Origin of the sequence: Sphingomonas sp. ID0503 (assembly GCF_048565625.1) — a bacterium.
GTDB lineage: Bacteria > Pseudomonadota > Alphaproteobacteria > Sphingomonadales > Sphingomonadaceae > JBLZUR01.
Map to the genome: position 1 here is coordinate 2,871,571 of NZ_JBLZUR010000002.1, position 110,918 is coordinate 2,982,488.

General features: G+C 66.5%; 108 protein-coding genes, 2 tRNA genes, 2 pseudogenes and 1 riboswitch (2 of these 113 only partly in view). Of the genes and pseudogenes, 65 read left to right on the top strand and 47 right to left on the bottom strand.

Features of this window, described 5'->3' with window-relative positions; all coding sequences use genetic code 11:
• On the bottom strand, positions 1-2,261 hold the 5' portion of the coding sequence (gene ptsP, locus ACM608_RS15055; protein WP_419684267.1) for a phosphoenolpyruvate--protein phosphotransferase. 16 nt of this gene lie to the left of the window's left edge; the window shows 2,261 of its 2,277 coding nt (coding positions 1-2,261); the start codon lies at positions 2,259-2,261; its stop codon lies beyond the left edge, outside the window.
• 241 nt (positions 2,262-2,502) lie between these two features.
• Between ptsP and rpsU the strand changes: the two genes are divergently transcribed.
• Positions 2,503-2,709, top strand: a complete 207-nt coding sequence (rpsU, locus tag ACM608_RS15060; protein ID WP_419684269.1) for a 30S ribosomal protein S21 — start codon at positions 2,503-2,505, stop codon at positions 2,707-2,709.
• Positions 2,710-2,778: 69 nt separating this feature from the next.
• A complete protein-coding gene (locus tag ACM608_RS15065) occupies positions 2,779-3,255 on the top strand; it encodes an FKBP-type peptidyl-prolyl cis-trans isomerase (protein WP_419684271.1) in 477 nt (158 codons plus the stop codon).
• A gap of 154 nt (positions 3,256-3,409) precedes the next feature.
• On the opposite strand, the gene ACM608_RS15070 is transcribed toward ACM608_RS15065, so the two are convergent.
• From ACM608_RS15070 to pyrE, 5 genes are all read right to left on the bottom strand, one after another.
• Positions 3,410-4,465: an AI-2E family transporter gene (locus tag ACM608_RS15070; RefSeq protein ID WP_419684272.1), complete on the bottom strand. Its 1,056-nt coding sequence runs from the start codon at positions 4,463-4,465 to the stop codon at positions 3,410-3,412.
• A complete protein-coding gene (gene lepB, locus ACM608_RS15075; RefSeq protein ID WP_419685234.1) occupies positions 4,462-5,307 on the bottom strand; it encodes a signal peptidase I in 846 nt (281 codons plus the stop codon). The genes ACM608_RS15070 and lepB overlap by 4 nt, the downstream gene beginning before the upstream one ends.
• Before the next feature lie 17 nt (positions 5,308-5,324).
• Entirely contained in the window at positions 5,325-5,738 is a 414-nt protein-coding gene (gene acpS, locus ACM608_RS15080) for a holo-ACP synthase (RefSeq protein ID WP_419684274.1), read from the bottom strand.
• 160 nt (positions 5,739-5,898) lie between these two features.
• Entirely contained in the window at positions 5,899-6,621 is a 723-nt protein-coding gene (locus tag ACM608_RS15085; protein WP_419684276.1) for a pyridoxine 5'-phosphate synthase, read from the bottom strand.
• Complete coding sequence (gene pyrE / locus ACM608_RS15090; protein ID WP_419684278.1) at positions 6,618-7,205, bottom strand: orotate phosphoribosyltransferase; 588 nt, start codon at positions 7,203-7,205, stop codon at positions 6,618-6,620. The genes ACM608_RS15085 and pyrE overlap by 4 nt, the downstream gene beginning before the upstream one ends.
• A gap of 210 nt (positions 7,206-7,415) precedes the next feature.
• Between pyrE and coxB the strand changes: the two genes are divergently transcribed.
• The 8 genes from coxB (at position 7,416) to ACM608_RS15130 (ending at position 14,369) form a co-directional block, all read left to right on the top strand.
• The gene (gene coxB, locus ACM608_RS15095; RefSeq protein ID WP_419684280.1) at positions 7,416-8,525 is read left to right on the top strand and encodes a cytochrome c oxidase subunit II; all 1,110 of its coding nucleotides are present in this window, start codon (positions 7,416-7,418) and stop codon (positions 8,523-8,525) included.
• Complete coding sequence (gene ctaD / locus ACM608_RS15100) at positions 8,522-10,219, top strand: cytochrome c oxidase subunit I (RefSeq protein WP_419684282.1); 1,698 nt, start codon at positions 8,522-8,524, stop codon at positions 10,217-10,219. The genes coxB and ctaD overlap by 4 nt, the downstream gene beginning before the upstream one ends.
• A gap of 593 nt (positions 10,220-10,812) precedes the next feature.
• On the top strand, positions 10,813-11,733 hold the full coding sequence (locus ACM608_RS15105; protein ID WP_419684284.1) for a heme o synthase: 921 nt from the start codon (positions 10,813-10,815) through the stop codon (positions 11,731-11,733).
• A complete protein-coding gene (locus ACM608_RS15110; protein WP_419684285.1) occupies positions 11,730-11,861 on the top strand; it encodes a hypothetical protein in 132 nt (43 codons plus the stop codon). Before ACM608_RS15105 ends, ACM608_RS15110 begins: the two co-directional genes overlap by 4 nt.
• Positions 11,862-11,899: 38 nt before the next feature.
• Positions 11,900-12,403, top strand: coding sequence for a cytochrome c oxidase assembly protein (locus ACM608_RS15115; protein ID WP_419685235.1), 504 nt, complete (start codon positions 11,900-11,902; stop codon positions 12,401-12,403).
• Positions 12,404-12,523: 120 nt separating this feature from the next.
• Positions 12,524-13,342 (top strand): cytochrome c oxidase subunit 3, encoded by an 819-nt coding sequence (locus ACM608_RS15120; RefSeq protein WP_419684286.1) that lies wholly within the window; start codon positions 12,524-12,526, stop codon positions 13,340-13,342.
• A gap of 86 nt (positions 13,343-13,428) precedes the next feature.
• On the top strand, positions 13,429-13,791 hold the full coding sequence (locus ACM608_RS15125) for a DUF983 domain-containing protein (protein WP_419684287.1): 363 nt from the start codon (positions 13,429-13,431) through the stop codon (positions 13,789-13,791).
• A complete protein-coding gene (locus ACM608_RS15130; protein ID WP_419684289.1) occupies positions 13,788-14,369 on the top strand; it encodes an SURF1 family protein in 582 nt (193 codons plus the stop codon). Before ACM608_RS15125 ends, ACM608_RS15130 begins: the two co-directional genes overlap by 4 nt.
• On the opposite strand, the gene ACM608_RS15135 is transcribed toward ACM608_RS15130, so the two are convergent.
• Positions 14,366-14,968 (bottom strand): ribonuclease HII, encoded by a 603-nt coding sequence (locus tag ACM608_RS15135; RefSeq protein ID WP_419684291.1) that lies wholly within the window; start codon positions 14,966-14,968, stop codon positions 14,366-14,368. The genes ACM608_RS15130 and ACM608_RS15135 overlap by 4 nt on opposite strands.
• A gap of 36 nt (positions 14,969-15,004) precedes the next feature.
• Positions 15,005-15,139: riboswitch (yybP-ykoY riboswitch) on the top strand.
• A gap of 59 nt (positions 15,140-15,198) precedes the next feature.
• Here ACM608_RS15135 and ACM608_RS15140 point away from each other — a divergent pair.
• Together ACM608_RS15140 and ACM608_RS15145 are read left to right on the top strand one after the other, a co-directional pair.
• On the top strand, positions 15,199-15,774 hold the full coding sequence (locus tag ACM608_RS15140) for a TMEM165/GDT1 family protein (RefSeq protein WP_419684292.1): 576 nt from the start codon (positions 15,199-15,201) through the stop codon (positions 15,772-15,774).
• 87 nt (positions 15,775-15,861) lie between these two features.
• Complete coding sequence (locus ACM608_RS15145) at positions 15,862-16,992, top strand: sensor histidine kinase (protein ID WP_419684293.1); 1,131 nt, start codon at positions 15,862-15,864, stop codon at positions 16,990-16,992.
• Between the two features lie 3 nt (positions 16,993-16,995).
• Here ACM608_RS15145 and ACM608_RS15150 read toward each other — a convergent pair whose 3' ends face one another.
• Both ACM608_RS15150 and ACM608_RS15155 read right to left on the bottom strand, forming a co-directional pair.
• A complete protein-coding gene (locus ACM608_RS15150; protein ID WP_419684294.1) occupies positions 16,996-17,511 on the bottom strand; it encodes a CAP domain-containing protein in 516 nt (171 codons plus the stop codon).
• Between the two features lie 287 nt (positions 17,512-17,798).
• Entirely contained in the window at positions 17,799-18,377 is a 579-nt protein-coding gene (locus ACM608_RS15155; RefSeq protein WP_419684296.1) for a hypothetical protein, read from the bottom strand.
• Between the two features lie 187 nt (positions 18,378-18,564).
• Between ACM608_RS15155 and ACM608_RS15160 the strand changes: the two genes are divergently transcribed.
• From ACM608_RS15160 to purH, 3 genes are read left to right on the top strand one after another with little or no spacing between them, the layout of a single operon-like run.
• Positions 18,565-19,686: a sensor histidine kinase gene (locus ACM608_RS15160; protein ID WP_419684297.1), complete on the top strand. Its 1,122-nt coding sequence runs from the start codon at positions 18,565-18,567 to the stop codon at positions 19,684-19,686.
• Between the two features lie 33 nt (positions 19,687-19,719).
• Positions 19,720-20,481: a LytR/AlgR family response regulator transcription factor gene (locus ACM608_RS15165; RefSeq protein ID WP_419684299.1), complete on the top strand. Its 762-nt coding sequence runs from the start codon at positions 19,720-19,722 to the stop codon at positions 20,479-20,481.
• Positions 20,482-20,529: 48 nt separating this feature from the next.
• Positions 20,530-22,119 (top strand): bifunctional phosphoribosylaminoimidazolecarboxamide formyltransferase/IMP cyclohydrolase, encoded by a 1,590-nt coding sequence (gene purH, locus ACM608_RS15170; protein ID WP_419684300.1) that lies wholly within the window; start codon positions 20,530-20,532, stop codon positions 22,117-22,119.
• Positions 22,120-22,216: 97 nt separating this feature from the next.
• Here purH and ACM608_RS15175 read toward each other — a convergent pair whose 3' ends face one another.
• The 4 genes from ACM608_RS15175 to polA all read right to left on the bottom strand — a co-directional run bounded on the left by ACM608_RS15175 (position 22,217) and on the right by polA (position 28,123).
• Positions 22,217-23,062: a PEPxxWA-CTERM sorting domain-containing protein gene (locus ACM608_RS15175; RefSeq protein WP_419684301.1), complete on the bottom strand. Its 846-nt coding sequence runs from the start codon at positions 23,060-23,062 to the stop codon at positions 22,217-22,219.
• 136 nt (positions 23,063-23,198) lie between these two features.
• Positions 23,199-23,636, bottom strand: coding sequence for a DUF1772 domain-containing protein (locus tag ACM608_RS15180; protein ID WP_419684302.1), 438 nt, complete (start codon positions 23,634-23,636; stop codon positions 23,199-23,201).
• Entirely contained in the window at positions 23,633-25,165 is a 1,533-nt protein-coding gene (locus tag ACM608_RS15185) for a lipopolysaccharide biosynthesis protein (protein ID WP_419684303.1), read from the bottom strand. The genes ACM608_RS15180 and ACM608_RS15185 overlap by 4 nt, the downstream gene beginning before the upstream one ends.
• 183 nt (positions 25,166-25,348) lie before the next feature.
• On the bottom strand, positions 25,349-28,123 hold the full coding sequence (gene polA / locus ACM608_RS15190; protein WP_419685236.1) for a DNA polymerase I: 2,775 nt from the start codon (positions 28,121-28,123) through the stop codon (positions 25,349-25,351).
• A 157-nt stretch (positions 28,124-28,280) separates the two neighbouring features.
• On the opposite strand from polA, the gene ACM608_RS15195 reads away from it, so the two are divergent.
• On the top strand, positions 28,281-29,327 hold the full coding sequence (locus tag ACM608_RS15195) for a patatin-like phospholipase family protein (protein ID WP_419684304.1): 1,047 nt from the start codon (positions 28,281-28,283) through the stop codon (positions 29,325-29,327).
• Between the two features lie 332 nt (positions 29,328-29,659).
• On the opposite strand, the gene ACM608_RS15200 is transcribed toward ACM608_RS15195, so the two are convergent.
• Positions 29,660-30,166, bottom strand: a complete 507-nt coding sequence (locus tag ACM608_RS15200) for a MarR family winged helix-turn-helix transcriptional regulator (protein ID WP_419684305.1) — start codon at positions 30,164-30,166, stop codon at positions 29,660-29,662.
• A gap of 56 nt (positions 30,167-30,222) precedes the next feature.
• Here ACM608_RS15200 and ACM608_RS15205 point away from each other — a divergent pair, with 56 nt between their 5' ends.
• The 3 genes from ACM608_RS15205 (at position 30,223) to acnA (ending at position 34,232) form a co-directional block, all read left to right on the top strand.
• Positions 30,223-31,314: a branched-chain amino acid aminotransferase gene (locus ACM608_RS15205; RefSeq protein WP_419684306.1), complete on the top strand. Its 1,092-nt coding sequence runs from the start codon at positions 30,223-30,225 to the stop codon at positions 31,312-31,314.
• Positions 31,315-31,357: 43 nt separating this feature from the next.
• Positions 31,358-31,432: transfer RNA gene (locus tag ACM608_RS15210), tRNA-Gln, on the top strand.
• 115 nt (positions 31,433-31,547) lie between these two features.
• On the top strand, positions 31,548-34,232 hold the full coding sequence (gene acnA / locus ACM608_RS15215; protein WP_419684308.1) for an aconitate hydratase AcnA: 2,685 nt from the start codon (positions 31,548-31,550) through the stop codon (positions 34,230-34,232).
• 155 nt (positions 34,233-34,387) lie between these two features.
• Here the strand turns inward: acnA and ACM608_RS15220 are convergent, their stop codons facing one another.
• Both ACM608_RS15220 and ACM608_RS15225 read right to left on the bottom strand, forming a co-directional pair.
• Positions 34,388-35,263: an alpha/beta fold hydrolase gene (locus ACM608_RS15220; protein WP_419684310.1), complete on the bottom strand. Its 876-nt coding sequence runs from the start codon at positions 35,261-35,263 to the stop codon at positions 34,388-34,390.
• On the bottom strand, positions 35,260-35,982 hold the full coding sequence (locus ACM608_RS15225) for a YgfZ/GcvT domain-containing protein (protein ID WP_419684311.1): 723 nt from the start codon (positions 35,980-35,982) through the stop codon (positions 35,260-35,262). Before ACM608_RS15225 ends, ACM608_RS15220 begins: the two co-directional genes overlap by 4 nt.
• Positions 35,983-36,041: 59 nt before the next feature.
• Between ACM608_RS15225 and pyrC the strand changes: the two genes are divergently transcribed.
• Complete coding sequence (gene pyrC, locus ACM608_RS15230) at positions 36,042-37,079, top strand: dihydroorotase (protein ID WP_419684313.1); 1,038 nt, start codon at positions 36,042-36,044, stop codon at positions 37,077-37,079.
• Positions 37,080-37,169: 90 nt separating this feature from the next.
• Here the strand turns inward: pyrC and ACM608_RS15235 are convergent, their stop codons facing one another.
• Positions 37,170-38,207, bottom strand: a complete 1,038-nt coding sequence (locus ACM608_RS15235; protein WP_419684315.1) for a quinone-dependent dihydroorotate dehydrogenase — start codon at positions 38,205-38,207, stop codon at positions 37,170-37,172.
• A 251-nt stretch (positions 38,208-38,458) separates the two neighbouring features.
• Here ACM608_RS15235 and ACM608_RS15240 point away from each other — a divergent pair, with 251 nt between their 5' ends.
• From ACM608_RS15240 to dapD, 9 genes and pseudogenes are all read left to right on the top strand, one after another.
• A complete protein-coding gene (locus tag ACM608_RS15240; protein WP_419684316.1) occupies positions 38,459-38,887 on the top strand; it encodes an SUF system Fe-S cluster assembly regulator in 429 nt (142 codons plus the stop codon).
• Positions 38,884-40,356, top strand: a complete 1,473-nt coding sequence (gene sufB / locus ACM608_RS15245) for a Fe-S cluster assembly protein SufB (protein WP_419684318.1) — start codon at positions 38,884-38,886, stop codon at positions 40,354-40,356. Before ACM608_RS15240 ends, sufB begins: the two co-directional genes overlap by 4 nt.
• Positions 40,357-40,503: 147 nt before the next feature.
• Positions 40,504-41,247: a Fe-S cluster assembly ATPase SufC gene (sufC, locus tag ACM608_RS15250; RefSeq protein ID WP_419684320.1), complete on the top strand. Its 744-nt coding sequence runs from the start codon at positions 40,504-40,506 to the stop codon at positions 41,245-41,247.
• Positions 41,248-41,392: 145 nt separating this feature from the next.
• Positions 41,393-42,478, top strand: a complete 1,086-nt coding sequence (locus tag ACM608_RS15255) for a SufD family Fe-S cluster assembly protein (RefSeq protein ID WP_419684322.1) — start codon at positions 41,393-41,395, stop codon at positions 42,476-42,478.
• Positions 42,447-43,831, top strand: a pseudogene (locus ACM608_RS15260) (cysteine desulfurase). The gene ACM608_RS15255 and the pseudogene ACM608_RS15260 overlap by 32 nt, the downstream one beginning before the upstream one ends.
• Positions 43,828-44,289: an SUF system Fe-S cluster assembly protein gene (locus tag ACM608_RS15265; protein WP_419684323.1), complete on the top strand. Its 462-nt coding sequence runs from the start codon at positions 43,828-43,830 to the stop codon at positions 44,287-44,289. Before ACM608_RS15260 ends, ACM608_RS15265 begins: the two are co-directional and overlap by 4 nt.
• 115 nt (positions 44,290-44,404) lie before the next feature.
• Positions 44,405-44,758 carry a HesB/IscA family protein gene (locus ACM608_RS15270; RefSeq protein WP_419684325.1) on the top strand — a complete coding sequence of 118 codons (354 nt, stop codon included), beginning with the start codon at positions 44,405-44,407 and terminating at the stop codon, positions 44,756-44,758.
• Between the two features lie 116 nt (positions 44,759-44,874).
• A complete protein-coding gene (locus ACM608_RS15275; protein ID WP_419684327.1) occupies positions 44,875-45,543 on the top strand; it encodes a pyrimidine 5'-nucleotidase in 669 nt (222 codons plus the stop codon).
• On the top strand, positions 45,540-46,364 hold the full coding sequence (gene dapD / locus ACM608_RS15280; protein WP_419684329.1) for a 2,3,4,5-tetrahydropyridine-2,6-dicarboxylate N-succinyltransferase: 825 nt from the start codon (positions 45,540-45,542) through the stop codon (positions 46,362-46,364). Before ACM608_RS15275 ends, dapD begins: the two co-directional genes overlap by 4 nt.
• A 196-nt stretch (positions 46,365-46,560) precedes the next feature.
• On the opposite strand, the gene ACM608_RS15285 is transcribed toward dapD, so the two are convergent.
• Together ACM608_RS15285 and ACM608_RS15290 are read right to left on the bottom strand one after the other, a co-directional pair.
• Positions 46,561-47,315, bottom strand: a protein-coding gene (locus ACM608_RS15285; protein ID WP_419681115.1) for an IS5 family transposase whose coding sequence is annotated in 2 segments (ribosomal slippage) — positions 46,561-46,971 and positions 46,974-47,315 — 753 coding nt in all. Because the reading frame shifts where the segments join, the coding sequence is not laid out codon by codon here.
• Between the two features lie 161 nt (positions 47,316-47,476).
• On the bottom strand, positions 47,477-48,661 hold the full coding sequence (locus ACM608_RS15290) for a glycosyltransferase family 4 protein (RefSeq protein WP_419685237.1): 1,185 nt from the start codon (positions 48,659-48,661) through the stop codon (positions 47,477-47,479).
• Between the two features lie 85 nt (positions 48,662-48,746).
• Here ACM608_RS15290 and ACM608_RS15295 point away from each other — a divergent pair, with 85 nt between their 5' ends.
• The 3 genes from ACM608_RS15295 to folP all read left to right on the top strand — a co-directional run bounded on the left by ACM608_RS15295 (position 48,747) and on the right by folP (position 51,515).
• A complete protein-coding gene (locus tag ACM608_RS15295) occupies positions 48,747-48,962 on the top strand; it encodes a DUF2945 domain-containing protein (protein WP_419684331.1) in 216 nt (71 codons plus the stop codon).
• Positions 48,963-49,160: 198 nt separating this feature from the next.
• On the top strand, positions 49,161-50,297 hold the full coding sequence (locus ACM608_RS15300; protein ID WP_419684333.1) for a site-specific DNA-methyltransferase: 1,137 nt from the start codon (positions 49,161-49,163) through the stop codon (positions 50,295-50,297).
• Between the two features lie 141 nt (positions 50,298-50,438).
• The gene (gene folP / locus ACM608_RS15305; protein WP_419684335.1) at positions 50,439-51,515 is read left to right on the top strand and encodes a dihydropteroate synthase; all 1,077 of its coding nucleotides are present in this window, start codon (positions 50,439-50,441) and stop codon (positions 51,513-51,515) included.
• Here folP and ACM608_RS15310 read toward each other — a convergent pair.
• Entirely contained in the window at positions 51,476-52,876 is a 1,401-nt protein-coding gene (locus tag ACM608_RS15310) for a sigma-54-dependent transcriptional regulator (RefSeq protein ID WP_419684337.1), read from the bottom strand. The two genes, folP and ACM608_RS15310, sit on opposite strands and share 40 nt — an antisense overlap.
• A 136-nt stretch (positions 52,877-53,012) precedes the next feature.
• On the opposite strand from ACM608_RS15310, the gene ACM608_RS15315 reads away from it, so the two are divergent.
• Positions 53,013-53,147, top strand: coding sequence for an aa3-type cytochrome c oxidase subunit IV (locus ACM608_RS15315; RefSeq protein WP_419684339.1), 135 nt, complete (start codon positions 53,013-53,015; stop codon positions 53,145-53,147).
• A 2-nt stretch (positions 53,148-53,149) separates the two neighbouring features.
• A complete protein-coding gene (locus ACM608_RS15320; RefSeq protein WP_419684340.1) occupies positions 53,150-53,374 on the top strand; it encodes a hypothetical protein in 225 nt (74 codons plus the stop codon).
• Here ACM608_RS15320 and ACM608_RS15325 read toward each other — a convergent pair.
• On the bottom strand, positions 53,371-53,952 hold the full coding sequence (locus ACM608_RS15325) for a cysteine hydrolase family protein (RefSeq protein ID WP_419684342.1): 582 nt from the start codon (positions 53,950-53,952) through the stop codon (positions 53,371-53,373). The two genes, ACM608_RS15320 and ACM608_RS15325, sit on opposite strands and share 4 nt — an antisense overlap.
• A 205-nt stretch (positions 53,953-54,157) precedes the next feature.
• Between ACM608_RS15325 and ACM608_RS15330 the strand changes: the two genes are divergently transcribed.
• From ACM608_RS15330 to ACM608_RS15340, 3 genes and pseudogenes are all read left to right on the top strand, one after another.
• Entirely contained in the window at positions 54,158-55,165 is a 1,008-nt protein-coding gene (locus ACM608_RS15330; RefSeq protein ID WP_419684344.1) for a threonine aldolase family protein, read from the top strand.
• Between the two features lie 38 nt (positions 55,166-55,203).
• On the top strand, positions 55,204-55,329 hold the full coding sequence (locus ACM608_RS15335; protein WP_419684346.1) for a hypothetical protein: 126 nt from the start codon (positions 55,204-55,206) through the stop codon (positions 55,327-55,329).
• Positions 55,330-55,341: 12 nt separating this feature from the next.
• Positions 55,342-56,106, top strand: a pseudogene (locus ACM608_RS15340) (DMT family transporter); the annotation flags it as partial.
• Here ACM608_RS15340 and ACM608_RS15345 read toward each other — a convergent pair.
• Positions 56,016-56,861 (bottom strand): SDR family NAD(P)-dependent oxidoreductase, encoded by an 846-nt coding sequence (locus ACM608_RS15345; protein ID WP_419684347.1) that lies wholly within the window; start codon positions 56,859-56,861, stop codon positions 56,016-56,018. The pseudogene ACM608_RS15340 and the gene ACM608_RS15345 sit on opposite strands and share 91 nt — an antisense overlap.
• 164 nt (positions 56,862-57,025) lie before the next feature.
• On the opposite strand from ACM608_RS15345, the gene ACM608_RS15350 reads away from it, so the two are divergent.
• From ACM608_RS15350 to ACM608_RS15360, 3 genes are read left to right on the top strand one after another with little or no spacing between them, the layout of a single operon-like run.
• Positions 57,026-58,933 carry a hypothetical protein gene (locus tag ACM608_RS15350; protein WP_419684349.1) on the top strand — a complete coding sequence of 636 codons (1,908 nt, stop codon included), beginning with the start codon at positions 57,026-57,028 and terminating at the stop codon, positions 58,931-58,933.
• On the top strand, positions 58,930-59,451 hold the full coding sequence (locus ACM608_RS15355; RefSeq protein ID WP_419684351.1) for a TadE/TadG family type IV pilus assembly protein: 522 nt from the start codon (positions 58,930-58,932) through the stop codon (positions 59,449-59,451). Before ACM608_RS15350 ends, ACM608_RS15355 begins: the two co-directional genes overlap by 4 nt.
• Positions 59,448-59,879: a TadE/TadG family type IV pilus assembly protein gene (locus ACM608_RS15360; RefSeq protein ID WP_419684352.1), complete on the top strand. Its 432-nt coding sequence runs from the start codon at positions 59,448-59,450 to the stop codon at positions 59,877-59,879. The genes ACM608_RS15355 and ACM608_RS15360 overlap by 4 nt, the downstream gene beginning before the upstream one ends.
• On the opposite strand, the gene ACM608_RS15365 is transcribed toward ACM608_RS15360, so the two are convergent.
• Both ACM608_RS15365 and ACM608_RS15370 read right to left on the bottom strand, forming a co-directional pair.
• Positions 59,876-60,856, bottom strand: a complete 981-nt coding sequence (locus ACM608_RS15365; protein ID WP_419685239.1) for an NAD(P)H-dependent flavin oxidoreductase — start codon at positions 60,854-60,856, stop codon at positions 59,876-59,878. The genes ACM608_RS15360 and ACM608_RS15365 overlap by 4 nt on opposite strands.
• A 17-nt stretch (positions 60,857-60,873) precedes the next feature.
• Entirely contained in the window at positions 60,874-62,136 is a 1,263-nt protein-coding gene (locus tag ACM608_RS15370) for an aspartate kinase (RefSeq protein WP_419684354.1), read from the bottom strand.
• A gap of 74 nt (positions 62,137-62,210) precedes the next feature.
• On the opposite strand from ACM608_RS15370, the gene ubiG reads away from it, so the two are divergent.
• Together ubiG and ACM608_RS15380 are read left to right on the top strand one after the other, a co-directional pair.
• Complete coding sequence (gene ubiG, locus ACM608_RS15375) at positions 62,211-62,948, top strand: bifunctional 2-polyprenyl-6-hydroxyphenol methylase/3-demethylubiquinol 3-O-methyltransferase UbiG (RefSeq protein ID WP_419684356.1); 738 nt, start codon at positions 62,211-62,213, stop codon at positions 62,946-62,948.
• A 38-nt stretch (positions 62,949-62,986) separates the two neighbouring features.
• The gene (locus ACM608_RS15380) at positions 62,987-64,051 is read left to right on the top strand and encodes a tyrosine-protein phosphatase (RefSeq protein WP_419684358.1); all 1,065 of its coding nucleotides are present in this window, start codon (positions 62,987-62,989) and stop codon (positions 64,049-64,051) included.
• Positions 64,052-64,063: 12 nt separating this feature from the next.
• On the opposite strand, the gene ACM608_RS15385 is transcribed toward ACM608_RS15380, so the two are convergent.
• On the bottom strand, positions 64,064-64,867 hold the full coding sequence (locus ACM608_RS15385) for a LytR/AlgR family response regulator transcription factor (RefSeq protein WP_419684360.1): 804 nt from the start codon (positions 64,865-64,867) through the stop codon (positions 64,064-64,066).
• Positions 64,864-65,964, bottom strand: coding sequence for a sensor histidine kinase (locus ACM608_RS15390; protein WP_419684362.1), 1,101 nt, complete (start codon positions 65,962-65,964; stop codon positions 64,864-64,866). The genes ACM608_RS15385 and ACM608_RS15390 overlap by 4 nt, the downstream gene beginning before the upstream one ends.
• A gap of 107 nt (positions 65,965-66,071) precedes the next feature.
• Here ACM608_RS15390 and ACM608_RS15395 point away from each other — a divergent pair, with 107 nt between their 5' ends.
• The 3 genes from ACM608_RS15395 to ACM608_RS15405 all read left to right on the top strand — a co-directional run bounded on the left by ACM608_RS15395 (position 66,072) and on the right by ACM608_RS15405 (position 68,821).
• Positions 66,072-67,364: a homoserine dehydrogenase gene (locus ACM608_RS15395; protein ID WP_419684363.1), complete on the top strand. Its 1,293-nt coding sequence runs from the start codon at positions 66,072-66,074 to the stop codon at positions 67,362-67,364.
• Between the two features lie 71 nt (positions 67,365-67,435).
• Positions 67,436-68,395, top strand: coding sequence for a class II fructose-bisphosphatase (gene glpX, locus ACM608_RS15400; RefSeq protein ID WP_419684364.1), 960 nt, complete (start codon positions 67,436-67,438; stop codon positions 68,393-68,395).
• A 135-nt stretch (positions 68,396-68,530) separates the two neighbouring features.
• Positions 68,531-68,821 (top strand): hypothetical protein, encoded by a 291-nt coding sequence (locus ACM608_RS15405; protein ID WP_419684366.1) that lies wholly within the window; start codon positions 68,531-68,533, stop codon positions 68,819-68,821.
• 276 nt (positions 68,822-69,097) lie between these two features.
• Here the strand turns inward: ACM608_RS15405 and ACM608_RS15410 are convergent, their stop codons facing one another.
• Genes ACM608_RS15410 through ACM608_RS15420 form a run of 3 tightly spaced genes read right to left on the bottom strand, consistent with a single transcriptional unit; the run spans position 69,098 to position 71,498 of the window.
• Positions 69,098-69,751 (bottom strand): COQ9 family protein, encoded by a 654-nt coding sequence (locus tag ACM608_RS15410; protein ID WP_419684367.1) that lies wholly within the window; start codon positions 69,749-69,751, stop codon positions 69,098-69,100.
• Position 69,752: 1 nt separating this feature from the next.
• On the bottom strand, positions 69,753-70,520 hold the full coding sequence (gene hisN, locus ACM608_RS15415) for a histidinol-phosphatase (protein ID WP_419684369.1): 768 nt from the start codon (positions 70,518-70,520) through the stop codon (positions 69,753-69,755).
• Positions 70,521-70,562: 42 nt separating this feature from the next.
• Positions 70,563-71,498, bottom strand: a complete 936-nt coding sequence (locus ACM608_RS15420) for a ribose-phosphate pyrophosphokinase (protein WP_419684371.1) — start codon at positions 71,496-71,498, stop codon at positions 70,563-70,565.
• A 114-nt stretch (positions 71,499-71,612) separates the two neighbouring features.
• Between ACM608_RS15420 and ACM608_RS15425 the strand changes: the two genes are divergently transcribed.
• Positions 71,613-72,590, top strand: coding sequence for a PIG-L deacetylase family protein (locus ACM608_RS15425; RefSeq protein WP_419684373.1), 978 nt, complete (start codon positions 71,613-71,615; stop codon positions 72,588-72,590).
• A 475-nt stretch (positions 72,591-73,065) separates the two neighbouring features.
• On the opposite strand, the gene mnmA is transcribed toward ACM608_RS15425, so the two are convergent.
• Positions 73,066-74,175 carry a tRNA 2-thiouridine(34) synthase MnmA gene (gene mnmA, locus ACM608_RS15430; protein ID WP_419684375.1) on the bottom strand — a complete coding sequence of 370 codons (1,110 nt, stop codon included), beginning with the start codon at positions 74,173-74,175 and terminating at the stop codon, positions 73,066-73,068.
• Between the two features lie 123 nt (positions 74,176-74,298).
• Between mnmA and ACM608_RS15435 the strand changes: the two genes are divergently transcribed.
• From ACM608_RS15435 to ACM608_RS15450, 4 genes are all read left to right on the top strand, one after another.
• The gene (locus ACM608_RS15435) at positions 74,299-74,667 is read left to right on the top strand and encodes a hypothetical protein (protein ID WP_419684377.1); all 369 of its coding nucleotides are present in this window, start codon (positions 74,299-74,301) and stop codon (positions 74,665-74,667) included.
• Between the two features lie 2 nt (positions 74,668-74,669).
• Positions 74,670-74,969 (top strand): DUF1153 domain-containing protein, encoded by a 300-nt coding sequence (locus ACM608_RS15440; protein ID WP_419684378.1) that lies wholly within the window; start codon positions 74,670-74,672, stop codon positions 74,967-74,969.
• An 86-nt stretch (positions 74,970-75,055) separates the two neighbouring features.
• Positions 75,056-75,322 carry a hypothetical protein gene (locus ACM608_RS15445; RefSeq protein ID WP_419684379.1) on the top strand — a complete coding sequence of 89 codons (267 nt, stop codon included), beginning with the start codon at positions 75,056-75,058 and terminating at the stop codon, positions 75,320-75,322.
• Between the two features lie 103 nt (positions 75,323-75,425).
• Positions 75,426-75,683, top strand: a complete 258-nt coding sequence (locus ACM608_RS15450) for a GlsB/YeaQ/YmgE family stress response membrane protein (protein ID WP_419684380.1) — start codon at positions 75,426-75,428, stop codon at positions 75,681-75,683.
• 53 nt (positions 75,684-75,736) lie between these two features.
• On the opposite strand, the gene ACM608_RS15455 is transcribed toward ACM608_RS15450, so the two are convergent.
• Positions 75,737-76,456, bottom strand: coding sequence for an SIMPL domain-containing protein (locus tag ACM608_RS15455; RefSeq protein WP_419684382.1), 720 nt, complete (start codon positions 76,454-76,456; stop codon positions 75,737-75,739).
• A 202-nt stretch (positions 76,457-76,658) separates the two neighbouring features.
• Here ACM608_RS15455 and ACM608_RS15460 point away from each other — a divergent pair, with 202 nt between their 5' ends.
• The 3 genes from ACM608_RS15460 to ACM608_RS15470 are packed head-to-tail and all read left to right on the top strand — an operon-like array spanning position 76,659 to position 82,181.
• On the top strand, positions 76,659-77,816 hold the full coding sequence (locus ACM608_RS15460) for an efflux RND transporter periplasmic adaptor subunit (protein WP_419684384.1): 1,158 nt from the start codon (positions 76,659-76,661) through the stop codon (positions 77,814-77,816).
• Between the two features lie 16 nt (positions 77,817-77,832).
• Entirely contained in the window at positions 77,833-80,925 is a 3,093-nt protein-coding gene (locus ACM608_RS15465) for an efflux RND transporter permease subunit (RefSeq protein ID WP_419684385.1), read from the top strand.
• Entirely contained in the window at positions 80,922-82,181 is a 1,260-nt protein-coding gene (locus ACM608_RS15470; RefSeq protein ID WP_419684387.1) for a DUF445 domain-containing protein, read from the top strand. The genes ACM608_RS15465 and ACM608_RS15470 overlap by 4 nt, the downstream gene beginning before the upstream one ends.
• Here the strand turns inward: ACM608_RS15470 and ACM608_RS15475 are convergent.
• The 3 genes from ACM608_RS15475 to murA form a co-directional block, all read right to left on the bottom strand.
• Positions 82,178-84,427 (bottom strand): glycosyltransferase family protein, encoded by a 2,250-nt coding sequence (locus tag ACM608_RS15475; protein WP_419684389.1) that lies wholly within the window; start codon positions 84,425-84,427, stop codon positions 82,178-82,180. The genes ACM608_RS15470 and ACM608_RS15475 overlap by 4 nt on opposite strands.
• A 50-nt stretch (positions 84,428-84,477) precedes the next feature.
• Complete coding sequence (locus ACM608_RS15480) at positions 84,478-84,744, bottom strand: hypothetical protein (protein ID WP_419684390.1); 267 nt, start codon at positions 84,742-84,744, stop codon at positions 84,478-84,480.
• Between the two features lie 98 nt (positions 84,745-84,842).
• On the bottom strand, positions 84,843-86,126 hold the full coding sequence (gene murA / locus ACM608_RS15485) for a UDP-N-acetylglucosamine 1-carboxyvinyltransferase (protein WP_419684392.1): 1,284 nt from the start codon (positions 86,124-86,126) through the stop codon (positions 84,843-84,845).
• 168 nt (positions 86,127-86,294) lie between these two features.
• Between murA and ACM608_RS15490 the strand changes: the two genes are divergently transcribed.
• Positions 86,295-87,014 (top strand): Crp/Fnr family transcriptional regulator, encoded by a 720-nt coding sequence (locus ACM608_RS15490; RefSeq protein WP_419684393.1) that lies wholly within the window; start codon positions 86,295-86,297, stop codon positions 87,012-87,014.
• Between the two features lie 7 nt (positions 87,015-87,021).
• On the opposite strand, the gene clpS is transcribed toward ACM608_RS15490, so the two are convergent.
• From clpS to ACM608_RS15505, 3 genes are all read right to left on the bottom strand, one after another.
• On the bottom strand, positions 87,022-87,345 hold the full coding sequence (gene clpS, locus ACM608_RS15495; protein ID WP_419684394.1) for an ATP-dependent Clp protease adapter ClpS: 324 nt from the start codon (positions 87,343-87,345) through the stop codon (positions 87,022-87,024).
• 144 nt (positions 87,346-87,489) lie between these two features.
• On the bottom strand, positions 87,490-88,155 hold the full coding sequence (locus tag ACM608_RS15500; protein ID WP_419684396.1) for a phasin family protein: 666 nt from the start codon (positions 88,153-88,155) through the stop codon (positions 87,490-87,492).
• Between the two features lie 88 nt (positions 88,156-88,243).
• Positions 88,244-90,016: a PHA/PHB synthase family protein gene (locus tag ACM608_RS15505; protein ID WP_419684398.1), complete on the bottom strand. Its 1,773-nt coding sequence runs from the start codon at positions 90,014-90,016 to the stop codon at positions 88,244-88,246.
• Between the two features lie 134 nt (positions 90,017-90,150).
• Here ACM608_RS15505 and ACM608_RS15510 point away from each other — a divergent pair, with 134 nt between their 5' ends.
• Positions 90,151-91,362, top strand: a complete 1,212-nt coding sequence (locus ACM608_RS15510) for an LL-diaminopimelate aminotransferase (RefSeq protein ID WP_419684400.1) — start codon at positions 90,151-90,153, stop codon at positions 91,360-91,362.
• Between the two features lie 18 nt (positions 91,363-91,380).
• Here the strand turns inward: ACM608_RS15510 and ACM608_RS15515 are convergent, their stop codons facing one another.
• Together ACM608_RS15515 and ACM608_RS15520 are read right to left on the bottom strand one after the other, a co-directional pair.
• Positions 91,381-92,016, bottom strand: coding sequence for a class I SAM-dependent methyltransferase (locus ACM608_RS15515; protein WP_419684402.1), 636 nt, complete (start codon positions 92,014-92,016; stop codon positions 91,381-91,383).
• Between the two features lie 105 nt (positions 92,017-92,121).
• Positions 92,122-94,413 carry a CDC48 family AAA ATPase gene (locus tag ACM608_RS15520; RefSeq protein WP_419684403.1) on the bottom strand — a complete coding sequence of 764 codons (2,292 nt, stop codon included), beginning with the start codon at positions 94,411-94,413 and terminating at the stop codon, positions 92,122-92,124.
• A gap of 173 nt (positions 94,414-94,586) precedes the next feature.
• Between ACM608_RS15520 and ACM608_RS15525 the strand changes: the two genes are divergently transcribed.
• Positions 94,587-95,477, top strand: coding sequence for a LysR substrate-binding domain-containing protein (locus tag ACM608_RS15525; RefSeq protein WP_419685241.1), 891 nt, complete (start codon positions 94,587-94,589; stop codon positions 95,475-95,477).
• Here ACM608_RS15525 and ACM608_RS15530 read toward each other — a convergent pair.
• Both ACM608_RS15530 and ACM608_RS15535 read right to left on the bottom strand, forming a co-directional pair.
• The gene (locus tag ACM608_RS15530) at positions 95,468-96,262 is read right to left on the bottom strand and encodes an arylamine N-acetyltransferase family protein (protein WP_419684405.1); all 795 of its coding nucleotides are present in this window, start codon (positions 96,260-96,262) and stop codon (positions 95,468-95,470) included. The genes ACM608_RS15525 and ACM608_RS15530 overlap by 10 nt on opposite strands.
• 38 nt (positions 96,263-96,300) lie before the next feature.
• On the bottom strand, positions 96,301-97,614 hold the full coding sequence (locus ACM608_RS15535; RefSeq protein WP_419684406.1) for an oligosaccharide flippase family protein: 1,314 nt from the start codon (positions 97,612-97,614) through the stop codon (positions 96,301-96,303).
• A gap of 175 nt (positions 97,615-97,789) precedes the next feature.
• On the opposite strand from ACM608_RS15535, the gene uvrB reads away from it, so the two are divergent.
• The 6 genes from uvrB (at position 97,790) to dnaN (ending at position 104,075) form a co-directional block, all read left to right on the top strand.
• Positions 97,790-99,991, top strand: a complete 2,202-nt coding sequence (gene uvrB, locus ACM608_RS15540) for an excinuclease ABC subunit UvrB (protein WP_419684407.1) — start codon at positions 97,790-97,792, stop codon at positions 99,989-99,991.
• 82 nt (positions 99,992-100,073) lie between these two features.
• Positions 100,074-100,847: a CBS domain-containing protein gene (locus tag ACM608_RS15545; RefSeq protein WP_419684408.1), complete on the top strand. Its 774-nt coding sequence runs from the start codon at positions 100,074-100,076 to the stop codon at positions 100,845-100,847.
• A complete protein-coding gene (locus ACM608_RS15550) occupies positions 100,844-101,332 on the top strand; it encodes a methyl-accepting chemotaxis protein (protein WP_419684409.1) in 489 nt (162 codons plus the stop codon). The genes ACM608_RS15545 and ACM608_RS15550 overlap by 4 nt, the downstream gene beginning before the upstream one ends.
• 371 nt (positions 101,333-101,703) lie before the next feature.
• Positions 101,704-101,883, top strand: coding sequence for a hypothetical protein (locus ACM608_RS15555; protein ID WP_419684410.1), 180 nt, complete (start codon positions 101,704-101,706; stop codon positions 101,881-101,883).
• A 407-nt stretch (positions 101,884-102,290) separates the two neighbouring features.
• Entirely contained in the window at positions 102,291-102,857 is a 567-nt protein-coding gene (locus ACM608_RS15560; protein WP_419684411.1) for an outer membrane protein, read from the top strand.
• A gap of 117 nt (positions 102,858-102,974) precedes the next feature.
• On the top strand, positions 102,975-104,075 hold the full coding sequence (gene dnaN / locus ACM608_RS15565) for a DNA polymerase III subunit beta (protein ID WP_419684412.1): 1,101 nt from the start codon (positions 102,975-102,977) through the stop codon (positions 104,073-104,075).
• An 85-nt stretch (positions 104,076-104,160) separates the two neighbouring features.
• Here the strand turns inward: dnaN and ACM608_RS15570 are convergent, their stop codons facing one another.
• Together ACM608_RS15570 and ACM608_RS15575 are read right to left on the bottom strand one after the other, a co-directional pair.
• Positions 104,161-105,222 (bottom strand): FecR domain-containing protein, encoded by a 1,062-nt coding sequence (locus ACM608_RS15570; RefSeq protein WP_419684413.1) that lies wholly within the window; start codon positions 105,220-105,222, stop codon positions 104,161-104,163.
• A gap of 126 nt (positions 105,223-105,348) precedes the next feature.
• A tRNA-Gln gene (locus ACM608_RS15575) sits at positions 105,349-105,422 on the bottom strand.
• 192 nt (positions 105,423-105,614) lie between these two features.
• Between ACM608_RS15575 and ACM608_RS15580 the strand changes: the two genes are divergently transcribed.
• Entirely contained in the window at positions 105,615-106,607 is a 993-nt protein-coding gene (locus tag ACM608_RS15580) for a Ppx/GppA phosphatase family protein (protein WP_419685243.1), read from the top strand.
• Positions 106,604-107,293, top strand: a complete 690-nt coding sequence (locus tag ACM608_RS15585; RefSeq protein ID WP_419684414.1) for an RlmE family RNA methyltransferase — start codon at positions 106,604-106,606, stop codon at positions 107,291-107,293. The genes ACM608_RS15580 and ACM608_RS15585 overlap by 4 nt, the downstream gene beginning before the upstream one ends.
• A 421-nt stretch (positions 107,294-107,714) precedes the next feature.
• Here ACM608_RS15585 and ACM608_RS15590 read toward each other — a convergent pair whose 3' ends face one another.
• The 4 genes from ACM608_RS15590 to ACM608_RS15605 all read right to left on the bottom strand — a co-directional run bounded on the left by ACM608_RS15590 (position 107,715) and on the right by ACM608_RS15605 (position 110,186).
• A complete protein-coding gene (locus tag ACM608_RS15590) occupies positions 107,715-108,137 on the bottom strand; it encodes an ExbD/TolR family protein (protein WP_419684415.1) in 423 nt (140 codons plus the stop codon).
• A 22-nt stretch (positions 108,138-108,159) separates the two neighbouring features.
• On the bottom strand, positions 108,160-108,636 hold the full coding sequence (locus ACM608_RS15595; protein ID WP_419684416.1) for an ExbD/TolR family protein: 477 nt from the start codon (positions 108,634-108,636) through the stop codon (positions 108,160-108,162).
• Positions 108,637-108,725: 89 nt separating this feature from the next.
• Complete coding sequence (locus ACM608_RS15600) at positions 108,726-109,460, bottom strand: MotA/TolQ/ExbB proton channel family protein (protein ID WP_419684417.1); 735 nt, start codon at positions 109,458-109,460, stop codon at positions 108,726-108,728.
• A 69-nt stretch (positions 109,461-109,529) separates the two neighbouring features.
• Positions 109,530-110,186 carry an energy transducer TonB gene (locus ACM608_RS15605; RefSeq protein ID WP_419684418.1) on the bottom strand — a complete coding sequence of 219 codons (657 nt, stop codon included), beginning with the start codon at positions 110,184-110,186 and terminating at the stop codon, positions 109,530-109,532.
• A 305-nt stretch (positions 110,187-110,491) separates the two neighbouring features.
• On the opposite strand from ACM608_RS15605, the gene ACM608_RS15610 reads away from it, so the two are divergent.
• Positions 110,492-110,918: the 5' portion of a hypothetical protein gene (locus ACM608_RS15610; RefSeq protein WP_419684419.1), read on the top strand. Its footprint extends 362 nt past the window's final position; only the first 427 of its 789 coding nucleotides appear in the window; it begins with the start codon at positions 110,492-110,494; the stop codon falls past the right edge of the window.

Consider the following 110,918-nt stretch of genomic DNA (forward strand, 5'->3'; position numbering starts at 1 on the left):
CCGTTCCCCTCGGCCCAGTTCTGCAATGCGGTGCGGAAATCGCGCGGTGGCCTGGCGAGCATATCCGGCAGCGCGGCGCGCAGGGCACCGACGTCGAGGCTGCGGATCATCGCCTTGACCGGGCCGACCGCCGCCGGCGTGATCGACAGCCGCTCGATGCCGAGGCCGATCAGCGTCATCGCCTCCAGCGTGCGGCCGCCCATCTCCCCGCAGACGCCGATCTTCACCCCTGCCGCGCTGGTCTGCGCCGTCACCCGCGCCAGGAAGCGGAGGATCGCCGGGCTCAGCCAGTCATAGCGCTCGGCAAGCTTCGGATGCGCCCGGTCCGCCGCGAACAGGAACTGGGTCAGGTCGTTGGTGCCGATCGACAGGAAGTCGAGCTTGGGGAGGATCAGGTCCAGCACCTCGGCGAGCGCCGGCACCTCCAGCATCACGCCATAGCGGATCTCGGCAGGGCCCGGCCGGCCGCGATCGGCGATCCAGCGCCGCTGCGCCTCGACCAGATCGCGCGCCTCGTCAAACTCCCAGGGCTCGGACACCATCGGGAACATGACGTTCAGCGTCCGTCCCGCCGCCGCGTCCAGCAACGCGCGTGCCTGCGCCTTCATCAGCGCATCGCGTTCGAGGGCGAGGCGCAAAGCGCGCCAGCCCATCGCCGGGTTCTCCTCCTCCTCGTCGGCGGCATTCATATAGGGGAGCGCCTTGTCCCCCCCGATGTCCACCGTGCGAAAGATCACCGGCCGGTCGCCCGCGCGCTCCAGCACCTCGCGATAGAGCCGCGTCTGCTGCTGCCGCTGCGGCAGGGTCGCGGAGACCAGGAACTGGAACTCGGTGCGGAACAGGCCGATGCCGTCCGCGCCCGTAACATCCAGCGCCGCGAGATCGTCGCGCAAACCCGCATTGATCATCAAGTCGATGCGCCGACCGTCGGCGGTCACCGGCGGCAGCTCGCGCAATGCCGCGAAGCCCGCCCGCCGCTTCTGCGTCAGCGCCAGCTTGGCGTCGAACGCCTCCAGCATCGGCGGCGTCGGCCGCACCGTCGCGACCCCCTGTCCGACGTCCAGGAGCAGATAGTCGCCCTCGCCGATCGTCCGCCGCACGTCCTTGACCCGGCCCAGCACCGGCACCCCCATCGCCCGCGCGACGATGGTGACATGGGCGGTCAGCGACCCTTCCTCCAGAACCACGCCCTTCAGCCGGCGCCGGTCGTATTCGAGAAGCTCCGCCGGCCCAAGGTTGCGTGCGATCAGGATGGTGTCCTCACGCAGGCCCAGCTGCGCCGCCGTGCCCAGCTGCCCCGACACGATCCGCAGCAGCCGGTTGGACAGGTCCTCCAGGTCGTGCATCCGGTCGGCGAGGAGCGGATCGTCGATCTCGCGCATCCGCATCCGCGTCCGCTGCTGCACCCGCTCGATCGCCGCCTCGGCGGTCAGGCCGCTGTCGATCGCCTCGTTGATGCGACGGCTCCAGCCCTCGTCATAGGCGAACATCTTGTAGGTGGCGAGGACGTCCTGATGCTCGCCCGCCACGCCGAACTCGGCCTGGCTGGTCATGCGGTCGATCTGCTCGCGCATCTTGGCGAAGGCGGAATAGACCCGCTGCCGCTCAATCTCGGTATCCTCGGCGACGGTGTGCTCGATGTTGACGCGCGGCTGGTGATAGACCGCCTTGCCCGCCGCCATGCCATCGACCAGCTTCAGGCCGGTCAGGCGGATGTCGCTGGTGTCGCGCGCCGTGCCGCCCTCGCCCCGCGCGCTGTCGTCGATCAGCCCCGCGCCCGCGATCAGCTCGGCCAGCACCATGGCCACGGTCTGCAGCGCCTCGATTTCGACATCATCGTATCGGCGGCGGTCGGCATGCTGCACCGTCAGCACGCCGACCGATCGCTCGCGCCGCACGATCGGCACGCCGGCAAAGCTGTGGAACAGATCCTCCCCCGTCTCGGGATTGTGCACGAAATCCGGGTGGCTGGTCGCCTCGGCCAGGTTCAGCGTCTCGACCCGCTCGGCGATGGTGCCGGTCAGCCCCTCGCCCATCGCCAGCTTGGTGACGTGCACCGCCTCCTGCTTCAGCCCGCGCGTCGCGAACAGCTCCAGCACGCCTTCGCGAAGCAGGTAGATCGAGCACACCTCGGTATTCAGCGCCTCGCCGATGATCTGCACCACCTGGTTCAGCTTCGCCTGCGCCGCCGACCGTGCCGCCATCACATCGTGCAACCGCGTCAGGATCTCGCGGGCGGCGGAGGCAGCGGTGGTGACCATGCCAGACGCTTAACGAACGGCCCGCAGCCTCGCCATAAAGAAAGTCGGGACCGGCGAACGCATTCGGACAGCCGCATCAGCCCAACACCCTTGAGTTTGCGGGGGAGAATCGCTAAGGGCCGCCCCTCACGACGTGGGACCTGTCCTGCGGCGACTCGTTTTATGGCTTTCGTGCGTGTGCCGTTCGGATCGTCTGGTCCTGGTCCGGCGGGCGCATCGCGACTGGAGAGTGACTTCGTTTATGCAGATCATGGTTCGCGACAACAATGTCGATCAGGCCCTTCGCGCGCTTAAGAAGAAGCTGCAGCGTGAGGGCGTGTACCGCGAAATGAAGCTGCGCCGTCACTACGAGAAGCCCTCCGAAAAGCGTGCGCGCGAGCGTGCGGCCGCCGTCCGCCGCGCCCGCAAGCTGGAGCGCAAGCGCGCCGAGCGCGACGGCGTCCGGTAAGAACCGGACCCGTTTCCCGCGCAACGTCGTTGCGCGCCTGCTGTATCTTGCCTGTCCTTCGGGGGTCCGATGTCGATTACCGCCGTCCCGCTGCACCCCATCAAGAAGGGCTCGCTGACCAAGCTCTGGATCGGCATCGCCGCGCTCGCCATCGTCGGCGGCGCGGTTGCGATCGCTCAGACCTCGGACCATCACGGCCCGACGGCGGTCGCCACGTCGGGCATCAAGCTGACCACGCTGAAGGACGGCAAGGGTCCGGCGCCGACCGATGCCGACCTGGTCCAGCTGCACTACACCGGCAAGCTCGCGAGCGACGGCACGGTCTTCGATTCGACCTCCGGCGGTGAGCCTGCGGTGTTCCCGGTGCAGGGGCTGATCCCCGGCTTCACCGAAGGGCTGAAGCTGATGCATCCGGGCGGCAAGTACCGCCTCTTCATCCCCGCCGCGCTCGGCTACGGCGCGGAACAGGCCGGCCCGATCCCGCCGAACTCCGACCTCGTCTTCGACGTCGAACTCCTCGCCGTCCAGCCGGGCGTCGCGCGCTGACGTAGTTTCCATCCTCCCCCGCAAGGGGGAGGTGTCAGGCTTGACTGACGGAGGGGGAGGACAGCGGCCAGCGCTCAATTTCAGAGGAAAGTCGCAGTCCGCCCCCTCCGTCGCCTTACGGCGCCACCTCCCCCTGGCGGGGGAGGATCATTGGTCACCCCTCCGCCCGCTTCGCCGCCTCTTCGCTCCGCCGCTCCAGCGCGACCTTGATCATCGCCACGATCGGATCGGCGAGGAACAGGCCCATGATCCCGAACGCCGCCCCGAACAGCAGCTGCGCGCCCAGAACCAGCGCGGGGGCGAGGTCCACCGAGCGCTTCGCCACCATCGGCACGATCAGGTAGCCGTCGATGGTCTGTACCGAGACGTAGATCACGATCGCCCAGATCCCCGGCTCGAACCCGGCCGAGAAGCCGACCAGCACCAGCAGCACGCCCGACACGATCGCCCCGATATTGGGCAGGAAGGCGAGCAGGCCGGTCAACAGGCCGAGCAGCGCCGCCATCGGAATGCCGACCATCGCCGCGAAGATGCCGGTGAACACACCCTCCACGGCCATGCCGACCAAGCGGCCGAACATCAGCAGGCGCAAGTTCCGCGCCATGCGCCCGGCGGTCACGTAGAACGGCTGCCGGCTTTCCATCGGCAGCATCCAGGCAAGGCCGCGCTCATAAAGACGTGGCTCGATGGCGATGAAGATGCCGAGGACGAGGATCATCGCCACGCTGGACAGGGCGCCGAGCGCGCTGCCGACGAACGACGTCACCTGACCCAGCGATCCCATCAGCTGCTTGCCGATCTCGTTGACCTGTGGCCCGCCGGTCGCGAGGCCCAGGCCGTGCGCCCAGTCGAGCAGGCGGTTGACCTGCGAGGTCACCACCGCCCGCAGGGCATCGAACTGCGCGGCAAGCGTCGATCCCGTGAAGTAGAAGGTCCAGGCGAGAAAGGCGAAGACGCCGATGCACACCATTGCCAGACGCCAGCCGCGCCCGATCGGCAGCACCTTGCCGATCAGCCGCGCGCCGCCGTCTAGCATCGCTGCGAAGACGAGGGCTGCCACGATCAGCAGGATCGGCTGGATCAGGAACCAGAGTGCCACCACGGCGACGATGAGGGCGACCCAGACGCCGGCCCGCTTCAACTCGAATCGCACGGTGGCGTCGCGGAAGTCGGCGGGTCCGGGCTGTTCGACCTTCTGCTTGTCGCTCATCGTGCCGCCTCCGCCGGGTGTAGGCTGGTGCCGGCGCGTCCGCTGCGGAACGCGTCGATCCAGCTCTTCGGGTCGCTCCACTTCCACCCGCCGTTTAGCGAGAAGGTGATGAACTCCGCCCGCCCGCCGATATTCTCCAGCGGAATCGGCCCGCCCAGGCCGCGATCGGCGGAAGAAACGCGGCTGTCGGCGGACTGGTCGCGATTGTCGCCCATCAGGAAGATCCGGTCCTCGGGCACGGTGATCTCCGGGAACTCGTCTACCTGCTCGAACTCGCCGAGGTCGATGGTGTCGTAGCTGCGCCCGTTCGGCAACGTCTCGCGATAGATCGGCAGGCTGCAATAGAGCCGCCCGTCCGGGCCGACGATGCGCCGGTCGGCGACCTGCGGCTGATCGCAGGGCACATTGGCGTCGATGGGGATCAATCGGTCCGGCATCGCCTGCCGCTTCACCGCGACGCCGTTCAGATAAACCACCCCGCCGCGCAGGGCTATGCGGTCGCCGGGAAGCGCCATGACCCGCTTGATGTAATCGCTGGTCTCGCCCGGCGGAACTGCGATGACGACGTCGCCCCGTTCCGGCACGCGGCCGAACAGCCGCCCCTTCAGCGGCGGCAGGACGTGGAACGATGGCGACACCCATGACCAGCCATAGGGATATTTGCTGACCACCAGCCGATCGCCCTTGAGGAGCGTCGGCATCATCGATTCGGACGGGATGTAGAACGGCTTCGCGACCAGGCTGTGGAAGCCGATGACGATGAGAAGCAGGACGAGGATGCTCCGCGCCTCCGCCAGCCAGTCGGTTCTTGGGGCGGGAATGTCGGAGGGTTCGGCGGTCATCGGGGCGCTGCGGTCGCTCAAGCAGGCATCTCCAGGCGGCGGGCTTCGAGGATGACGAACGCCTGGGCCCAGGGATGGTCGTCGGTCAGGGTCAGGTGGACCACGATGTCGTGGCCCGGCGGCGTCAACGCATCAAGCCGCGCCTTGGCCCCGCCGGAAAGTGCGAGCGTCGGGGCACCCGACGGCGCGTTGACCACGCCGATATCCTTCATGAACACGCCGGCCTTGAACCCCGTGCCCACCGCCTTGGAAAACGCCTCCTTTGCCGCGAATCGCTTGGCGTAGGTCCCCGCGCGGGTGAACGGCCGCCGCTCCGCCTTGGCCCGCTCGACCTCGGTAAACACGCGGGCAATAAACCGCGCGCCGAAGCGATCGAGCGAATTCTGGATGCGCTCGATATTGCACAGGTCGGAGCCAAGCCCGATGATCACGACGTAATCCTCCTCGCGCGAAGCGGGGGGAGGGGGACCAGCCGCAGGCTGGTGGAGGGGCCGCCGGCGCAGACGGCGGTTGCACCGCCGGCCCTCCACCACTCGGCTAGGGCCGAGCGGTCCCCCTCCCCATCTGCGATGGGGAGGATTTGCATGACCCTCACCGCGCCTGATCCATCAACACGCGCATCTGCCGCACGCTCTCGCCCAGCCCGGTGAAGATCGCCTCTCCCACCAGGAAATGCCCGATGTTCAGCTCCCGGATCTGCGGGATCGCGGCGATAGGCGTGACATTGTCGAAGGTCAGGCCATGGCCGGCATGCGGCTCGATCCCGTTCTTCGCGGCCAAAGCCGCCGCGTCGGCCAGACGGCGAAGCTCGTTCCCGTCCGCATCGCCATGCGCATAGCGCCCGGTATGGAACTCCACGACCGGCGCGCCGAGCCGGATCGCCGCATCGATCTGCCGCGCGTCGGGTTCGATGAACAGCGACACGCGGCACCCCGCCGCCCCCAGCTCCTTCACCATCGGCGCCAGCGTGTCGAACAGGCGCGCGGCGTCCAGACCGCCCTCGGTGGTCACCTCCTCGCGCCGCTCCGGCACGATGCACACCGCATGGGGGCGGTGGCGCAGCGCGATGGCCAGCATCTCCTTCGTCGCCGCCATTTCGAGGTTCAGCGGCACCGGCAGTTCGGCCGAAAGCCGCGCGATATCCGCGTCGGTGATGTGCCGCCGGTCCTCGCGCAGATGCGCGGTGATGCCGTCGGCGCCCGCCTCGACCGACAGCAGCGCCGCCCGCACCGGATCGGGGTAGCCCGCGCCCCGCGCATTCCGCACCGTCGCGACATGGTCGATGTTGACGCCGAGGCGGAGCGGCCCGCTCATGCCGGCTTGGCGCGGCTCCCCGGCTTCACCGCCGGGATCGCGGCAAGCTCGGGCGGCAGTTCGTCGGGCGCATAGGTCGGCACCGCGATGGTGATCAGCGGGAAGAACGGCACGCCCAGATCCGCCGTTCCGTTCGACCGATCGACCAGCGCCGCCGCCGCGATCACCTCGCCACCCGCCGCCTCCACCGCCTTGATCGCCTCGCGCGACGACAGCCCAGTGGTGACCACGTCCTCCATCAGCAGGACCTTCTGCCCTTCCTCAAGCCGGAAGCCGCGGCGCAGTTCGAACACGCCCTCTGGCCGCTCGACGAACAAGGCCTCCACCCCCAGCGCGCGGCCCATCTCATGCCCGGCGATGATCCCGCCCATCGCCGGAGACACGACCACCTGGATTGCGCTGCGAATCTCGCGCGGCATGGACGCGACCAGCGAGGAGGCGAGGCGCGACGCCCGCATCGGATCGGCCAGCACCCGCGCGCATTGCAGGTAGCGCGGGCTGCGCAAGCCCGATGACAGGATGAAGTGCCCCTCCAGCAGCGCCTCGGCCGCGCGAAATTCGGAGAGCACCTCTTCGTCGGTCATCGCTTCGCCGCAATCCTGTCAGCCGGGGTCACATGGGTCGCCCGCGCTGATAGTGCTGTCGCGCCCCCGCCACAACCGTGGGGTTTTGCGAACGATTCTCATGGCCTGAACTTTGCTTGAGGGCTTGAAAAGCCGCGCCTATAAGCGCACCCGGCCGCGGCGGGGGGTCTCGCCCGCCTGCCCGGAAGAGGGGCTCCCAACGGGGGTATGATGACGAGCTTGAAGACTTTCCTGATCGCAGCGGCCCTGGCGGTCACGCCCGCCGCCGCGATGGCGCAGGACGCGGCGCCCGCCGCCACCCCTGCGGCAACCACCGCACCCGCTGACGCCGCAGCTGCCGCTCCGGCCGCTGCCAAGGCACCGGACATTGCCCACGCCCTGCCGACGCCCGGCGTCGGTGAGCCCGTCCCCGGCGGCTTCACCCTGCAGGAGCAGGTGACCGACATCGGCCATGACGCGAAGTGGATGCACAACGTCGTCCTGATGCCGATCATCACCGTCATCACCATCTTCGTGCTGCTGCTGCTGGTTTGGACCATCGTCCGCTACAACCGCCGCAGCAACCCGGTGCCGTCGAAGACCTCGCACAACACCCTGATCGAGGTGATCTGGACGCTGGCGCCGGTGCTCATCCTGCTCGTCATCGCGGTCCCCTCGATCAAGCTGCTGGCCAAGCAGTACGCGCCGCCCAAGGCCGACCTGACCGTCAAGGTGATCGGCAACCAGTGGTACTGGACCTACCAGTACCCGGATAACGGGGATTTCGAGATCGTCTCCAACATGCTGAAGGAGAAGAACGAGATCACCGGTGCGGAGCGTGCGCGCACCGACGCCGACGGCCCCCGCCTCCTCGCGGTGGACGAGCGTCTTGTCGTTCCGGCCGGCGCGGTGGTGAAGCTGATCGTCACCTCCGCCGACGTGATCCACTCCTTCGCGGTTCCAGCCTTCTGGACCAAGATGGACGCGGTCCCCGGCAAGCTGAACGAGACCTGGTTCAAGGTCGATCGCCCCGGCGTCTATTTCGGCCAGTGCTCCGAACTCTGCGGCGCGCGCCACGCCTACATGCCGATCGCGGTCGAAGTCGTGTCCAAGGCGCAGTTCGCGCAGTGGGTCGCGTCGAAGGGCGGCACCATGCCCGGTGCCGCGCCGGCCAACCCGGACGCGACGGCCAACTCGCCGATCACCAACGCCACCGCGGGCGCCGCAACGGCTGGCAACGCGCCGTCCACCCCGGCCGTCCCTGCCCCGCCGACGGCCGCCGTTGGCGCTCCCGCCGCCACTTCTCAGGGCGCCACCGCCAACGAAGGCACGCAGCCATGACCGATACCGCCATCCACGCCAGCCATTTCGATGCGCATGGCACGCATGACCACCACCATCACGATGCCGATCACAAGCCGGGGTTCTTCGCCCGCTGGTTCATGTCCACCAACCACAAGGACATCGGCACCCTCTACCTGATCTTCGCGATCGTCGCCGGCATCATCGGCGGCGCCATCTCGGGCCTGATGCGCGCCGAGCTGGCGAACCCTGGCATCCAGTACCTGCCCACCTGGGCGGCGATGATGAACGGCGGGGACGTCACCTTCGACACCGCGCTGCACATGTGGAACACGCTGATCACCGCCCACGGCCTGATCATGGTGTTCTTCATGGTCATGCCGGCGATGATCGGCGGATTCGGCAACTGGTTCGTGCCGATCATGATCGGCGCGCCGGACATGGCCTTCCCGCGCATGAACAACATTTCGTTCTGGCTGCTGATCCCGGCGTTCATCCTGCTGCTCGGCTCGGCCTTCGTCTCGGGCGGCACCGGCCTCGGCGCCGGCACCGGCTGGACGGTCTACGCGCCGCTCTCCACCAGCGGCTCGGCCGGCCCCGCCGTCGACATGGGCATCCTGTCGCTGCACATCGCGGGCGCCTCGTCGATCCTGGGCGCGATCAACTTCATCACCACCATCCTCAACATGCGCGCGCCGGGCATGACCCTGCACAAGATGCCGCTGTTCGTCTGGTCGGTGCTGGTCACCGCCTTCCTGCTGCTGCTGGCCCTGCCGGTTCTCGCCGCGGCGATCACCATGCTGCTGACGGACCGCAACTTCGGCACGACCTTCTACGACGCGTCGGGCGGCGGCGATCCGGTGCTCTACCAGCACCTGTTCTGGTTCTTCGGCCATCCCGAAGTGTACATCATGATCCTGCCGGGCTTCGGCATCGTCAGCCAGGTGGTGTCGACCTTCAGCCGCAAGCCGGTCTTCGGCTATCTCGGCATGGCCTACGCCATGGTCGCGATCGGCGTGGTCGGGTTCATCGTGTGGGCGCACCACATGTTCACCACCGGCCTCGACGTGAACACCAAGATGTACTTCACTGCCGCGACGATGGTCATCGCCGTCCCGACCGGCATCAAGATCTTCTCGTGGATCGCGACGATGTGGGGCGGCTCGCTGTCCTTCAAGACGCCGATGCTCTGGGCGATCGGGTTCATCTTCATGTTCACGGTCGGCGGCGTGACGGGCGTCGTGCTCGCCAACGGCGGCATCGACAACTACATGCACGACACCTACTACGTCGTCGCGCACTTCCACTACGTGCTGTCGCTGGGCGCGGTGTTCGGCCTGTTCTGCGGCTTCTACTACTGGTTCCCGAAGATGTCGGGCCGGATGTACAACGAGCTGCTGGGCCAGCTGCACTTCTGGGTGTTCTTCGTCGGCGTGAACGTGCTGTTCTTCCCGATGCACTTCCTGGGCCTGGACGGCATGCCGCGTCGTATCCCGGACTATGCGGACGCCTATGCCGAGTACAACAAGCTCGCCAGCCATGGTTACGAGATCATGGTGGCCGGCATGGCGATCTTCTTCGTCAACGTGATCTGGTCGCTGTTCGCGGGCAAGCCGGCGGGCGACAATCCCTGGGGCGAAGGTGCGACGACACTGGAATGGACCCTGTCCAGCCCGCCGCCGTACCACCAGTTCGAAACCCTGCCGGTCATCGGCGACGATCCCCACCACTGATCGGGATCGGATCGAAACGGAGAGGCCCCGGTGGAAACACCGGGGCCTTTTTGTTGGTGGCCGAAGCGGGCGAGGGTGGGCCTATCCACCTTGGCGGCCACTCCCGACCGTTGATCCTACCTAACCCGTTCGCCCTGAGCCTGTGGAAGGGCCAGCCCCGACGGTCGCACCACCGCTTAGACAAGCTCAGCGCGAACGGATGTCGGGTGCGGGGTGGACCGCCCCTTACTCCCGTCCAGCAGAGCCCACCCGGCCGTGCGCCCTGAGCCGGTCGAAGGGCCAGCGCCAACGGGTTCAGCGCGAACGGGGGCTGGGCATGTGGGGCAAATCCCGCGCTGCTCCCGCCGGGTCGCGGACCCACACCAATCAACGCTGTCCTACACCCGGGCTGCGATGCTACGCCCGGCGCATGGCCGCTCCTGCCCCCAGCTTGTGCTCGCCGCCGAATGCGACGCAACGGACGCGCTCCCTTCGTCCCGCCCACCCCTCAACTCACCGACGTTTCCGCGTGACGTGTGCGTACCTTCGTTACCTTTCGACGGCCCAGCATCGCCGCTTTCCCGCCGCCCCCGTGTCGATTATAGGCCCGCTCCATGGCTTCCCGTTCACTTGACGCCGGAGTCGGAGCGCAGGCGCTGCCGGCCGATTGGCGCGACTTTCTCGCCCTCACCAAGCCGCGCGTGCTCTCGCTGGTGGTCTATACCGGTCTCTGCGGCCTGCTCGCGGCCCCCGGCCACATTCACCCCGTCCTAGGCTTCGCGGCGATCCTCTGCATCGCGCTGGGTGCCGGTGCCGCCGCCGCGCTGAACCAGTGGTACGAGGCGGATCTCGATGCCAAGATGCGCCGCACCGCCGGTCGTCCCCTCCCCGCCGGCCGTATGGAGCGTCAGTCCGCGCTCCATTTCGGCGTGGGCCTTGGCGTCTTCTCCGTCCTGCTGATGGGTCTCGCCACCAACGTCCTCGCCGCCATTGTGCTGGCCGTCTCGATCCTGTTCTACGTCCTCGTCTACACCGTCTGGCTGAAGCGGCGGACCCCGCAGAACATCGTCATCGGCGGCGCGGCGGGTGCCTTCCCGGCGGTGATCGGCTGGGCGGCGGTGACGGGTGAGATCAACCTCCTGCCCGCCCTCCTCTTCGCGCTCGTCTTCCTGTGGACGCCGCCACATTCCTGGGCGCTCGGCCTCTACATCAAGTCCGATTACGCCGCCGCCGGCGTGCCGATGATGCCCGTCGTCGCGGGGCAGAAGGCGACCCGGCTGCAGGTCCTTCTCTACACCCTGCCGATGGTCGCCGCTGCCATCGCACCCTGGCCGCTCGGCCTGACCGGCGCGATCCACGGCGTGACGAGCGTGATCCTCAGCGCCGTCTTCCTCGCCCTCTCCGCCCGCGTCGCGTTCAGCACCCAGACCGATCAGGCGCTGATGAAGCCGGAGCGGATCCTGTTCCGCTATTCCATCCTCTACCTCTTCCTCCTTTTCGGCGCGCTGGTCGCCGACCGGGTGATCCTGGCATGACGCAGCTTCCCGACGACGATGCGGTGCGCCGCCGCCAGCGCTCCCGCGCGATCGTGATGGCGCTGGCGCTCGGTGCGCTCGTCGTGCTGATCTACGCGATCGGCATGGCGAAGATGGTGCGCGGGTGAACCAGCTCGCTCGCCGGAATCAGCGGGTTGGCCTGCTGATGGTCCTGCTGGTCGCGGCCATGATCGGCCTCGGCTTCGCCAGCGTGCCCCTCTACCGCCTGTTCTGCCAGGCGACGGGCTTCAACGGCACGACGATGCGCAAGGCGGAGACGGACGTCCCCGGCGCGGTCGTCGGCAAGATCGTCTCCGTCCGCTTCGACGGCAACGTCTCGCCCAAGCTCCGCTGGCGTTTCGCGCCGGAGGCGGAGACGATGCGCGTCGCGATCGGCGCGCGGCAGATGGCGTTCTTCAACGCGACAAACCTGTCGGACAAGCCGGTGACGGGCACCGCGACCTTCAACGTCACCCCGACCCAGGCCGGCCCCTATTTCTCCAAGATCCAGTGCTTCTGCTTCACCGAGCAGCGGCTGGAGCCAGGCGCTACCCAGCGGATGCCGGTGGTCTTCTACGTCGATCCCAAGATCCTGGAGAACCCGGACACAAGGGACATCAGCGAGATCACCCTGTCCTACACCTTCTACGAGGCGGCCGAGCAAAAGTAGGGGGTAGGCTGAGGTCCGGCGCGAGGGCGAGGCTCGCTCGATTTGCCGCGATCAAACCATTGCGACCTTCCGGACCACGTTCTAATGAGCGGGCGACAAATCCAGGGGACGAGACGCGACATGGCTGGTGCCAAGACCCACGATTATCACATTCTTCCGCCCAGCCCCTGGCCGCTGCTGAGCTCGTTGTCCGCGCTCCTGCTCGCCTCCGGCGGCATCATGTGGATGCATTCGGCGGCATTCGGCGGCTATCTCTTCTTCGCCGGCCTGATCGCCACCGTCGCCTGCATGGGCTTCTGGTGGGGCGACGTGATCAAGGAGGCGCATGCCGGCGACCATACGCCCGTCGTGCAGCTCCACCTGCGCTACGGCATGATCCTGTTCATCGCCTCGGAGGTGATGTTCTTCGTCGGCTGGTTCTGGGCCTTCTTCGACGCCTCGCTCTTCCCCAAGACGGTCGAGGCGGTGGGCGGTGTCTGGCCGCCGAAGGGGATCGAGGTCATCGACCCGTTCCACTTCCCGCTGCTCAACACCCTGATCCTGCTCTGCTCGGGCACGACCGTCACCTGGGCGCATCACGCCCTGCTGCACGGCGATCGCGACGGGCTGAAGAAGGGCCTGTGGTGCACCATCCTCCTCGGCGTCCTGTTCTCCTGCATCCAGGCCTACGAGTATATCGAGGCGCCATTCGCCTTTAAGGGCAACATCTACGGTGCCACCTTCTTCATGGCGACCGGCTTCCACGGCTTCCACGTCATCGTCGGCACCATCTTCCTCGCCGTCTGCCTGATCCGCGCCTATCGCGGCGACTTCACGCCGAAGCAGCATTTCGGCTTCGAGGCGGCGGCCTGGTACTGGCACTTCGTCGACGTGGTCTGGCTGTTCCTGTTCGCCTCGATCTACATCTGGGGCAACGCCGGCGGCACCATCCACGGCTGATCGGATCTCCGAAAGTTGAAAGAGGCGGCGCCGGGACATGCCGGCGCCGCCTTTTTCGTTCGGGTCACAAGACCTATATCGCGGCCATGGCCGAACCGACTCCTCTCCAATGCGGCCTCGGCGGGCTCTGCCCACGCTGCGGTGCCAAGACCCTGTTCGGCGGTGTGGTCCGCTTCGCACAGCGCTGCACCGCCTGCGGCCTGGACTTCGATGCGTTCAACGTCGGCGATGGTCCAGCCGCGTTCCTGACGCTGATCCTCGGCACGATCATCACCGCCGCCGCCGTCATCCTCGAACTTGCGGTTAGCCCGCCCTTCTGGGTCCACATCGTCCTCTGGGTGCCGCTGACCATCGCTGCGGTGATGCTGTCGCTGCGCCTCGCCAAGGGCATGCTGATCTCCTCCGAGTACCGGAACCGTGCCCGCGAGGGACGATTGCGGGACGAATGACGCGCCGCCTCCCTTTCTGGCCGACCTTGATCGTGGCGCTTGCGGTGGCCACGATGATCGGTCTCGGCACCTGGCAGCTACAAAGGGCCAAGTGGAAGGAGGGTCTCCTCGCCCGCTACGCCGTCGCCCGTACCTTGCCCGTCATGGCGTTCCCTGCCGTGCCGGTCGAGCCGGAAACCCTGCTGTTCCGACGCGCCACGGGCTACTGCCTCCAGGTGACCGGCTGGAGCGCCAAGGCGGGCCGCAACATGGCCGGTGAGAGCGGCTGGCGCCACATCGCCGCCTGCCGCACTGGCGGCGGTGAAGGGCCGGGCATGCAGGCGGACATGGGCTGGTCCAACAATCCAGCCAACCCGGCGTTCAAGGGTGGCCCCGTCACCGGCATCATCACCGAGGATCGCCAGAAGAACCTGATCCTCGTCGCCGAGTCGCCGGCTGCCGGCCTTCAGCGCAGCTTGCCGCCCGACCCCAAGGACATCCCGAACGACCACCGCATGTACGCCGTGCAGTGGTTCAGCTTCGCCGCGATCGCGCTCGTCATCTACGCCGTCGCGCTCAGGAAACGCCTCCGGGCTTAGAACGCCAGCATCATTTGGGCGACCGGCGCGAAGGAGCGACGGTGGAGCGGCGTGGGACCGAGCCGCTGCAGCGCAGAGCGATGATCGGGCGTCGCATAGCCCTTGTTGCGGTGCCAGCCGTAGCCCGGATGCTGCAGGTCGTACTCGATCATCATCCGGTCCCGCGTCACCTTGGCGATGATCGACGCCGCCGCGATCGAGCGGCAAAGCGCGTCGCCATCGATCACCCATTGCGAGGTGTAGCGCCATTTCGGGCAATGGTTGCCGTCGACCAGCACCATCGCCGGCTCGACCCCCAGGGCGTCGACGGCGCGGGACATCGCCTGCATCGTCGCCTGGAAGATGTTGATCCGGTCGATCTCCTCGACCTCCGCAATGCCGACGCCCACCGCTGCACAGGCACGAAGCTTGGCGTAGAGAGCGACGCGCGCCTCGTGGTCGAGCTTCTTCGAGTCGTCGAGGCCGCGGGGGAAGCGCTTGCGGTCGAGGATCACCGCCGCCGCGACGACCGGACCCGCCAGTGGACCGCGCCCCGCCTCGTCCACGCCCGCCACAGGGCCGCCATGAAGACGTTCAATCTTGAAACAGGGGCGCGCCATTGGCCGCTTGTTATCGCCGCCGCCGGGCGATAGGCAACCACCGTCATCTGGGGAGTAGCCAGCCGGTCGCGCTGACCGGGCCTCTGCGTCAACATACTCGGTCGAGAGGCCGTGGCGCAGAGGGAGCGGGGAACCGTTCGGGCGAGACCAATGGCGTCGCATCTCCGCTTTGCCGGGCGGGATTTGCGTCGTCGTTGGATTCGCGTTCCGTCCGGCCGGAGACTGTCCCCTTGGAAGCGCTGCTTACTTCGACGGTCGTGGTCGCCCTGGCGGAGATCGGCGACAAGACCCAGCTGCTGGCGATCGTGCTCGCGACCCGTTTCAAGCGGCCCGTGCCGATCATTATGGGCATCCTCGCCGCCACCCTGGTCAACCACTTCCTGGCCGCACTGATCGGGTCCGAAGTAGCCGGTCTGCTGGACGGCTTCTGGTTCCGGGTCGTTATCGCCGTGTCCTTCATCGCGATGGCGGCCTGGGCCCTTATTCCCGACAAGTTCGACGAGGAGCGTCAGGCGAAACCGGGCCGCTCGGGTGCGTTCCTCACCACGCTGATCGCCTTCTTTCTCGTCGAGATGGGCGACAAGACACAACTCGCGACCGTGGCGCTTGGTGCACGGTATCATGCGGCGCTGGCGGTGACCGCAGGAACAACTTTCGGCATGATGCTCGCCAACGTTCCCGCCGTGCTCTTCGGAAACGAACTGATCAAGCGCGTGCCCCTCAACATCGTTCGCATCCTTGCTGCGCTGCTCTTTCTAGTCATCGGGCTGTGGCTACTCTTAAAGGCGCTTCAGATATTTAGGTAGTCTGGAAGTTTACCACGCAGGTCGTTGTGGCCACCGGATGAAAGGCGTATTACGCAGGCTGAGCGAGGTTTATTTAAGGGGGCTCTGGTGACGCTGGTCGCGCCGGTTGACGCTGGCTTGCCGCGCCCGCACGTCCGCCGCGTGCCATTGGCGGGCGCAGCCTCGCGAGAGGGATCGCGTCAGGCGATGTGGATGACCCTCGGCCTGTGGGGGTTCACCTATCTCACCTTCCTGATGCCCAGCCTCGCGGATGACGGGCGGATCGCCTGGTACGGGTTTCCCATAGTCGCGGCTGCGGTCGGTGTCGGCCTGATCCTGTCAGACCCGCTCTACCTGTTGATGCGGGCGATGCGGGAGACCTTTCTGCCGGTGCGCATCCTGGTCGCCGGGCTTGCCGCAGCGGTCGCGGCGGCGCTTCATGCCGTGCTGGACGCGATAATCGTAAACGCGCTACGCGGCGTCTTCGCGCCCGAGACCGTCCGCGCTGTCACCGCCGCCATTCTGGTCGACAAGTTCCTCGCCTATATCTGGATCTACGAGCTCTACGTCATCGCGCTCGGCCTGATCTTCTCGGTCGCGCGCGCCAACCAGCACGACCAGCTCCTCTTGCAGGCGCAGGCAAACGCCGATCAGGCGCGGCTGACCGCCCTCCGCTTCCAGATCAATCCACATTTCCTGTTCAACACGCTCAACTCGATCTCCAGCCTGGTGGTCACCGACAGGCCCGAGGAAGCCGAGTTGATGATCGATCGGTTGGCCGAGTTCCTCCGCGCCTCGCTCTCGTCAGAATCGCAGGAGATGGTGCCCCTGGGAGAGGAACTGGCAACGATCGACGCGTATATCGAGATCGAAACCGTGCGGTTCGGCGATCGGCTCGGCTATGAGGTCGACTGTCCGCCCGGCTTGTCCGAGGTAATGGTGCCGAGCTTCATCCTTCAGCCGCTGGTCGAGAACGCGGTCAAGTACGCGGTCGCGGCCTCCCCGGCGGGAGCGACGATCCGGGTCAGCGCCTGGCGGGAGGACGGCACGCTCCGGATCGCCATCGTCGACGATGGGCTAGGTGTGCCGGAGCATCGCGAAGGTTATGCCAGCACCGGGCTCGGCGTGGACAATGTGCGGGAGCGGCTGGTTGCCGTGTTCGGCAAGGAGGCAACGCTCGCCACGCGCAAGCTAGACCCCGGCTTCGAAGCGCTGCTCTGCATGCCGGTTGCGTTCTAAAGCTCAATAGGGCGTTTCGCCGATCACGTTGCCGCCTTCGGCGTAGCGGCAGACCAGGAAATCGTCCTGCTGTCCATGGGCGATCGCACACCCGACCTGCCGGGAGGAGCGCCAGACCAACTGCGTATAATGGCCGACGTCTTCCAGCTCGCCAGTGCGGCTGTTCGTCGGAAAAGCGCCCGGCTTGAAGTTCTTCTTCTCCGCGGCCCACAGCCCGACCATGTCCTCCGGACCATAATATCCCCGCGTTCCCGCCCAGAGGTTCTCACCCGGAGGATCGGCATCGCTTGGATCGTCGGGCGAATGGATCAGCCGGCCCACCCGCGTCAGGTGCTTCGCCCACTCGGCGGCGCCGGCCGCGAGCTCCTTGTCCCAGACCAGCGGCGGCAGACCCAGTTCTGTACGCTCGCGATTATGCGCGGCGAGGAGCCGCGCCTCGATGGACAGGGGCTGGTGGGTGGCCTGAAGCGCGGGCGACAGCAGAGCCAGAGCGAGGATGGGAAGGAGGCGTTTGAACACCGGCCCCAGATATTCGCCAAGGCCTGAGATACGGTTAACGGGGCGAAAGCAAAACGACGTCACGGCAACTCTCATCAATGAAGCGATGAGCGGCTCTCGGCGCTGACAGCATGCCAACCAACGACGCGACGACCGGTCGGCCTGGCGTCGCGATGGAGAGTCGTACCGGCGACGAAACATACGATACGAGCGGCAAAGCGCGGAGTGCGGGCGAATGCAGCCCAAAAAGAAAGGGCGCGCGAAGCGTCAGCTCCGCGCGCCCCTGTGGACGTCCATGCTGGAGAAGGTCAGGCCGAACGAAAGCGTCCGGTGATCGGTGCCACGACGGCGAAGAGGAGCGTCGCACAAACCAGGCCGATCATCTCGTCCTCGAAGTAGTCCGACAGACCGACAGCAAACGGTGGGAGGATGCCCGCCCAGACGGCGACCGCCAGCATCACCTGACGCCGCCGCGACGCCATCGTCAGCCGGCGTGCGCTGCGCTCCCGGCAAAGGCGAAAGATCGTCTCGATCTGCTCGCGCCGAAATCCAGCGGAAAGGAAGCGGACAGTCTCGCTTTCGCCCGCCATCCCGTCGCCGAGGCGAAGCGAGATGGCGAAGCGGCGAAGTGCCTCCAGCCGGGGATCGGCGAGCGTGTTCGCCGGCCGCGTGCCGAACAATGTACGCGCAATCCGCTGCGCCTTTTCCGCCAGCTTGCCGGGCACGGGGCGGTCGCGGCGCGACAGCACGACCACACACCTCTCGAGGTCGGTCAGCGCCGCGGGCTCGTTGGACACCACCAGCGCCAGCGGCGCGGCGCGCGCGGGCATCACGGGGGCCGAGTGGCGAAGCTGAAGAGCGGAGCGGGGCATTGGACGTGACCTCATCATCGGCCGATCGATCGGCCACCCGCCTCGTGCCCTCATGATTCGATTTGTGCAGCCAGGATGCTGCGGGTCCCGCGCAGTGGGCGACGAAGGCGAGAGAGCGGCCAGGCCGTGTTTTCGTCGCGCAGAATGCCGGTTTGGTCTGACTGGCGTAGGAAAAAGCGTTATCTCGCGTGACCTTAGCCGTATGAAGTTGGACGCCATCCAGCGGTCTGCGGAGGACGGGCAGTCCATGCGCATCGATCCGCTCCGATCCCGCACTCAGGTACCCTGGTCTCAGGCGTTGCGCCTGTCCGCGGGCCTGTGGCTGTTCGTCGCCCTGATCTTCCTGCCCCTGATCATCGCCCGGCATACCACGGACACCCTGGCCAGCGTCGCGCTCGACTGCTCCACCTTCCTGGTCTCGATCGCCTTGTCGATGCCGCTCTTTGCGCTGTTCCGGGGCACCGCCAATCTGTCTGCACCGCGCCGGCTGACACTCTGGACGGTGGCGGTGCTGGCCGCCAGCGCGGCGCAGATCCTGTTCGATCTCGCCTTCCAGCAATGGGTGGCGGACAATGTGAACCCGAACTGGGGGTCGATGCCGGCCAATCTGGTCCGCGCTTGGCAATCGGGCTTGAACTATGTTCTGGTCTTCGCGGTCAACATGGGCCTGTTCCAGCTGGCATTGATCCGTCGGCGCGCGCTGGCGCAGGAGCGTCATTTCGCCGCGATCCAATCAAGCACGCAGCAGGCGCAGATCGCCGCCCTCCGCTTTCAGGTGAACCCGCACTTCCTGTTCAACACGCTGAACGCGATATCCTCGCTGATCGTCGCGCAGCGCAATGAGGATGCCGAGCAGGTCGTGAACCAGCTCTCCGACTTCCTTCGCTCCACCGCAACGATCCGCCCTGACGATCTGATCGCGGTCGAGGAGGAGTTCGCCTTCGTGGAACGATATCTGGAAATCGAGGGCGTTCGCTTCGGCGAGCGGCTTGCGAGCACGGTCGATTGTGCGCCCGCTGTCGCCGACCGGATGATCCCCGCGCTCACGATACAGACCATCGTGATGTCCGCGGTGGACCACGCCGTGTCCCTGACGCGGGAGCGTGTCTCGCTTTCGGTCCGGGCGTCGCGGGTCGGGGAAGGGCTGCGCATCACCGTCGAAACCAGCATGCCGCCAGGCGTCCTCACCGGCCTCGACGATGTCGATGACGAGATCGCCTCGGCCGAGGCGCGGCTGACGGCGCATTACGGCGGCGCGGCGCGGCTGGTGCGCGACGTGACCGAGGATCGCTTCGCGGTTATCATCACCATCGCAGAAGGTTGACCGGCGCGCCGACGCCGGAGCTGGGGGCTTAGCATGCGGGTTCTGCTTGTGGATGACGAGGTGCTGGCGCTCGATCGCCTGCGTACCCTCCTCGCCGACATGGAAGATATCGAAGTGGTCGGAGAGGCTAATGACGGCGACGCCGCCCTCGCGCTGATGCGGGAGACGCTGCCCGACGTTGTCATCCTCGACGTCCAGATGCCCGGCCGCAACGGGCTGCGCACCGCGGGCGCCATCGACATCGATCCCGCGCCGGAGGTCATCTTCATCACCGCGCACGAGCATTATGCGCCCGACGCCTTCGACCTGGAGGCGGCCGACTACATCCTGAAGCCGGTGCGGTTCGAGCGGCTGCAGCAGGCGATGAACCGCGCCAAGCGCCGCCGCTGGCTCCGCGACGAGGCGGCGCGCGCGCAATCCCTTTCCGAGCAGATCGAGAGCGGCAAGGGGGCCGCCCGCCCGTCTTCCGAGGCGGAGATCTGGGTGCCCGGCCGCCATGGTCAGGTCCGCGTGCCCGTGGAGACGATCGACTGGATCGAGGCGGCGCGCGATTACGTCCTCCTCCACACGCCCCTGCGCAGCCACATGCTGCGCACAACCATGTCCGCGCTCGAGGAAAAGCTGGAGGGCAGCCAGTTGATGCGCGTCCACCGCTCCGCCTTCGTCCGCCCTTCCAAGGTGAGCGAGGTTCGCTGGGCCAATCGCACGGCGACCCTGGTCCTGCAGGACGGCGTCACGGTGCAGGTCGGCCCGAGCTACGTCTCGGCGGTCGAGGCGGCGCTGGGGATCGGATAGGGCCGAAAGCCCTTGACCCTCCGGCCCGGCCCGCCCATCGCGCGCGCCATGACGAACGTGAAGATCACCCGCGCCCTCCTCTCCGTCTCCGACAAGGCGGGCCTCGCCGATCTCGGTCAGGCGCTCGGACGACACGGCGTTGACCTCGTCTCGACCGGCGGCACCGCCAAGGCGCTTCGCGGTACCGGCCTCTCCGTCCGCGACATCTCCGATCTCACGGGCTTTCCCGAAATGATGGACGGGCGCGTCAAGACGCTGCACCCGAAGGTTCACGGCGGCCTTCTCGCCGTTCGAGACAATCCCGAGCACGCTGCCTCCATGACCGAGCACGCGATCGCACCGATCGACCTCGTCGTCGTCAACCTCTACCCCTTTGCGCAGACCGTCGCGAAGCGCGCGGATCGTGACGAGATCATCGAGAATATCGATATCGGGGGCCCCTCGATGGTCCGCTCCGCCGCTAAAAATCACGACCACGTCGTCATCCTGACCGATCCCGCCGACTATGCTGAATTGCTGGCCGAGCTGGATGCAAACGACGGCGCCACCACGCTCCCCTTCCGCCGCCGCATGGCCGCCAAGGCATACGCCGCCACCGCTGCCTATGACGCGATGATCGCGGCGTGGTTCGCGCATAGCGATCAGGGCGAGGCATTCCCGGCGAGCCTCTCGGTGCCGCTGAAGAAAGCCGCCGAACTGCGCTATGGCGAGAACCCGCACCAGTCAGCCGCGCTCTACCTGCCGATCGGCCCTTCTGCGCGCGGGATCGCCCAGGCGGAGCAGGTGCAGGGCAAGGAACTGAGCTACAACAACTACAACGACGCCGACGCCGCGCTGGAACTGGTGTCGGAATTTCGTGACGGCCCGCCGACAGTGGTCATCGTCAAGCACGCCAATCCCTGCGGCGTGGCGAGCGCCGACACGCTGATCGAAGCCTATGAGGCGGCGCTCGCCTGCGACAGCGTCTCGGCCTTCGGCGGCATCATCGCCGTCAACCGGCCGCTGGACGGCCCGACCGCCGAAGCAATCAGCGGCATCTTCACCGAGGTCGTCGCCGCCCCGGCCGCCGATGAGGCCGCCCGCGCCGTCTTCGCGAGGAAGAAGAACCTGCGCCTCCTCATCACCGGCGACCTGCCCGACCCGACGCGCCCCGGCTTGATGCTGAAGTCGATCGCCGGCGGCATGCTCGTCCAGTCGCGCGACAATGGCGCAATCGCGGAAGCCGACCTCAAGGTCGTCACCAAGCGCGCGCCAACTCCGCAGGAGCTGACGGACGCGCTGTTCGCCTGGACGGTCGCCAAGCACGTCAAGTCGAACGCCATCGTCTACGCCAAGGACGGGTCCACCGCTGGCGTCGGTGCCGGCCAGATGAACCGCCTCGAATCCGCCCGCATCGCCGCCTGGAAGGCGAAGGATGCCGCGGAGAAGGCCGGCTGGGCGCAACCGCGCACCATCGGCTCGGCGGTCGCCTCGGACGCCTTCTTCCCCTTCGCGGACGGCCTGCTGGCTGCGGTCGAGGCAGGCGCCACCGCCGTCATCCAGCCGGGCGGCTCGATCCGCGACGCAGAGGTCATCGCCGCAGCGGACGACGCCGGGCTTGCGATGATCTTCACCGGCATGCGCCACTTCCGGCACTAAGGCGCAACCGCGCGGAAGTCTGGGAGTGGGCTCCCCCCGGCGTGGCGCAACACTACAATCGCGCAGCCCACCCCCAACGCTCCTCCTGGCGAGGAGGTTAGCCGAACGAGGGAGCGCGCCTCGGCACCCGCGCTCCACGCAACGCGCCGCCGATCAGGCCGAAGCCGCCGATCAGCATGGCCCAACTGGCCGGCTCCGGCACTGCCGCGGTCTCGGTCAGGAACACACCCGAGTCCGATGTGTAGGTCGCCCCCGCAGGCACATCGATACCGAACTGGCCGGTGTGGCTGAAGTCGATACCGATGTTGATCGGGTTGTCGTTCGTGGCGGCGAACAGACTAAGGCCTGCGAACACGTCATAGCTCCCGGCACCATCGACGACAAAGGCACCGTTCAGCACCTTGTCGATGACCTGGTCGACCGCCGTCGTCGGGCTCAAGCTGATGAAGTCGGATAGGCCGACAACCTTGTAGGCGTCGTACTTCGCATTGCCATAGTCGAGATAGCTGACGCCCGATCCCGCACGATAGGCGTAGAGTGTCGCATAGATACCGAAATTGGCGGTAGAATTGCCTAAGCCGAGCGGCGCGCCGGCCGTGATCGACCCATCATAACGGAACCGCACTCCCGCAGTCTGCCCAATCGCGTTGGACGAGAAGGTGAGCGTATCACCGAACGTGCCGACCACCTGACCGTAGTTATCCGGTCCGGTCATGTTCAGCGACGACTTCACTGTCCCGGCCTTCAGGTCGGCCGTCACCGCCAGGTCCGTGCCGTTCGAATGGAACTCCTGCCTGGCCGAGGTCGCTCCGTTGATGATCGTGCCGTTGATCTCCTCGCCATCGCCATAGAAGATGCGCGGCGACACATAGTAAGCGGCGAATGCTGGCGCCTGCGCGCAAGCGGCAGCCGCGATTGCTAATCCGATACAAAGCCTCGTCATGTCCCAACCTCCCGAGCGTGCTTGGCCCTTCAGGTATAAGCGTGGCGGGGACGGAAAACGGGTCAGGCGATTGCGAGAGAAATGAGCTGCCGGGGATGCGGGACCGAGTGCACGCTGCGAGCGGCAAGAGCGTGTGTCACTCTGACGAGATCGAGGCCCACAGAAAGATCAGCGTGGCGGTGAGGCCGAGGATGCTGCGGCCGTCGTGCAATCGCCCCCATCGTTTCAGCAGATGGCGTGTTTCGCCTAAGTCGGCGGCATCGATCGCCTTCAGCCGCTTGTTGACGGGCATGATCACCAGAAGCGTGAACGGCCAGTTGGCGAGCAGCACCACGCTACCCAGTACGCATCGCCAGTCGCCGAGCACGTACCCTGCCCCCAGTCCCGCTACGCCGCCGCCGATTGCCAGCCCTGCCTGGATCGGCAAGGCGCGCGCATAGCTGGGTCGCCACTGCCGCAGTAACGGTCCGTCTTCGAGTTCAAGCCGTGCCGGATGCTCGACGAGGCTGATATAGCCCGCCGCCCCCGTGAAAAGCGCAGCTAGGACAAGCGCCACTTCGATGAGAATGGTCATCGCGCGCCTTCTGCCTTCCGGAACAGAACCCGGTCTTCGTGCCCAAAGCCCCGGTACCAGATCACCGCCCCGAACGCGCAGAGGATTAGGGGAACGCCGGCGAGCAGCTCCAGCCATTCCGGAAAGAAGCTGGTCGCGATGAACCCGATCACCGCCGCCGCCGCCGTGGCGGTGACGATCGCGAAGCGCCAGCCGGACACGCCTGCGCCGAGGAGGCGGGCGAGGACATGCGACTTCACCACCGAGGCCATTCCAAGCGCCACCATCAGCCCGATCGCCACGCCCGCCGCCGACCAGGGATCGTCCCGCTGCGCGACCTCAACGATCGGCAGCCCCCAGCCACGCAGATGGGGCAGGGCGTCGCGAATGGCGTAGATCAGCGCCACAGACACGGCCACCTGCACCACGATCATCGCCGCCGAGATTGCAAGATTGCGCCAGCGCGCCACATAGATCAGCGCCGCCTCGCTCACCGCGGCGGTGGCCGCGATCACCTCGGCGGCGAGCAGGAAGGCGAGGGCGGCTGTACCGTGGACATAGCTGGGACCGCCCAGACCCATCACCGCCTCGCCGGGGATGCCGAGCGCCAGGCCGATGCCCGCCTGCGCGGCGATGATCCAGAAGCCAACCTGGCGGACCTGCTTCGCGACCGCCACCTTGTTCCCTTCCTCCAGGTTCTGGGTGATGACGGGTCCGAGGATCGGGTCGAAACTGGTCTTCAGCTTCTGCGGCAGCGACGCGACCTGCTGCGCGAAATAGTAGATGCCGACGATCTCCGGTGCGAAGAAGCGGCCTAAGATGTAGATGTCGAGGCGGCGCGATCCCCATTCGATCGCATCCGCGCCGGCGAGCGGCAGGTTCCACCCGGCGGTGCGGACGATCTCCGCCGGTCGCGGCCGCCATCCACGCGGCGGGCCGTAGCTCTTCAGCAGGGGCACGATCGAGGCGACGAAGGCGGCGATGGCGGAGAGCGCGTAGGCGAGGATCAGGCCGTCGCGCGTCGAGTAGAAGTAGAGGAGCCCCGCCCCGATGCTGATCGTCCACGGCTCGACGATGGCACGCGCCTTCACCGTTGCGCCGACATCGCCCCGATAGGCGAGTGCCGCGAGCGCGATGTCCGACAGGGCCCAGCCGAAGATGGTCAGCGGCAGCAGCCAGTCGAGCCCGTAGATGGGGCTGTTCGGGAACATCAGGCCCGGCATGAAGATCAATACCAGCGCCGCCGCGATTGATCCGAGCAGCCCGACGAGCAGACCGTCCCAGACGACATGGACATGCTCACGCCCGCTATGCGTCAGTTGCTGGGCCAGACCCCGCTTCAGGCCAAGGGTGGCAAGCTGACCCGCGAACTCCACCGTGATCGTCGCGATCGCGAACCGACCCAACGCGTCGGGGCCATAGAGGCGTCCGGCGATGAACAGGAACGGGATGCGCGCGATCAGCCGAATGACGAAGCCGAAGAAGTTCGTTCGCCCACCCTTGGCGAGCGCGCCGAGATCGTCGGGCGCGGAGGTGTCGGCGGCGGACATTGGCGGTGTCTAGGGGAGCGAGGGACCGCCCGCCAGATGGGTGTGGCGATTGGCCGCGGGGAGTGCGGGCAGGTCACACCCCTCCATCATCCTGACGAAAGTCAGGATCCATCTGCACTCACTTAGACGTGAAGCGCTGCGGCAAAGGGATGCTCAATCGAGTTCAGCATGACGATCAGCCGGTCAGTGCGCCGCGCCCCAGCTTGAACCCGTGCCGACCTCGACACCGAGCGGCACCGACAGCTTCACCGCCGGCTCCGCCGCCTCTGCCATGGTACGGCGGATCACCGCGCCCGCGCGTTCAGCCTCATCCTTCGGCACCTCGAACACCAGCTCGTCATGCACCTGCAGCAGCATGCGCGTGCCCTCCAACCCCTCCGCGGCAAGCGCCGGACCCATCCGCACCATCGCGCGCTTGATGATGTCGGCGCTGGTGCCCTGGATCGGCGCGTTGATCGCCTGTCGCTCGGCCGCCTGCCGCTCGTTGACCGTGGCACCCTTGATGCCCGGCAGGTGCAGCTTGCGGCCGAACAGCGTGCGCACATAGCCATGCTCGCGCAGATGGTTGATGGTGTCGGCCATGTAGTTCCGGACACCGGGAAAGCGGTCGAAATAGCGGTCGATGATCGCCTGAGCTTCGGCCCGATCGACGCCCAGCCGGCCGGCCAAGCCGAAGGCGGAGATGCCGTAGAGGATCGCGAAGTTGATCGTCTTGGCGCGCCCGCGCGTATCGCGGTTCACCTCGCCGAACAACTCCTCGGCGGTCAGGTTATGGATGTCGGCGTCTTCCGCAAAGGCCTGCTTTAGCTGCGGCACGTCGGCCATATGCGCTGCCAGCCGCAGCTCGATCTGGCTGTAGTCCGCCGAAAGGATGACGTTGCCCGGCTCCGCCACGAAGGCGTTACGGATTGTGCGGCCGACCTCGGTACGGATCGGGATGTTCTGCAGATTTGGGTCGGTCGACGACAGCCGGCCGGTCTGCGCAACCGCCATCGAAAAGCTGGTGTGGACGCGGCCGGTCACCGCGCTGATCTGCTCCTGCAGCGCATCGGTGTAGGTCGATTTGAGCTTTGTCAGCTGCCGCCAGTCGAGCACCCGTCGCGCCACCGCAACACCCTCGCCCGCGAGCCGCTCCAGTTCATTGACGTCGGTCGAATAGACCCCCGACTTCCCCTTGCGTCCGCCTTTCAGGCCCAGACGGTCGAACAGCACCTCGCCCAGCTGCTTGGGGCTGCCGATCGTGAACGGACCGCCGGCCAGCGTATGAACCTCCGCCTCGATCTCCATGATCTCGCGCCCGAACTCGCCGGACATGCGCTGCAGCTCGGCGCGGTCCACCTTAATGCCGTCCATTTCCATGGTGGCGAGCACCGGGATCAGCGGCTTGTCCACGGTCTCATAGACCTGCACCGCCCGCTCCCGCGCCAATCGCGGCTTCAGCTTGTGCCAGAGCCGCAGGGTCACGTCGGCATCTTCGGCGGCATATTCCGTCGCCTTGTCGAGCGGCACCTTGTCGAAGGTGATCTGCGACTTGCCCGTCCCGCATACCGACTTGAACTCGATACAGGCATGGTCGAGATGACGCCGCGCAAGCTCGTCCATGCCATGCCCCCCGCGCCCGGCGTCGAGCGCGTAGGAGAGGAGCATCGTGTCGTCATAAGGGGCGACCTCGATCCCTTCCTTGCGGAACATGATCAGGTCGTACTTGATGTTCTGCCCGATCTTCAGGACCGCCGGGTCCTCCAGAAGCGGCTTGAGCCGAGCGATCGCCTGCGCTTTCGCGATCTGCGGCGGCGCTTCGGACAGCAATCCGTCGCCGGCGTGACCCAACGGTATGTAGCAGGCCCGCCCCTTGGCGGTGGCGAGGCTCACGCCCACCAAATTCGCCCGCACGCAATCGACATGGTCGGTCTCGGTATCGACCGCGACCACGCCATCGGCCAGCGCCTCGGCGATCCAGCCGTCGAGCGCCTCGGAGTCGGTGATCGTCACATAATCGTGATGCACGATCGGCGGATCAGCTTCCTCGTCCGCCTGCGCCTCTGGAGAACCGGGGGCAGGTGGCGGAGGCGGTGCGTCCACGCCGCCGACCTTCATCAGCAGCGATCGGAACCCCATTTCCGAAAGGAAGTCGCGGAGCGGCTCGGGCGGAATGCCCTTCATTTCAAGGTCGACCAAGGCCTCGGGCAGCGGCCGATCGCAGACCAGCCGCACAAGCTCGCGGCTCAGCCGCGCCTTCTCCGCATGTTCGATCAGCGATTCGCGCAGCTTGGGCTTCTTGATCTCGCCGGCATTCGCCAGCACGGTTTCAAGGTCGCCATAATCGTTGATCAGCTGGCTCGCCGTCTTCGGCCCCACCCCCGGCACGCCCGGCACGTTGTCGACGCTGTCGCCCATGAGGGCCAGCACATCGCCGAGCTTCTCGGGCGGCACCCCGAACTTCTCGATCACGTATTCCGGCCCGAGCCGCCGGTTGTTCATCGTATCGAGCATATCGAGGCCCGGCTCGATCAGCTGCATCAGGTCCTTGTCGGAACTGACGATGGTGACCTTCCACCCCTCGGCCAGAGCGGCCTTGGCATAGCAGGCGATGATGTCGTCCGCCTCCAGCCCCGCCTCTTCGATGCACGGCACCGAGAAGGCGCGCGTTGCCTCGCGGATCAGCGGGAATTGCGGCACGAGATCCTCAGGTGGCGGCGGCCGATGCGCCTTGTATTCGCCGTACATGTCGTTGCGGAACGTCTTCGACGACGCGTCGAAGATCACCGCGCAATGCGTCGGCCCGTCCGCCTTGTGGAGGTCATCCAGCAGCTTCCACAGCATGGTCGTGAAGCCATAGACCGCACCCGCCGGCACCCCATGCCGGTTCGTCAACGGCGGCAGGCGATGATAGGCACGGAAAATATAGCCGGAGCCGTCGACTAGGTAGAGGTGGTTGGCGGACGTGTCTGTGGACATGACGCCGGGATAGCAGGCGGCGGCGACGACGCGAACCCCGGCCGGACCGGCGCCCATGCCGACGTCATGAAACTGGCGGCAAACCCCCGCGTTCTCGCGGGCGACGGTCGCTGGACGGAGGATCGATGTTCGCTTGGGATCAATCGAGGGCCGTCGCTTGACCGGCACCAGCCCGCCCGTTCAACTCTCCGGCATCCGCATCGCCCTCGCACTCGGCGGTGGCAACGCGCTTGGTGCGTACCATGCCGGTCTCTATCAGGCGCTGGACGAGGCCGGGATACAGCCGGACTGGATCCTCGGCACCTCGATCGGGGCGATCACCGGTGCCATCATCGCCGGCAATCCACGCGAGCAGCGGTTGGCGCGGCTGCGCGGGTTCTGGCGTCCGGCCGATGCGGCGGCAAGCTGGCTCTTGCCGACCGACTTCCTTCCGGAAAGCTGGCGGCGCAGCGGTGCCGTTCTGGCCACTCTGCTGGCCGGCCGGCCGGGCCTCTTCGGACCGATCGGTTCCGGCCCTTCGGCGTGGCTACACCCCGCATCGGCGGCTCCCGCGCTCTACGCGACGGAGGTGCTGGAGGGCACCCTGGCCGCGCTGATCGACTTCGAGCTCCTGAACCGTGCCCAGCCTCGCTTCACCGCAGCCGCTATCGATGTGGTAAGCGGGGAGGAAGTACTGATCGACAGCACGGCCGGATCGCTCAGGCCTGAGCATCTCCGTGCCAGCGCCGCCCTGCTTACCACCTACCCCGCGATTGAAGTCGATGGACGTGTGCTCGCCGACGGCGGGCTGTCGATGAACCTGCCAATCGATCCCGTTCTGGCAGAGCCGGGTGAGCGGCCAGTCCTCTGCATCGGGTCCGACCTCCTGCCCCTTTCCGATAGTCCGCCAAAGACCTTGGGCGAGACGGTGAGCCGGATGCAGGACCTGATCTTCGCCGCGCAGACCCGTCGCACGGTCGAGAAATGGCAGGCCATCTATGATGCCCGTCTTGCATCAGCTGAAAACGTGTCCTCGGTCACCCTGGCCCTCCTCAGCTACGCCGATCAGGAACAGGAGGTAGCGGGGAAGGCGATGGATTTCTCACCGGAGACGGTCCGCCAGCGCTGGAAGTCGGGACATCGCGACGGATGCCGGCTCCTTGACCGGCTCAGGTCCGGCGCACTTCCAACAGGCTTGCCGGGTCTGGCGGTGCAGCGCCTCTAGGTGTTCAGTCCCGGCATCTGGCGGCATCGCAGGTCCGCCCACCGCGCGAGCGGCCGATCGCTTCGTGCCACTCCCCCTTTTTGAGCCGGCTGCCCAGCGGTGCGCCTTTACGTGCGTGCTCTCGATCGAGAGCACGTCCGGCACTGGCCCGGTGCCCGCGATCGTTTCGAACAGGCGCTGCCGGACGCGCGACGCCGATCGGTTGTAGCGATTGTAGATGGTCGTCGGCCGCCTAGGCTGCAGGCACGTCACGCGCAGATGGATCGTGACCTTCGTCAGCACGACGGGAGAATGCTGGCCCGTCCGTTCGACTATTTTTATGTCGATTGGCCTTAGCCCCGCTCGGCCCCCGCGACGCGCCCGCGATCCTCGCGCGGGATCAGCCCCTCCAGCACGTCCCAGAACCCGGTGACGGCCTCTTGGCCCGCGGACGCATAGGCCTCCGACAGCTTGGCCCTGAGCGCCTCGAACAGATTGCTCTCGAACACCCGACCCTCGGGGGTCAGTCGCAACCGCCGCTGCCGCCGATCCACCTGCCCCACCCGCGATTCGACCAGTCCGCGTGCGGTCAAATCGTTCAGCACTCGCCCAAGCGACTGCTTGGTGATGGCCAGAATGCGGAGAAGCTCGCTGACCGTCAGGTCCGGCCGCGTCGAAATGAAATACAGCGCCCGGTGATGCGCCCGCCCCAGCCCCTGTTCGGCCAGCACCGTATCGATCCCGCGATAGAGATGGCTGTACCCGAAGTAGAGGAGTTCAACCCCCCGGCGGATCTCCGCCTCGCGCAGGAACAGGGGCGATGCGGCGCGCCGCGTTTCGATCGGAGTTGGGGCAGCCATGTTGACGTATGTTGCGCGAATGAATAGTCCGGCGCAACCCTGATGGAGAGTTCGCGATGACCGAGACCCTGGCGTTCACCCAAGAGCCCCATGCCTCGCCCGTCGCCGTGGCGGACCGCCAGGCGCAGCTCGCCAATCCCGGCTTCGGCCGCGTCTTCACCGATCACATGGCGCTCGTCCACTACTCCGAAGCCGAGGGCTGGCACGACGCGAAGATCACCCCCCGCGTCGAGTTTCGCGTCGATCCCGCCTGCGCCGTGCTCCATTACGCGCAGGAGATCTTCGAAGGGCTGAAGGCGTACCGCACACCCGATGGCGGCGCACAGCTGTTCCGCGCAGACGCCAATGCCCGCCGCTTCCGCCAATCCGCCCGCCGCCTCGCCATGGCCGAGCTGCCCGAGGGCATCTTCCTCGACTCAATCCGTCAGCTGGTCCGCACCGACCGCGACTGGATCCCGGACAGCCCGGACGGCGCGCTCTACCTCCGCCCCTTCATGATCGCCAGCGAGACGTTCCTCGGCGTGAAGCCCTCCTCCGAATATCTCTACATCGTCATCGCCTCCTCGGTCGGTGCATATTTCAAGGGTGGCGCCCCCGCGGTCACGCTCTGGGTGTCGGAGAACTACACCCGCGCCGCCCCCGGCGGCACCGGCGACGCGAAATGCGGCGGCAACTACGCCGCGAGCCTCGCCGCCCAGTCGGAAGCGATCAAGCAAGGCTGCGACCAGGTCGTCTTCCTCGACGCGGTCGAGCGGAAGTGGATTGAGGAGCTCGGCGGCATGAACATCTTCTTCGTGTTCGATGACGGCACGCTGCAGACGCCGCCGCTCACCGGCACGATCCTGCCCGGCGTCACCCGCGATTCGATCCTGACCCTCGGCCGCGCCCAGGGGCTGACGGTGCGGGAGGAGCTTTACTCCTTCGATCAGTGGAAGGCGGATGCCGCAAGCGGCCGGCTGGTCGAAAGCTTCGCCTGCGGCACCGCCGCCGTCATCACCCCGATCGGCACGGTCAAGCACAGCGGCGGCGAATTCACTATCGGCTCCGGCGGCCCCGGCCAGCTGACCGGTGCGCTGCGCAAGACGCTGGTCGATATCCAGCGTGGCGTGACCCCCGATCCGCACGGCTGGACCGAAAAGCTCTTCTGACCTTTCCTCCGCCGTCGGCGCGGCTATAAGCGCGGCCGGTCGTTGGGGCGTCGCCAAGTGGTAAGGCAGCGGCTTTTGGTGCCGCCATTCGCAGGTTCGAATCCTGCCGCCCCAGCCAGCATGTACCGGTAGTTGCAAACGATTCGCGACAGGGCTGCTTCCCTTCCATGTCGGGTTCGGGCCTGCTAGTCGCGCGGGCGACTCTCGCATTTGCAGCATATAGGGGCCGCTCGATGACCGCAGTTGGACAGGACACGCTCAACACCCGCAGCACGCTGGAGGTGGAGGGCAAGACGGTCCACTACTACTCGCTCGCCAAGGCGGCGGAGAAGTACGGCGACATCAGTCGCCTGCCCTTCTCGATGAAGGTGCTGCTCGAAAACATGCTACGGTTCGAGGATGGCGTGACCGTCACCCCCGCAGATGTCCAGGCGATCGTGGAGTGGCAGAAGGAGCGCCGGTCCGAGCGTGAGATCCAGTACCGTCCCGCCCGCGTGCTGATGCAGGACTTCACCGGCGTCCCCTGCGTGGTCGATCTGGCGGCGATGCGCGATGCGATCACCAAGCTCGGCGGCGATGCGCAGAAGATCAACCCGCTCGTCCCCGTCCACCTCGTCATCGACCACTCGGTCATGGTCGACAAGTTCGGCACGCCCGACGCCTTCCGCGAGAATGTCGAGATCGAGTACGAGCGCAATGGCGAGCGTTACGAGTTCCTGCGCTGGGGTTCCAAGGCGCTCGACAACTTCAAGGTCGTGCCGCCGGGCACCGGCATCTGCCATCAGGTCAACCTGGAGAACATCGCGCAGGCGGTCTGGTCCTCCGCCGATGAGAGCGGGGCGATCGTCGCCTATCCGGACACCTGCGTCGGCACCGACAGCCACACCACGATGGTCAACGGCCTGGGCGTGCTCGGCTGGGGCGTCGGCGGCATCGAGGCGGAGGCCGCCATGCTCGGCCAGCCGGTGTCGATGCTGATCCCGGAGGTCGTCGGCTTCAAGCTCGACGGCACGCTGAACGAGGGCATCACCGCCACCGACCTCGTCCTCACCGTCACCCAGATGCTGCGCGCCAAGGGCGTCGTCGGCCGCTTCGTCGAGTTCTACGGCCCCGGCCTCGACGCGCTCAGCCTCGCTGATCGCGCGACGATCGCCAACATGGCTCCGGAATATGGCGCGACCTGCGGCTTCTTCCCGATCGACGACGCGACCATCACCTATCTGCGCCTCACCGGCCGCGACGCGGAGAACATCGCTCTGGTCGAGGCCTATGCCAAGGCGCAGGGCTTCTGGCGCGACGTGACCTCGCCCGATCCCGTCTTCACCGACACGCTGCACCTCGACATGTCGACCGTGCAGCCGTCGCTCGCCGGGCCGAAGCGTCCGCAGGACCGCGTCCTCCTCAACTCGGTGGACGAGGGCTTCAACAGCGAGCTCGCCAGCGGCTACAAGAAGGGTGACGAGAGCGAGAAGCGCGTCACCGTCGAGGGCGAGGACTTCACCCTCGGCCATGGCGACGTGGTGATTGCCGCGATCACCAGCTGCACCAACACCTCGAACCCCTCGGTTCTCGTCGCCGCCGGCCTCGTCGCCCGCAAGGCGAACGCGCTCGGCCTCAAGGCGAAGCCCTGGGTCAAGACCAGCCTCGCCCCCGGTTCGCAGGTCGTCACCGATTATCTGGAGCGCGCTGGCCTCACGTCGGACCTGAACGCCCTCGGCTTCAACCTCGTCGGCTATGGCTGCACCACCTGCATCGGCAATTCCGGCCCGCTGCCCGATCCGATCAGCAAGGCGATCAACGGCAACGACCTCGTCGCCTCGGCCGTTCTCTCGGGCAACCGCAACTTCGAAGGTCGCGTTTCGCCGGACGTGCGGGCGAACTACCTCGCCTCGCCGCCTTTGGTCGTCGCCTATTCGATCTTCGGCACCACCGCGAAGGACATCACCGAGGAGCCGCTCGGTCTCGGCAACGACGGCAAGCCGGTCTACCTGAAGGACATCTGGCCAACCACGGCGGAGGTCGCCAACACCGTCGCCGCCGCGATCGATCGGGAGATGTTCTCCAGCCGCTACGCCAACGTCTATCTTGGCGATAAGCACTGGCAGGCGATCGATGTCGAGGGTGGCGACACCTATGGCTGGTCGTCGACCTCCACCTACGTCCAGAACCCGCCCTATTTCGAGGGCATGTCGATGACGCCGGCGCCGGTCCACGACATCACCGACGCCCGCCCGCTCGCGATCTTCGCGGACTCGATCACAACCGACCACATTTCGCCGGCCGGCTCGATCAAGCTGGACAGCCCGGCCGGCCGCTTCCTGACCGAGCATCAGGTCAGCCGTGCCGACTTCAACAGCTACGGCGCGCGTCGCGGCAACCATGAGGTCATGATGCGCGGCACCTTCGCCAACATCCGCATCAAGAACGAGATGATTCCCGGCATCGAAGGCGGCATGACCAAGCATGTGCCGACCGGCGAGGTCATGGCGATCTACGACGCGGCCCAGCACTACAAGAGCGAGGGCACACCTCTCGTCGTCGTCGCGGGCAAGGAATACGGCACCGGCTCCTCGCGCGACTGGGCGGCAAAGGGCACCATGCTCCTCGGCGTCCGCGCCGTGATCGCCGAGAGCTTCGAGCGTATCCATCGCTCGAACCTGGTCGGCATGGGCATCCTGCCGCTGCAGTTCGCGGAAGGGGTCGACCGCAAGACGCTGAAGCTGAACGGTACCGAGACCTTCACCATCACCGGCGTCGCGGACCTGCGGCCCCGTCAGGTCGTGACGGTCGAACTCACCCGTGAAGACGGCTCCAAGGAAACCTTCGAGACCCGCTGCCGCATCGATACGGTCAACGAACTCGAATACTTCCTCAACGGCGGCATCCTCCCCTACGTCCTCCGCAAACTGGCGGCGTAAAGGCCGGCTATCCTCCCCCGCCAGGGGGAGGTGGCGCCGAAGGTGACGGAGGGGGAGGACGGCGGCGTCTCTTCTATTGAAGGTGCGCCGCTATCCTCCCCCTCCGTCAGGCCATGCCTGCCACCTCCCCCTGGCGGGGGAGGACAATTCGGTTGCTAAGCCAAAAACGCCCGCGCTTCCGCAAGGAAGTCATCATGCCGGTCGTGGTGAACCCAATGCCCGGCATTGTCGTAAAGCGACGTCCGCGCGTTCGTGAACAGGCCCGCCAGCCCCGCCTCCTCGGGGTTCTGAAAGAAGCTTTGCCGCCCCCAGGCGAGGAGCACCGGGCAGGTGATGCGCCCGAACAGCGCCTCAAGCTCCTCGTCCGGAATGTGGATCGGTGACCGCGTGCGGAAGTAGTTGTCGTACTTCCAGCTATAGGTCCCGTCCTCGTTGCGCAGCAGGCCGTGGATCGTCAGGTGCCGCGCTCGCGCCTCGCTGAGGTGCTTGTTCTCGGCCATCATCCGCTTCAGCGCGGTATCGATATCGGGGTAACGCCGCGGCACCCGCCCGCTCAGCCCGCGCAAAGTCTCGGTCCACGCCCGAAAACGATCGTGCAGCGGCCCGATCTCGTCTGGCTGCTTGGGCGCGCCGATCCCTTCGATTACGATCATCCGCCGCAGCTTCTCCGGGAAGACGCCGGCGTAACGCAGCGACACCATGCCGCCATAGGAGTGCGCGATGATCGAGACCTGATCGGTCTCCTGCTGGTGGATCAGCTGCGCCAGATCATAGACGAAGGCGTCGAAGCGGTAATTGCCGTCGGGCGAATGATCGCTGTCGCCATGACCACGCAGATCGGGTGCGATGACATGGAAATCATGCCGCAACTCCGCCGCCAGCCAGTCCCAGTTGCGCGAATGGTCCATGCCCCCATGGACCATCAGGAGGAGCGGCGCGGTCGGATTGCCCCAGTCGACATAGCGCAGCCTCAAACGCTGCGAGACGAAGGTGTGCGACGTCGGCCCGACGATCTCGCCGAAGCTCGTCATGCGGCATCCTCGGGCTGTGCCAGCGCGCTCTTCAGCCAATCGGGCATGATCACGTCCTCCCCCAGTTCCTCCACGCGCCGCCGAACGACGGCCAGTCCCAGCTCCGGATACCAGGCCATCGCCTTCTCGCCCGGGTCCGCCTCGGCGCGGACCACGACGATGCGGCGATTGACCTTCTGCCGCCAGTTCATCCGCGCGGTGTTCTCCTGCCCCACATAGCAGCCCTTGGTGAAGCTCACCCCGTTCAACTCGGCGGCATTCGCCTCCAGCCACAAGATCTTGTCGGACCCGAGTTCGCCCACGCCCTCCGCCACGCCGAGCGACAGCCGATGCGCCAGCCACCCGTCGGCCGGCTCACCAGCCGGTGCGAGCCAGCGCCGACCAAGCGCCGCCAGACGCGGATCGATTGCACCCTCACCCTCCGCAGCCCAATGCACCGCCAGGCCGTCATCCCGCGCGATGGTGATCGCCCGTCGCAGCCGATAGAGCGAGAGGCGGCGGACGAGCGCATCGGCCTGGCTCCCCTCGCAGTCGATCAGCAGGTCCTCGCCATCCGCCCAGAGGATGAAGTCGAACAGCACCTTCCCCTGCGCCGTCAGCAACGCCGTCCAGACCGGCAGCACGCCCGTCACGTCGTTGGTGACCAACCCTTGCAGGAACCCGCGCACGTCCTCGCCGGAAATGCGGAGTACGGCGCGGTCGGCGAGCATGGTGGACATGACAAGGCAGATAGGCGAGCCGATTGCATTCACCAACCATTCGTGGTGATCGATGCGGCATGACCGACCGCATCACCATCCGCCGTCCCGACGACTGGCACGTCCACCTGCGCGACGGCGACATGCTGCACGCGGTCGCGCACTACACCGCGCGCCAGTTCGCCCGCGCGATCGTCATGCCGAACCTCACCCCGCCGGTGACCACCGTCGCCGCAGCCGAGGCCTATCGCGACCGCATCCTCGCCGCGCTGCCGGCAGACGCAGGCTTCACCCCGCTGATGACCTGCTACCTGACGGACGACATCGATCCGGCCGAGATCGAGCGCGGCTACACAACCGGCGCATTCACCGCCTGCAAGCTCTACCCCGCGCATGCCACCACCAACTCCGCGCACGGCGTCACCGACATCCTCGCGTTGACCGGCGTCCTGGAGACGATGCAGCGCATCGGCATGCCCCTCCTCATCCACGGTGAGGTGACGGACAAGGACATCGACATCTTCGATCGCGAGGCCGTGTTCATCGACCGCATCCTCACCCCACTGGTCCGCGACTACCCCGCGCTGAAGATCGTCCTCGAACACATCACCACCGCCGAAGCAGCAGCCTTCGTGGAGTCCGCCGGCCCCAACATCGGCGCCACCGTCACCCCCCAGCACCTCATCATCAACCGCAACGCGATCTTCGACGGCGGCCTGCGCCCCCATGCCTATTGCCTGCCCGTCGCCAAGCGGGAGAAGCACCGCCTTGCCGTCCGCAAGGCCGCGACCTCCGGCAGCCCAAAATTCTTCCTCGGCACCGACAGCGCCCCGCACGGCGTCGGCCGCAAGGAAGCCGCCTGCGGCTGCGCCGGCATCTTCAACGCCCCCTTCGCGCTGGAAAGCTACTTGCAGGTCTTCGAAGAAGAGGGCGCGCTCGCCCATTTCGAAGGCTTCACCAGCGAACACGGCCCGCGCTTCTACGGCCTCTCGCTGAATGAAGGCACGGTGACGCTGGAACGCGCGCCCGTGACTGTGCCGGACCTGACTGGCGAAGGCCCGACCGCCGTCGTCCCGTTCCATGCGGGCGAGACGTTGCGCTGGCGCTTGACGGCCTAAAGCCCCCAACCGTGCTCCTGCGAAGGCAGGAGCCCAAACCCAGCGTCTCCCCAAGGCTCCTGCTTCCGCAGGAGCACGGCCGGCCGAAGGCTATCCTTCCGTTCCCACCGCACTCGCCAAATCCGCAAACCCGTCGCGCTTCAATAGCGCGGGCAGCCCATCCACGATCCGCTTCGCCAGCCCCGGCCCTTCGTAAACCAGCGCCGTATACAGCTGCACGAGGCAAGCCCCCGCCCGGAACCGCGCATAGGCGTCCTCCGCACTCGCGATCCCGCCCACCGCGATCAGCGGGATCGACCCGCCCGTCGCGCGCCGAAAATCCCGCAGCCGCTGCAACGCCATGTCCTTCAACGGCGCACCCGAAAGCCCGCCCGTCTCCCCCGCGTGCTTCGACCGCAGCACCGGCCGCGCGATCGTCGTGTTCGACACGATAAGCGCGTCGATCCGCGTCCCGATCGCCACCGCCGCGATGTCGTCGATGTCGTCGGGCTGCAGGTCGGGTGCTACCTTCAGGAAGATCGGCGGCCCGAACGCCCCCCGCGCCTCCACCACCCGCACCAGCAGGTCCGCCAAGGCCCCACGGTCCTGCAGCGCGCGCAGCCCCGGCGTGTTCGGCGACGAGATGTTGACCGTCAGGTAATCGGCGACATCCGCCATCGCCTTCGTACCGGCGACATAATCCGCCACCCGATCCGCCGCATCCTTGTTCGCGCCGATGTTGACGCCGACGACGCCCCGCCGCTTGCGCTTCGCCAGCCGCTCCCGCGCCGCCGCCTGTCCCTCATTGTTGAAGCCCAGCCGGTTGATCACCGCCCGGTCCTCCGGCAGCCGGAAGATGCGCGGACGCGGATTGCCCGCCTGGGGCAGCGGCGTCACCGTCCCGACCTCGGCAAAGCCGAAGCCGAGGCCCAGCATCGCATCCGGCACCTCGGCATTCTTGTCGAACCCGGCGGCCAGCCCCACCGGGTTGGAAAACTCCAGTCCCGCCAGCGACATGCGCAGCATCGGATCGCTCTTCGGGGGCATGCGATGTGGCCGGGCGGCGAGCGCGCGGATGGTCAGGCGATGGGCGTTCTCGGCGTCGGTCGCCCGGAACAACAACGGGCGGACGATGGGGTACAGCGACATGGGCGGGCGGTTAGAGGATTGCGGTCAGGGGGTCAAAACATCCTACCCAGCAAAGCTGGGGAGGGGGACCGCGACGCGAAGCGGCGTGGTGGAGGGGCCGCCGCGAAGACGGCGGTAAACCGCCGCCCCTCCACCATGCTTCGCATGGTCCCCCTCCCCGAGCTTCGCTCAGGGAGGATGCAAGTGCCTTGACCCCACCCCCGTTCGCCCCCATCTGCCCAATCGGAACGAATCAGTCCGATTAGAAGAAGATGCGCCTCTCCAGCCTCGCCGACTATGCCGTCGTGATGATGTCCGCCGCCGCGCGGCATCCGGCCGGCGCGCGTCTGTCGGCGACCAGCCTGTCTGAGGAGACCGGCGTCCCCCTCCCCACCGCGCAGAAGCTGATGGGTCGCCTCGCCGCCGCCGGCATGTTCGCCTCGGCACGCGGCACCGGCGGCGGCTTCGCGCTGTCCCGCACCCCCGACCAGATCACCCTCGCCGACATCGTCGAGGCTGTCGAAGGGCCGATCGCGCTGACCGCCTGCGTCGACACCGAACGCCATGACTGCGCCCTGGAAGGCTCCTGCCAGGTCCGCCCGCATTGGGGCGTGGTCAACGGCGCGATCCGGGGGGCTCTAGCGAATGTGAGCCTTTCCACCCTTTCCGCATCTCCCATGCCGATGGGGCAAACCGTATGAGTAGCGCACCCGTGAAGAACGCAGAGGCGCTCGCCGCCGCGAACAAGAAGTACGAATGGGGCTTCACCTCCGATATCGAGCAGGAGTTCGCACCCAAGGGCCTCAGCGAGGCGACCGTCCGCTTCATCTCCGCCAAGAAGGGCGAGCCGGAGTGGATGCTCGACTACCGCCTCAAGGCTTGGCGCATCTGGGAGACGATGACGGCTCCCGATTGGGCCAAGCTCAACGTGCCCCCGATCGACTATCAGGAGGCCTATTACTACGCCGAGCCCAAGGCCAAGCCGAAGCTTGAGAGCCTGAACGAGGTCGATCCCGAGATCCTGCGCGTCTACGAAAAGCTCGGCATTCCGGTCGAGGAGCAGAAGGTCCTTGCCGGCGTCGAGGGCAGCCGCAAGGTCGCGGTCGATGCGGTGTTCGACAGCGTCTCGGTCGCCACCACCTTCCGCGCCGAGCTGGAGAAGGCGGGCGTCATCTTCCGCTCGATCAGCGATGCGGTGAAGGAATACCCGGACCTCGTCCGCAAATGGCTCGGCCGCGTCGTGCCGATCCAGGACAATTACTTTGCCGCGCTCAACGCCGCCGTCTTCTCCGACGGCACCTTCGTCTACGTGCCGGAGGGCGTCCGCTGCCCGATGGAGCTGTCGACCTATTTCCGCATCAACGCCGCCAACACCGGCCAGTTCGAACGCACGCTGATCGTCGCCGACAAGGGCGCTTACGTCAGCTATCTCGAAGGCTGCACCGCCCCGATGCGCGACGAGAACCAGCTCCACGCCGCCGTGGTCGAGCTGGTCGCGCTGGACGACGCCGAGATCAAATATTCGACCGTCCAGAACTGGTATCCGGGCGACGAACAGGGTCGCGGCGGCATCTACAACTTCGTCACCAAGCGCGCGCTCTGCCAGGGCGCGCGCTCCAAGGTCAGCTGGACGCAGGTCGAGACCGGCTCCGCGATCACCTGGAAATACCCGTCCTGCGTGCTGAACGGGGAAAACAGCGTCGGCGAATTCTACTCGGTGGCCGTCACCAACAACCGCCAGCAGGCGGACACCGGCACCAAGATGATCCACAACGGCAAGGGCAGCCGATCGACCATCGTGTCGAAGGGGATCAGCGCGGGGCGGAGCGACAACACCTATCGCGGCCTCGTCCGCGTCGCCCCCGGTGCCGAGGGCGTCCGCAACTTCACGCAATGCGACAGCCTGCTGCTCGGCGGCGACTGCGGCGCGCACACCGTCCCCTATATCGAGGTCCGCAACCCCTCCGCCCAGATCGAGCACGAGGCGACCACCAGTAAGATCAGCGACGACCAGCTCTTCTACGCCATGCAGCGCGGCCTGACCCAGGAAGACGCCGTCGCCCTGATCGTCAACGGCTTCGCCAAGGAAGTGCTGCAGCAACTCCCGATGGAATTCGCGGTGGAGGCGCAGAAGCTGCTGGGGATCTCGCTGGAGGGAAGCGTTGGCTGACCCCCCCTCCCGTCACCCCAGCGAAGGCTGGGGTCCATGTCTCTCAAAGCGGACCGCACCTCACGTCTTGAGAGCCATGGATGCCAGCCTCCGCTGGCATGACGAAAAGCGACTGCCCTGCTGATGTCTCAAGAATCCGAAAGACCCATGCTCCAAATCACTGACCTCCACGCCGAGATCGACGGCAAGCCGATCCTCAAGGGCCTCTCGCTCAGCATCAATGCGGGTGAGGTGCATGCCATCATGGGGCCGAACGGCGCGGGCAAGTCGACGCTCGGCTACACGCTCTCCGGCCGCCCCGGCTACGAAGTGACGGGTGGGTCGGCGACCTTCGATGGCCGCGACCTCCTCGCCCTCTTGCCCCACGAACGCGCCGCCGCCGGCCTCTTCCTCGGCTTCCAGTACCCGGTCGAGATCCCCGGCGTCTCCAACCTCCAGTTCCTCCGCACCGCGCTCAACGCCCAACGCCGCCTGCGCGGAGAGGCCGAACTGTCGGGAGGCGAGTTCCTGAAGATCGCCCGCGCCCAGGCCAATACCCTCGGCGTCGACATGGAGATGCTGAAGCGCCCCGTGAACGTCGGCTTTTCCGGCGGCGAGAAGAAGCGGAACGAGATGGTGCAGATGGGCATCATCGATCCCAGGCTCGCCATCCTGGACGAGACCGATAGCGGCCTCGACATCGACGCGCTGCGCACCGTCGGCCACGGCATCAACACGATCATGCGGCGGCCCGACAAGGCGGTCCTCCTCATTACCCACTACCAGCGCCTGCTCGACTACGTGAAGCCCGACTACGTCCACGTCCTCGCCGCCGGCCGCATCGTCCGCTCTGGCGGCCCCGAACTCGCGCTGGAGCTTGAGCGCGAAGGCTATGTCGGGGTGGCGGCATGAGTGCATCGCCCATCCTCCCCGGCACGGGGAGGGGGACCATGCGCAGCATGGTGGAGGGGGGGCCTCGCACACGATCCGTTCGCCCGCTGAACGCCCCCTCCGACACCGCTTCGCGGCGCCACCTCCCCGTTCCGGGGAGGATCAAGTGACCCTCGCCCTCCCGAACCCTCGCGGAGAAGCATGGCGCTGGTCCGATCTGTCAGCGCTGCGCGCGCTCTCGGATGAGCGCCCCACCGGCGCCGCCAACGACCCCGCTCCGCTCTGGATCGGCTGCGGCGGCCCGCGCCTCCTCTTCATCGACGGCGTGTTCCAGGCAGACGCCAGCACCCCCGGTCCCATCCGCATCGGCCGCACCGAAGCCGATCCGCAGAACCACCCCCTTGCCACCCAGGCGGGGGCCGAAGGCTGGACCCTGGATCTCGGCCCCGACCACACCCCCTCGGCCACGATCGAGATCGTCCACCTCTCCACCGGCGGCGCGAACCACCTGGCCGCTTCCCTCCGCCTCGCCGCCAACGCACAGGCGAGCGTGGTCGAGACCTATGCCGGCCCCGGCTGGGCCAACCGCCTCACCGATGTCCGCCTCGCCCGCTCGGCCCGCCTGATGCTCAGCCGCCGCGTGCTGGGCGACGCCGGCTTCACCAGCCTCACCGACTTCGCGGACCTTTCCGAGGGCGCGAGCCTCATCAGCGTCACCCTCGGCGCGGGCGCAGGCGACACCCGCCTCGACGGCCGCATCACTCTCTCCGGCCCGAACGCCTTTGCCGAGGCGGGTGGCGCGCTCCTCGCCCGTGGCGAACAGCGCCACGACGCCAACCTCGTCCTCCGCCACGCCGCGCCCGACGGGCAGAGCCGGCAGGTCTGGCGCTCGGTCGCCGACGATCGTGCCACCGCCTCGGTCGCCGCCCGTGTCGAGGTTGCGCGGGCCGCGCAGAAGACCGACGCCGAACAGTCGCTCAAGGGCCTGCTTCTCGCCCGCACCGCAACGATCAACGCCAAGCCCGAGCTGGAGATCTTCGCCGACGACGTGAAATGCGCCCACGGCGCGACCGTCGGCGAGCTGGACCGCAACGCCCTCTTCTACCTCGCCCAGCGCGGCCTCCCCCCCGCAGACGGCCAGGCGCTCCTCACCCGCGCATTCGTCATCGCCGCCCTGGACCGCATCGGCGAAGAGGGCGTGCGCGAGGCCTTCGTCGCGGATGCCGAGCGGTGGCTGGGGGGTGCGGCATGATCCTCCCTACGCGCAGCGTGGGGAGGGGGACCATGCGCAGCATGGTGGAGGGGCCGGCGCAGCCGGTGCTCCGCACCGCCCCTCCACCACGCCGCTGCGCGTCGCGGTCCCCCTCCCCATCTTCGACGGGGAGGAAGTCATGACCACCACCCTCGACACCCGCCCGCTCGACGTCCTCGCCGACTTCCCCGCGATCCCCGCCGGCTGGGCCTATCTCGACACCGCCGCCACCGCGCAGAAGCCGGCACCCGTCCTTGCCGCCATCGCCCGCGCCTATGGCGAGACCTACGCCACCGTCCATCGCGGCGTGTACCAGCGCAGCGCCGACATGACCGTCGCCTATGAGGCCGCCCGCCGCCGCGTCGCGACCTTCCTCAACGCCGCGTCGGAGAACGAGATCGTCTTCGTCCGCGGCGCGACCGAGGCGATCAACCTCGTCGCGACAAGCTGGGGCGCAACCCACCTCAAGGCCGGCGACCGCATCGTCCTCTCCCAGCTTGAGCACCATTCCAACATCGTCCCCTGGCAGCTTCTCCGCAATCGCATCGGCGTCGACATCGACGTCTGCCCACTGACCGTAGACGGCCGCATCGACCTCGACGCACTCGAAGCGATGCTCACCCCCGCGCACAAGCTGGTGGCACTCGCCCATGTCTCGAACGTGCTCGGCTCCGTCCTCGACGCGACCCGCGCAACCGAGATCGCCCACGCCGCCGGGGCCAGGATCCTGCTCGACGGCTGCCAGGCCGTCCCGCGCCTGCCCGTCGATGTCCGCGCGATCGGCTGCGATTTCTACGTCTTCTCCGCGCACAAGCTCTACGGCCCGACCGGCATCGGCTGCCTCTGGGCCAGCGCCGAGACGCTCGACTCCATGCCCCCCTGGCAGGGCGGCGGATCGATGATCGACCGCGTCACCTTCGCGAAGACCACCTACGCCCCCCGCCCGGCCGATTCGAGGCAGGGACCCCGCACATCGTCGGCGCCCTCGGCCTCCACGCCGCGATCGACTATGCCGACGCGATCGGGCTCGACGCCATCCACGCCCATGAGACGGCGTTGGTCACCCTCGCCCGCGAGCGCCTCTCCGCGATCAACTCCGTCCGCCTGTTCGGGCCGGAGGACTCCGCCGGCATCGTCAGCTTCGCGGTGGAAGGGGTGCATCCCCACGACATCGGCACCATATTGGACGAGGCGCAGGTGGCGATCCGCGCGGGCCATCACTGCGCCCAGCCGCTGATGGAGCATCTTGGTGTTCCGGCCACCGCGCGAGCCAGCTTCGGCGTCTACAACTCCGCCGCCGACGTGGACGCTTTGGCCAAGGGCATCGAACGAGTGACGAGGATCTTCGGGTGAACGACAGGATCGAAATCGAGGAAGTGAGCGAGGCTGCCACCCCACCCCGCGCCCGCGTGGATGAGGCGGCCACTCCTGAACTTGAACGCCCCCGCGACTATCTCGAAGGCTTCCTTGCCCAGAAGCCAGCGGAACAGTCAGCCGGCGAACCCGGCGGCTCGATCTACGACGGCGTGATCGAGGCGCTAAAGGAGATCTACGATCCCGAGATCCCGGTGAACATCTACGATCTCGGCCTGATCTACGGCGTGGACGTGACCGAGGCCGGCCATGTCGTCGTCACCATGACACTGACCACCCCCCATTGCCCCGTCGCCGAATCGATGCCCGGCGAGGTGGAACTCCGCGTCGCCGCCGTCCCCGGTGTCGGCGCGGCCGAGGTCAATCTCGTCTGGGACCCGCCCTGGGATCCGCAGAAGATGTCCGACGAGGCCAAGCTTGAACTGGGGATGTTGTGATCTGTGTCCAAGTAGTCAATCCGTTCGTCCTGAGCGAAGTCGAAGGACGGGCAACAAGGACCATCGTGCGTAACCCGTGCTTCGACTTCGCTCAGCACGAACGGAGAATTTGATCGTGGCAACCACCACCCGCGCCCGCCCGGCCGCGCTCAACCTCACCCCTACGGCCGAGGCGCGCATCGCCGATCTCATGGCCAACGCGCCCGAGGGCGCGATCGGCGTCAAGCTCTCTACTCCCCGCCGCGGCTGCTCGGGCCTCGCCTATTCGGTCGACTATGTCACCACGGCCGACAGCTTCGACGAGCGGATCGACACGCCCGGCGGCACGCTCTTCGTGGACGGCGGCTCGATCCTCTACCTGATCGGCTCGACCATGGACTGGGTGGAGGACGACTTCACCGCCGGCTTCGTCTTCCAGAACCCCAATGCCAAGGGCAGCTGCGGCTGCGGCGAGAGCTTCACGGTTTAGCCATTGTCTGTCACCCCAGCGAAGGCTGGGGTCGCTCCGTTCCTTCGCGATGCCAGCCTTCGCTGGCATGACGGCATGGTGGCGGCGGACGGAAACATCCGCTACCCGCCCCCGTGATGCTCCCAGCACTCGCCCATATCGAGACCTGGATCTTCGATCTCGACAACACGCTCTACCCGGCGAGCGCAGACCTTTTCGCGCATATCGACCTGCGCATGGGCGAGTACATCCAGCGCCTCCTTGCAGTCGATCCGGTCGAGGCGCGGCGGGTGCAGAAGGACTATTTCCACAGCCATGGCACCACGCTGCGCGGCCTGATGGACGCCCATGCCGTCGATCCCCACGAGTTCCTCGCCTTCGTCCATGACATCCCGATGGACGCGGTCATCGAGAACGCCCGCATGGTCGCCGCCATGGCGCTGCTGCCCGGCCGCAAATACGTCTTCACCAACGGCGACGCGGCCTATGCCCGCCGCGTGCTCGACCGCCTCGGCCTCGGCGACAGCTTCGACGATCTCTACGACATCCACGCCTGCGGCTATTGGCCGAAGCCCGATCCGCGCGCCTACGAGGGGCTCTGCGATCGCCTGAAGATCGACCCCACCCGCGCCCTCTTCGTGGAGGACATGGCCCGCAACCTGAAACCCGCCAAGGCGATCGGCATGACCACCGTCTGGGTCAACAACGGGTCGGAGCGGGGCGATCACGAGGCCTGCGCCTCCTACATCGATTACGAGATCGCCGAAGTCGGCGAATGGCTGGAACAGATTACGGGGGACGCATGAGCGCTGAACTGCAGAAGACGATCGAAGACGCCTGGGACGCGCGCGAGGGCCTCGGCTTCGCCACCACCGGCGCGGTGCGCGACGCGGTGGAGACCGCCCTCGGCCTGCTCGACAGCGGCCAGGCGCGCGTGGCCGAGAAGGTCGATGGCGACTGGATCGTGCACCAGTGGCTGAAGAAGGCGGTCCTCCTCTCCTTCCGCCTCAACGACAATGCGGTGATCGACTACGGCGCGGGCGGTGCCACCGCCTTCGACAAGGTGCCGTCCAAGTTCGCCGGCTGGGATGAGGCGGCATTCCGCGCCGCCGGCTTCCGCGTCGTCCCCGGCGCGGTCGCCCGTCGCGGCAGCTTCATCGCCAAGGGCGTCGTCCTGATGCCCAGCTTCGTCAACATCGGCGCGCATGTCGGTGAGGGCACGATGGTCGATACCTGGGCGACCGTCGGCTCCTGCGCGCAGATTGGCCGCAACGTCCACCTCTCGGGCGGCGCGGGCATCGGCGGCGTTCTCGAACCGCTTCAGGCGAACCCTGTGGTGATCGAGGATGGCGCATTCATCGGCGCGCGGTCCGAAGTGGCGGAAGGCGTGATCGTCGGCGAGGGCGCGGTGCTCTCGATGGGCGTCTATCTCGGCGCCTCCACCAAGATCGTGAACCGCGCCACGGGCGAGGTCCACACCGGCCGCGTGCCACCCTATAGCGTGGTCGTCCCCGGCACCCTCCCGGGCAAGGACGGCGGCCCGGGCCTCTACTGCGCGGTCATCGTGAAGACCGTCGACGCCCAGACCCGCAGCAAGACCGGCATCAACGAACTCCTGCGGGACTGACGCACCCCCATCCTCCCCCGCCAGGGGGAGGTGGCAGGCGCAGCCTGACGGAGGGGGAGGACGGCGTCGAAGCCAATCCTTACGACACCGCCGCCCTCCCCCTCCGATGAGGAATGTGCGTTCAACTATCCCCTTCCAATGTAGGAAAAGTTCTGGAACAGCCCCTCCCGCTCTTTGGATAGTTTAGGGTCCGGACTCACAACCACCAGATGACGGTGGCGGCGAGGGCGATGGCGCCCATGAAGTTCTTGATGTTGCGATCGAAGCGGGTGGCGAGCCGCCTCCAGTCCTTGAGGCGGCAGAACATGCGCTCGATGACGTTGCGCTGTTTGTAGATGGTGCGGTCGTAGTCGTACTGGACCTTGCGGTTGCAGCGCGGCGGGATGACGGCCTGGGTGCCGCGCTGGTCGAGCCACTCGCGCAACTCCTGACTGTCATAGCCCTTGTCGGCGACGAGTTCGACGGATGGGGGCAGCGCCGCGATGCAGGTCTTGGCGACCTTGCAGTCGTGGACGTTGCCGGGCGTCAGCAGGAGGACGTGAGGGCGGCCCTTGGCGTCGCAGACGGCATGGACCTTGGTGTTCCGGCCGCCTTTGGTGCGGCCGATACCATGGGCCAAGGCCCCCCTTTTCCACCGCCTGCGCAGCGGTGGACCTTGATGCAGCTGCTATCGATGAACAGCCGGTCCGGCGCGTCGTCGGCGCCTGCCAGCGCGCTGAAAATCCCCTCCCAGATGCCGCGCTCGGACCAGCGCACGAAGCGATTGTAGAGCGTCTTCTTTGGCCCGTACACGTCCGAGCAGTCCACCCAGCGACCGCCGCAGCGGAGCGCATGCACGATCCCGCTCAGCACCCGGCGATCATCCACACGTGCCTTGCCGCGAACGTCCGTCGGCAGCAGTGGTGCGATCCGCTCCCACTGCGCATCGGAAAACCAGAAGAAATCAGCCATTCCACCGCCTCCACACCAACGCAGTGAATCACGATCCAAGCGGTAGCAAAAGCCGTTATTGGGTCCGGACCCTAGAATCACCCCTCGCGCACGCACGCGTGCGCAGGCGGGCGCGCACCCGCCCGTTGTGGTAGGACCTTTGAGACTTTCCGGGCGTCGGCCTACCGCAACGGCAGCCGGTTCGACGCCCGTCCGCCCGCCTGCCGATGCCGCACGATCCTGAGATAGGCGTCGAGCAGCGCGCCGTTCACCTCGTCCCAGCCATAGCGTGCGCTCGCCGCGCGCCCGGCCGCACCAGCCGCCTGCCGTGCCGCGTGGTCCTCGCAATAGAACTGGATCGCCTCGGCGAAGCGGTTGATCGCCCCCGGCCGCACCAGCCGCCCGGTCACGCCATCGTCGACCAGGCTGGAGCTGCCCGTCGCGATCGCCGCCACCACCGGCAGGCCCGCCGCCATCGCCTCCAGCGTGACATTGCCGAAGGTCTCGGTGACGGACGGGTTGAACAGGATGTCCATCGAGGCCACCGCGCGGCCAAGGTCCTCGCCGCGCTGGAACCCGGCGAACACCGCATCGTCGGGCAGCCGCCGCGCGAACCAGTCCCCGGCCGGACCCTCGCCCACCACCAGCACGCGGTGCTTCACCCCGCGTTGCCGCAGCCGGTCGATCGTCTCCGAAAAGACGTCGAGGCCCTTTTCCATCACCAGCCGCCCGACAAAGCCGACCGTCACCTCATCGTCGCCGATGCCGAGCGCGCGCCGCCAGTCGAGATCGCGCCGCGCCGGATCGAACACGTCGCGCTCTACCCCACGGGACCAGATGCCCACGTCGTAGTTCATCCGCTGCTCGCGCAACAGCTGCGCCATCGATTCGGACGGGGCGAAGATCGCGTCGCAGCGGCGATAGAACCGCCGGAGCGCCGCCTCCATCAACGGTTCCAGAAATGCCATGCCGTAATAGCGGGGATAGGTCTCGAACCGCGTGTGCACCGACGCCACGACCGGCCGGTCCATCTTTCGCGCCAAGGTCACCGCGCGGTGGCCGAGGATCTCGGGGCTGGCGACATGGAAGATGTTCGGCGCGAACTCGCGGATGTCCTTCCGCACCCGGCGTGGGATGCCGATCGGTGCGCGGTATTCGGCGCGGCCGGGCAGCGGGATTGCGGGAACCCCCACGACCTTCCCCACCGAGGGGAAGGCGGGCTTCTCGACACGCGGCGAATAGACCCTGACCGACGCACCCTGCGCCAAAAGGAACCCGACGAGCCGGTTCAACGCCTGGTTCGCCCCGTCGCGAACGTAATTGTAGTTGCCCGTGAACAGGGCCAGGCGAATGTCGGTCGCGTCCATCGCCGCCCGATAGGCGGGGCCTGCCGAAAAGGCCATTGCGGAACGTCATCCGGCTTCTCCCGTTTTCCCGGGCGAGGAGAAGAAGATGTCGAACGCCTTCCGACAGGGCCAGAAGGTCAAGTGGCATTGGGGCGCCCACATGGCCGAGGGCAAGATCACCGAGCGGTTCAATCGCCGGGTGCAGCGGACGATCAAGGGCACCAAGGTCGTCAAGAACGGCACCGCTGACAACCCGGCCTATCTCATCAAGCAGGAAGACGGCCAGGAAGTGCTGAAGCGCGGGTCCGAACTCAGCCACTGATCGCGAAAAGGCCGGCTGGCCGAGTCTTTTCGGCAACAGCCACAACCCGTTGAGCCCGCTTGGGCCACCCGGACTCTACATCCTGTGCTCTGGCCCATTATCCGCCATCCGATCTGTGGATAACCTGCCAAGCTGCGCACTTGACGGCGGAATCTTCCGGACTCACCCTGCCGCCCTCGATTTCAGGGGATGGATCGAATGGGGGTCGAACTACGCGTCGCACCGTCGCGGCGCGGGCGGAAGATTGGTGATGCGCCGGTGGCGGTGGATGCCGACCGGATCATCGAATCGGACTGCGTCGCCGCGATGGCGTCGCTGCCGGACGCCTGCGTCGACATGGTCTTCGCCGACCCGCCCTATAATCTGCAGCTCGGCGGCGACCTCTTCCGGCCGGAGGGAGGCCGCGTCGATGCGGTGGACGATGACTGGGACAAGTTCGACAGCAACGCCGCCTATGACCGCTTCACCCATGCCTGGCTGGCCGAGGCGCGCCGCATCCTGAAGCCGAACGGCACCCTCTGGGTGATCGGAAGCTATCACAACATCTTCCGGGTGGGCGCGGCGCTGCAGGATCGCGGCTTCTGGATCCTCAACGACATCGTCTGGCGCAAGACCAACCCAATGCCGAACTTCAAGGGCACCCGCTTCACCAACGCCCATGAAACCCTGATCTGGGCCTCGAAGTCGGAAGAGGCGCGCTACACCTTCAACTACCAGGCGATGAAGGCCCTAAACGACGAGCTGCAGATGCGCTCCGACTGGGTGCTGCCGATCTGCGCGGGCCAGGAACGGCTCAAGGTCAACGGCGTGAAGGCGCATCCGACGCAGAAGCCGGAGGCGCTCCTCTACCGCATCCTCCTCGCCACGACGAAGCCGGGCGACCTCGTCCTCGACCCCTTCTTCGGCACCGGCACAACCGGCGCGGTCGCTCGTCGCCTCGGCCGCCGCTGGATCGGCATAGAGCGCGAGCAGAAATACGTCGCGGTCGCCCGCGAACGCATCGCCGCCACCCTGCCGCTGGACGAGAGCGCAATGACCGTCATGGCCTCGAAGCGTCAGTCCCCCCGCGTCGCCTTCGGCGCGCTGGTCGAGGCGGGGCTGATCCCGCCGGGCACAGAGGTCATGGATGCGAAGCGCCGCTGGACCGCCCTCGTCCGCGCCGACGGTTCGCTGGCGCGCGAGGCCGCGACCGGCTCGATCCACAAGCTCGGCGCCGATCTCCAGAACGCCCCCAGCTGCAACGGCTGGACCTTCTGGCACATCGAGCATGAGGGCACGTTCAAGCCCATAGACGCCCTCCGCCAGATCTACCTCATGGCGAGTGGCGAGGGGTAAGCAGGCAACAGAGCCGCCCATCCCGAGCGAAGTCGAGGGACGCTCGCCGAGCGAAGCCGAGGCGCTCATGGTGAAGGCATCTCGGCTACGCTCGATGATGATCCCTCGACTTCGCTCGGGATGGGCGGGAAAGAGGACCAGATGCCCCTCTACCTCCGCCCAACCGCCTTCGTCGATGCACCCTTCGGACTGGACGGACGCGCCCTCCGCCTCGCCGGTGGCCTCACCTGGTTCTCGGCCGTCGAGGTCATCCGCCGCAACGGCAACACCCGCACCACCGAACTCGTGCCCGTCGATCGCATCGACCAGATCGCAGACGCCGCCCCGATCCTCGCCCGCCTCACCGCCCCCCGGCCGCCTCTCAACCTAGGCACCCGCACCGTCCACCTCGATCAGCCGCAGGTCATGGCCATCCTCAATGTCACCCCCGACAGCTTCTCGGATGGCGGCCGCCACGCCGACCCCTCCGCCGCCGTCGCGGCAGGCGTGGACATGGCGGCGGCGGGCGCGGCCATCCTCGACGTAGGCGGCGAATCGACCCGCCCCCGTGCCGATCCCGTCTGGGAAGGCGACGAGATCGCCCGCACCCGCCCCGTCATCGAACGCCTCGCCGCAACCGCCAACGCCATCTCGATTGACACCCGCAACGCGGCGGTGATGGAGGCCGCACTCTCAGGCGGGGCGCATCTGGTGAACGACGTATCCGCCCTCCTCCACGATCCGCGCGGTCTGGAGGTCGTCGCCCGCGCCGCCTGTCCGGTGGTCCTCATGCACCATCTCGGCACGCCGCAGACGATGCAGGACGATCCCCGCTACGACGACGTCCTCCTCGACATCTACGACTGGCTGGAGGCGCGGATCGCGGCCTGCGAAGCGGCCGGACTCGACCGTTCCCGCATCATCGTCGATCCCGGCATCGGCTTCGGCAAGACGCTCGCCCACAACCTCGCGCTGATCAACGGCCTGTCGCTGTTCCACGGCCTCGGCTGCCCGGTCCTGCTCGGCGCCAGCCGCAAGCGCTTCATCGGCGCGCTCTCGAACGAGGTGGCGGCAGACGCTCGACTCGGCGGCTCGATCGCCGTCGCGCTCGCCGGTGCGGCGCAGGGCGTCCAGCTCTTCCGCGTCCACGATGTGCCCGAAACCGTCCAGGCGCTCCGCGTCTGGCGCGGCCTGCGCGATCAGGCGCTGGCCCCGCCCAGTTCGCCGAGCTTGCGGTAGAGCGTCGACCGTCCGATCCCAAGCCGCCGCGCGACCTCGCTCATGCGCCCATCATAGCGCTCGATCGCCAGCCGGATGATGTCGGCCTCGATCTCGTCCAGCGGACGCAGATGCCCCTTCTCGTCAAAGACGGCGATCGGGCTTACCGTCTCCGGCGCTGGTCGTCTATCGACATTCGCCTCGATCCGCGGCAGCAGCGTGGCGAGTTCGCCGAGATCCCCGATGTCGAGGATGTCGCCCTCCGCCACGGCACTCAGCCTGATCAGTACGGACTGAAGCTGGCGCACATTCCGAGGCCATTGCAGGTTCTGCAGCAACTTGGCCGCCTCCATGGACAAGGCTCCCGGCCCGGTGCCGACCTCCTCCTGGATCACGGCGATCAGGTCGGCCGCCAGCGCCGGAATGTCGCCGCGCCGCTCGCGGAGCGGCGGTATCGTGAACCGCGCGTCCAGCATCCCTGCCAGGGCTGGATCGAACTCAGCCCCGGCGGCGATGTCGTCCAGCGAACCATCGACCGCAGCAATCACCCGCACATCGGCCAGGCTCCCTGCGGTACTTCCCAGCGGGCGGACCTCACCGGTCTGCAGGAAATGGACGAGCCTGCCTTGGCTTTCCAACGAGAGCGCGTCGATCTCGTCCAGCAGGAGCGTGCCGCCATGCGCCTGGACGATCTGCCCCGCCCGGCGCTGGAAAGCGCCCGGGAACGCGCCCTGTTCGTGCCCGAACAGCTCCGAATCGATCATGTTGCGCGGCACCGTCCGGCAATTCACGACGGCAAAGACCTGCGACGCACGGCCGGAGGCGGCATGGATCGCGGAGGCAAAGGCCTGCTTGCCGACGCCCGCCTCACCCTCGATCAGGATGGTGCCAGCCCCAGCCGCGGCGCGGCGCGCGGCGGCGACCGCATCGGTGAAGACAGAGGTCTCGCCGATCAGCTCGTCGAATCGGATCGGCTGGCTGATCTTCTCGGTCAGCATGCGGAGCGCCCCCGCCTCGCTTTGCCTCAGTCCGTCCAACGCCATCAGAAGCCGTTCCGCCGTCACTGGTTCGATCAGTACATCGGCCGCCCCGGCCCGCAAAGCGGCCGCCATCTCTTTGTGCGATGCAATCAGCAGGATCGGCGCGGGGGCCATTCCCTTGCGCTCCAGCGACTCGATCGCCGCCTGCGCGACCCCATCGTCCCAGCGGAGCAGAATGGCGTCCGGCCGAGTCGCCGCGCGGTTGACGATGGCGAAGGCGTCGTGCAGCGTCTCGGCACACAGGCTGCGCCAGCCGGCCCGCGCGGCAGCCGTCTTCAACAGGCGCGTTTCCGCCGCCCTGTCGTCGATCAGCAGTAATTGGCGTTCGGGTTCGGTCGCCACCTGCAATCCCCTTCGCCACCGCTCTAAGCGCGAGAAGTTAAAATCGTGCTTAAGCCGAAACGACCCCTTAGACTTGGGGGTTGAGGCTCTGGCGGCGCTTTGGCTACAGAGGCCACTAGATCGAAAGGAATTCAAGATGGCGAACGATCACACGCCCGCAGACCTTGGTGCGCATCAGCACACCTATTCCGGCTTCATCGCTCTGTTCAAATGGGGCACCGTCGCGGCGGTTGCCGTCACCGCGATCGTCGTTCTGCTGATCGCGAGCTGATCGTGGCGCCGCGCAAGACGCCCGACCCCAAGACCAGCCGCAAGGCACCAGCCCGCAAACCGGCGCCCCGTGCCACGCCTGCCAAGGACAGCGGCGGGTCCAAATGGGCGGTTGGCGCGGCGGCGGCTGGGATCGGCTCGGCGGCTCTCGTCGCGGCGCTTCTCTACGCCCGCAAGGCGCGCCGGCAGGAGCCCGCGCCCAAGCCGCCGGTCGACAGCGAGGATTAAGCCTCCGCGATCCAGTCGGCGAGGCTGAGCGCATCGGTCGCATCGGTGCGCGCGCCCATAGACTGCTCCATGATCTCCAGTGCCCAGCGGGTCCGCTCCGCATCGCCCGCCGCCACGGTGTCGCGCGGAACCCACAGGTCGTACTGACGCATATGCGCGTCGGCCGCCGTGAACAGGACGCAGATATCGGCGGCGATCCCCGTCAGGATCAGCCGCGATACCCCAAGCCGGGGCAGCAGCACCGGCAGGTTGGTCGCGTAGAAGCCTGAGAATTGCGGCTTGATGACGAACAGGTCCTTCGTCGCCGGCTTCACGGCGGAGACCATGTTCCGGCCCGGCCCGTCCAGGCATCGCTCGACCAGCAATTCGCGGTTCGAATGCCACTCGTCGAAATTGTCATTGACGTAGATCACCGGCACACCGGCCTCGTCAGCCGTCGCGCGCAGGCGCGCCGCCGCCTCCGCCGCCGCTTCTGCCGCCGGCAGCATCGCCTCCGCGCCCCGGAATTTCATCTCGTTGATGAAGTCGATCAGAAGCAGCGCGGTCTTTCCTGGCGCGTTGTTCTCCGTGTCACTCATGCCGCGCGCAACGACAGGGCACACAGCCGGTTGCGCGCCATGCAACATTCTTTTTCAATTTCGCACTTGCAAAGCGTCGTGCTGCAGCGCACAAAGATCGGGCCTTTCAGGCATCCTCTCCTAAGACTTCAGGGGCTGGCGGAAACGCTGGCCCTTTTTTTGCGCCTGCGTTGACCGCGTGTCCGCATGGCTCCACACCGATATGATGCGCTTCTTCTCCGACAACGCCGCATCGGTGCACCCTGCGGTCCTCGACGCCATCGCCGCTGCCAATCGGGTCGATGTCGCCTATGACGGTGATTCGTTCAGCCAGGCGCTCGACGCGACGTTCTCCGATCTGTTCGAGACGAAGGTCACGGCCCTGTGGGTGACCACCGGCACCGCCGCCAATTCGATCGCCCTCAACACGCTCTGCCCCCCGCATGGCGGCGTGATCTGCCATGCAGGCGCGCATATCCAGACGGACGAGGGCGGCGCGCCCGAGTTCTACACCCACGGTGCCAAGCTGCTCTTGGCGCAGGGCGACGGTGCCAAGCTGACCCCCGAGGCGATCCGCGCCGTTCGCGCCGCCATCCCCACCGATGTGCATCGGGTCCAGCCCCGCGCCGTCTCGATCACCAACGCCACCGAGCTCGGACGGGTCTACATCCCGGCCGAGGTCGCCGCGATCGGCGAGGTCGCGCGGGAGATCGGCCTCGGCTTCCACATGGACGGCTCCCGCTTCGCCAATGCCCTGGCGACCCTCTCCTGCACTCCCGCCGAGGTGACCTGGCGCGCGGGCATCGACGTGCTGAGCCTCGGCTTCGTCAAGAACGGCGGCATGTCCGCCGAGGCGCTCGTCTTCTTCCGCCGCGACCTTGCCGATCAGGCACGCGTCGCCCGCAAGCGCGGCGGCCACCTCATGTCCAAAGGTCGCTACGCCGCCGCCCAAATCCTCGCTCTGCTGAAGAACGACCTTTGGCTGGAGAATGCCCGGGCCGCCAATCACGCGGCCAGCCGCCTTGCCGAAGCCGCAGGATCGCGTCTCGTACAGCCGGTCGAGGCGAACGAACTCTTCCTCCGCCTCAGCGCCGAAGAGGCCGCGTCGCTCCGCGCGCAAGGCTTTCACTTCTACGATTGGGGTGCGGGGGAGGCGCAACTCGTGACCTCCTGGGATCAGGAGGAGGCGGGCATATCGGCACTCGCCGCCGCACTACAGGCGCTGAAACCCTGAACTCGCCCGCACCTCCGCAAGCGCCGACCGAAAGGCCTGTGCCCCGCCGCATCCAGGCGCGGGTCGCTCTCCCCTTCGTCTTCGTCACCTTCCTGTGGAGCACGACCTGGATCGTCATCCGCGATCAGATCACCGCCGTGCCCGTCGGCTGGACGATCACCTAACGCTTCCTCGTCGCCGCAGTGGTGATCTGGGGCTGGTGCCTGGTCGCCCGCCATCCGCTCAGGATGAACCGGCCGGCGCACCTCATCGCGCTCGCCTCCGGCGTGACGATCTTCTGCGCCAATTTCAACTTCGTCTACCGGGCGGAGGCGCATGTCACCTCCGGCCTGGTCGCGGTCACCTTCGCGCTGCTGATCATCCCGAACGCGATCCTGTCGCGCATCTTCCTTGGTCAGAGCGTCACCTGGCGCTTCGCCCTCGGCTCGGCTGTGGGCGTCGTCGGCGTCTGCCTCCTCTTCGCGCATGAACTCGGGCAGGTCGGCTCCGGTGGGACGGAGGCCGCGCTCGGCATCGGCATGACGCTGGTCGCGATCTCCTTCGCGTCGATCGGCAACACTGCGCAGGGCGCCCGCGCGGCAAAGGCCTATCCGGTCATCGTGCTCCTCGCCTGGTCGCTGACCTACGGCCTTATCGCCAACGCGCTCGTCGCCTTCCTCATGTCCGGCCCGCCGGTGATCGACCCGCGACCGCTCTACTTCTTCGGCATCTTCTACCTGGGCGCGATCGGCTCGGCGCTCGCCTTCCCGTTCTATTTCGATCTGATCCGCGTGCTGGGGCCAGGGCGCGCCGGCTACATCAACGTGCTGACCCCGGTGCTGGCAATGGTGATCTCCAGCTTGTTCGAGGGCTATCGCTGGACGGCGACCTCCGCCGCCGGCGCGCTGCTCGCCGCCGCCGGGCTGGTCATCGCGCTGAGAGCCCGCAACCCGGCACGATAGTCGGGGTAGAGCGGCCGCCAACCGAGCAGGCGCTTCGCCTTGCCGGTCGCGACGCGCCGGTTCTCGGCATAGAAGGCGCGGGCCGCCGGCGAAAGCGACGCCTCCTCCAGCGGCAGCAGCGGCGACGGCTCCAGCCCCAGGCACCGCGCCGCCTCCGCGATCACCATCTCCTGTGGTGCGGGCAGATCGTCGGCGATATTGTACACGCCGCGGGGGCCCTCGAACGCCGCGATCACCGCGCGCGCGATGTCATCGACATGGATGCGGCTGAACACCTGCCCCCCGGCATCGACCCGCACCGCCGTTCCGGCCAGAACCCGGTCGAGCGGCGACCGCCCCGGCCCGTAGATGCCCGGCAGGCGCAGTACCGTCGCACCGATCGCCTGCCAGGCAAGATCCGCCGCCGCCCGCGCGCCCCGCCGTCCGGTTCCCACGGGCGCGCTCTCATCCACCCAGGCCCCACCGGTATCGCCATAAACGCCAGTGGAAGAGAGATAGCCGGTCCAAACCCCCGCCGCGCCGATGAGCCGTCCATAAGTGTCAAGCACCGGGTCGCGCTCCCCCTCCGGCGGCACGCTCGACAGGATGTGCGTTGCAGAGGCGATGGCAGCCGCCAGAGACGGCTGATCGTGGAAGGCTACCTCTTCCTCCGACGCGGCTCGGCGGATGCCGGTCACACGCCACCCATCGGCACTCACTCGGTGTGCGAGATGCGAAGCGGAGTAACCTAGACCGAAGATCAGCAGGTGAGGCATCCCCCCTCCTATCCTGCCCATTCCGAGCGATGTCGAGGGACCTCCGCCGAGCGGAGCCGAGGCGCATGTCTCCGAACCAAGCTTCATCACGCCCCCGCAACCGATCCTTAACCCCATCCGGGCCATTCAGACCGTCGCGAACCTCTGTCTGGAATCCGCCGCCCGTGCTCACCACCCTCCTCCGCGACCGCAAGGGATCGATCAGCGTGCTCGGCGCGCTGTCGCTGACCTCGATCGTCGGCGGCGGCGCGATGGTGGTCGAGCTCGGCAATGGCTACGTCGCCCGCACCGCCAACCAGCGCGTCGCCGACATGGCGGCCCTGAGCGCGGCGTTGGCCTACAGCGACAAGGTGGCTGCGGGGATGACTGCCACGAACCAGCTGCAGGCAGTGGTGGACGCGCAGGTCGATGCGATCGGTGGCGCTGCCGGCATTCCTGCCGATCGCATTACGGCCCATATCGACGCAGTCCCCGGCAGCGAGACAGCGAAGCGAATCGTCGTCGTCGCCACCACCCGCGTCCCGCTCCGTCTGGCGCGAGTTCTTAACCGCGACGGTAGCTATCCGGTTTCCTCCACCGGCTCCGTCGATGTCAGTGCCGCCCCGTCCACCCCTCCTTCGGTTCCGCCCGTGGTCGGCTGCTACATGGGCATGAAATCAGGCGTCACGGGGATCAGCCTCACCGGCGGCACCAACCTCACGGCCAGCGGCTGCGGCGTGGTGACCAACGGCAGTATCAGCGTGACGGCCGGACCCAAGCTAATCGCCAAGGACGTCTCCGCTGGCGGCACCGTCAACGACGTCGCAAAGCAATGGGGCACAGGCGGCATCAGCACGACCAGCGGCGGCAACTACAATGTGAAGTCGGGCCAGGCACAGGTCACCGATCCGCTCGCCAACTACACGCCGCTCAACGACGCGTTCAATCAGTTGAAGACGCCGAGCGCGTTTCGCACGCCGGTCGTCCCCGCCGTGCCGAACGGCAACGACCTGACGCTCGACTGGAGCGGCAACATCAATTTCAAGGGAACAAAGCCCACCTGGTCGAACAACACCTACACCTTCCCGGCCGGCACCTATAACTTCAAGAACGTGACCCTGCCCGGCGGCATGAAGCTGGTGTTCCAGGGGCCGACCAACATCACCGTCAGCGGGACGCTCAACCAGGGCGGCGGCTCCGACATCATAATCGGCGACGGTCCGGTGACGCTCGCCAACAGCTTCACCATGAACGCGGCGGTGACCATGGGTACCGGTGCGCATTCCTTCGGCGGCGACATTACCCCGCAAAGCTTCACTCTGACACTCGGCGCGGGTGACGTGAACATCGCGGGCGGCATCAACCAGGGCGGCGGCGGCACGATCGTCTTCGGGGCGGGCAACTACGCCATCGGTAAGCTCAGCGGCTCCGCGAACTCGATCAACCAGGGCGGCGGCTCGCGGCTGACTTTCGGCAACGGCACGTTCAGCCTGGCGGGCGATGTCACGACGGCAGGTGGCACCTCCCTCACCTTTGGTGACACCGCTTATCACTACATCAAAGGTAGCCTAAATCTCTCGGGAAGTGTCACCTTCGGCAAGGGCTTCTACATTATCGGCACCTGCACGGTCGTGACCGCGCCGACGACCTGCATCGGCGGTAATTTCAACAACGGCACCGGCGGCTACATGTACGGCACGGACACCACCTTCATTCTGGGTGGCACGGTCAACCTCTCGGGCGGCACCTCGCTCTCCCTCAGCGCGCCGAAGAAGGGGTCGCTCTGGGGCATCATCGACATCCTCTTCGCCACCCGCTCCTCCGCGGCGTCGAAGATCAGCGGCGGCTCCGGCAATAGCTATAACGGCACGTTCTACGCGCCGAACTCGGACTTCACGCTCGACGGCGGTGGGTCGCTCACTTCGCCGACGAACGGCTGCCTGATGATGCTGTTCGGCACGCTGACGCTGAGCGGCGGCACCAACTCGGCCAGCGCCTGCACCGACCTGATCAACGCGCTCCCGCCGACCAGCGGCACCGGCTCGGGATCCGGGTCCGGGACGTCGACCACTACGATCGTGCTGAAGAAATGAAGCGCCGCCGCCTCCTCTCCGACGATCGTGGTGTCGCGACCATCGAGTTTGCCTTGTGGTGCTCGATGTTCTTCGTCCTCATCATCGTCGCGCTCGATTTCGGCATGGTCCGCATCTACCAGATGCGCCTCGGCGCGGCGGTCGAGCAGGGCGCGATCATCGCGTTCAACCAGCGAACGTCGCTCAGCACCGCCACCGGCGAGTCCATCAAGACCTATGTCGCATCGGCTTCAGGGCTGCCGGGGATGTCGGCCACTAGCGTCTATCTTGACTGCAATTCAAAGACGCTGAACAGCGGCTGTGTCTCGGCCGGCAGGATATTTCGCTGCCTGACAATCAACGGTTCCACCTACGAGTTTAGCGCGCCCCAGGCGCAGGGATCTGCCTGCACGGGCGGGGCGACCGCTGGCTACTACCTGACCATCATAGCCCGCTACGTCTATCACCCTGTGATCGTGCCGAACTCCTGGCTGAACAACAAGACGATCAGCGCCAAGACCGTGCTGCGCCTGCAATGAACACCCGTCGCCTTCGCACTTCCCTTTGGCGGCACGATCGCGGTGCCACCGTCGTCGAGTTCGCCCTTGTCGCGCCGCTCTTCCTGACGGCGCTGCTCGGGATGATCGAGGGCGCACGGGCCCTGTGGATGCGGCAGGCGCTGCAGCAGACCGCCTTCTCGGCCGCGCGCTGCTATGCCCTGCAGGAAGACTGCAAGACCCAGGCGGGCACGAAGACTTGGGCTCAGACCTTTGCTCGTAAGATGGGTGTCAGGATCACGCAGGCGCAGGTGACAGAGGCGACGCGTCCCACCACCTGCACGGGCGGCGGCACGATCCCGATGACCCGCGTGCGCATCTCCGTGCCGTTCAACAGCCCGGCAACAGGCTTCGTCCCCGCCGCCTGGACGACGGTCGCCGCCTCCTCCTGCTTCCCGAACCCCGCTTAGCGGGTCGCCAGCGCCGCCTCGGCCTCGGCCACCAGCGTCGCGATGATCTCCGCCGCCGGCTCTTCCTTGGTCACCATGCCGACCGACTGGCCGGCCATGATCGATCCATGCTCGACATCGCCGTCGATCACCGCGCGGCGCAGCGCGCCTGCCCAGTAATGCTCGATCTGCAGCTGCGCCTCGGCCATCTCGACCGACCCCGCATCCAGCAGGCCCGCCACTTCGCGCTGCTTGGCGGTGAACAGCTCGGTCGATGCGTTCTTCAGCGCCCGCACCGGGATCACTGGCAGGCGCGGGTCGATCTGCACGCTCGCCACCGCATCGCGGGCCGAGGCGCGGATGAACGCCTTCTTGAAATTGGCATGGGCGATCGATTCATGCGCGCAGACGAAGCGGGTGCCGAGCTGCACGCCCACCGCCCCCATCTCCAGATAGGCGGCAATCGCCTCGCCGCGCCCGATCCCGCCGGCCACGAAGACCGGCACCTGATCGCCGACCACCGGCAGCATCTCCTGCGCCAGCACCGACGTGGAGACCGGCCCGATATGCCCGCCCGCCTCCATGCCCTCGATCACCAGCGCGTCCACGCCCGACCGGATCAGCTTCTTCGCGATCGCCAGCGCCGGGGCGAAGCACACCACCTTGGCGCCCGACGCCTTGATCCGCTCGATCGCACCACCCGGCGGCAGCCCGCCCGCCAGCACGACATGGCCGACGCCATGCTTCGCGCACACGTCGATCAGCTCCATCAGCTGGGGATGCATGGTGATCAGGTTGACGCCGAACGGCTTGGTGGCGAGCGCCTTGGTGCCTGCGATCTCCACGTCGAGCAGATCCGGCGACATCGCCCCACATGCGATCACCCCAAACCCGCCCGCGTTCGAGATCGCGGACACCAGATGCCGCTCCGACACCCAGCTCATCGCCCCCGCAAGGATCGCGACCTCGGTGCCGAGAAACGCCGCGCCGCGTGCCATCAACGCATCGAGCTTGCTCACGCCGCCTCGTCTTCCGCGTCGAGGCCGTAGGCGGTGTGGAGGACGCGAACCGCAAGCTCGGTATAGTCGCCCTCGATGATCACCGAGACCTTGATCTCGGACGTGGTGATCGCCTGGATGTTGATGCCGCGATCGGCGAGGCTCTTGAACATCTGCGCGGCGACGCCCGCATGGCTGCGCATGCCCACACCCACCACCGAAATCTTGGCGATGTTGGTGTCATGCGTCACGCTGCCGAAGCCGATGGTCGGCTTCTCCTTCTCCAGCACGTCCAGCGCGCGGGCGAGTTCGGCCTTGGGCACGGTGAACGTCACGTCGGTCGAACCCGTGCCGTGGCTGACGTTCTGGACGATCATGTCGACGTTGATGCTCGCCTCGGCCAGCGGCGTGAAGATCGTCGCCACCGCGCCCGGCCGGTCCGGCACGGCCACAAGCGTGACCTTCGCCTCGTTCTTGTCATGCGCGATGCCGGTGATGAGCTGCCGTTCCATGCCGTTATCCTCGATTTCGTCCTCGCCGACGATCAATGTTCCGCGATACCCGTCCTCGTCGCGCGTGTCGTCGAAGGAGGAGAGGACGCGCACCCGCACCTTCTCCTTCATCGCCAGGCCGACGGAACGGGTCTGGAGCACCTTGGCGCCCACGCTCGCCAGCTCCAGCATCTCCTCATAGGTGACGCGGGCGAGCTTGCGGGCGCGGGGCACGATGCGCGGGTCGGTCGTGTAGACGCCATCGACGTCGGTGTAGATGTCGCAGCGATCCGCCTTCATCGCCGCCGCCACCGCTACCGCCGAAGTGTCGGAGCCGCCCCGGCCAAGCGTCGAGACACGCCCCTCCTCGCTGATCCCCTGGAAACCCGGGATCACTGCCACCTCGCCCGCCGACATCGCCGTGCCCAGCGTTTCGGCATCGATCGTCGAGATGCGCGCGGAGGCATGCGCGTCGGATGTGCGGATCGGCAGCTGCCAGCCCAGCCAGCTGCGCGCCTTCACCCCCATCGCCTGAAGCGTGATCGCAAGCAGGCCGCTCGTCACCTGCTCGCCCGACGCGACCACCACGTCATACTCGCGCGCGTCGTAGAGCGGGGATGCCTCGCGGCAGAACTGGACCAGCCGGTCGGTCTCGCCCGCCATGGCGGAGACAACCACCGCCACCTCGTTGCCGGCCTCGACCTCGCGTTTGACGCGCGCCGCCACGTTCCGGATCCGCTCGATGCCGGCCATCGAGGTGCCGCCGAACTTCATGACGATGCGGGCCATTCGCGAACTGCTCGTGAGAAAGGAAGAAAATTGCGCGGGCTGCGCTAAGGCGCGCCTGATAGTAAGGGGGGGCCATGAACGCAAGCAGCGCCGCCGCCCCGACCATAGACCCTGCCGAAGCCGCCCATTTCGGCAGGCTGGCCGCCGAATGGTGGGATCCGAAGGGCTCCTCGGCCATGCTGCACAGGCTGAACCCCGTGCGCCTCCGCTACATCCGCGAGGCGGTGGACCGGCACTTCGGCACCGACCCGTTGGATCGCCGCCCCCTCGCCGGCAAGCGCGCCGTCGATGTCGGCTGCGGCGCCGGGCTGCTGACGGAGCCGCTCGCGCGCCTCGGGGCGGCGGTGACGGGGGTGGACGCCGCGCCCGAGAACATCGCCGCCGCCCGCATCCATGCGGAACGTCAGGGCCTCGCCATCGACTATCGGCCGGGAGAGGTCGCGAGCCTGGACCAGACCGGCTTCGACCTCGTGACCTCGATGGAGGTGATCGAGCATGTCACCGATCCCGCCGCCTTCATCGCCGCGCTCGCCCGCCTGCTCGCGCCGAACGGCCTGATGATCCTCTCCACCCCGAACCGCACGCAATTGTCGAAGCTGGCGATGGTCACCATCGGTGAAGGCGTCGGCATGGTGCCGAAGGGCACCCATGACTGGTCGAAGTTCCTGACGCCGGAGGAGTTGACCCGCCATATCGAGGCGGCCGGACTGATCGTCAGCGACGTGACGGGTCTCAGCCTCTCGCCCGCTCGGGGCTTCATCTTCTCGCCGGGCACCGGCCTGAACTATCTGCTGACCGCGCGCCGAGGCTGACGCGGAACGGCAACATTTCCATGATCTGCTCCCGTCCCATGAAGACCGCACTCACTTTCGCCCTGATCGCCACCCTCACCGCGCCGGCTTGGGCGAAGGTGCCTGCCGACCCGCTGGTCACGCGCATCGCGCCCGATCGGGTGAAGGTTAGCTGGTCCGATCCGGACGGCGTGGATGTCTATCTGGCCGAGCGGCCCGATGCTCCCGCGGACGCGTCCCGGCGTGTCTCGGCCGATGATCGTGACGGCGTGCACGAGATGGCCGTGGCACCTGGCACGCGACCATACTTCCTCCTTGTCGATCATAAAGATCATGCCTCGGTCCGCGTCGCGGAGCGTCTCCTCCCGCTCGAACAGGGGTCTAACTTCCGCGACATCGGCGGCTATGCGGCGGCGGGCGGAAAGCATGTCCGCTGGGGCATGATCTACCGTGCGGGCGCGACGCCGATGCTGACGATGACCGATCAGCAGGCGGTCGCCAACCTCCACCTCGCCAATCTGGTCGATCTCCGCTCCAGTGAGGAGCGGCAGATCGCGCCGACCCGGATCGAGGGCGTTCCGTACCACGCTGTAGGCTATTCCATAAACGCGATCCTCGCCGCGATGAAGCCACCCGCCGGGCAGACCGCACCGGTGAACGGCAGCACGCTGTACCGGGCGCTTCCCGACATGCTCGCGCCGCAGATGCGCGTCTTGTTCGACCGCCTGCTCGCGCGGGAAGGGCCGGTCGCCTATAACTGCTCGGCGGGACAGGACCGGACCGGCTTCGCCACCGCGATGATCCTCACCGTCCTCGGCGTCCCGCGCGACACGATCATCGCCGACTACCACCTCTCCACCGCCGTCCGGCACCCGGAGTACGAGATGCCGGTGATCGAGCCGGGCGCCTTCCCCGGCAATCCGGCGGCAAAACTCTACGCCGGCGTCCGCGCGCATCCCGGCGCGCCGAACCAGCCGCTCAAGGAAGGCGACGGCACGGCGTTCCTGGCCGCCGCCTTCGATCAGGTCGAAAAGGACTATGGCTCGGTGGAGGGCTATCTGAACAAAGCGGCCGGCGTCACCGCCGCCGACATCGCCCTGCTCCGCAAGACCTACCTGGAATAAGGCTTGCGGAGGTCAGTGGACGAACCGTGCCACCACCTCGCGATAGCTGCGGCTGACCTTCACCTGCGCGCCGGAGTTCAGCACCAGGAAGCACTCGCCATTGGTATGCGGCTTCACCTGCTTGACGAGGTCGAGGTTGACGATGGTCGAGCGGTGGATGCGCTGGAACCGGCGGGGGTCCAGCCGCTTCTCTAGATCCTTCATCGTCTCGCGCAGTATCAGCGTGTTGTCGCCGGTGTAGATGCACATATAGTCGCCGGCCGCATCGATCCGCTCGATCGTGTCAACATCGACGCGGAAGATCTGCCCGCGATCCTTGATGTTGATGAGCTTCTCGAACCGGCTCGCGGCCGGCTGCTCGCCTGAGTCACCCCCCGCCGCATCGGCCGCGTCTGGCGCGACCTCCGCCAGCACTTCCTTCAGCCGATCGACCTCCTCCACGCCCCGCTTCTCGGCAAGCCGCTGCCGCACCCGATCGAGCGTGTCGGCAAGACGCGCCTCCTCCACCGGCTTTAGCAGGTAATCGGTCGCCTGCGCCTCGAAGGCGCGAATGGCGTGGTCGGAATAGGCGGTGACGAAGACGAACAGCGGCGGCTCGACCTCCATCAGCCCCTGGACGACCGAGAACCCGTCGAAGCCCGGCATCTGGATGTCGAGGAAAACGAGGTCGGGCTTGTGGGTCTTGATCGCCCGGATCGCCTCGCGCCCATTGGTGCAGGTGTCGATGATCTCGACATCCTCGTGCGGTTCCAGCCGCAGCTGGAGTCCTTGAATCGCCAGCCGCTCGTCATCGACGAGGATGGTGCGGATCGTCATGCTTTTTCCTTGGGAAGTTCAACCTGGTACGGGATCTCGATCAGCACCGTGAAGCCGCCTGCCGGGCCCGTGCTCGTTTCGAAACGCGCCTGTCCGTCATATGCCTGGTTCAACCGGTCCCTGATGTTCGGCAGGCCGACGCCCGTCCCTTCGCTTGAGGTGGACCGCTGCGCCCCGTCGTTCAACCCCGGGCCGGTATCGGAAACGGTGATCTGCACCTTGTCCCCGGCCAGCCGCGCCGCGACCGAGATATCGGCCCCCTCCTCAAGCGGGGTGACCGCGTATTTGATGGCATTCTCGACGAGCGGCTGGAGCAGCAACGAGGGCAGCCGCGCCTGCGTGACGCGCGGGTCTACCTCGAAGGTGGTGCGCAGCCGGTCCTCGAACCGCATCTTCTCGATATCGAGGTAGAGCTTCAGCGTCTCAACCTCCTGCTCGACGGTCACCTGCCCGGCCGGCTCGTTGACGAGGGTGTAGCGCAGGAAGGACGATAGCCGGCTCAGCATCGCATTGGCACGATCGGTCTGCTTGAGCAGGACCAGCGTCGAGATCGAGTTCAGCGTGTTGAACAGGAAATGCGGGTTGAGCTGATAGCGCAGCATCGCCAGCTGCGCGCTTGACGCCTGGTTCTCCAGCCGGTCCATCCGCTCGATCTGCGCGTCGAGCAGCAGGTAGAAGTTGATCGCGTAGTAGAGCGCCGACCACGCGCCGAGCAGCGCCACGTCGAGGAGAATAGCGCCGAGGAACTGCACCCCCTCGGGCCGGTATCCGGGCCGGAAGAACGTCGCATGCGCCCAGACCTCAATGATCGAGAAACAGGCGGAGGCCGCCAGCAGGATCAGGATCGAGGCGGGCCAGGTCACGATCGGCTTCTGCGTGATCAGGCGGCGATAGGCCGATGCCATCAGCAGCGTCAGCGAATACCCCGTCGCCGTGGCAAGCGCGGTCGGCACGATGAACAGCAACCCCATGTCGTTGGCGACGCCGGTCAGCGCCCGCAGCACGAAATAGCCCGACCAGCCGACCGACTGGAGCATCCAGAACGCACGGTTCTTGTCAGCGAAGAAGGATTTCTGGCGGAGAGACGCGTCCGTCATAGGTGTGCGGTGTAGCGGCATCGGCGGGTCGAGGCAAAGGTGTCCCCCTTCCCGCCGCCCCGCCCCTCCGTTACGGAGCCGCCTGAACCGATCGAGGAAGGTGAACGATGGCGGAACCGTTGCGCGTGGCGCTCGCAGGGCTGGGCACGGTGGGCGGCGGCGTCGTCAAGCTCCTGGACGCGAACCGTGCGCTCATCGAGCGGCGCGCCGGGCGACCGATCGAGATCGTCGCCGTCTCTGCGCGCGACCGTCATCGCGATCGCGGCGTCGACCTGTCCCGCTTCGATTGGGTCGACGACGCCACCACCCTCGCCGGGCGCAGCGACATCGACGTGGTAGTCGAACTGATCGGCGGCGCGGATGGCCCTGCGCTGACACTGGCGCGCGGCACGCTCGGATCGGGCAAGGCCTTCGTCACTGCCAACAAGGCGATGATCGCGCATCACGGCCTCGAACTCGCCGAGACCGCCGAGCGTGCGCAAGTCGCGCTCAAATACGAGGCGGCGGTCGCCGGCGGCATCCCCGTCATCAAGGGCCTGCGCGAGGGCGCGGCGGCGAACGAGATCGGCCGCGTCTACGGCATCCTCAACGGCACCTGTAACTACATCCTGTCGACGATGGAGACCGAGGGCCGCGACTTCACCGAGGTTCTCGCCGACGCGCAGGCGCTGGGTTATGCCGAGGCGGACCCGAGCTTCGACATCGACGGGGTTGATGCCGCACACAAGCTGTCGATCCTCGCGAGCCTCTCTTTCGGCACGCGGATCGACTTCGACGGCGCAGCGGTCACCGGCATCCGCCACGTCATCGCCGCCGACATCGCCGAGGCGGCGGCGCTCGGCTTCCGTGTCCGCCTCGTCGGCCTGGCGGAGGCGGACAGCCACGGCCTGTTTCAGCGCGTCCACCCCTGCCTCGTGCCGCTCGGCCACCCGCTCGCCCATGTTTCCGGCAGCCTGAACGCGGTCGTGGCGGAGGGCAATTTCGTCGGGCGCCTCCTGTTCCAGGGTAGAGGCGCCGGCGAAGGCCCGACCGCCAGCGCGGTCGTTGCCGACCTCATCGACATCGCGCGCGGCGAATTCGGCCCCGCCTTCGCCATGCCGGTGGACAGCCTCGCCGGCCTGTCGAAGGCCGCGTCGGGCGAGCGTCGCGGCCGCGCGTATCTGCGCTTCACCGTTGCCGACCGCCCCGGTGTGCTGGCGGAGATCACCGCCGCCATGCGCGACGCCGGCGTGTCGATCGAAAGCCTCATCCAGCGTGGCCAGGCGGCGGACGGCGACGTCATCCTCGTCATGGTCACGCATGAGGGGCCGGAGCGTTGCATCACCCGCGCCCTTGAAAAGCTGGAGGGTTCGCAAAGCCTGACCGGGCAGCCGCTCTGGCTCCACATCCTCGACATCTGACCCGACTCGTCTCGACAACGTCACCGGCCTTGCCTATCGCCTTCGCAACTGCGGCACAGGGGATTTCGGCAATGGTGACGGCAAGCAAGGCACTCGATCGCGTACTCGTCCTGGAGATGGTCCGCGTGACCGAGGCGGCCGCCATCGCCGCATCGAAGCTGGTCGGCCGGGGCGACGAGAAGGCGGCCGATGCCGCCGCCGTCGAGGCGATGCGCGCCGCCTTCAACGAGCTGGAGTTCGACGGCACCGTCGTTATCGGCGAGGGCGAGCGTGACGAGGCCCCGATGCTCTACATCGGTGAGAAGGTCGGTAAGGGCACCGGCCCCAAGATCGACATCGCGCTCGATCCGCTGGAAGGCACCACCCTCACCGCCAAGGCCTTCCCCAACGCGCTTGCCGTGCTCGCCATCGCGGAGGAGGGCGGCCTCCTCAACGCGCCGGACGTCTACATGGAGAAGCTGGCGATCGGCCCGGGCTACGAAAAGGGCCTGGTCAGCCTTACCAGGACGCCGACCGAGAACGTCAAGGCGCTCGCCGCCGCCAAGGGCGTTCAGCCCGACGAGATCATCGCCTGCGTCCTCGATCGCCCCCGCCACGAGGCGCTGATCCAGGAACTGCGCACGCTCGGCTGCGGCGTCGTGCTCATCCCCGATGGCGATGTCGCGGGCGTCATCGCCTGCACCAATCCCGACACCACCATCGACATCTACTTCGGCTCGGGCGGCGCGCCGGAGGGTGTGCTGGCCGCTGCCGCCCTCGCCTGTGTCGGCGGGCAGTTCCAGGGCAAGCTCCTCTTCCGCAACGACGACGAGCGGGGCCGCGCCGCGAAATGGGGCGTCACCGATCTCGACAAGATCTACGAGCTTGAGGACCTGGTGAAGGGGGACGCAATCTTCGCCGCCACCGGCGTTACCGACGGCTCGCTGCTTGAAGGCGTCAAGCGGCGCAAGGGCTGCATGACCACTGAGAGCATCGTGATGCGCGCAAGCTCCGGCACCGTCCGCTGGGTCAAGGGCGAGCACAAGCTCTGAGCGACGCTACCTTTGATCCGCATCAAGCCGTTACGGATGTGGAAACATTGCGCTTTTTGTGGCTTCGCGGCGGCGTGCTAATCGGTTGTTAACCAGAACGCTCCATTTTGAATGAGTATTCAGAAGGAGTTGGTCGTGAACAGCATGTCGTCCTTTGCCGCGGCCGCAAGCAGCCGGTCCATTGTGCTGTCGGTGCTCGACAGCATGCTTGCGCAGGTTGAGTACAGCCGTAGCGAGGGCCGCATCCCGGCCATGTTCGTCATCCGCCCGGGCGATATCCAGGCGCTGAAGGGCGAAGTCGCCGGTCAGTCGGTGACCTGGAACCAGGGTGTTCCGGACGCTTTCGTGGGCGTCCCTATCGAGATCGACACGGTCGGCACGGCCGAGCCGCACCTGCTCTGCGCGGATGACATCGATCTGGTTTGAAGACATCGGCTTGGTGAGCCATTTTTGACGTCCAACAGGATAGCTCCATAGTCGGAGAGGTCAGAGCACGGCCTTTGGGCAGGGCTCCACATCATCGCCCGCTGCACGCTTGCGCCACTTCGCGGCTGTCTTGGGGCCCAAACTCCGGCTGAGCGTCGCGGTCGCTGTATCGCTGCTCAGACGGCGTGGGTGGTCGTGGCGCTCCCTTGACCTACCTGGCCATGGCGCTTCCATTCCTTCGAAACGATCACGTTATTAGACCGTGCGATCGAGCACCTAGCGTGCCGGATAGCGCAGCCGTCCCAGGAAACGCGCGATATTGAAGTGGTTGTCCGGCTGCGGCCGCCACTGCGCCTTGACCTTCTCGAACCGCATCACGTCCTCTATCCGGCGGTCGAGAAACGCGCGCCACCCGTCCCCTTCGCCCTCCCCTTCGTAGTCGAGGAAGGCGAGGATCGTGGCCGCATACACCCCCGCGAGCGTCGTCCGCTTGGTATAGTGGTTGAGGTCGGTCGCCGTATCGCCGGCCATCCGCCACATCCCGTCCGCCGCCCGCCAGCCGAGCTTCGCCGCGCGCGCCGGGTTCAGCCCCAGGATCGGCAAGGCGCGGGCGAGCGCATCCTTGTGCCGCCCGGCGATCTCGGTCCGCGTCGCAACCAGCGTCGTGATCCGCGCCCGTACCTTCATCGCCCCCAGCGCCTCGGGTGTCAGACGCCGCGCCAGTTCGCCGTCGATCCAGCCGAACCAGGCGTCGATCATGTCGATCGGCTTGGGCAGGGCCAGCGCCGCATGCATCGGCGCGATCCCCGCTTCCTCCGCCGCCCGGTCCAGCGCGAACGCCGTCCAGCCGTCGAAGGCGGCATGGGCGGGCACAACCGGTGCCAGCTTCGCCCGCATCTCGTCGAGGGTGAGGTCCTGCGTCCCGATCATCTCACCCCTCCAACGCGCGGATCACCGGATCGATCAGCCGCGCATCGCCCGCCGCAATCACCCGGCCGTCGCTGGCGATGTCGAGCGGCTTGCCCGCCCAGTCGCGCATCACCCCACCCGATCCTTCCACGATCGGCACCAAGGCGGCGAAATCGTACAGCTTCAGCCCCGCCTCGACCACCAGGTCGAGATGCCCCGTCGCCAGCAGCCCGTAGTTGTAGCAATCCCCGCCCCAAAGCGTGTCGCGGCAGCCGGCCGACAGCCTCTCGAACGCCGCCAGCTCTTCGGCCTTAAAGTAGCCCGGCCCGGTCGTCGCCAGATGCGCCTCGGCCACCGTGCCGCACGACCGCGCGCGCACCGCCCGCCCATTCAACGTCGTCACCCGTCCCGCCGCGCCGACCCAGCGCTCCTCCTGGATCGGCTGGTTCAGCACGCCGAGCACCGGCCGCCCGCCCTCCAGCAGCGCGATCAGCGTTCCGAAGATCGCCCGCCCCGCGACGAAGCTGCGCGTCCCGTCGATCGGGTCCAGCACCCAGACCCGCGCCGCATCCTCGCGCGCATTCCCGTATTCCTCGCCGATGATCCCATCGCCCGGCCGCTCCGCCTCCAGGATCGTCCGCATCGCCGCCTCCGCCGCGCGATCCGCCTGCGTCACCGGGGAGGCGTCGGCCTTGTGCTCCATCGTGAACGGCGCGCGGAAGAACGGCCGGATCGCCCCCGCCGCGGCATCGGCAAGGCGGTGGGCAAGCGCGAGATCGTCATCGGTCATGCGGGCGAGGGGTAGCGCCTCGCACCCCATCCACCAACCCCGTTAGTCGAACAGCGAAGACACCGACGTCTCGTCCGCGATCCGTCGGATTGCCTCGGCGAACAGCGGCGCGATGGTGAGCAGGCGGATCTTCTTGGCGTCGAGCACATCCTGCGGCACGCCGATCGAATCGGTCACCACCAGCTCCTCCAGCACCGATCCATCGACGCGCGCCACTGCACCACCCGAAAGCACCCCGTGCGAGCAATAGGCGACCACGCCTTCAGCGCCCGCCGCCTTCAGCGCGGCGGCGGCGTTGCAGAGCGTCCCCGCCGAATCGACGATGTCGTCGATCAGGATGCAGAACCGGCCGGTCACGTCGCCGATGATGTTCATCACCTCCGATTCGCCCGGCCGCTCGCGGCGCTTATCGACGATGGCGAGCGGCGCGTTGTCGAGCCGCTTGGCCAGTGCGCGCGCGCGCACCACGCCCCCCACGTCGGGAGAAACGACCATCAGGTTGCGCCCGCCGAACCGCGCGAGGATGTCGGCCGACATCACCGGCGCGGCGTAGAGGTTGTCAGTCGGGATGTCGAAGAACCCCTGGATCTGCCCGGCATGGAGGTCCATCGACAGCACGCGGTTCGCCCCCGCCGTGGTGATCAGGTTCGCCACCAGCTTGGCCGAGATCGGCGTGCGTGGCCCCGGCTTCCGGTCCTGCCGGGCATAGCCGAAATAGGGGAGCACGGCGGTGATCCGCTTGGCCGAGGACCGCCTAAGCGCGTCGATGCAGATCAGCAGTTCCATAAGGTTGTCGTTGGCGGGGTAGGCCGTCGACTGGATCACGAACACGTCCTCACCGCGCACGTTCTCGTGGATCTCGACGAACACCTCCTCGTCGGCGAAGCGGCGAACGCTCGCGTCCGTCACCGGCATTTCGAGATAGTCGGCGATCGCCTTGACGAGCGGCACGTTGGAATTGCCGGCTAGAAGTTTCATGGACATGCCCCCGGAAAGACTTGCGCGCGCCTTAATGGACCTTGGCCGCAGGGGAAAGTCCCTTGCCCGCCCGGCGGCCTCATGCTCCTCTCGCCGCCGCAAGGGGGAAGGGCGATGTGGCAGGACATACCGGGGATCGGCGCGGTGATCGCGGGCGCGCTGGCGGCATCCTCGCCGGTCAAAGGACCGCCGCCGCCCGATCTCGCCGGAAAGCGCATCGTCATGGTGCAGGCGCATCCCGACGACGAACAGAACCTCGCGCCAATGTTGGCGGAGGCCTGTCGCTTTCAGGGTGCCAGCTGCCACTTCATCCTCGTGGCGGACGGGCCCGGCCCCGGCTGCGCCGTGGTCTCCCTCGTCCGGCACGCGAAGCCGATGACCGACTTCGCCGAATGCAGCCGCAAACGCCGCGCCGAGATGGAGGCTTCGGCCGCGCTGATGAACGCCACCGTCACCTTCCTCGGCCATGAAGACCTGTTCTACGCCTATGACGATGCCGGCGTCGAACGCACGATCGACGGCTGGGCCGAGAAGGCGGGCGGGCGCGAGGCGCTGGTCGGACAACTCGCCACCGCCCTCCGCAAGGCACGGCCGGATGTCGTCTTCGCGCTCGATCCGCGCCACGGCTCCTCCTGCCATGCCGGCCATCGCGGGGCGAGCCGCCTCCTCATCGAGGCGATCGCGACGATGCCGGAGGACAAGCGGCCGCAGGTCTGGTTCGAGGAGACGACCGATCTCGGCACCGGGCTGACCGAGGCGGAACTCACCGAACTCGACAATGGCGGCCTCTGGACTTGGCCGGCCAATCAGGCCCCTGTCGCGCTCTACGACGGTGCGAAGGCGCTGCCGGACGGTACGCAGGCCCATGCTTTCCGCGCCGCCGTCCACCGCGTCCACAAGACGCAGGATCTCTCGCCGGACAAGCCGATCGTGCCGCCCACGCCCCAACGGATGCGCATCCCCCTCGTCCGCCTCGCCGACGTCGATCCGGCCGAGGACATGTGCACCGCCCTACACCTCAAGCGCCCGACCTTCGACGTCGCGGGCAATCGCGAGAAGTTCATGGCGCGGCTTGAGGCGGCGAAACGCTGACCTTCAACCGCCATCAGGGCGAGAGCGAAATCAGCGCTTCCAATGTAGGGAAATAAATGCGAGCCGACCTATGGCTCTTTCGATCGTTTATCATCCCTTCCTCGCGCACCCGCGCGTGCGGGCGCACGTTGGTGGCGCGACCTTTGAGACTTTCCGCGATTTCGACGCCGCGCCGCTCCAGGGTCGATCGATACTCGGCTTCGTGGCCGTGACCGCCCGCACAAACCCGTCATACTGACTTTCGTCAGCATGGCGGAAAGAATACCGGTCCGTCCGTTCGACTGTTTTGAATGTCGATCGGCCGTAGGTGTTTGGTCACGCTGATAACATGCTCCAGACGCTCGGCCCCGCCGCTCGCCCCCCGAGGAGCCGTCGCCAGCATCAAGCCGCCTCGACACCGACACATGCAGCCAAGGACCTCGTCCTCGTCGAACTCGCCGCCGCCGAGATCTGGATGCGATTTATAGGTCGTGACCTATGCTGCCCGAGCGCTTTCTGCTGGGACGGTGCGCTCGATCCATCCCCCGCCGAGGACGCGGTCTCCGGCATAAAGGACGGCCGCCTGGCCTGGCGACACGCCATATTCCGGCGCCATGAAGCTCAGCCGGCCCTTGTGCAGCACGGCCGGGGCCGGCTTCGCCAAGGATCGCACCTTGGCCGTCAAGGGTCCCGTATGGTCGCCGCCGATCCAGTTCATGTCGGCCAGGACCGCCTCCGACACGGCAAGCGCCCCGCGAGGGCCGACGACCACGCGGCGCGTCTCCGGCTCCAGCCGCACGACGTAGAGCGGCTCTGCCTGCCCGCCGATCTCCAACCCCTTCCGCTGGCCCACCGTGAAGTTGATCAGCCCTCCATGACGACCGAGAACTCGCCCCGACGCATCGACGATCTCCCCCTCGGCCGCGGTTTCGGGCCGAACCTTGCGGACGATGTCGGCGTAGTTCCCCTGCGGCACGAAGCAGATGTCCTGGCTGTCGGGCTTGGCGGCGACGGTCAGCCCTTCCGCCTCCGCAATCGCGCGCACGGCCGCCTTCTCCATCCCGCCCAGCGGAAAGCGAAGGAAGTCGAGCTGCTCGGCGGTGGTCGCGAACAGGAAGTAACTCTGGTCGCGCGCCGGATCGATCGCCCGATGAAGCGCCGGCCCCCCGCGACTCACGACACGCCGAACATAGTGCCCCGTGGCCAGGCAATCGGCGCCAAGCTCGCGCGCGATGTTCAGCAGGTCGGTGAACTTCACCCCCTGGTTACACCGCACGCACGGGATCGGCGTACGCCCGGCGGCATATTCCGCCGCGAAGTCGTCGATCACCGAAGATCTGAAGCGGCTTTCCAGGTCGAAGACGTAGTGCGCGATACCGAGGCGATCCGCCACGCCGCGCGCATCGCGGATGTCCTGCCCGGCGCAGCAGCTGCCGGTCCGCCCAGTGGCTTGCCCATGATCGTAGAGCTGAAGCGTCACCCCGATCACCTCGGCACCCGATCGGGCCGCTAGGGCGGCCACGACCGAGCTGTCGACGCCGCCCGACATCGCGACGACGATGCGCGCTTCGGCGAACGGCTTGGCCAGTTGAAAGTCGGGAAGCATGGCCCGCGCCCTTACCCGAAGCTGGCACATGACAAAAGCGGCCGTGGTTTACGGAGCGTTTAGGCTTCTTGGCTAGGGACGGAACTCACAAGGCTCAAAAGGGACTTACTGGTCATCATGGACATGCGGTTTTCTACGTGCTCGGCAGAGGCGATCACGCCTGCGGGGCTCGACTATCGCGCGGTCCTCGCCAGTATCGCGGTCGAGCAAGCCGGTACGGCAACCGCTCGCTCTGCCGCTTCGATGCGCTCTGTCGCCGCCGATCGGCGGTCGCAAGCAGCCGCCCTCACCGCCATTCTCCGCCCCGGCGCGATCGGCAGCGACATGCGCGCGCTCCACGGCAGCTTTCATCCCGGAATGGCCAGTCGCTTGCCCGACATCCTTCCGGAAAACTCCGTGAATACGCCCTTTACCTTGGCGTTTGAGGCTTCCTTCAACGCGAACGGCGTAGAGCATTCGCCGTCGGCAGCCGTGCCGGCGTCGGTGAGGTAAAAATGATCGAGAACCAGAAAATCCGCCCGGCTCAAGTCATCGGCCCGTTGGGAGAGCCGCTTACGCTCGAGTCGCTTCCGCCTGCTGGCACCACCCGCTGGGTCGTGCGCCGCAAGGCGGAGGTCGTGGCAGCGGTCAGCGGTGGCCTGCTTTCCATCGACGAAGTTTGCGATCGCTACGATCTGACGGTCGAGGAGTTCGCGGGCTGGCAGCGTGCCGTCGAACGGTCCGGCATGCCCGGCCTGCGCGTGACCCGCATTCAGCACTACAAGTCGCTCTACGAACGCCAGCGCAACTATTGACACGCAGGTGGGGTTTACCGCCCCACCCTCCCCCCTGTAGAACCCTGCCGTCGCGCCATCGGGATGCGACGGCGAGCGGGTGTAGCATGGGCTTGATCTTCATCACCACTATCGGGCTGTTTGCGGGCTGGCTGCTGGTGCGGCTGTTCCGCGAAAGCGATTCAGTGCATGTCGGCCCGCGCCTCGTGGTGGGTGTGATCGCGGCCTTTGCTGGCGCATGGTTCGTCGGATCAGCCTTCCAGCGTAAGCCGTTCCTCGCCTCTTCGCCGGATCCTGTAACCCTGCTAGGAGCGTTCGCTGGCGCGTTGCTGGGTGCTTACCTGATCGGACTGCGGCAGCGCCAACGCGACTGACCTTCAGGTTCCGATCGTCACGGCGCCGGAACCTGCCCGCCCTCTCGCGCGTCTTCTTCACCGTTCGTCTCCACCCGGGGAGACGTCTTACGAGGAGGACGTCATGGGTCTCATTCTTTGGCTGATCGTCGGTGGTGTCGTGGGCTGGCTGGCCAGCATCATCATGCGCACCGATGCGCAGCAGGGCATTCTGCTCAACATCGTGGTCGGTGTCGTCGGCGCGTTCATCGCCGGCCTGATCTTTTCGGGCGGCACCATCAACAACGCGCCGCTCAACCTCTATACCTTCCTGACCTCGCTGGTTGGCGCGGTCATTCTGCTGGCCATCGTCAATCTGGTTCGCCGCGGCAGCGTCCGCTAAGCGGTCAAAGCTTCTTCAGAGGCCGCGCGTTCCTCGCGCGGCCTTTTTTCAGTCTACTCGAGCTCGAAGACGACGTTCAGCGTGACGTCGAGCTTCTGTTCACCGGGCGCAATCTCGCTCACCGCGTCGCTCTTCGGGGCCCGCGCCATGGCCATCACCGGAACAGGCCTGGGAGGCTCATAACCCCCAGCCTCGTTGATGGCGACGATCCGCTTGATGCGGAGGCCTGCCGCGCGCGCATAGAGTTCTCCCCGCTGGCGGGCGGTGGCGAGTGTCTGGGTCCGCGCCTCGTCTAGCGCCGCATCCGGCGTGTCCACCGACAGCGCCGGCCCATCGATCTGGTTGGCGCCCGCCGCCACCAGCGCATCAAGGACCCCTCCGGCCTTCGCCACATCGCGGAACCGCACCGTTACCTGATTGCTGGCCTGATAGCCTGTGATCCTTGGCGGCTGATTGTCATTGTATTCGTAGCGTGGCGACAGCGCGATCGTGCTGGTCTGAACGTCTCGCGGTTCGATCCCCGCGGATTTCAGTTGAGCCAGCGTTGCCTGCATGCGCCGCGCATTGTCGGCCATCGCGGCCGCGGCACTGGCAGCCTGGCTGACCACGCCGGCGTTGATCGTCGCCACGTTCGGCACCCGTGTGACGCTGCCGGTGGCGGACACTTCCAGACGTGTTCCGCTCAAGTACGGTGGCGCGGCCGGCGCGACCTGCGCCGCGGCGGGCGCCGCAGCCAGCAACATGGTCCCGAACATTGCGAGTGCTTTCGTCATGTCTGCCTCTCTCCTCCGATACTCGCCTGTGCGAGCGAGTGGCTGCACCTGTGGTGAACGAGCGATTCGACAAGCTGTTCGCCGACCAGGAGAAATGGGTGTAAGGGGCCGCACCGGTCCGATCCGGGCGCGCTTGAGCCGGTGGTTTATTTGTGTAATACAGCCGCCCCGGCGGAGGGGCCGCCGAGGGGATCTTAAGGGCATGAACGTGCAGCAGGGTTTTCACGAAGCGGCCGTCGCGCTGCCGGACCGCCGCTGGACCCGCCGCCGGATCATCTGGACGGTCGCGATCGCCATAGCCGTGATCGTGGCCGTTGCTCTGTGGTTCGGCAGCAGCGGCAAGGCCCCGCCACCCGCCCCTGCCGACCTGCCGCGCGTGACCGTGATCGTGCCCGGACGGACGGACGTGGTCGGCACGATCACCGCCACGGGCAATCTGGGCGCCAAGCGGGAGATGCCGGTGGGCATTGCCGGGGAGGGTGGCATGGTCACCCGCGTCTTGGTGGAGCCGGGCGATTGGGTCGCGGCGGGACAGGTCCTGGCGACCGTGGAACGCTCGGTGCAGCGCGAGGAAGCCGCGGCGCAGGGTGCCTCCATCGATGTCGCGCGTGCCGAAGCTGCCCTTGCACAGGCGGAACTCGACCGCGCCAAGGCTCTTGTCGCGCGCGGTTTCATCTCCAAGGCCGACATCGATCGGCGGACCGCCACGCGCGATCAGGCAGTGGCCCGCGTGAAGGTTGCTCAGGCAACCTTGGGGCAGACGCGTGCTCGCATCGGTCGTCTTGATGTCCGCGCGCCTGCCGCTGGTCTTGTCCTCGCCCGTGCCGTCGAGCCAGGGCAGATCGTCGGTCCGGCCAACGGCGCCCTTTTTCGCCTCGCCAAGGGCGGCCAGATGGAGCTTCTCGCCCGCATGTCGGAGCAGGACCTCGCCCGCTTGAGCGTCGGGCGCCCGGCTGAGGTGACGCCGGTCGGCACCAGCCAGCGCTTTGCTGGCCGGATTTGGCAGATGCCGCCGATCATTGATCCGCAGAGCCGGCAAGGCTTGGTGCGCATCGAGCTGCCGTACAACTCCGCCATTCGCCCCGGCGGTTTTGCCAGCGCCGCAATCCACAGCGGGACGGTGCAGGCGCCGCTTCTCCCCGAGTCAGCCATCCAGAACGACGAGAAAGGTGCCTTCGTCCTGATCGTCGGCCCGAATGGCGTCGTCCAGCGCCGTGATGTGAAGACGGGCGACACCTCCGCTGAAGGAATTGCCGTCCTCTCCGGCCTGAGCGGCACCGAGAAAGTGGTGCTCAGCGCCGGCGGCTTTCTCAACCCGGGCGAGAAGGTCATTCCCGAACGGGCGAAGGCCCGCGGCTGATCGAGAGACAGCACCGATGCGCAACATCTCCGCCTGGGCCATCCGCAACCCGCTGACCCCGATCGTCCTGTTCGCCGCACTGACGCTGGCCGGCATCGTCAGCTTCCTACGGATGGACATCAATCAGATGCCGGACATCAGCTTTCCGGCGGCGACGGTCGATATCACCCAGCCGGGTGCGGCGCCCACCGAGATGGAGACGCAGATCACCCGCCGGGTAGAGGCGTCGGTCGCGTCGATCGGCAACGTCAAGTCGATCACCTCTATGGTGAGCGAAGGCCTGTCGCATACCATCGTCGAGTTCCAGCTCGGCACGCCGGTCGACCGCGCGACCAACGATGTCCGTGACGCCGTCGCCAAGATCCGGTCCGAACTGCCCGACGGTATCATGGAGCCGGTCGTCCAGCGCGTCGACGCCGATGGCGGGCCGATCGCCTATTACTCGGTCGAAGGCGTCGACATGACGCTCGAGGAGCTGAGCTGGTTCACCGACAACACCGTGATCAAACGGCTGCTGTCGATCGAGGGCATGGCAGGCGTCTTCCGGGGCGGCGGCGTCACCCGCGAGATCCGCATCGTGCTCGATCCCGCGAAGATGCAGGCGCAGGGGGTGACCGCCAGCCAAGTCAACCAGGTCGTTCGCGCCATGAACGTCAACGCGGCCGGTGGTCGCGCGGAGGTGGCAGGCGCCGAGCAGTCGGTGCGCGTGCTCGGCAACGCCAAGAACGCCTATGAGCTCGGCCAAACCCAGATCTCGGTCGGCATGGGTCGTACCGTGCGCCTGGCGGACATCGCGACGGTCCGCGACAGCTGGGGAGAGCAGCGCAACCTGTCGAAGATGGATGGCCGCCAGGTTCTGTCCTTCGGTCTTCAGAAGGCCAAGGGTGCGTCGGACGTGACGGTCTTCGAGGAGACGCAAAAGGTCTTGGAGGAGCTCCGCAAGGAGAACCCGAAGATCCACTTCACGCAGCTGTTCACCAGCGTCGAATACACCAAGCAGCAGTACCATTCCGCCATCGACGCGATGATCGAGGGTTCGGTGCTCGCCGTTCTCGTCGTCTTCCTGTTCCTGCGCGACTGGCGCGCGACGATCATCTCCGCGCTGGCCATTCCATTGTCGGCGATTCCGGCCTTCTGGTTCATGGACCTGATGGGCTTCACGCTGAACACCATCAGCCTGCTGGCACTGAGCCTTGTCGCGGGCATCCTGGTCGACGATGCGATCGTCGAGATCGAGAACATCGTCCGCCACATGCGCATGGGTAAGTCCGCCTATCAGGCCTCGATCGACGCCGCGGACGAGATCGGGCTCGCCGTCGTCGCCACCACCATGGCGATCGTTGCCGTGTTCCTGCCAGTCTCGTTCATGCCGGGCATCCCGGGGCAGTTCTTCGTCCAGTTCGGCCTGACTGTTGCCGTGGCGGTCCTGATGAGCCTGGCGGTCGCACGTCTTATCACGCCGATGATCGCTGCCTACTTCCTCAAGGCTCATGGCGTGGCTGAGCATGGCGGCGGGCCGGTGATGGACCGCTACATGAGCCTGCTGCAATGGTCGCTTCGCAACCGCTGGAAGACCATTGGCGTCGGCGTGCTCGCCTTTGTCGCAACCATCTTCCTGTTCGCCAGCATGCCGCAGCAGTTCCAGCCGACTACCGACGTGGACAACAGCCAGGTCCGCATCGAACTGGTGCCCGGCGCACGCGTTCGCGAGGATACGCAGCGGATCGCCGATCAGGCGGCTGCCATCCTGCGGACGGCACCCGAGGTGGAGGCTGTGTTCGCGGACATTGGCGCGGACGGAGACACGCGCTTTGCAAATCTCTTCGTCACGCTGAAGCCCGCCAAGGAACGGGATCGCACCAGTGTCGAATTCGAGCGCGCCTATGCGCCGAAGCTGCGGCAGATCGCCGACGCGCGCGTGAACTTCCAGTCGCAGGCGGGTGGCTTTGGCCGCGACCTAACGATCATGCTGGCGGGCGACGATCCCGACAAGCTGAAAGCTACGGCCGAGAGCCTGATTCGCGACATGGCCAAGAGCCCGCTGATCCGTGATCCACGGATCGACGGCGATATGCAAAGGCCGGAACTGATCATCAAACCTCGTCTCGACCTTGCCGCCGACCTCGGTGTCTCGACCGCCGCGTTGTCGGAGACGATCCGCATCGCGACGCTCGGCGATATCGAACAGAACATGGCCAAGTTCTCGCTGTCGGACCGTCAGATCCCGATCCGGGTATCACTTAGCGAGGAGTCGCGGCGCGACCTGGACACCATCCGCAACCTGCCGGTGCAGACACTGTCAGGCGGCAGCGTCCCGCTACGCGTAGTGGCCGACATCAGCTTCGGCGCAGGCCCATCGAAGATCCGCCGCTACAACCAGGTTCGCCGCCTTGTCGTTGGCGCCGACTTGGCAGCCGGTGCGGTCAGCGGCGATGCGTACAAGGCCATCTACGCCACTCCGACCATGAAGAACCTGCCGAGCGGCGTGCGCGAAGTGAAGTTCGGGGAACAGGAGTTCCAGGGCGATCTGATCTCCGGCTTCATCATCGCCGTGGTGGCAGGCATCCTGCTGGTCTTCGCGGTGCTGGTGCTGCTGTACAAGCGCGTTCTGCCACCTTTCGTGAACATGGCCTCGCTGTTGCTGGCCCCGCTCGGTGGGATCCTTGCGCTCAAGATCGCCGGCATGCCGATCTCGATGCCGGTCTATATCGGCCTGCTCATGCTCTTCGGCATCGTCGCCAAGAACTCGATCCTGTTGGTCGATTTCGCGATCGAGGAGATGCGGCACGGGCGTGAACGATCGGAGGCGATCCTGGAGGCGGCGCATAAGCGCGCGCAGCCGATCGTGATGACCTCCGTCGCGATGATCGCCGGCATGGTCCCGGTCGTGATCGGACTGTCCGGTGACTCGAGTTGGCGCGCGCCGATGGCTGTCTGCGTCATCGGCGGCATCGCGCTCTCCACCCTTCTGACCCTTGTCATCGTGCCCGCAGGCTTCACCATGGCGGACGACCTGGAAAAGTGGATCGGACCGAAGCTCGGCCGTCTGCTCGGCCATCAAGGCGGCGAAGGAACGGCGGGACGCACGGAGCCGTTACCCGCGGAATGATCTTCCGCGCCGCGCAGTCTGCCTCTCCTCTCGACCCGTCACGGCCGATGCGGCTGCTCGCCGCCGGCTTGTTGGTCGCGATGGCGGTTCTGTTCCTGGCCTCGCGCCGACTGGAACCGCTGCACCCCGGTTGGGGCTTCGTGCGGGCCTTCGCAGAAGCGGCCATGGTGGGCGGACTGGCGGACTGGTTCGCGGTGACGGCACTCTTCCGGCACCCGCTCGGTCTACCGATCCCGCACACCGCGATCATCCCTCGCAACAAGGACCGGATCGGCGACAGCCTCGCCACCTTCCTGCGGGGCAACTTCCTGATCCCCTCTGTCATCGCGCGGCGTCTGGCGGTGCTGGACACGGCCGATCTGATCGGGCGCTTCCTCGCGGCACCGACGGGGACGGCGACGGACGGTCGAATAGCCGCCGGCGCGGCTCGGCTGGCGGCGGACGTCCTCGCTGCCCTCGATCAGGACAGGCTCGGAGGCATGGCCAAAACCGCGATCGTCACGCGCCTCCGCGCGTTAGAGGTAGCGCCGCTTGTCGGCCAGGCTTTGCACGCCGCGATCGCCGACCGGAGGCATGTGCCCGTCCTCGACGAGGTGATCCTCTGGGCCTGGCGCCTGCTCGACAACAACGAGCATATCGTGCGGGCAACGATCCATGAACGATCGGGCTCGATCATGCGCTGGACGGGGCTCAACGAGACGCTTGCGACCAAGATCCTGAACGGTTTGCGCAAGCTCCTCGTGGAAATGGTGGATAATCCCGAGCATCCCCTCCGCAATCGCATCGAAGAGGGTCTTGAGACCCTCGCTTCCGATCTTCAGCACGACCCGGAGATGCGCGCTCGGGTGGAGGGGCTGAAGATGGAGATCATCGACAACCCGGCGGTCGGTGCATGGATCGACGGTCTTTGGGAACGTGCGCGGGCCGGTCTCCTGAAGGCCGTGCAAAATCCCGACGCGGCCTTGCGCGGCCGCCTGGGTGAGACCCTCGCGCAATTGGGTGAGGCGATCCGCCGGGAACCTAGGCTGAAGCGGGCGATCAACCAGCTCTCCCGCCGAGCAGTGGCAGGTGCGGCGGCCCGCTATGGCGATGCGATCGTCAGGTTGGTTTCGGATACGGTTCGGGGCTGGGACCCGGCGACGGTAACTGCGCGGCTGGAAGCGGCGGTCGGGCGAGACCTGCAATACATCCGTATCAATGGGACCTTGGTCGGCGGTCTCGTGGGTCTGGGGATCCACGCCGTGGATCTGCTCTAAGGTCGGATGGTCCGAAGAATCGTCTGCGCACGTGCGAGGAAGCTATGCTCCGCGGCGATGCTGCGGGCTAGATCAAGCCGCTCTGCCCGCCTTGCCGAGCTTTCGGCGTAAAGGCGGGCCACGATCGGGGCGAGCGCTTCTCCCGGACTGACCCTCTCGACAAGATCGCCGAACAGCCTGTCGACGCCTTCGACCGGATCGGAGATGATCGGGCTGGCGCAAGCGGCGGCATCGAAAAGGCGGTTCGACAGGATGCCGGCCTCGGCCATGTCGGCCCAATGATCATTGAACACGATGCCGGAACGGTAGAGTGCGGGAAGATCAGCGTTCGCCACGCTATGCCCGCGCAGGAACTGCCGCGCCTCGAACCTCTCCCAGCCTCGGCCATATATCTCCAGCGGCAGGGCTTCCTTGACCGCGGCGGCGGCGACCGGGCGGAGCACCTGACGCGAGTTGGCCACGAAGATCAGGCGTGGCTCCGTCGGCGCCTCGCCTGGATTGAAGCGAGCCGGATCAGTACACTGGAGGAGCAGCGTGGCGTCGATACCATCCGCCGCGAACCGTTGGACCAGCCTTGGCGACGCCGCAAAGACGTGGTCGTATCCGCCGAGCGCCTCGGCCGTAGCGTCATCGGGATGACTGATGACCCAGGCGACGTTCCGCTCGTGCGGGCGGGGCACATAGCGCCCTCGGCCGCATAGCGCGATCACGACATCGACACGCTCGGAGCGGCTGTACCACTCGGCGCTGTGGTCGATCCGCGCCTGGTGGCCGTGCTGCTCGAACGCCGCAGCCAACGCCGCCGCGAAATGGTGATCGCCCGAATTGGCGAGCGGCCCGCGGCGATAGGCGACCTTGATCGCGATCCGGAGCGGCCCCAGAGGAAGCGGCGACGGCGGCCCGGCGCGGCGAAAGGCGGGATTACCTGCGCTGCGGCTTTGCACCGTGGTGGCGGAGAGAGCCGGCGGACCTAGGATGCTCTCTCCGCTCATAAAGGTCGCGAAGTCCTGCCGACGAAGAAGGAGGCAGTCGTATGGGGCTCCCGCGCGCGGTATGCCATCGGCTTCCACAAGCTTGGGCACCGAGTGCATGGCGTGCCGCAGCCCGTCGCTAAGCGCGACAAACCAGTCGTCGGCGACAACCGTTCCGCTACCAACGATCGCGAGCAAATCCGCTTGGGCTTCGGTTACACCCGCCGACAAGGCGACGGCAAAAGCGAGGCCACTTTCAACATCCACGACCCGGATAGCATCGAAGATGCGCTGCCACTCGCGCAGGCGCGGCAGATCTCGCTTCGGGACATCCTGAGCGACGAGGATGACCTCGATAGCCGCGCCGGATCGACGGGTGAGAAGCGCCTCGATCGCATCTTCCGCATCGGCGAGGGGACCGGAAAGCACCATAACGATGCTGACATCCGGCATCACGCTGTGGGGCTGCCGGGGGAGCGGCTTCAGCCACGCGTCGGGATCGTCGGGCAGCAGATCGGGAGGGCTGACGGCCAAACCGAGGCGCTGCGCAATCGCCGCAGCACGGTTGGGGAACGCCGCGCGGGTCCTGAGGTCATTGAGGAGAGCAGGGCCCGATCCGGGGGCCGCTCGCTCCGGATCGATCAGGGGATGGAAGGTCAGGGCTTCGCCTGATGAGCGCCGTGCATAGTCCAGCAGCGGAGAGCCCTTCCGCGCACCGCGATCCTGGGAGAAGCGCCGATACCAGTTCGGCATGAACCAAGGATGGGGTTGAGGCACGACTTCGTCGGTCGCCATCTCGACACGCAAGGCCTCATGCAGGCTCTGCGGGAGCACCGCGAAGGGATCAAAACGCCCGTCGCCTTCACCGTTGCCTTCAGGTTCGACGGCAATCCGGAGTGGCGCGACGACGGCCGGCCCCGGCAGATCGATCGAGACGCGGCCGCGAAGCGGGCGACCGGGCGCGGAGAGAGACGCGCGTCGCCCTTTTAGAGGGAAGTCGTGCTCGGCCACGAACTCGCCGCTCAGATCGAATAGCTGAATCCGGTAGGTCGATCCGGGCGGCAGCGCGCTGGCCCCGATGCTGGATCGAAGAGAGACATCTTCATCGCCGTACAGGAAGAACGAGAAGCTGCCGGGCGGCTGGACGAGTTGAACCGTTCCGTCGGTCCGCCAGCCCTCCCCCGATCGCACGAGCTTGCCGCCGATCGCCGTCAGCGGCACCGCGTGGCGTGTGCCCCGCAGCCGCAGGTCCAGCAGAAATGCCTCTTCGCTCATCAACGCTCCTCGCGCGACGGCTTAGAGGCTGCAGCCGGGCTCGGAAAGGATCAGGCGATCCGCTGGGCCACGCCGTAAAGCATGCCGAACCACAGGAGCGCGGATATCCAGAGCACCAGGCCGATGCGTGCGAACGGCGACCAGCGAACTCGCTCGGCGTCGCCCGCTGCTCCAAGGTCCGATGCGACCCTCTCCTGCAGCGCGCGAGCCGGCGATTCGATCGACATATGGCTGGCGTCGACCAGCGCGATCTCCGGGTGGCACTGCTCAGTTACGTCGCCATGCGGACGCTTCAAGGATGCGGCTGTACGGGGCATGGCTATCTCCTTAGCGGCGACCATGTGCCGGAGACGGTTACCCAAGGGTAAAGCGGGGGTGTACTTGAAGCGCCGGAACTGTCCCGAAACGACGCGTTTCAGCCGTCCGATAGACGCTCGATGTCCGCGCCGACAGCCCGCAGCTTCTCCTCCAGCCGCTCATAGCCTCGGTCGAGATGGTAGATGCGTGAGACCTCCGTCCGGCCTTCCGCGGCCAGACCCGCCAAAACCAGGCTCATCGACGCGCGAAGGTCGGTGGCCATCACCTGTGCGCCGACCAGTCCCTCGACACCCTTGACCACTGCGGAGCGGCCGCGCACCTGGATGTCCGCGCCCATGCGCGCCAGTTCGGGTACATGCATGTAGCGGTTCTCGAAGATGGTCTCCGTGAGAACGCTCGCTCCGCTCGCAAGGGTCAGCATGGCCATGAACTGCGCCTGCATGTCGGTCGGAAAACCGGGATGCGGCGCTGTCGAGAGCGTGAGCGGTTTCAAGCCGTCAGTGGCGCAAACACGCAGGCCCTTCGCCTCCTCGGAGACAGTTACCCCAGCCTCGGCCAAAGCAGCCAGCATCGCCGCCATCTCTGCGACTGGCGCGCCGCCAAGCACCAGATCACCGCCGGTGATAGCGGCGGCACAAGCATAGCTGCCCGCCTCGATGCGATCCGGCATGACGCTGTAGGTCGCACCGTGAAGGCTCGCCTGACCTTCGACCACCAGCCGTTCGCTGCCGATTCCATCGATTTTGGCACCCATCGCAACTAGGCAGTTGGCCAAGTCGCTGATCTCGGGCTCTCGCGCCGCATTGTCGATGATACTAGTGCCGCGGCAGAGGGCCGCCGCCATCAGCGCGTTCTCGGTCGCTCCGACCGATACGGTCGGGAAGATCACATGCCCCCCCGGCAGGCCACCTTCGGGGGCGGTCGCCTTGACGTAGCCGGCGGCGAGCTCAATCTCGGCGCCGAGCGCTTCCAGAGCCTTCAGGTGGAGGTCTATCGGACGGTTGCCGATTGCGCAGCCCCCCGGAAGCGAGACGGTCGCCTCGCCCGCACGCGCCACCAGCGGCCCCAGCACCAGGATCGAGGCGCGCATCTTGCGCACGACGTCATACGGCGCGACCGTCGACGCCAGATCGGCGGCTGTCAGCGTCATCACCCGGCCGTAATCCTCCGGCTTCGCCCCTGCGACTGCCGTCGACACACCAAGTTCGTTCAGAAGATGACCGAAGCTGTCGACGTCGGCCAAGCGCGGCAGGTTGCGTAGAGTGAGCGGCTCAGCGGTCAAGAGTGCGCAGGGCAGCAAGGTCAGGGCTGCGTTCTTTGCTCCGGAAATCGGCACGAAGCCTGACAGGCGGTGTCCGCCATTGATGACAATGCGATCCATTGGCGGCTTCTACCCCGGCCTGTGCGTCAGGCAAGCGCTCCGGCACGTCTAAAAAGGCAGGGGGAGCCTTGTGTCGGGTTGATCGTTGTTAAAGCGTTCTAATCACGGACGTTCTAGGAAAGGCGTTGGGGCAAAAACGGAACCTACATGTCTTCGCGTGAAAGTTGCTTGGCCGACAGGCTGGACATCGCCTTCGGTCTTTCCGGTGACGAGCGCGCGGTCCTGACGGCATGGGAGCAATCACCACGTCAGTGCCGGCGCGGATCGGTGATCCGTAGAGAACGCGAACGGTCGGACGACCTGTACATCGTTAGGCAGGGTTGGCTGTTCAGTTCCATCTTCCTGGACTCGGGAAAGCGCCAGATCCTACGGTTTCATTTCCCCGGCGACCTGGTCGGCTTAGGCAGCGGCGCGCTTGAGGAGGCTGCGGAGACGCTGGTCGCCGTCACCGATGTAGAACTCTGCGTCGTCAGCCGTTCTCTGGTGCGCAGCCTCTTCGCCGATCAGCCGCGACTGGCGGCGATGTTCTTCATCCTAGCGCAGGCGGATCACGTTGCCCTGGCGGATCGGCTGGCTTCCGTTGGGCAGATGACGGCCAAGGCGCGCGTGGCCGGGGTGTTGGCCGACATCCTCATCCGGTCCCGTGTGCTGGACAGTGGAATCACCGACACCTTCCTGCTCGGGCTGACCCAAGAGGAGATCGGCGATGCAACAGGCCTGACTGGGGTGCACGTCAATCGGATGATCCGCAGCCTCGTCGAGGAAGGTGTGATCGCCCGCGCGCAGGGTAATGTCCGCGTGCTCAACGAGCGGCGGCTGATCGAACTTGCCAACTACACCGATCGTTCGGCCGAGATCGACAAGAGCTGGCTGCCCCCGGCTCGCTGAGGAACGATCAGGCCTTTTCCAGCGTGCATTGGAGTGGATGCTGGTTCTGCCGGGCAAAATCCACGACCTGGCTGACCTTGGTCTCGGCGACCTCGTAGCTGAAGATGCCGCAGACACCCACACCCTTCTGGTGGACGTGGAGCATCACGCGGGTAGCGTCCTCAATGCTCATCTTGAAGAAGCGCTGCAGGCAAAGAACGACAAACTCCATCGGCGTGTAGTCGTCGTTCAGCATCAACACCTTGTAAGGTGAAGGCTTCTTCGTGCGCGTCCGTGTGCGGGTGGCGACACCCAGGCCGGTATCGCCATCATCGCCGTTTGCGCCGGCCATCGCCGTCGCGTTCGATGAGAGTCACCTTGTCCATGTGTATCGAGAATATGGCATGGCGAGGCGGGAGGGCAAGGCGTCGGCGCCGGCGGCATGCAAAAAGGCGGCGGATCACTCCGCCGCCCTCCGCTATGGCATTGCCGCCGATCAGTAGACCGCGGTGCGGACCTTGTCGGAAGCAAGCTGGATACGGCCAGAGATCGGCTCGAACACGTCGCTCACGAGCTTGATGTACGCTTCGCTGACCTTCGAGGCTTCGGCGACCGCGGAGTCGAAGCTGGTCTTCGCATACTCGCTCTGCAGCTGCAGCAGCTCGGACGGCGACTTCGCCGCGGCGAAGGATTTGAAGGCGGCAGATGCGGTCTCGAAGCTGGTGCGGCCGTAGCTTGCGACATCCTGCAGAATGGCCTCGGTACCCTTGGCGGCGGCGCGGCCGGAGGCGACGAACGCCTCGACGTTGCCGCGCGTCAGCTCGGTCGCATCTTCGAAAGCCTTGGTGCTCTTCTCGAAGGCACCCTTTGCCTTGGTGGTCGCGTCCTCGAACAACGCCTTCACCTTCTCGGTGCCGAGTTCGGGGGCGTAGGAGATGTTTTCTGCTGCACTGGCCATGTCGTCTGCTCCTGCTGAAGGCGTGGCGTCCGCCACCGTCTGTTCATCGCTCACCGGGGCTTCCATTATCGCCACCGGCTGAATCGTAGGGAGGATGGCGTCACCAGCCTGGATCACGGGCGGAAGCGCCTCATCATCCACGATCGGCGCCGCCACCTTCTTGCTCGCACGCGGTGCGGCCTTGACTAGAACAGGCTTGGCCATCCACACGCTCCTCATTGCTGCACTGCACAATAAGGAAATCTCGCCCGAATTGCAAGCGCGTATACCGCGCCGCAACAGAGTAGCGCGATTAGCGCGTGCGAACATATCTGCCAGGCGCATCCTCTATCGCCGGCAGTTCACCTTTGCCCGGAATCCGCGCTTTTTTGGCACTCACCCTCTTGGGCGAACCGGACGAGAGCCATTCGAGCCAGTTCGGCCACCAGCTGCCCTTTGTTTCAGTCGCCGACGCTATGAAGGCCTCGAGCGAATCGGCGGGTTCGGAGCTGGTCCAGTACTGGTACTTGCCCGAGTCGGGCGGGTTCACCACCCCGGCGATGTGGCCGGAACCCGCGAGAACGAACCGCATAGGCCCGGTGAAATGATCCAGCATCTTCCAGACGCTCGCCGCCGGCGCGATGTGATCGTCGCGCCCGGCCTGGATGTAGGATGGCGTCTTCACCTTCGACAGGTCGATCGGCACGCCCAATACCGTGACGGCCCCGGCTGAGACCAGCTTGTTGTCGCGATACAGATCCTCAAGGTAGCTCTTGTGCCAGCGCGCGGGCAGGTTGGTGACGTCGCTGTTCCAGTGGAGCAGATCGAAGGGAAGGTAATCCGCCCCCAGCAGGTAGTTGTTGACGACGTAGTTCCAGATCAACTCGCGTCCGCGGAGCAGGTTGAAGGTCGCGGCCATGAAGCGGCCATCGAGGAAGCCACCCTGTGCGGACAGCGTGTCTATGAGCTTCAGCTGTTCGTCACCGACGAAGAGGTTGAGATCGCCCGACTGGGAGAAGTCGATCTGAGCGGTGAAGAAGGTGGCGGTGGCGACGCGCGCGGCCTGACCTCGCGCCTCCAACACTGCCAGGGTGGCGGCGAGTGTCGTACCCGAGACACAGTATCCGATCGCATGCACCCCCTCGACGCCGAGCAGCTTCCGGATGGTGTCGACCGCGTCGATCTGCGCCGCGACGTAATCGTCCCATGTGACATCCGCCATCGTTTCGTCCGCCGAGCGCCACGACACCATGAACACGGTCAGGCCGTTCTCCACGGCCCAGCGCACGAAGCTCTTCTTCGGGCCGAGATCGAGGATGTAGAAACGATTGATCCAGGGCGGGAAAATCACCACCGGCGTCTCGAACACCTGTGGGGTCACGGGATCATATTGGATCAGCTGGTAGAGCGGGGTCTCGTGGATGACCTTGCCGGGGGTGGCTGCGATGTTGCGGCCAAGCTCGAATGCGGCCGAGTCGGTTTGGGTCAGCTGTCCCCGACCGAGATCGGCCAGCATACGTTCGAGACCGGTCAGCAGGTTCTGGCCCCGCGTCTCCAAGGTGCGGGCGAGAACCTGCGGATTGGTGAGCGGAAAGTTCGAAGGGGATAGCGCGTCGAGCGCGGCTTGCGCGACAAAGCGGAGGCGATCTCGCTGACGGGGATCGTCCGTCTCGAACGCATCGACGCCGTTCAACAGGTGCTGCGCGACCATAGCGTAGGTCTGGTGAATCAACGCGAAGAGCGGGTTGTCCTGCCACTCGGCAGCCGCGAATCGCGGATCGGGCCGCGTGGTCGCTGTGGCGGCCGCAGATGGCGTCAGCGTTCCCGGCGCCATGAAGCCCTGCCAGAGGCGGATGGAGTCGCGCCAGAAGTCCGCCTGTACTTGGCCGAGCTTGGCCGCGTCGGCATGCGGTATGGCCAGGCCTTCAGGGAAAGACGGAAAGAGCGGGGGATTGGTCGCGCGTTGACCCGCGAACTCCATCATCAGCTGCTGGGCGCGGCCGATGACCCAGGTCCAGTGCTGCATCTCCTCCAGGCTGGGGAGCGCCGTCGCGACGCTGGCAGGCTTCTGATCGTCTTCGGCCATGACCATCCGTTTCTGCATCCCCCGCTGACAAGCGGTGGAATTGCGCCCATAGAGCAGGCGTCGCCCCGTTATGGGCGATGAGATTTCGGCCGCCAAGCCGCGAAAACCTCAAGAGGACCAGCACAGAGGACGATATGTCAGACGAGTTCTACCGCATCCGACGCCTGCCCCCCTACATCATCGCCGAAGTTAACGCGATGCGGGCAGCGGCGCGCGCGGCGGGCGAGGACATCATCGACCTTGGCATGGGCAACCCGGATCTGCCGCCACCCTCCCACGTAATCGCCAAGCTGATCGAGGTGGCGCAGAAGCCGGACGCGCATGGTTATTCAGCCTCGGCCGGGATCCCCGGGCTCCGGCGCGCGCAGGCGGGCTATTACGCCCGGCGCTTCGGCGTGGAGCTCGATCCGCAGAGCGAGGTCGTCGTAACCATGGGATCGAAGGAGGGGCTTGCGAGCCTCGCCACCGCGATTACCGCGCCCGGCGATGTCGTGCTTGCACCGAACCCGTCTTACCCGATCCACACCTTCGGCTTCATCATTGCCGGCGCGACGATCCGGGCGGTGCCGACCACGCCGGACGAACGCTATTTCGAGAGCTTGGAGCGGGCGATGGCGTTCACGGTGCCGCGGCCTTCCATTCTCGTCGTGAACTATCCTTCGAATCCTACAGCCGAGACGGTGGGCATCGCGTTCTACGAGCGGCTGGTCGCCTGGGCGCGGGAGAACAAGGTCTGGATCATCTCCGACCTCGCCTATTCCGAGCTGTACTATGACGGGAAGCCGACCGTCTCGATCCTGCAGGTGAAGGGCGCGAAGGACGTTGCGATCGAGTTCACGTCCTTGTCCAAGACCTTCTCCATGGCGGGCTGGCGGATCGGCTTCGCGGTCGGCAACAAGAAGCTGATCGCGGCGATGACGCGGGTGAAGTCGTATCTCGATTACGGTGCGTTCACCCCGATCCAGGCGGCCGCCTGCGCCGCGCTGAACGGTCCTCAGGACATCGTCGAGCAGAACCGACAGCTTTATCACAAACGCCGCGACGTGCTGGTCGAGAGCTTTGGGCGGAGCGGCTGGGACATCCCGCGTCCCTCGGCCTCGATGTTCGCCTGGGCACCCTTACCGCCGGCGCTCGCCCACCTCGGCAGCCTTGAGTTTTCGAAGCAACTGCTGACCCATGCGAACGTGGCGGTCGCGCCGGGCGTCGGTTACGGCGAGAACGGCGAGGGTTTCGTCCGCATCGCGCTGGTCGAAAACGAGCACCGCATACGTCAAGCGGCACGCAACGTGAAGAAGTACCTGCAGTCGATGGGTGTCAACACGCCCGGCAAGACGGCGGCGGTCTGATCGCGACGGTGCGGGGGTTTACGCCGCCTCCCGCTCCTCCTTCCACGCCCAATAGAGCTGAGCCGGGGGAATGTTGATCAGTTCAAAGGCGTGGTCGATCTGCTCAAAATTGAGCGCGATGAAATCGCGGCATTTCGGGCTGAACTGATAGACGAGGAAGCCGCCACCGGGGCGGAGCGCCGCATAGGTCGCGTCCGATATGGCGGGACCGACGCCGGGCGGAAGCGTCGAGAAGGGGAGCCCCGACAGGATGTAGTCTGCGTGATCAAAGCCCTGTTCGGCAATGATCCGCTGCACGTCCGCTGCCGAACCCTCGACCGCGATGAAGCGGGGATCGGCGATCTCGTTACGCAGATAGTCGATGAAGTCCGGATTGGTGTCGATCGCGATCAGCACCGCATCGGGCGCGAGCTTGTCGAGAATCGGGCGGCAGAAGGTGCCAACGCCCGGACCATATTCTACGAACAGCTTCGTGTTCGCCCAGTCCACCGGCTTCAGCATGCGCTCGATCAGCGTCTTGGACGAGGGGATGACCGAGCCGACCATGACGGGGTGTCGGATGAAGCCCTTGAAGAACATCGAAAGCGGACCGGGCCGCTTGGCCGAGGCACCGTTGCGGATGCGCGGAGTGCGTTCGGCGGACGATGCGTTCATGAATGCTTCCCGTAACAGATACGACTTAGCCCGTTCGCAAATGCGTCACGCAAACGCAAGGGCGGCACGCGGAACGCGAGGGTCCGCGCGCCGTTCCGTGGCGGATCAGCGCTCGCCCTTTCCGCCCATGGCTGGGGCGACGAAGCCGATGGGATTGATCGACCGCGCGTCCTGCATCAACCGCGCCTCCATCTGCTGATACTCCTGCTCCATGTCGGCAGTGACGCTGGCGCGGGTTTCTTCGAGTGCGCTCTCGAAATGGTCCTGACCAACCTCCCGCACGTCGAGCGAGGAGCGCAGGGCGAAGAGACCGGCCCGCCGGACGAGATCCTCCAGATCAGCACCTGTAAATCGCTCCGTCCGCGATGCCAGAGCGTCAAGGTCCACATCCGAGGCCAGCGGCATGCGTGCGGTGTGAATGTCGAGGATGCGACGACGGCCCTTCCGATCGGGCACGGTGACGTAGATCAGTTCATCAAATCGGCCCGGGCGGAGGAGCGCCGGGTCGATCAGGTTCGGGCGGTTGGTGGCGCCGATAACAACCACCGATTGCAGTTCTTCCAGCCCGTCCATCTCCGCCAGGATGGTGTTCACCACCCGCTCGGTCACCTGCGGCTCGCCCATGCCGCCACCGCGTGCGGGAACGAGGCTGTCGAGCTCGTCGATGAAGATGACGGTCGGCGCGACCTGCCGGGCGCGGGCGAAGAGGCGGGCAATCTGCTGCTCGCTTTCACCGTACCATTTCGACAGGAGGTCGCTGGACTTGGTGGCGATGAAGTTCGCCTCCGCCTCCCGCGCGACCGCCTTGGCGAGGAGCGTCTTGCCGGTGCCTGGCGGGCCATAGAGGAGGAACCCCTTGGCGGGGCGAATGCCGAGGCGACGGAAGGCATCCGGGTTGCGCAAAGGCAATTCGACGCCTTCCTTCAGCTTCTGCTGCGCCTCGTCGAGACCGCCGACATCGCCCCAGCCGACATTCGGCGCCTGGACCATGACCTCGCGCATCGCGGACGGCTGGACGCGCTTCAGGGCCGCCAAGAAGTCGTCGCGGGTGACGGACAGTTCCTCCAGCACCTCGGGCGGGATCGTCCGCTCGTCGAGGTTGATGCGGGGCATGATCCGGCGCGTCGTTTCGATCGCCGCCTCGCGGGTAAGCGCGGCCAAGTCGGCACCGACGAAGCCATAGGTCGTGCGCGCCAGCTCATCGAGGTTGACGTCCTCGGCCAGCGGCATGCCGCGTGTGTGGATGCCGAGGATTTCGCGGCGACCACGCTCATCGGGCACGCCGACGATGATCTCGCGATCGAAGCGGCCGGGGCGGCGCAAGGCTTCATCGATCGCCTCGGGCCGGTTGGTCGCCGCGATAACGATCAGATTCGCCCGCGCCTCAAGGCCATCCATCAACGTCAGCAGCTGGGCAACGAGACGCTTCTCCGCCTCACCCTGGACCTGGCCGCGCTTCGGCGCGATCGAATCGATCTCGTCGATGAAGACGATCGAGGGGGCAGCGGCCGTCGCCTGCTCGAATACGTCGCGCAGCCGCTTCTCGCTCTCTCCATATGCCGAACCCATGATCTCGGGTCCAGCGATGTGGAAGAACTCGGCATCGCTCTCGTTCGCGACGGCCTTGGCCAGCCGGGTCTTGCCGGTGCCCGGCGGGCCATGGAGCAGGACGCCCTTGGGCGGATCGACGCCGAGGCGCTGGAACAGCTCGGGATAGCGCAGGGGCAGTTCGACCATCTCGCGGAGCTGGTCGATGGTGTCGGCCATGCCGCCAAGATCGTCATAGGTCACGTCGGCGCGGCGGGCACCGATCGGCTCCTCATGCTCCGGCCGCAGCTCGACCTCGGTATCGCCATCGATATGGACGATGCCCTTCGGCAGGGTGGAGACAACGACGAGGCGGATTTCCTGAAGGGAATAGGCGGGACGGTTCAGCATCTGCCGCAGCTGCGGCGGCAGACCGTCCTGCGGCACGCGCTGTTGGCCGGTCGTGGCGACGATGTCGCCTGCTGTGATGGGCTTCGCCGCGAAGCTGCGCTTCAAAGCCTGGCCTGACCCTTCGAGGCGGAGGTTCGCCTGAGCCGGCGCGAAGACGACCCGCTGCGCCGGACGGGATTCCGCCTTACGGATTTCCACGAACTCGCCAGAGCCAACACCCGCATTGACGCGCTGGAGGCCGTCGAGACGAAGGATGTCCAGACCCTCATCCTCCGGGTAGGGCAGAACGGCACGGGCGGGTGTCGCGCGCTTGCCGACGATCTCGACCACGTCGCCCTCGGCAAGACCCAAGGCATTCATCGTAGCTCGGTTCAGGCGTGCAAGACCTCGTCCGCTGTCATCCGGCCGCGCATTGGCCACCTGCAGACGGCGTCCGCCGCCTTGTTCCTCGTCCGCCATTCTCGCCCTCCGCTCTGCACGCTTGGCCAGCGAGATAAGACGCGCAGGGCCGAAAACGATCCCGCGCCATCAAATTTCATTCGTTGCCGGATCGAAACACAGCCATTGATCCGGGCGCGGATCGGAATATCTTGCACTGCACAATCGACAACATGCGAGGGCTTAGCGACATCGTGCGCCGGCTGCCTCCCCTTACGGCCGTTGAGGCCTTCGTCCAGGTGGCGCGCCTCGGGTCCGTGAAAGCAGCGGCCGAGGCACTGGCGCTATCATCTCCGGCGCTCAGCCGGCGCGTGCAATCAATGGAGCGGTTCGTCGGACGCAGCCTGTTCGACCGACGGCATCAGGCGGTGGTGCTGAATGCGGAGGGCGAACGCCTGCTGACCCGGCTCGCCCCCGCGCTCGACGCGCTGGCGGAAGCGATTGAGCCGGGTGCCGGCGAGAGCGAGATCCTGCGCCTGCGGCTTGGTGTCGTCCCTCTTTATGCGTCGCAGCGGCTGATCGGCGGCCTGCGCGAGCTGCGGACCCTGCACCCTGAACTGCATGTGGATATCGACACTGCGGCGCATCCGCTCGTTCGTCTGAACGAGGGGTTGGATGCCGCGATCACGGTCGCCCGGGGCATCGATCCCACGCTTTATTCCCGCCGGTTGGAGGAGACGAAGGTCGTCGCCATCGCGTCGCGCGAGCTGGTCGAGGGGGCTGACGCGATCCGGCGGCCGGAGGACATCGCGCGCACCACCGCGCTGGTACATCGGGACCTTCCGGAAGCCTTCAGCGTGTGGATGGAGGCGATCGGCAATCTCGACATCCAACCCGCCGCTATCGACCAGTTCGATTCGGGGCAGTTGATGCTGGACGCCGCCGCCCAGGGCCTTGGCGTCGCCTTCATGCTGGAAATGCATCTGGAGAATGCCCACAACGACGCGCTCGTCAGGCTCTTCGACCTCGATGTGCATAGCCCTTACAGCTACTGGTTCGCCTGCCGTCGCGCGGCCTTGGTGCAGCGGCCGGTCAAGGTGTTCCACGACTGGCTGTTCGGCGCGGGTGAAGAGGCTCAGCCGTAGAGGCGTTCCGCTTCCTCCGCGGTTACGTCGAGGCCGAACATCATGCTAAGGCGCAGGCGGAGCGCACGGGGCGAGGTTAGTTCACTCTCGACCGTCTCACTGGCGGTGATCCGGCGATAGCTGCGGCCGGCAAGTGCCGCGTAGCCGGTGGGCAGCGCGATCGACACTGTCGAGCCGTGGGTGAAACGGCTCTCCGGAGCCGTCGCGGCCCAGTGGGATGACAAGGCAAGGTCGGAATCGAACGTCCGCTCCGTCGTAAAGCTGTACTGCGGCTGCCAGTCTCCGGCGGGTCCCCTCCGATAGAGCATCCAGCCATGATCCGGATCGGCGACCAGACGATGCGACACACCGTCGTGGCCCTGAGCCTCCTCCTGATCCGCAAGGCGCATCGGCGGAGCGTAGCCGCCGCCGAACCCGGCATCGGCGATCCACTGATCCCCGTCCAGATCCACCAGCAGGAGGGTATGCGTGCGTGGCGGAACCTCGTCACCGGCAAAGAGCCAAACGCGCGCAAGGAGTGGCCGGGCGGTGAAGCCGAAGGCGGCGAGCGCGCGGTCCAACAACTGGTTCTGTTCGAAGCAGAAGCCGCCGCGATTGCCGGTCACGAGCTTTGCGAAGACGTCATCGGGATCGAGGCTGACGCCGCGCCCGAGCAGCACGTCGAGGTTCTCGAAGGGAATGGCGAGCCGATGCGCGCGCTGAACGACGGTAAGTCCCTCCGCATCCTGGGCGGGAACGAGCGGCAGTCGGATGCGGGCTGCGTAAGCGTCGAGATCGAAAGACATGCCCGACTTTTCAGCTTGCGGGCGGGGTGGTCAAGCCGTCACAGGCTCGGGAAAGCTAGATGAGCCCCGAACGCGATGACGTAGCCCACGCACCCGCCCGCAACGGCGACCAACAATCCCAAAGCCTCTTGCCGCAAATCGAGCAAACGTTCGGCGCGAAGCGCGTACCAGGCCGACATGAGACCGACAACGTCGACGGTTCCCACGATCGCAACGAGAAGGATGATGTTCCCGGTGGCAGCGCCGACGACCGCGGCGATCACCAGCCACGCCACCCGCCAGAAGTTTCCGATCAGCGTGGGCCGTGTGACTCCGATCGACATCAGAACCTCCTTCGAGGACCAGACCGACACCGCGAGCACGGTATTGACCGCGATCAGCCGCAGGAACATCGTCACGCCGGCATAGCGAGGATCGTAGAGGATCGCGACAATCAGCGAGGCCGATCCGATCAGCCCGCCGCACGCGAACATGTAGGCAAGCCTGAAGGGGCGGCCCGTGCGGTAGAACACCTGGCGGAGAAGATCCCGATCGTCGGCTGCGGCCGTCTTGGCATAGGCGGGGTACAGCACCCGGCTCACATATGCGCCAGCCAGGGAGCCCGGCGCTACGCCGATGGACACGGCAATGGCGTAGAGACCGAACTGCGAAAGGCTGAGTAGCTTCGCAAGCACGATCTTGTCGAACTGAAGGATCAGCAGCGACAACATGCTGGATGCGGCGATCAGACGCGAGAAGCGCCAAAGTTCCTGCGTGCGGGCTCGGCTGTAGTCGAAGCGGCGGCGCGTGTTCGGAAAAAGCAGGTAGGTCATCGCCAGCTTGCACAATTCGCCGCCGATCATACCCCCGACCATCGCCCAATAGCTGCGGTAGAAGAGCACCAGCGCCATCGCGATCAAGAACGTGGCGAGATTTGCGCCGACGTCTAGGACAGTCAGGCGCCAAAGCTGTTGTTCCCGAATGGCGGTGGCGAAAGCGAGCGACGACAGCCCCTCAAGAAGAAAGACAGAACCCCAGATTGCCAAGACCATCGCCAGCTCGGGCTTTCCGAGCAGATGCGCGATTGGCTCCGCAACCAGCGCCATTGCGATCGTCAGACCCAGGCCGCGCAAAAGGCGAATGGTCCAGATCTGATCAAGAAAACGGCGTTCACCCGCCTCCGGATGGCGCACGATGAAACCGACCAGCGCGACATCGGTGAGGAGGGCCAATGCGACCTGAACGGAAATGACGATGCCGACCACGCCGTAGGATTCGGCATCAAGCAAACGCGTCAGCGTCATGGAACTGACGATACGCAGAACATTGGTCGCGATGGTCCCGACGGCCACGCTTGCCGTGCCGCTCTTCATGTATCTTCCGGCAGCGGCAGCGTTCCACCGTCCCGCAAAGGCCATCACATCATCCTCGCTTCGCTGCGCCGCCTTTAGCCGTCGAGTGTTAAGGCGCAATTATTGGTTGAGCTCGCCGGTACTTTCGGGCTCGGCCGCCGTTGGAAGTCCGACGCCCCAACGCCATATGTCCATGATGGCGATCCAGATTCGTACGGGCCTTGAGGAGCCGGAGACCGGCGAGAACTTCGTACCGCACCGACCACAAAGGCCGGACAAGTCAGAAGGGGGCCGACCCTTCGTCATCAAGTCGGATTATGAGCCCGCCGGCGATCAGCCGACGGCCATCGCCGAACTGGTCGCGCAAGCGGAACAGGGCGAGCGGGACCAGGTGCTGCTGGGCGTCACGGGATCGGGCAAGACCTTTACCATGGCGAAGGTCGTGGAGAAGCTGCAGCGGCCGGCGCTGGTGCTCGCGCCCAACAAGATCCTCGCGGCGCAGCTGTATGGCGAGTTCAAGAGCTTCTTTCCCGACAACGCGGTGGAGTTCTTCGTCAGCTACTACGACTACTACCAGCCAGAGGCCTACGTTCCGCGCACCGACACCTATGTCGAGAAGGAGTCGTCCATCAACGAGGCGATCGATCGGATGCGGCATTCGGCCACCCGGTCGCTGCTTGAGCGCGACGACGTGCTGATCGTCGCATCGGTCTCCTGCCTCTACGGCATCGGATCGGTCGAGACATATTCGGCGATGATCTTCGACCTGAAGAAGGGGCAGGCGGTCGATCAGCGCGAGATCGTGCGGAAGCTGGTGGCGCTGCAATACAAGCGCAACGACGCCGCGTTTGCGCGCGGGAATTTCCGTGTGAAGGGCGACAATCTCGAAATCTTCCCGTCGCATTACGAGGACAGCGCCTGGCGGGTCAGCTTCTTCGGCGACGAGATCGAGCAGATCACCGAATTCGATCCGCTGACCGGCAAGACGTCCGCGAATCTCGGATCGGTGCGGATCTACGCGAACAGCCACTACGTCACGCCCGGGCCAACGATGAAGCAGGCGACGGAAGCCATCCGCTTCGAGTTGACTGAGCGGCTGAAGGAGCTGAACGCGGAAGGGCGGCTGCTTGAAGCGCAAAGGCTGGAGCAGCGGACCAACTTCGACCTGGAGATGATCGCCGCCACTGGCAGCTGCGCGGGGATCGAGAACTACAGCCGCTTTCTGACGGGCCGGCTTCCGGGCGAGCCGCCCCCGACCTTGTTCGAGTATCTGCCCGAGAACGCGCTGCTGTTCGTAGACGAGAGCCACCAGACGATCGGGCAGGTGAACGGCATGGCGCGCGGCGACCACCGGCGGAAGATCACGCTGGCCGAATACGGCTTCCGCCTGCCGTCCTGCATCGACAACCGCCCGCTCCGCTTCAACGAATGGGACGCGATGCGGCCGCAGACGGTCTACGTCTCCGCCACGCCGGGAAGCTGGGAGATGGAGCGGACCGGCGGCGTGTTTTCCGAGCAGGTGATCCGGCCGACCGGGCTGATCGACCCGCCGGTCGAGATCCGGCCTGTGGACAGCCAGGTGGACGACCTTGTGGGCGAGTGCCGCGCCACCGCCGCGCTCGGGTATCGCAGCCTGGTAACAACGCTGACCAAGCGAATGGCGGAGGACCTCACCGAATATCTGCACGAGGCGGGATTGAAGGTCCGGTACATGCACTCTGATGTCGAGACGCTGGAGCGTATCGAGCTGATCCGTGACCTCCGGCTCGGCGTCTACGACGTGCTGGTCGGCATCAACCTGCTCCGCGAGGGGCTCGACATTCCTGAGTGTGGGCTGGTCGCGATCCTCGACGCGGACAAGGAGGGCTTCCTGCGCTCAGAAACCTCGCTGATCCAGACCATCGGCCGCGCTGCCCGCAACGTTGATGGGCGCGTGATTCTTTATGCCGACCACATCACGGGATCGATGGAGCGCGCGATGGCGGAGACCCAGAGACGCCGGGAGAAGCAGCAGGCCTATAACGAGGCGCATGGCATCACGCCGGAAAGCGTGCGCCGCGAAGTGGCGGATATCGTCAGCCACCTGTCGTCCAAGGACCAGGTCACCATCGATACGGGCATTGAGGACGTGACCCACATGGTTGGGCACAACCTGCGTGCCTATATTGAAGACCTCGAACAGAAGATGCGCAAGGCCGCCGCGGACCTGGAGTTCGAAGAGGCCGGGCGTCTGCGGGACGAGATCCGCCAGCTGGAGAATCAGGAACTTGGTCTACCCCCGGCAGAGCGCAAGGCGCCGGTCCGTGGCAACTCGACGCTGGGCAAGCCGGGTACGCGCCAGACCCGGTTCGGCAAGGCCAAGCAGGTGCGAGCGGAGAAGCGCGCGCGGGGACGCTAAAGCGCGCGAAACTGCGAATTGTCATCGACGTGTCACGGAAAACTTACCTCCCGTTTACTACCTTAGACTTAGTCCGCACATCATGATGATCGACGTGGCAACTGCATTTGCGCCCGCTGCCGAACGAGATGAGGCGGCGGCGGTGGCGGCTCTGCTGCACGCCGGCACGCCGGTGTCTGTTGCGGCGGATGCACCACTCGAGGAGGCCATCGAGACCTTCCACCGCAACGCGGCGCTGCGTCTGCTCCCTGTTCTCGATGATGATCGGCCGGTCGGCGCTCTGTTCGAGACGCAGCTTCGCGAGTTGCTGTTCAATCCGTTCGGACATGCCCTGCTGAAGAACCCTCGCTACGGTCAGAGCCTCGACCGGTACATTCGTTCCTGCCCGGTTGCGGAGGCGCGTATCGGGCTGGCCGCGCTGCTCGACTTCTATGCGGCGAGCGGCGGTGGCGAAGGACTGATCGTCACGGAGAACGGCCGGTTCCTGACGATGCTGCCCAACCGCGTCCTGATCGGCCTTGCCGTGCAGCGCGAAGCCGAGCGGCTCGACCGGGTGCGGCTCGCCAGTTCGCTGTTCGAGGCGGAGGCGTCGGTGCTCGCGCGCGGGCTCGGCGAGACAGCCGTGAGCTTGCGGGAGCAGGCGTCGGGCATGGTCGTGCGTGGGCATGCCACGCGCGACCGCAGCGACGCGATGACGCATGCCGCGACCGAGATGCTGGCCGGGATCGGCGGGGTTGCGGCGCGCGGTCGCGATCTCGTCTCCGCGATGGACACCATCCAGCACCAGACCGCTCACGCGCGCGCATCCGTGCACTCGCCGCCCAGGCAAACGAGATCGGCGATATCACGGCGATGATCCGCGGCATCGCGGACAAGGTGCGGATGCTGTCGATCAACGCGTCGATCGAGGCCGCGCGCGCCGGCGCCGCCGGACAGGGCTTCGGCGTGGTCGCGCAGGAGATCAAGGCCTTGGCGGGGCAGACGAGGACAGCGGCCGCGTCGATCGGCGATCGGGTGGGCGGCGTCTGCACGGTGATCGATGAAGTGGCATTCGGCCATGACGGCATGGCAGGAGCGGTCGGGCGGGTGGACAGCGCTACCACTGTGATCGACGCGGCGATCACCGGCCAGCGTCTCGCCATCCACGACATCGCGGCGGCGGTCGAGCAGGCGGCGGGCGCCGGGGAAGGCATCCTGTCCGACCTCTCCGAGATGAACGAGCGGGCGAAAGTCGCTCTCCTCAACTCGGGACGCATCCAAAGCATGGCGGGACGGCTCGCTGACAATGCCGGTGCGCTGAACGGTTCCGTCGGACGCTTCATCGCCGAGGTTGCGGTCTAAACCCGACCTCATTTGCCAGATCGCGGAGGACGGCGCAGAAGCGCACCATGCCTGCTCGATCGATTGCCCGCACACGCACCGCCGTCCTGACTGCTTTCCTGTGGCTAGCTGCCTGCGTCGCGCCTCCGGCACCAGCACCGGTCGCCCCCCCAACGGCGCCAAAGGAACCGCCGGTCGCTCAGACCGCGGAGGACTGGCGTGATATTCCGCTGACCACAGGTACATGGAGCTACACCGCCGCAAGTGGCGCACGTTATGGAGCGTCCGGAGTTCCGGTCCTCACCATGCGGTGCGATCCGGGCAGCCGGACGGTGTTTGTTTCCCGCGCAGGTTCTCCCGGAAACCTGGTGATCCAAACCTCGGCGGGGACAATGGCGTTTGCCGCTCATGCCGGGGGATTGGGTGTCGAGGCGGCGCTGCGGGCCAGTGATCCGTTCCTCGACAAGATCGCGTTCAGCCGTGGGCGGTTCACCGTCTCGCTTGCGGGGCAACCGCGCCTCGTCATCCCCGCCTGGGCCGAGCCGGGGCGGGTGATCGAGGACTGCCGCTGACGCGAAGCGGCGGATTGTCCACAGAATATTTTTGAGTTCAAGACTTGTGCGCGAGTCCGGGATGAATCATGATTCCCGGACCATCAATTTGGCGAAAGGAGGTGATCCGATGTCTCATGGTTCAGCCAGGAGGTCGGCTCTGTCCGTTCGGGAGATGCGCGGCTGATTTAGCAGCCGCCAAGGGTCTCCCGGGCCGGCACTTCCGGCCGCTGACCATGTCGAGGGACCGTCGGGGGAGACCCCGGCGGTCTTTCTTCGTTTCCGGGTTCGGCACGGCAGGAGCCAGCCTCCGTCTGTGACATTTCGATGACATTTGGTTCATGCCAGCGACAGGCCAGGCGGCGCAATCGGCGCCGGCGCCCCGACGATCGATCGGGCCGCGCTTAGAACAATACATGGAGTGAACTATGCGTCGTTTTGCGTATGCCGTTTTCGCGGCAGGCACCGTCATGTCCGCGATCGCCGGACCCGCCCTCTCCCAGACCCCGGCTGAGGGAAACTTCTCCGGCGCGCGGGTCGAGGGTCTGCTTGGTTGGGATCGCACCCATGCCTATGGCGGGCATGACGATGGCGTTCTGTACGGCATCGGCGCCGGCTACGACTGGCGGAGCGGCAATCTGGTGGTCGGCATCGACGCGGAAGCCAATGACTCCACCGCCAAGGAATGCGCCGGCGCACTCTGCGCCAAGGCCGGTCGCGACCTGTATATCGGCGGTCGGGTCGGCAGCGTCGTCGCGCCGAACGCCCTGCTCTATGCCAAGGCGGGTTATACCAATGCGCGTTACAAGCTCGCCTATGACGACGGCTCGGCCCGGGTCATCGACGGCCGCACCTTCGATGGCCTCCGCGTCGGCGCGGGTCTGGAGTACGCGCTCAGCCCGAACAGCTTCGTGAAGGCGGAGTACCGTTACTCGAACTACGAGGACGGGCTGTCCCGCAACCAGGTGGTCGGCGGCTTCGGCGTCCGCTTCTGATCGAGCGAGGGGGCGGTCCGGCGGGCCGTCCCCTTTTTCGCGCAGCCGCCACTGGCATGGGGCGAAAGCCGCGCTATAACCTCGGCTCAAGGTCTTTTCGGGGTTCCGGGGGTTGTGATGAAGGCGACGATCGAACGCGCGACGCTGCTGAAGGCGCTGAGCCATGTGCAGTCGGTGGTCGAGCGGCGCAACACCATCCCGATCCTGTCGAATGTACTGCTGGAGGCGTCCGACGCCGGCCTGCGCCTGATGGCCACCGACCTCGACCTGCAGATCAACGAGACGGTCGATGCCGCCGTGGACCAGGCGGGCGCCACCACCGTATCGGCGCACACCCTGTTCGACATCGCTCGCAAGCTGCCCGAAGGCGCGCAGGTGCAGATGTCCGCCGCCGAGGGCAAGATGCTGATCGTGGCAGGCCGGGCACGATTCAACCTCGCCACCCTGCCCCGTGACGACTTTCCGGTGATCGCCGAGGGCGAGTTGCCGACCCGCTTCGAACTGCCGGCCGCGACGCTGCGCCAGATCATCGACAAGGCGCGCTTCGCGATCTCCACCGAGGAGACCCGCTATTACCTGAACGGCATCTTCCTCCACACGGCCGACGGCGTGCTGAAGGCGGCGGCGACGGACGGCCACCGCCTGGCGCGCGTCACCGTGCCGCAGCCGGAGGGAGCGGAGGGCATGCCCGACGTGATCGTGCCCCGGAAGTGCATCGGCGAACTGCGCAAGCTCCTCGACGAGGTGGAAGGGGATGTCGGCGTATCGCTGTCGGCGACCAAGATCCGCTTCGCGCTCGGTCATGCGGTGCTGACGTCGAAGCTGATCGACGGCACCTTCCCGGATTATTCGCGCGTCATCCCGACCGCCAATGACAAGCTGCTCAAGCTCGACCCGAAGAGCTTTATGGAGGGCGTGGACCGCGTCGCGACGATCGCCAGCGAGAAGACCCGTGCGGTGAAGATGGCGCTCGACCGCGACAAGATCACCCTGTCGGTGACCAGCCCGGAGAACGGCACGGCGGCGGAGGAGGTGTCGGGCGATTATACGTCGCCGGGCTTCGAGATCGGCTTCAACGCGCGTTACCTGATGGACATCCTCGGCCAGATCGAGGGCGATACCGTCGAGGTTCACCTGGCGGACGCCGCCGCACCCACGCTGATCCGCGAGAGCAACCACGCGCCCGCGTTGTACGTGCTGATGCCGATGCGGGTCTGAGCTCTTAGCGTCAGATTGCGCCGAAGTCGGCGCATCCCTCCACCAGCTTCGCTGGTCCCCCTCCCCATCTGCGATGGGGAGGATCTTAGGACGCCGGCGGCGCTGAGGTCTGCGTGGCCGCGGCCGTCGGGTGATAGGGGAAGGGGTAGACGTTGGTCATGCCTTCCAGGCCGTTTCCATCCACGGCGCTGATGCTGATGAAGTAGTCGTTTTCCGACAGGCCGGCGATCGTGAACACCGGGTCGGTGGTGTAGAGATCGTTGGTGATGTTGCCGAAGCGCGTGTCGAGCGCGAATTGCAGGTGGTACTTCACCGCGCCTTCGACCGGCTTGATCGTGACGCGGACGCCGTCGCTACCGGCGCGCTCAACCTGATTTGAGATGACGGGCGCTTCCAGAAGCTTGACCACGTCGCCGGCACCCGCCTCCCTCGCGATGACGCCGAAGCCGCCGGGAACTGAGACGTTCGTAGGACCCGCCTCCAAACCGACCTCGCCCCGCAGGGTTTCGGTGGCCGAGGACTTGACCGCGTCGTCATAGCTGACGCGGAAGGCCGTGCCGCGGACGGCGGCGACTGCCACCGGGGTGACCACGTCGAAGCGGTTTCCCGGACTCTCGCTATGCGGGACGTCGTACTGGCTCTTGCCCGCTTCGAGGCGGAAGACGCGCTCCACCTCGCCCGAGATCAGCACCGAGCGCAGGCGTTCGATGCGGATGCGGCTGTTCGAGGGAAGTGCGATGGTCGAACCATCCTCCACGGCGAGGCTGACGGACGAGTTGGGGCCGGTCTGAATGCGTCCTCCCTCGCTTACCACCATGCCGCGCCTCGCTGCTTCCGCGCCGACGGTAACGTTGCCGCGAAAGGCGGTGATCCGAGCGGAGATGATCGTCGTCTTCAGCAAGGAACGGGGAATGGTCAGCGTCGAACCGACGGGGATGCGCCTCGGGTCGCGGACACGATTGACCGTCTGCAAGGTGCGGTAGTCGTTCGGGTTGCTGAGATAGGCGTTGGCGATCGTCATCAGCGTGTCGCCGGGCGCCACCTGGTAAGCGAAGGGGCCGACCATCGCGCTGCGGGCGACCGCCGCCGCCGGGGTCAGCGCGGCCGTCGCAAGAAGAAGCGCGGGGATGATGGCGGAGATACGCATACCGGACCCTCTTCAGCCTCCTGCTGGCAACCGGCTCTGCCGCGGTGCTCGACGCGGGCGAGCTTATAGAAGGCCCGCCGTCAACGCGAGGCCCGGGACCGTAAACTATGGTTGAGCGGGAAAGCGTGGATGCCCCGTGAGGATTCGAACCTCAATTGACGGAGTCAGAGTCCGTAGTCTTACCTTTAGACGACGGGGCAACGCGGGGGCGGCAGATAGGTTGACGGCCGGGGCCTGTCAACATCGCTGCGCGCCGGAGGCGCCCTTGCGGCGAAACCCGGGGGCAGATAGGCTTGCCCCAAGTTCCGCCGGCTCTGGGCCGGCGGTGAGCCGCGAAGAGTTCGACAATGGCGCAGATGATCCCGGCGGCGGGCGAGTGGCCCGGCAGCCAAATGCCACGGCCGGGGCGACACGAGGCAGGCGAAGCGCGTACATTCGGCGCCATCGACCTGGGCACCAACAATTGCCGCCTGCTGATCGCCCGGGCCGAGGGCGAGGAGTTCGTGGTGGTCGACGCCTTTTCGCGCATCGTGCGGCTGGGCGAGGGGCTAACCGCGAGCGGGCGGCTGAGCGACGCTGCGGTTGAACGGGCGATCGGGGCGCTGGCGATCTGTGCCGGCAAGCTCAGGCGGCGGCGGGTGACGCTGGTGCGCTCGGTCGCGACCGAGGCGTGCCGGAGCGCCGCGAACGGGCCCGCCTTCGTCGAGCGGGTCTGGCGCGAGACGGGGCTGAAGCTGGACGTCATCACCGCACGGGAAGAGGCGCGGCTCGCCGTGCTGGGGTGCCACAGCCTGGTCGAGCCGGGAACCGGGCCGGCGCTGATATTCGACATCGGTGGCGGATCGACCGAGCTGGTACTGGTTGAGACGGGGCAAGGTGAGCCGGAGATCCTCGACTGGTTCAGCGCACCCTGGGGCGTCGTGTCGCTGACCGAGAGCGAGCCGGCTTTGTCCGACGACCGAACGGGGCGGGAGGCCGCCTATGGCCGGATGCGGGCGAAGGTGGAGCAGGCGTTCGCCGGGTTCGCGGCACGGCTGCCGCAGCCGGCGGGCGGTGCGCGGCTGCTGGGAACCAGCGGGACGGTGACCACCCTCGCCAGCGTACATCTCGGCCTTCCGTGCTATGATCGGCGGGCGGTGGACGGCGCGCGCGTCCCGGCGGAGGCGATGCGGGCGATCGGGACGCAGCTTGCCGCCATGTCGGTGACCGAACGGGCCGAGTTGCCGTGCATCGGGACCGAGCGGGCCGATCTGGTGGTCGCCGGCTGCGCCATCCTCGACGCGATCCTCGACATCTGGCCGGCCGAGCGGCTGACCGTGGCGGACAGGGGCATCCGCGAAGGAATATTGCGGACGTTGATGGCGCATCGCGGGCGCGCCTCGTGAGCCGGGGCGGCTCCGGCGGGCGCAAGCACGTGCTAACGGCGCGGAACCGAAGTGCTGCCTCCACGCGCTGGCTGGAGCGGCAGCTGAACGATCCGTATGTCCGCCGAGCCAAGGCCGAGGGCTATCGATCACGAGCGGCGTACAAGCTGCTGGAACTGGACGAGCGGTTCGGCCTGTTGAGGGGCGTGACGCGGGTGGTGGACCTCGGCCTCGCGCCCGGCGGCTGGGCGCAGGTCGTGCGGCGGCGCGTGCCCAAGGCGGCGGTGGTGGGCATCGACCTTCTGCCGGTCGATCCGATCGATGGGGTCGAGATCGTCCAAATGGACTTCACCGACGAGGGCGCGCCGGAGCTGCTGGCCGAGATGCTGGGCGGGCCGGCGGACCTGGTGCTGTCGGACATGGCGGCGAACACCGTCGGGCACCCGCAGACCGACCATCTGAGGACGATGGGGCTGGTCGAGGCCGGCGCGGATTTCGCCGGGGACGTGTTGCGGCCGGGGGGCGCCTATGTCGCCAAGGTCCTGGCAGGCGGTGCGGACAACACGCTGGTCGCTCTGCTGAAGCGCATGTTCACGACGGTGAAGCACGCGAAGCCGCCCGCAAGCCGCAAGGACTCGTCCGAATGGTATGTGATCGCCCAGGGGTTCAAGGGGCGCGGAGATGAGGCCGAGGCATCGGAAGGCTAGGCTAAGTTCGGCCAAGACATCGGCGTGATCATGGCTGTGCTGAGGTAGGGCCTCCGCTGGTGAGGGAGCGCGGATGGATGCTGAAACGCGTTCAGAATGACTGGCCTCGTCCCGTACGGCGCTCGGAAAGTCTCAAAAGTCTCCCCTCAACGAGCGGGTGCGCGCACGCCTGGGCGCGCGGGCGCGAGGAGGCAGGATAAACGATCAAAAGAGCGAAGGCGCGCTTGGCAGAACTTTTCCTACATTGGAAGAACAAAACGAGGTCGAGGCCAGATCGCCTCGAAGGGCGCCTGCGTCGAAGGGGGTAAGCAGAAGTCCGTCGTCATGCGTCGACTTCGCCCGGGACAGATGGTCGCTGGCACATACGAGAAGGGCGGCCCCTTCCGGAGCCGCCCTTCCTGTCCCACGATCCGGCGACGGATCAGAAGTTGCCGTAGGCCTCGTTGCCGACGAAGCCGACCTTGGTCACGCGGGCGCGCTTCACCACGGCGAGGACCTCGTCGACCAGCTCGTAGCGGGCCTGGGGATCCGGCTGCAGGTGCAGCTCCGGCTCGGTCGGCAGCTGCAGCGTCAGCGCCAGGTAGCTGCGCAGGGTCGGAAGGCTGATCGCCTGGCCGTTCCAGAGCACCTGACCGGCCGGGGTGACGACGATCTTGTTCTTGACCGTGTCGATCGGCGGGTTGGTCGTGTCCTGGTTCTGCGGGAGATCCATCTTCACGGCGTGCGTCTGGATCGGGATGGTGATGATGAACATGATCAGGAGCACCAGCATGACGTCGATCAGCGGCGTCGTGTTGATGTCCATCATCGGCTCGCCCTCGGCGCCGCCCGTGCTCATGGCCATGAGTTTATACTCCTAACTGGGCTCAGCCGGCCTGCTGACCGGGGGTCGGCTCCGAGATGAAGCCGACGCGGGCGAAGCCGGCGCGCTGCATCGTGAAGACCGCGCCGCCGATGCAGCGGTAGGGCGTGTTGATATCACCACGGATATGCGCTTCCGGCAGTTCGAGGCCGGGGGCGTTAATGCCGCCCTGCTTCTCGATCTCTAGCTTCAGCTTCTCGACGGCGCGGTTAAGCAGGTCGCCCGCATTGACGCGGGTCTGGCCCCAGTACACCTCGCACTCGCCGCCGGGACCGGCGCGCACGGACAACGAGACGTTCTCCGGCTTGGTGGTGGTCGCTTCGTAACGAACCTTGGGCAGCTGAACCGGAACGGTCTGGATCACGACCGGAACGGTGATCAGGAAGATGATCAGGAGCACCAGCATGACGTCCACGAGGGGCGTCGTGTTGATGTCCGACATCGGGCCGTCCGAGTCTCCGGGGCCGACACTCATGGCCATAAGGCGGGGTCCTATCCTACTTTACTGAACCGGCAACCGCCGGGTGCCGGGAGGGGCGGCGCCCAAGAACGCCGCCCGCTCCTCAGGTCTTACTTCTTGATCGGCGCGGCCGGGGTGGCGACCGGGCGGGCAGCCGCGACGGTCGGCTTCAGCGCGCCGTTCGACACGAGGTAGCCGTGCAGATCGGTCGAGAAGGAGCCGAGCTGCTCGGCGATCACCTTGTTGCGGCGGATCAGCCAGTTGTAGCCGAGCACGGCCGGAACCGCGACGACGAGGCCGATGGCGGTCATGATGAGCGCCTCACCGACCGGACCGGCAACGGTGTCGATCGACGCCTGACCGGCGGCGCCGATCTTGATCAGCGCGCGGTAGATGCCGACCACGGTGCCGAACAGGCCGACGAACGGCGAGGTCGAACCGACGGTGGCGAGAATGGCGAGGCCGTTGCCGAGCTTCGAGTTGATCGCCTGCTGGCTGCGGCCGATCGAGCTTTCCAGCCACTCATGCTGGTCAACCGGGTCGATGAGCTTGGTGTGCTCGTCCTGCGCCTTCAGGCCGTCGTCGACGATCTGACGGAACGCCGAGTTCTTTTCCAGCTTCGCCGCGCCATCACGCAGGGTGGGCGTGCCCCAGAAGCTGCGGCGGACGGTCTTCGCCTGATTCAGGATCTTCTGCTGCTCCCAGAGCTTGGTGAAGATCACGTACCAGGACGCGGCCGACATGATGACGAGGATTGCGAAGGTGCCGATAGCGATCGCGCCACCCTGCTCAAGGGCTTCGACGAGACCAAACTGGTTGGGGGCCGGAGCCGCGGGAGTTGCCATTTTCGAACGTTCCTTTGGGTTTGAAGTCTTAGTCTAGAGGCTTGGTGGCGGTCCGAAGGCCGCCACCGATCAGTTCGCGGGAACCACCCACTTGACACGGCGGGATGCGGTGGAGCGCAGCGGCTGCCCGTTCTCATCCAAGGCAGGCGAGTACTTGCCGCGGCGGGTGATCAGGCGGCAGGCCGCCTCGTCAAGGTCAGACGAACCGCTGGACTGCGTCACGCGGCAGTTCTCGACCCGACCCTGGGTGTTGATGTCCCAGGTGATCGCGGTCGTGCCCGACCGCTCTTCGCGCAGTGCGCCCGGCGGATAGTCATCGTTGGTGATCCACTGCGCAGGGTCACCCTTCGCACCGGCAGCCTTCGACACGCGGGGCGGCGCGGGGGGCGCCGGCGGCGCCGTCGGCGTGATGACAGGCGCCGGGGGTGGCGTCGGCACGGTCACGATCGGCGGCGCAAGGCTCTGCGTCTGCACGATCGGCGGCGGGGCGACGATCGGCGGCGGCGGAATATCCTTCGGCACCTCGGGCGGGGGCGGCGGGGTTTCCGGCGGCGGCGGTGGCGCCTCTTCCACGTCGAAGGTCTTCAGATCGGGGGCGATCTGCTTCACCGCCTTGTAGGCGAGACCGGAGACGAATGCGTAGCCCAGGAAAATGTGCATGAGGACGACGATGATGATCGACGTCAGCTTGCGGGGGCTCATCGCTGGTTGATCAGTGTAAGCCATTCAGAAACGAAACTCCCACTCCACCGGTGATCATAGATCGTCAGGTTGATGCTATGTGATTGGGCCGGGCGGGGCTGCTTGCATGGCTACCCATCGTTTCCGGATCAATCTACGGAGGGCGACTTTGTATCGTCGGTTTCGCGAACAGGTCAAACGCTTTGTGGAGAGCGTTAACATCGGGTAATTTCCGCGAGAATTCTCATTTTGGGGCGGATTTCCGGCCGCCCTGCCGATCCAGGGAGCCGTGCGTGCCGAGAAAGCCAAGTCTTTGTGCCGCCTTGATTTTGGCTGCGACCGCTATTTCGATGCCGGCGGTTGCCGCGCCCGCCCCGCCACTGGCCGCGACATCGCTCAGCTACGCCGATCTGGCCGATCTGGCCCTTCCCGCGCCCGTTGTGGCCATTGCCACGATCGCCAGGGCGCAGAAGTTGCGACCCGATGATTCGCCCGGCCTGAGCCCCGGCGCGACGCGATTCTACGTCCAGGCGGAGGTCGGCGGGCTGATCCGCGGGGCGTCCGGCCTGCCTGCGGAAGTGAGCTATCTGGTCGATCTGCCCGCCGATGCGCGCGGCAAGCCGCCCAAGCCGAAAGGCGCGAAAGTGATCCTTTTCGCCGATCGCGTCGCCGCACGCCCCGGCGAGTTGCGGCTGATCGCGCCCGATGCGCAGCTGGTGTGGAGCGCGGAGACCGAGGCCAAGGTCCGGGCGATCCTGACCGAGGCGCTGTCCGCCA

What these genes read in the sequence shown, in the direction of transcription:
- rpsU (WP_419684269.1), top strand. Translation starts at nt 2,503, where the DNA reads ATGCAGATCATGGTTCGCGACAACAATGTCGATCAGGCCCTTCGCGCG.
- ACM608_RS15065 (WP_419684271.1), top strand. Translation starts at nt 2,779, where the DNA reads ATGTCGATTACCGCCGTCCCGCTGCACCCCATCAAGAAGGGCTCGCTG.
- ACM608_RS15070 (WP_419684272.1), bottom strand. Translation starts at nt 4,465, where the DNA reads ATGAGCGACAAGCAGAAGGTCGAACAGCCCGGACCCGCCGACTTCCGC.
- lepB (WP_419685234.1), bottom strand. Translation starts at nt 5,307, where the DNA reads ATGACCGCCGAACCCTCCGACATTCCCGCCCCAAGAACCGACTGGCTG.
- ACM608_RS15085 (WP_419684276.1), bottom strand. Translation starts at nt 6,621, where the DNA reads ATGAGCGGGCCGCTCCGCCTCGGCGTCAACATCGACCATGTCGCGACG.
- pyrE (WP_419684278.1), bottom strand. Translation starts at nt 7,205, where the DNA reads ATGACCGACGAAGAGGTGCTCTCCGAATTTCGCGCGGCCGAGGCGCTG.
- coxB (WP_419684280.1), top strand. Translation starts at nt 7,416, where the DNA reads ATGACGAGCTTGAAGACTTTCCTGATCGCAGCGGCCCTGGCGGTCACG.
- ctaD (WP_419684282.1), top strand. Translation starts at nt 8,522, where the DNA reads ATGACCGATACCGCCATCCACGCCAGCCATTTCGATGCGCATGGCACG.
- ACM608_RS15105 (WP_419684284.1), top strand. Translation starts at nt 10,813, where the DNA reads ATGGCTTCCCGTTCACTTGACGCCGGAGTCGGAGCGCAGGCGCTGCCG.
- ACM608_RS15110 (WP_419684285.1), top strand. Translation starts at nt 11,730, where the DNA reads ATGACGCAGCTTCCCGACGACGATGCGGTGCGCCGCCGCCAGCGCTCC.
- ACM608_RS15115 (WP_419685235.1), top strand. Translation starts at nt 11,900, where the DNA reads ATGGTCCTGCTGGTCGCGGCCATGATCGGCCTCGGCTTCGCCAGCGTG.
- ACM608_RS15120 (WP_419684286.1), top strand. Translation starts at nt 12,524, where the DNA reads ATGGCTGGTGCCAAGACCCACGATTATCACATTCTTCCGCCCAGCCCC.
- ACM608_RS15125 (WP_419684287.1), top strand. Translation starts at nt 13,429, where the DNA reads ATGGCCGAACCGACTCCTCTCCAATGCGGCCTCGGCGGGCTCTGCCCA.
- ACM608_RS15130 (WP_419684289.1), top strand. Translation starts at nt 13,788, where the DNA reads ATGACGCGCCGCCTCCCTTTCTGGCCGACCTTGATCGTGGCGCTTGCG.
- ACM608_RS15135 (WP_419684291.1), bottom strand. Translation starts at nt 14,968, where the DNA reads ATGGCGCGCCCCTGTTTCAAGATTGAACGTCTTCATGGCGGCCCTGTG.
- ACM608_RS15155 (WP_419684296.1), bottom strand. Translation starts at nt 18,377, where the DNA reads ATGAGGTCACGTCCAATGCCCCGCTCCGCTCTTCAGCTTCGCCACTCG.
- ACM608_RS15160 (WP_419684297.1), top strand. Translation starts at nt 18,565, where the DNA reads ATGAAGTTGGACGCCATCCAGCGGTCTGCGGAGGACGGGCAGTCCATG.
- ACM608_RS15165 (WP_419684299.1), top strand. Translation starts at nt 19,720, where the DNA reads ATGCGGGTTCTGCTTGTGGATGACGAGGTGCTGGCGCTCGATCGCCTG.
- purH (WP_419684300.1), top strand. Translation starts at nt 20,530, where the DNA reads ATGACGAACGTGAAGATCACCCGCGCCCTCCTCTCCGTCTCCGACAAG.
- ACM608_RS15175 (WP_419684301.1), bottom strand. Translation starts at nt 23,062, where the DNA reads ATGACGAGGCTTTGTATCGGATTAGCAATCGCGGCTGCCGCTTGCGCG.
- ACM608_RS15180 (WP_419684302.1), bottom strand. Translation starts at nt 23,636, where the DNA reads ATGACCATTCTCATCGAAGTGGCGCTTGTCCTAGCTGCGCTTTTCACG.
- ACM608_RS15185 (WP_419684303.1), bottom strand. Translation starts at nt 25,165, where the DNA reads ATGTCCGCCGCCGACACCTCCGCGCCCGACGATCTCGGCGCGCTCGCC.
- polA (WP_419685236.1), bottom strand. Translation starts at nt 28,123, where the DNA reads ATGTCCACAGACACGTCCGCCAACCACCTCTACCTAGTCGACGGCTCC.
- ACM608_RS15200 (WP_419684305.1), bottom strand. Translation starts at nt 30,166, where the DNA reads ATGGCTGCCCCAACTCCGATCGAAACGCGGCGCGCCGCATCGCCCCTG.
- ACM608_RS15205 (WP_419684306.1), top strand. Translation starts at nt 30,223, where the DNA reads ATGACCGAGACCCTGGCGTTCACCCAAGAGCCCCATGCCTCGCCCGTC.
- acnA (WP_419684308.1), top strand. Translation starts at nt 31,548, where the DNA reads ATGACCGCAGTTGGACAGGACACGCTCAACACCCGCAGCACGCTGGAG.
- ACM608_RS15220 (WP_419684310.1), bottom strand. Translation starts at nt 35,263, where the DNA reads ATGACGAGCTTCGGCGAGATCGTCGGGCCGACGTCGCACACCTTCGTC.
- ACM608_RS15225 (WP_419684311.1), bottom strand. Translation starts at nt 35,982, where the DNA reads ATGTCCACCATGCTCGCCGACCGCGCCGTACTCCGCATTTCCGGCGAG.
- pyrC (WP_419684313.1), top strand. Translation starts at nt 36,042, where the DNA reads ATGACCGACCGCATCACCATCCGCCGTCCCGACGACTGGCACGTCCAC.
- ACM608_RS15235 (WP_419684315.1), bottom strand. Translation starts at nt 38,207, where the DNA reads ATGTCGCTGTACCCCATCGTCCGCCCGTTGTTGTTCCGGGCGACCGAC.
- ACM608_RS15240 (WP_419684316.1), top strand. Translation starts at nt 38,459, where the DNA reads ATGCGCCTCTCCAGCCTCGCCGACTATGCCGTCGTGATGATGTCCGCC.
- sufB (WP_419684318.1), top strand. Translation starts at nt 38,884, where the DNA reads ATGAGTAGCGCACCCGTGAAGAACGCAGAGGCGCTCGCCGCCGCGAAC.
- sufC (WP_419684320.1), top strand. Translation starts at nt 40,504, where the DNA reads ATGCTCCAAATCACTGACCTCCACGCCGAGATCGACGGCAAGCCGATC.
- ACM608_RS15275 (WP_419684327.1), top strand. Translation starts at nt 44,875, where the DNA reads ATGCTCCCAGCACTCGCCCATATCGAGACCTGGATCTTCGATCTCGAC.
- dapD (WP_419684329.1), top strand. Translation starts at nt 45,540, where the DNA reads ATGAGCGCTGAACTGCAGAAGACGATCGAAGACGCCTGGGACGCGCGC.
- ACM608_RS15290 (WP_419685237.1), bottom strand. Translation starts at nt 48,661, where the DNA reads ATGGACGCGACCGACATTCGCCTGGCCCTGTTCACGGGCAACTACAAT.
- ACM608_RS15295 (WP_419684331.1), top strand. Translation starts at nt 48,747, where the DNA reads ATGTCGAACGCCTTCCGACAGGGCCAGAAGGTCAAGTGGCATTGGGGC.
- ACM608_RS15300 (WP_419684333.1), top strand. Translation starts at nt 49,161, where the DNA reads ATGGGGGTCGAACTACGCGTCGCACCGTCGCGGCGCGGGCGGAAGATT.
- folP (WP_419684335.1), top strand. Translation starts at nt 50,439, where the DNA reads ATGCCCCTCTACCTCCGCCCAACCGCCTTCGTCGATGCACCCTTCGGA.
- ACM608_RS15315 (WP_419684339.1), top strand. Translation starts at nt 53,013, where the DNA reads ATGGCGAACGATCACACGCCCGCAGACCTTGGTGCGCATCAGCACACC.
- ACM608_RS15325 (WP_419684342.1), bottom strand. Translation starts at nt 53,952, where the DNA reads ATGAGTGACACGGAGAACAACGCGCCAGGAAAGACCGCGCTGCTTCTG.
- ACM608_RS15330 (WP_419684344.1), top strand. Translation starts at nt 54,158, where the DNA reads ATGCGCTTCTTCTCCGACAACGCCGCATCGGTGCACCCTGCGGTCCTC.
- ACM608_RS15345 (WP_419684347.1), bottom strand. Translation starts at nt 56,861, where the DNA reads ATGCCTCACCTGCTGATCTTCGGTCTAGGTTACTCCGCTTCGCATCTC.
- ACM608_RS15355 (WP_419684351.1), top strand. Translation starts at nt 58,930, where the DNA reads ATGAAGCGCCGCCGCCTCCTCTCCGACGATCGTGGTGTCGCGACCATC.
- ACM608_RS15360 (WP_419684352.1), top strand. Translation starts at nt 59,448, where the DNA reads ATGAACACCCGTCGCCTTCGCACTTCCCTTTGGCGGCACGATCGCGGT.
- ACM608_RS15365 (WP_419685239.1), bottom strand. Translation starts at nt 60,856, where the DNA reads ATGGCACGCGGCGCGGCGTTTCTCGGCACCGAGGTCGCGATCCTTGCG.
- ACM608_RS15370 (WP_419684354.1), bottom strand. Translation starts at nt 62,136, where the DNA reads ATGGCCCGCATCGTCATGAAGTTCGGCGGCACCTCGATGGCCGGCATC.
- ubiG (WP_419684356.1), top strand. Translation starts at nt 62,211, where the DNA reads ATGAACGCAAGCAGCGCCGCCGCCCCGACCATAGACCCTGCCGAAGCC.
- ACM608_RS15380 (WP_419684358.1), top strand. Translation starts at nt 62,987, where the DNA reads ATGAAGACCGCACTCACTTTCGCCCTGATCGCCACCCTCACCGCGCCG.
- ACM608_RS15385 (WP_419684360.1), bottom strand. Translation starts at nt 64,867, where the DNA reads ATGACGATCCGCACCATCCTCGTCGATGACGAGCGGCTGGCGATTCAA.
- ACM608_RS15390 (WP_419684362.1), bottom strand. Translation starts at nt 65,964, where the DNA reads ATGACGGACGCGTCTCTCCGCCAGAAATCCTTCTTCGCTGACAAGAAC.
- ACM608_RS15395 (WP_419684363.1), top strand. Translation starts at nt 66,072, where the DNA reads ATGGCGGAACCGTTGCGCGTGGCGCTCGCAGGGCTGGGCACGGTGGGC.
- glpX (WP_419684364.1), top strand. Translation starts at nt 67,436, where the DNA reads ATGGTGACGGCAAGCAAGGCACTCGATCGCGTACTCGTCCTGGAGATG.
- ACM608_RS15410 (WP_419684367.1), bottom strand. Translation starts at nt 69,751, where the DNA reads ATGATCGGGACGCAGGACCTCACCCTCGACGAGATGCGGGCGAAGCTG.
- hisN (WP_419684369.1), bottom strand. Translation starts at nt 70,520, where the DNA reads ATGACCGATGACGATCTCGCGCTTGCCCACCGCCTTGCCGATGCCGCG.
- ACM608_RS15420 (WP_419684371.1), bottom strand. Translation starts at nt 71,498, where the DNA reads ATGAAACTTCTAGCCGGCAATTCCAACGTGCCGCTCGTCAAGGCGATC.
- ACM608_RS15425 (WP_419684373.1), top strand. Translation starts at nt 71,613, where the DNA reads ATGTGGCAGGACATACCGGGGATCGGCGCGGTGATCGCGGGCGCGCTG.
- mnmA (WP_419684375.1), bottom strand. Translation starts at nt 74,175, where the DNA reads ATGCTTCCCGACTTTCAACTGGCCAAGCCGTTCGCCGAAGCGCGCATC.
- ACM608_RS15435 (WP_419684377.1), top strand. Translation starts at nt 74,299, where the DNA reads ATGCGGTTTTCTACGTGCTCGGCAGAGGCGATCACGCCTGCGGGGCTC.
- ACM608_RS15440 (WP_419684378.1), top strand. Translation starts at nt 74,670, where the DNA reads ATGATCGAGAACCAGAAAATCCGCCCGGCTCAAGTCATCGGCCCGTTG.
- ACM608_RS15445 (WP_419684379.1), top strand. Translation starts at nt 75,056, where the DNA reads ATGGGCTTGATCTTCATCACCACTATCGGGCTGTTTGCGGGCTGGCTG.
- ACM608_RS15450 (WP_419684380.1), top strand. Translation starts at nt 75,426, where the DNA reads ATGGGTCTCATTCTTTGGCTGATCGTCGGTGGTGTCGTGGGCTGGCTG.
- ACM608_RS15455 (WP_419684382.1), bottom strand. Translation starts at nt 76,456, where the DNA reads ATGACGAAAGCACTCGCAATGTTCGGGACCATGTTGCTGGCTGCGGCG.
- ACM608_RS15460 (WP_419684384.1), top strand. Translation starts at nt 76,659, where the DNA reads ATGAACGTGCAGCAGGGTTTTCACGAAGCGGCCGTCGCGCTGCCGGAC.
- ACM608_RS15465 (WP_419684385.1), top strand. Translation starts at nt 77,833, where the DNA reads ATGCGCAACATCTCCGCCTGGGCCATCCGCAACCCGCTGACCCCGATC.
- ACM608_RS15470 (WP_419684387.1), top strand. Translation starts at nt 80,922, where the DNA reads ATGATCTTCCGCGCCGCGCAGTCTGCCTCTCCTCTCGACCCGTCACGG.
- ACM608_RS15475 (WP_419684389.1), bottom strand. Translation starts at nt 84,427, where the DNA reads ATGAGCGAAGAGGCATTTCTGCTGGACCTGCGGCTGCGGGGCACACGC.
- ACM608_RS15480 (WP_419684390.1), bottom strand. Translation starts at nt 84,744, where the DNA reads ATGCCCCGTACAGCCGCATCCTTGAAGCGTCCGCATGGCGACGTAACT.
- murA (WP_419684392.1), bottom strand. Translation starts at nt 86,126, where the DNA reads ATGGATCGCATTGTCATCAATGGCGGACACCGCCTGTCAGGCTTCGTG.
- clpS (WP_419684394.1), bottom strand. Translation starts at nt 87,345, where the DNA reads ATGGCCGGCGCAAACGGCGATGATGGCGATACCGGCCTGGGTGTCGCC.
- ACM608_RS15500 (WP_419684396.1), bottom strand. Translation starts at nt 88,155, where the DNA reads ATGGCCAAGCCTGTTCTAGTCAAGGCCGCACCGCGTGCGAGCAAGAAG.
- ACM608_RS15505 (WP_419684398.1), bottom strand. Translation starts at nt 90,016, where the DNA reads ATGGCCGAAGACGATCAGAAGCCTGCCAGCGTCGCGACGGCGCTCCCC.
- ACM608_RS15510 (WP_419684400.1), top strand. Translation starts at nt 90,151, where the DNA reads ATGTCAGACGAGTTCTACCGCATCCGACGCCTGCCCCCCTACATCATC.
- ACM608_RS15515 (WP_419684402.1), bottom strand. Translation starts at nt 92,016, where the DNA reads ATGAACGCATCGTCCGCCGAACGCACTCCGCGCATCCGCAACGGTGCC.
- ACM608_RS15520 (WP_419684403.1), bottom strand. Translation starts at nt 94,413, where the DNA reads ATGGCGGACGAGGAACAAGGCGGCGGACGCCGTCTGCAGGTGGCCAAT.
- ACM608_RS15530 (WP_419684405.1), bottom strand. Translation starts at nt 96,262, where the DNA reads ATGTCTTTCGATCTCGACGCTTACGCAGCCCGCATCCGACTGCCGCTC.
- ACM608_RS15535 (WP_419684406.1), bottom strand. Translation starts at nt 97,614, where the DNA reads ATGAAGAGCGGCACGGCAAGCGTGGCCGTCGGGACCATCGCGACCAAT.
- uvrB (WP_419684407.1), top strand. Translation starts at nt 97,790, where the DNA reads ATGGCGATCCAGATTCGTACGGGCCTTGAGGAGCCGGAGACCGGCGAG.
- ACM608_RS15545 (WP_419684408.1), top strand. Translation starts at nt 100,074, where the DNA reads ATGATGATCGACGTGGCAACTGCATTTGCGCCCGCTGCCGAACGAGAT.
- ACM608_RS15550 (WP_419684409.1), top strand. Translation starts at nt 100,844, where the DNA reads ATGATCCGCGGCATCGCGGACAAGGTGCGGATGCTGTCGATCAACGCG.
- ACM608_RS15555 (WP_419684410.1), top strand. Translation starts at nt 101,704, where the DNA reads ATGGCGTTTGCCGCTCATGCCGGGGGATTGGGTGTCGAGGCGGCGCTG.
- ACM608_RS15560 (WP_419684411.1), top strand. Translation starts at nt 102,291, where the DNA reads ATGCGTCGTTTTGCGTATGCCGTTTTCGCGGCAGGCACCGTCATGTCC.
- dnaN (WP_419684412.1), top strand. Translation starts at nt 102,975, where the DNA reads ATGAAGGCGACGATCGAACGCGCGACGCTGCTGAAGGCGCTGAGCCAT.
- ACM608_RS15570 (WP_419684413.1), bottom strand. Translation starts at nt 105,222, where the DNA reads ATGCGTATCTCCGCCATCATCCCCGCGCTTCTTCTTGCGACGGCCGCG.
- ACM608_RS15580 (WP_419685243.1), top strand. Translation starts at nt 105,615, where the DNA reads ATGCCACGGCCGGGGCGACACGAGGCAGGCGAAGCGCGTACATTCGGC.
- ACM608_RS15590 (WP_419684415.1), bottom strand. Translation starts at nt 108,137, where the DNA reads ATGGCCATGAGCACGGGCGGCGCCGAGGGCGAGCCGATGATGGACATC.
- ACM608_RS15595 (WP_419684416.1), bottom strand. Translation starts at nt 108,636, where the DNA reads ATGGCCATGAGTGTCGGCCCCGGAGACTCGGACGGCCCGATGTCGGAC.
- ACM608_RS15600 (WP_419684417.1), bottom strand. Translation starts at nt 109,460, where the DNA reads ATGGCAACTCCCGCGGCTCCGGCCCCCAACCAGTTTGGTCTCGTCGAA.
- ACM608_RS15605 (WP_419684418.1), bottom strand. Translation starts at nt 110,186, where the DNA reads ATGGCTTACACTGATCAACCAGCGATGAGCCCCCGCAAGCTGACGTCG.